At 44.4% G+C, this 115,343-nt stretch carries 103 protein-coding genes, 1 tRNA gene and 1 pseudogene (2 of these 105 cut by a window edge); 75 read left to right on the forward strand and 30 right to left on the reverse strand.

The features are described 5' to 3' along the window. Window positions 1-410 carry the final stretch of a B12-binding domain-containing radical SAM protein gene (locus tag H70737_RS06355; protein WP_042193418.1) on the forward strand. Its footprint begins 1,498 nt before the window's first position, so 410 of the gene's 1,908 nt are visible here — the last part of the coding sequence; its start codon lies beyond the left edge, outside the window; its stop codon occupies window positions 408-410. Window positions 411-719: 309 nt separating this feature from the next. Here H70737_RS06355 and H70737_RS06360 read toward each other — a convergent pair whose 3' ends face one another. From H70737_RS06360 to H70737_RS06375, 4 genes are read right to left on the reverse strand one after another with little or no spacing between them, the layout of a single operon-like run. After that, window positions 720-1,670: an alpha/beta fold hydrolase gene (locus H70737_RS06360; protein ID WP_042185695.1), complete on the reverse strand. Its 951-nt coding sequence runs from the start codon at window positions 1,668-1,670 to the stop codon at window positions 720-722. Between the two features lie 27 nt (window positions 1,671-1,697). Further along, window positions 1,698-2,666: a type I phosphomannose isomerase catalytic subunit gene (locus H70737_RS06365; RefSeq protein ID WP_042185697.1), complete on the reverse strand. Its 969-nt coding sequence runs from the start codon at window positions 2,664-2,666 to the stop codon at window positions 1,698-1,700. A 46-nt stretch (window positions 2,667-2,712) separates the two neighbouring features. Continuing rightward, a complete protein-coding gene (locus H70737_RS06370; protein WP_042185699.1) occupies window positions 2,713-3,315 on the reverse strand; it encodes a tRNA 5-(aminomethyl)-2-thiouridylate-methyltransferase MnmM in 603 nt (200 codons plus the stop codon). After that, window positions 3,315-4,271 (reverse strand): tRNA modification radical SAM protein MnmL/YtqA, encoded by a 957-nt coding sequence (locus H70737_RS06375; RefSeq protein ID WP_042185702.1) that lies wholly within the window; start codon window positions 4,269-4,271, stop codon window positions 3,315-3,317. The genes H70737_RS06370 and H70737_RS06375 overlap by 1 nt, the downstream gene beginning before the upstream one ends. A gap of 323 nt (window positions 4,272-4,594) precedes the next feature. Here H70737_RS06375 and H70737_RS06380 point away from each other — a divergent pair, with 323 nt between their 5' ends. Both H70737_RS06380 and trmB read left to right on the forward strand, forming a co-directional pair. Next, complete coding sequence (locus tag H70737_RS06380; RefSeq protein WP_042125061.1) at window positions 4,595-4,780, forward strand: hypothetical protein; 186 nt, start codon at window positions 4,595-4,597, stop codon at window positions 4,778-4,780. Window positions 4,781-4,976: 196 nt separating this feature from the next. Next, on the forward strand, window positions 4,977-5,693 hold the full coding sequence (gene trmB / locus H70737_RS06385) for a tRNA (guanosine(46)-N7)-methyltransferase TrmB (protein ID WP_036679523.1): 717 nt from the start codon (window positions 4,977-4,979) through the stop codon (window positions 5,691-5,693). 84 nt (window positions 5,694-5,777) lie between these two features. Here the strand turns inward: trmB and H70737_RS06390 are convergent, their stop codons facing one another. After that, entirely contained in the window at window positions 5,778-6,893 is a 1,116-nt protein-coding gene (locus H70737_RS06390; protein ID WP_081382712.1) for an MGDG synthase family glycosyltransferase, read from the reverse strand. A gap of 49 nt (window positions 6,894-6,942) precedes the next feature. Next, a complete protein-coding gene (locus tag H70737_RS06395; RefSeq protein ID WP_042185706.1) occupies window positions 6,943-7,470 on the reverse strand; it encodes a phosphatase PAP2 family protein in 528 nt (175 codons plus the stop codon). A 403-nt stretch (window positions 7,471-7,873) separates the two neighbouring features. On the opposite strand from H70737_RS06395, the gene H70737_RS06400 reads away from it, so the two are divergent. From H70737_RS06400 to rplT, 4 genes are all read left to right on the forward strand, one after another. After that, the gene (locus H70737_RS06400; protein WP_042185708.1) at window positions 7,874-9,112 is read left to right on the forward strand and encodes a glycosyltransferase family 2 protein; all 1,239 of its coding nucleotides are present in this window, start codon (window positions 7,874-7,876) and stop codon (window positions 9,110-9,112) included. A gap of 279 nt (window positions 9,113-9,391) precedes the next feature. After that, the gene (gene infC / locus H70737_RS06405; RefSeq protein ID WP_042125071.1) at window positions 9,392-9,889 is read left to right on the forward strand and encodes a translation initiation factor IF-3; all 498 of its coding nucleotides are present in this window, start codon (window positions 9,392-9,394) and stop codon (window positions 9,887-9,889) included. 60 nt (window positions 9,890-9,949) lie between these two features. Further along, on the forward strand, window positions 9,950-10,150 hold the full coding sequence (rpmI, locus tag H70737_RS06410) for a 50S ribosomal protein L35 (RefSeq protein WP_036679507.1): 201 nt from the start codon (window positions 9,950-9,952) through the stop codon (window positions 10,148-10,150). Between the two features lie 31 nt (window positions 10,151-10,181). Continuing rightward, window positions 10,182-10,541, forward strand: a complete 360-nt coding sequence (gene rplT / locus H70737_RS06415; RefSeq protein WP_042125073.1) for a 50S ribosomal protein L20 — start codon at window positions 10,182-10,184, stop codon at window positions 10,539-10,541. A gap of 139 nt (window positions 10,542-10,680) precedes the next feature. Here rplT and H70737_RS06420 read toward each other — a convergent pair whose 3' ends face one another. Then, complete coding sequence (locus H70737_RS06420; RefSeq protein ID WP_042185711.1) at window positions 10,681-11,223, reverse strand: acyl-CoA thioesterase; 543 nt, start codon at window positions 11,221-11,223, stop codon at window positions 10,681-10,683. Window positions 11,224-11,530: 307 nt separating this feature from the next. Between H70737_RS06420 and H70737_RS06425 the strand changes: the two genes are divergently transcribed. From H70737_RS06425 to H70737_RS06445, 5 genes are all read left to right on the forward strand, one after another. Further along, complete coding sequence (locus H70737_RS06425; RefSeq protein ID WP_042185713.1) at window positions 11,531-12,586, forward strand: BMP family lipoprotein; 1,056 nt, start codon at window positions 11,531-11,533, stop codon at window positions 12,584-12,586. A gap of 179 nt (window positions 12,587-12,765) precedes the next feature. Continuing rightward, window positions 12,766-14,304 carry an ABC transporter ATP-binding protein gene (locus H70737_RS06430; RefSeq protein WP_042125080.1) on the forward strand — a complete coding sequence of 513 codons (1,539 nt, stop codon included), beginning with the start codon at window positions 12,766-12,768 and terminating at the stop codon, window positions 14,302-14,304. Continuing rightward, complete coding sequence (locus H70737_RS06435) at window positions 14,297-15,370, forward strand: ABC transporter permease (RefSeq protein WP_042125082.1); 1,074 nt, start codon at window positions 14,297-14,299, stop codon at window positions 15,368-15,370. Before H70737_RS06430 ends, H70737_RS06435 begins: the two co-directional genes overlap by 8 nt. Further along, window positions 15,371-16,327, forward strand: coding sequence for an ABC transporter permease (locus H70737_RS06440; protein ID WP_042125085.1), 957 nt, complete (start codon window positions 15,371-15,373; stop codon window positions 16,325-16,327). A gap of 200 nt (window positions 16,328-16,527) precedes the next feature. Then, window positions 16,528-16,881: a hypothetical protein gene (locus tag H70737_RS06445; RefSeq protein ID WP_042185715.1), complete on the forward strand. Its 354-nt coding sequence runs from the start codon at window positions 16,528-16,530 to the stop codon at window positions 16,879-16,881. A 22-nt stretch (window positions 16,882-16,903) separates the two neighbouring features. Here H70737_RS06445 and H70737_RS06450 read toward each other — a convergent pair whose 3' ends face one another. Next, window positions 16,904-17,350: a GNAT family N-acetyltransferase gene (locus tag H70737_RS06450; RefSeq protein WP_042125089.1), complete on the reverse strand. Its 447-nt coding sequence runs from the start codon at window positions 17,348-17,350 to the stop codon at window positions 16,904-16,906. Between the two features lie 590 nt (window positions 17,351-17,940). Here H70737_RS06450 and ilvB point away from each other — a divergent pair. The 14 genes from ilvB (at window position 17,941) to H70737_RS06520 (ending at window position 40,017) form a co-directional block, all read left to right on the forward strand. Then, window positions 17,941-19,683, forward strand: a complete 1,743-nt coding sequence (gene ilvB / locus H70737_RS06455) for a biosynthetic-type acetolactate synthase large subunit (protein ID WP_042125091.1) — start codon at window positions 17,941-17,943, stop codon at window positions 19,681-19,683. Continuing rightward, window positions 19,680-20,168, forward strand: a complete 489-nt coding sequence (gene ilvN / locus H70737_RS06460; RefSeq protein WP_170880323.1) for an acetolactate synthase small subunit — start codon at window positions 19,680-19,682, stop codon at window positions 20,166-20,168. The genes ilvB and ilvN overlap by 4 nt, the downstream gene beginning before the upstream one ends. A 179-nt stretch (window positions 20,169-20,347) precedes the next feature. Next, on the forward strand, window positions 20,348-21,340 hold the full coding sequence (gene ilvC, locus H70737_RS06465; RefSeq protein ID WP_036679485.1) for a ketol-acid reductoisomerase: 993 nt from the start codon (window positions 20,348-20,350) through the stop codon (window positions 21,338-21,340). A gap of 102 nt (window positions 21,341-21,442) precedes the next feature. Beyond that, on the forward strand, window positions 21,443-22,984 hold the full coding sequence (locus H70737_RS06470; protein WP_042125095.1) for a 2-isopropylmalate synthase: 1,542 nt from the start codon (window positions 21,443-21,445) through the stop codon (window positions 22,982-22,984). Between the two features lie 330 nt (window positions 22,985-23,314). Then, window positions 23,315-27,157, forward strand: a complete 3,843-nt coding sequence (locus tag H70737_RS06475; RefSeq protein ID WP_042185717.1) for a collagen binding domain-containing protein — start codon at window positions 23,315-23,317, stop codon at window positions 27,155-27,157. 289 nt (window positions 27,158-27,446) lie between these two features. Next, a complete protein-coding gene (locus tag H70737_RS06480) occupies window positions 27,447-28,289 on the forward strand; it encodes an MBL fold metallo-hydrolase (protein ID WP_052404186.1) in 843 nt (280 codons plus the stop codon). A gap of 130 nt (window positions 28,290-28,419) precedes the next feature. Next, on the forward strand, window positions 28,420-30,159 hold the full coding sequence (locus H70737_RS06485; protein ID WP_042185719.1) for a sensor histidine kinase: 1,740 nt from the start codon (window positions 28,420-28,422) through the stop codon (window positions 30,157-30,159). A 2-nt stretch (window positions 30,160-30,161) separates the two neighbouring features. Next, window positions 30,162-31,502: a response regulator transcription factor gene (locus H70737_RS06490; RefSeq protein ID WP_042185721.1), complete on the forward strand. Its 1,341-nt coding sequence runs from the start codon at window positions 30,162-30,164 to the stop codon at window positions 31,500-31,502. Window positions 31,503-31,627: 125 nt separating this feature from the next. Continuing rightward, window positions 31,628-33,361 carry an extracellular solute-binding protein gene (locus H70737_RS06495; protein WP_042185723.1) on the forward strand — a complete coding sequence of 578 codons (1,734 nt, stop codon included), beginning with the start codon at window positions 31,628-31,630 and terminating at the stop codon, window positions 33,359-33,361. A gap of 89 nt (window positions 33,362-33,450) precedes the next feature. After that, on the forward strand, window positions 33,451-34,341 hold the full coding sequence (locus H70737_RS06500) for an ABC transporter permease (protein WP_042125108.1): 891 nt from the start codon (window positions 33,451-33,453) through the stop codon (window positions 34,339-34,341). A 9-nt stretch (window positions 34,342-34,350) separates the two neighbouring features. Further along, window positions 34,351-35,244: a carbohydrate ABC transporter permease gene (locus tag H70737_RS06505; protein WP_042125110.1), complete on the forward strand. Its 894-nt coding sequence runs from the start codon at window positions 34,351-34,353 to the stop codon at window positions 35,242-35,244. Between the two features lie 52 nt (window positions 35,245-35,296). Next, complete coding sequence (locus tag H70737_RS06510) at window positions 35,297-36,580, forward strand: Gfo/Idh/MocA family protein (RefSeq protein WP_042185725.1); 1,284 nt, start codon at window positions 35,297-35,299, stop codon at window positions 36,578-36,580. After that, window positions 36,577-38,238: a DUF4091 domain-containing protein gene (locus H70737_RS06515; protein ID WP_042185727.1), complete on the forward strand. Its 1,662-nt coding sequence runs from the start codon at window positions 36,577-36,579 to the stop codon at window positions 38,236-38,238. Before H70737_RS06510 ends, H70737_RS06515 begins: the two co-directional genes overlap by 4 nt. Window positions 38,239-38,268: 30 nt before the next feature. Beyond that, window positions 38,269-40,017: a glycoside hydrolase family 35 protein gene (locus tag H70737_RS06520; protein ID WP_042185729.1), complete on the forward strand. Its 1,749-nt coding sequence runs from the start codon at window positions 38,269-38,271 to the stop codon at window positions 40,015-40,017. A gap of 192 nt (window positions 40,018-40,209) precedes the next feature. Here the strand turns inward: H70737_RS06520 and H70737_RS06525 are convergent, their stop codons facing one another. Together H70737_RS06525 and H70737_RS06530 are read right to left on the reverse strand one after the other, a co-directional pair. After that, window positions 40,210-41,364 (reverse strand): response regulator, encoded by a 1,155-nt coding sequence (locus H70737_RS06525; RefSeq protein WP_052404187.1) that lies wholly within the window; start codon window positions 41,362-41,364, stop codon window positions 40,210-40,212. A gap of 86 nt (window positions 41,365-41,450) precedes the next feature. Beyond that, window positions 41,451-44,546 (reverse strand): hybrid sensor histidine kinase/response regulator, encoded by a 3,096-nt coding sequence (locus H70737_RS06530; protein WP_042185731.1) that lies wholly within the window; start codon window positions 44,544-44,546, stop codon window positions 41,451-41,453. A 124-nt stretch (window positions 44,547-44,670) separates the two neighbouring features. On the opposite strand from H70737_RS06530, the gene H70737_RS06535 reads away from it, so the two are divergent. The 4 genes from H70737_RS06535 to H70737_RS06550 all read left to right on the forward strand — a co-directional run bounded on the left by H70737_RS06535 (window position 44,671) and on the right by H70737_RS06550 (window position 47,367). After that, window positions 44,671-45,231: an RNA polymerase sigma factor gene (locus tag H70737_RS06535; protein ID WP_042185733.1), complete on the forward strand. Its 561-nt coding sequence runs from the start codon at window positions 44,671-44,673 to the stop codon at window positions 45,229-45,231. Further along, window positions 45,228-45,680 carry an anti-sigma factor family protein gene (locus tag H70737_RS06540; RefSeq protein ID WP_042125121.1) on the forward strand — a complete coding sequence of 151 codons (453 nt, stop codon included), beginning with the start codon at window positions 45,228-45,230 and terminating at the stop codon, window positions 45,678-45,680. The genes H70737_RS06535 and H70737_RS06540 overlap by 4 nt, the downstream gene beginning before the upstream one ends. Window positions 45,681-45,760: 80 nt before the next feature. After that, window positions 45,761-46,258 (forward strand): hypothetical protein, encoded by a 498-nt coding sequence (locus tag H70737_RS06545; RefSeq protein ID WP_042185734.1) that lies wholly within the window; start codon window positions 45,761-45,763, stop codon window positions 46,256-46,258. 17 nt (window positions 46,259-46,275) lie between these two features. Next, window positions 46,276-47,367, forward strand: a complete 1,092-nt coding sequence (locus tag H70737_RS06550) for a LiaI-LiaF-like domain-containing protein (protein WP_042185736.1) — start codon at window positions 46,276-46,278, stop codon at window positions 47,365-47,367. An 80-nt stretch (window positions 47,368-47,447) separates the two neighbouring features. Here H70737_RS06550 and H70737_RS06555 read toward each other — a convergent pair whose 3' ends face one another. Continuing rightward, window positions 47,448-48,428, reverse strand: a complete 981-nt coding sequence (locus tag H70737_RS06555; protein ID WP_042185738.1) for an aldo/keto reductase — start codon at window positions 48,426-48,428, stop codon at window positions 47,448-47,450. A gap of 228 nt (window positions 48,429-48,656) precedes the next feature. Between H70737_RS06555 and leuB the strand changes: the two genes are divergently transcribed. The 5 genes from leuB to H70737_RS06580 all read left to right on the forward strand — a co-directional run bounded on the left by leuB (window position 48,657) and on the right by H70737_RS06580 (window position 54,188). Next, window positions 48,657-49,739 carry a 3-isopropylmalate dehydrogenase gene (gene leuB / locus H70737_RS06560; RefSeq protein WP_042185740.1) on the forward strand — a complete coding sequence of 361 codons (1,083 nt, stop codon included), beginning with the start codon at window positions 48,657-48,659 and terminating at the stop codon, window positions 49,737-49,739. A gap of 161 nt (window positions 49,740-49,900) precedes the next feature. Continuing rightward, window positions 49,901-50,440, forward strand: a complete 540-nt coding sequence (locus tag H70737_RS06565; protein WP_042125130.1) for a peroxiredoxin — start codon at window positions 49,901-49,903, stop codon at window positions 50,438-50,440. Window positions 50,441-50,669: 229 nt separating this feature from the next. After that, on the forward strand, window positions 50,670-51,077 hold the full coding sequence (locus H70737_RS06570) for a hypothetical protein (protein ID WP_042125131.1): 408 nt from the start codon (window positions 50,670-50,672) through the stop codon (window positions 51,075-51,077). A 367-nt stretch (window positions 51,078-51,444) separates the two neighbouring features. Next, entirely contained in the window at window positions 51,445-52,551 is a 1,107-nt protein-coding gene (locus tag H70737_RS06575) for an ATP-binding protein (protein ID WP_042185742.1), read from the forward strand. 131 nt (window positions 52,552-52,682) lie between these two features. Next, entirely contained in the window at window positions 52,683-54,188 is a 1,506-nt protein-coding gene (locus H70737_RS06580; protein WP_156113064.1) for a leucyl aminopeptidase, read from the forward strand. A gap of 106 nt (window positions 54,189-54,294) precedes the next feature. Here H70737_RS06580 and H70737_RS30970 read toward each other — a convergent pair whose 3' ends face one another. From H70737_RS30970 to H70737_RS31630, 4 genes are all read right to left on the reverse strand, one after another. Further along, complete coding sequence (locus H70737_RS30970) at window positions 54,295-54,441, reverse strand: hypothetical protein (RefSeq protein ID WP_197071269.1); 147 nt, start codon at window positions 54,439-54,441, stop codon at window positions 54,295-54,297. A gap of 103 nt (window positions 54,442-54,544) precedes the next feature. Next, window positions 54,545-54,724, reverse strand: coding sequence for a FeoB-associated Cys-rich membrane protein (locus H70737_RS30155; protein WP_076298228.1), 180 nt, complete (start codon window positions 54,722-54,724; stop codon window positions 54,545-54,547). 44 nt (window positions 54,725-54,768) lie between these two features. After that, window positions 54,769-56,781: a ferrous iron transport protein B gene (feoB, locus tag H70737_RS06585; RefSeq protein ID WP_042185744.1), complete on the reverse strand. Its 2,013-nt coding sequence runs from the start codon at window positions 56,779-56,781 to the stop codon at window positions 54,769-54,771. Continuing rightward, the gene (locus H70737_RS31630; protein ID WP_231573393.1) at window positions 56,778-56,948 is read right to left on the reverse strand and encodes a FeoA family protein; all 171 of its coding nucleotides are present in this window, start codon (window positions 56,946-56,948) and stop codon (window positions 56,778-56,780) included. Before H70737_RS31630 ends, feoB begins: the two co-directional genes overlap by 4 nt. A 335-nt stretch (window positions 56,949-57,283) precedes the next feature. On the opposite strand from H70737_RS31630, the gene H70737_RS06590 reads away from it, so the two are divergent. The 3 genes from H70737_RS06590 to H70737_RS06600 all read left to right on the forward strand — a co-directional run bounded on the left by H70737_RS06590 (window position 57,284) and on the right by H70737_RS06600 (window position 60,887). After that, window positions 57,284-58,243 (forward strand): aldolase catalytic domain-containing protein, encoded by a 960-nt coding sequence (locus H70737_RS06590; protein ID WP_170880320.1) that lies wholly within the window; start codon window positions 57,284-57,286, stop codon window positions 58,241-58,243. A gap of 330 nt (window positions 58,244-58,573) precedes the next feature. After that, window positions 58,574-60,700, forward strand: a complete 2,127-nt coding sequence (locus tag H70737_RS06595) for a putative bifunctional diguanylate cyclase/phosphodiesterase (RefSeq protein WP_042185746.1) — start codon at window positions 58,574-58,576, stop codon at window positions 60,698-60,700. A gap of 113 nt (window positions 60,701-60,813) precedes the next feature. Next, a tRNA-Gly gene (locus tag H70737_RS06600) sits at window positions 60,814-60,887 on the forward strand. 141 nt (window positions 60,888-61,028) lie between these two features. On the opposite strand, the gene H70737_RS06605 is transcribed toward H70737_RS06600, so the two are convergent. After that, window positions 61,029-62,384, reverse strand: a complete 1,356-nt coding sequence (locus tag H70737_RS06605) for a dipeptidase (protein ID WP_042185749.1) — start codon at window positions 62,382-62,384, stop codon at window positions 61,029-61,031. A 289-nt stretch (window positions 62,385-62,673) separates the two neighbouring features. On the opposite strand from H70737_RS06605, the gene H70737_RS06610 reads away from it, so the two are divergent. The 4 genes from H70737_RS06610 (at window position 62,674) to H70737_RS30620 (ending at window position 65,035) form a co-directional block, all read left to right on the forward strand. Continuing rightward, window positions 62,674-63,069, forward strand: coding sequence for a winged helix-turn-helix transcriptional regulator (locus H70737_RS06610; RefSeq protein ID WP_231573394.1), 396 nt, complete (start codon window positions 62,674-62,676; stop codon window positions 63,067-63,069). Window positions 63,070-63,111: 42 nt separating this feature from the next. After that, entirely contained in the window at window positions 63,112-64,065 is a 954-nt protein-coding gene (locus H70737_RS06615) for a TRM11 family SAM-dependent methyltransferase (protein ID WP_042185751.1), read from the forward strand. 31 nt (window positions 64,066-64,096) lie between these two features. Continuing rightward, window positions 64,097-64,714, forward strand: coding sequence for an NUDIX hydrolase (locus tag H70737_RS06620; RefSeq protein ID WP_042185753.1), 618 nt, complete (start codon window positions 64,097-64,099; stop codon window positions 64,712-64,714). A gap of 168 nt (window positions 64,715-64,882) precedes the next feature. Continuing rightward, window positions 64,883-65,035: a hypothetical protein gene (locus tag H70737_RS30620; RefSeq protein ID WP_156113065.1), complete on the forward strand. Its 153-nt coding sequence runs from the start codon at window positions 64,883-64,885 to the stop codon at window positions 65,033-65,035. A gap of 101 nt (window positions 65,036-65,136) precedes the next feature. On the opposite strand, the gene H70737_RS06625 is transcribed toward H70737_RS30620, so the two are convergent. The 3 genes from H70737_RS06625 to H70737_RS31635 form a co-directional block, all read right to left on the reverse strand. Next, window positions 65,137-65,604, reverse strand: a complete 468-nt coding sequence (locus H70737_RS06625; protein WP_042125149.1) for an ASCH domain-containing protein — start codon at window positions 65,602-65,604, stop codon at window positions 65,137-65,139. 26 nt (window positions 65,605-65,630) lie between these two features. After that, window positions 65,631-67,601, reverse strand: coding sequence for an ABC-F family ATP-binding cassette domain-containing protein (locus H70737_RS06630; protein ID WP_042185755.1), 1,971 nt, complete (start codon window positions 67,599-67,601; stop codon window positions 65,631-65,633). Between the two features lie 99 nt (window positions 67,602-67,700). Continuing rightward, entirely contained in the window at window positions 67,701-67,763 is a 63-nt protein-coding gene (locus H70737_RS31635) for a cytochrome c3 family protein (RefSeq protein ID WP_379423559.1), read from the reverse strand. A gap of 308 nt (window positions 67,764-68,071) precedes the next feature. Between H70737_RS31635 and H70737_RS06635 the strand changes: the two genes are divergently transcribed. Beyond that, a complete protein-coding gene (locus tag H70737_RS06635; RefSeq protein WP_042185757.1) occupies window positions 68,072-68,449 on the forward strand; it encodes a PH domain-containing protein in 378 nt (125 codons plus the stop codon). Between the two features lie 5 nt (window positions 68,450-68,454). Here H70737_RS06635 and H70737_RS06640 read toward each other — a convergent pair whose 3' ends face one another. Beyond that, window positions 68,455-68,994 carry a chromate efflux transporter ChrA gene (locus H70737_RS06640; protein WP_042185759.1) on the reverse strand — a complete coding sequence of 180 codons (540 nt, stop codon included), beginning with the start codon at window positions 68,992-68,994 and terminating at the stop codon, window positions 68,455-68,457. Further along, a complete protein-coding gene (locus tag H70737_RS06645) occupies window positions 68,994-69,572 on the reverse strand; it encodes a chromate efflux transporter ChrB (protein ID WP_442950249.1) in 579 nt (192 codons plus the stop codon). The genes H70737_RS06640 and H70737_RS06645 overlap by 1 nt, the downstream gene beginning before the upstream one ends. A 207-nt stretch (window positions 69,573-69,779) precedes the next feature. Between H70737_RS06645 and ggt the strand changes: the two genes are divergently transcribed. Beyond that, window positions 69,780-71,357 carry a gamma-glutamyltransferase gene (gene ggt / locus H70737_RS06650; protein WP_042185762.1) on the forward strand — a complete coding sequence of 526 codons (1,578 nt, stop codon included), beginning with the start codon at window positions 69,780-69,782 and terminating at the stop codon, window positions 71,355-71,357. Between the two features lie 193 nt (window positions 71,358-71,550). After that, on the forward strand, window positions 71,551-72,903 hold the full coding sequence (locus H70737_RS30630) for an amidase family protein (RefSeq protein ID WP_042193429.1): 1,353 nt from the start codon (window positions 71,551-71,553) through the stop codon (window positions 72,901-72,903). Between the two features lie 640 nt (window positions 72,904-73,543). Here H70737_RS30630 and H70737_RS06665 read toward each other — a convergent pair. Further along, complete coding sequence (locus H70737_RS06665; RefSeq protein WP_042185766.1) at window positions 73,544-73,927, reverse strand: RidA family protein; 384 nt, start codon at window positions 73,925-73,927, stop codon at window positions 73,544-73,546. A 239-nt stretch (window positions 73,928-74,166) separates the two neighbouring features. Between H70737_RS06665 and H70737_RS06670 the strand changes: the two genes are divergently transcribed. The 18 genes from H70737_RS06670 to H70737_RS06755 all read left to right on the forward strand — a co-directional run bounded on the left by H70737_RS06670 (window position 74,167) and on the right by H70737_RS06755 (window position 95,078). Next, window positions 74,167-75,741 (forward strand): PucR family transcriptional regulator, encoded by a 1,575-nt coding sequence (locus H70737_RS06670; protein WP_042185768.1) that lies wholly within the window; start codon window positions 74,167-74,169, stop codon window positions 75,739-75,741. A 38-nt stretch (window positions 75,742-75,779) separates the two neighbouring features. Next, window positions 75,780-76,904, forward strand: a complete 1,125-nt coding sequence (locus H70737_RS06675; RefSeq protein ID WP_052404190.1) for an XdhC family protein — start codon at window positions 75,780-75,782, stop codon at window positions 76,902-76,904. After that, window positions 76,846-77,418, forward strand: coding sequence for an NTP transferase domain-containing protein (locus H70737_RS06680; protein ID WP_197071270.1), 573 nt, complete (start codon window positions 76,846-76,848; stop codon window positions 77,416-77,418). The genes H70737_RS06675 and H70737_RS06680 overlap by 59 nt, the downstream gene beginning before the upstream one ends. Before the next feature lie 242 nt (window positions 77,419-77,660). Beyond that, window positions 77,661-78,821 (forward strand): BMP family ABC transporter substrate-binding protein, encoded by a 1,161-nt coding sequence (locus H70737_RS06685; RefSeq protein ID WP_042185773.1) that lies wholly within the window; start codon window positions 77,661-77,663, stop codon window positions 78,819-78,821. Between the two features lie 109 nt (window positions 78,822-78,930). Beyond that, window positions 78,931-80,463 (forward strand): ABC transporter ATP-binding protein, encoded by a 1,533-nt coding sequence (locus H70737_RS06690; RefSeq protein WP_042185775.1) that lies wholly within the window; start codon window positions 78,931-78,933, stop codon window positions 80,461-80,463. After that, window positions 80,460-81,602 (forward strand): ABC transporter permease, encoded by a 1,143-nt coding sequence (locus H70737_RS06695; RefSeq protein WP_038569246.1) that lies wholly within the window; start codon window positions 80,460-80,462, stop codon window positions 81,600-81,602. Before H70737_RS06690 ends, H70737_RS06695 begins: the two co-directional genes overlap by 4 nt. Window positions 81,603-81,605: 3 nt before the next feature. Beyond that, window positions 81,606-82,535: an ABC transporter permease gene (locus tag H70737_RS06700; RefSeq protein ID WP_042185778.1), complete on the forward strand. Its 930-nt coding sequence runs from the start codon at window positions 81,606-81,608 to the stop codon at window positions 82,533-82,535. 58 nt (window positions 82,536-82,593) lie between these two features. After that, window positions 82,594-83,493 carry an FAD binding domain-containing protein gene (locus tag H70737_RS06705; RefSeq protein ID WP_042185780.1) on the forward strand — a complete coding sequence of 300 codons (900 nt, stop codon included), beginning with the start codon at window positions 82,594-82,596 and terminating at the stop codon, window positions 83,491-83,493. Window positions 83,494-83,527: 34 nt separating this feature from the next. Then, window positions 83,528-85,822, forward strand: a complete 2,295-nt coding sequence (pucD, locus tag H70737_RS06710) for a xanthine dehydrogenase subunit D (RefSeq protein ID WP_042185782.1) — start codon at window positions 83,528-83,530, stop codon at window positions 85,820-85,822. Then, window positions 85,809-86,345: a (2Fe-2S)-binding protein gene (locus H70737_RS06715; protein WP_081951052.1), complete on the forward strand. Its 537-nt coding sequence runs from the start codon at window positions 85,809-85,811 to the stop codon at window positions 86,343-86,345. The genes pucD and H70737_RS06715 overlap by 14 nt, the downstream gene beginning before the upstream one ends. 4 nt (window positions 86,346-86,349) lie before the next feature. Next, window positions 86,350-86,862, forward strand: a complete 513-nt coding sequence (uraD, locus tag H70737_RS06720; RefSeq protein ID WP_042185783.1) for a 2-oxo-4-hydroxy-4-carboxy-5-ureidoimidazoline decarboxylase — start codon at window positions 86,350-86,352, stop codon at window positions 86,860-86,862. 35 nt (window positions 86,863-86,897) lie between these two features. Continuing rightward, a complete protein-coding gene (gene pucL / locus H70737_RS06725) occupies window positions 86,898-87,848 on the forward strand; it encodes a factor-independent urate hydroxylase (RefSeq protein ID WP_036680024.1) in 951 nt (316 codons plus the stop codon). After that, window positions 87,848-88,222, forward strand: a complete 375-nt coding sequence (gene uraH / locus H70737_RS06730; RefSeq protein ID WP_042185785.1) for a hydroxyisourate hydrolase — start codon at window positions 87,848-87,850, stop codon at window positions 88,220-88,222. Before pucL ends, uraH begins: the two co-directional genes overlap by 1 nt. Window positions 88,223-88,255: 33 nt before the next feature. Then, window positions 88,256-89,650, forward strand: a complete 1,395-nt coding sequence (locus H70737_RS06735; protein WP_042185787.1) for an allantoinase — start codon at window positions 88,256-88,258, stop codon at window positions 89,648-89,650. Beyond that, on the forward strand, window positions 89,647-90,888 hold the full coding sequence (gene allC, locus H70737_RS06740; protein ID WP_042185789.1) for an allantoate deiminase: 1,242 nt from the start codon (window positions 89,647-89,649) through the stop codon (window positions 90,886-90,888). Before H70737_RS06735 ends, allC begins: the two co-directional genes overlap by 4 nt. A gap of 133 nt (window positions 90,889-91,021) precedes the next feature. Next, a complete protein-coding gene (locus tag H70737_RS06745; RefSeq protein WP_042185791.1) occupies window positions 91,022-92,254 on the forward strand; it encodes a pyridoxal-phosphate-dependent aminotransferase family protein in 1,233 nt (410 codons plus the stop codon). 237 nt (window positions 92,255-92,491) lie between these two features. Continuing rightward, the gene (locus H70737_RS06750; protein ID WP_442950250.1) at window positions 92,492-94,303 is read left to right on the forward strand and encodes an adenine deaminase; all 1,812 of its coding nucleotides are present in this window, start codon (window positions 92,492-92,494) and stop codon (window positions 94,301-94,303) included. A gap of 322 nt (window positions 94,304-94,625) precedes the next feature. Continuing rightward, entirely contained in the window at window positions 94,626-95,078 is a 453-nt protein-coding gene (locus H70737_RS06755; RefSeq protein WP_042185792.1) for an IDEAL domain-containing protein, read from the forward strand. A 91-nt stretch (window positions 95,079-95,169) separates the two neighbouring features. Here the strand turns inward: H70737_RS06755 and hemH are convergent, their stop codons facing one another. After that, on the reverse strand, window positions 95,170-96,183 hold the full coding sequence (gene hemH, locus H70737_RS06760; RefSeq protein WP_052404191.1) for a ferrochelatase: 1,014 nt from the start codon (window positions 96,181-96,183) through the stop codon (window positions 95,170-95,172). A gap of 492 nt (window positions 96,184-96,675) precedes the next feature. Between hemH and H70737_RS06765 the strand changes: the two genes are divergently transcribed. Both H70737_RS06765 and H70737_RS06770 read left to right on the forward strand, forming a co-directional pair. Then, on the forward strand, window positions 96,676-98,976 hold the full coding sequence (locus H70737_RS06765) for an FMN-binding protein (RefSeq protein WP_042185796.1): 2,301 nt from the start codon (window positions 96,676-96,678) through the stop codon (window positions 98,974-98,976). 199 nt (window positions 98,977-99,175) lie between these two features. Beyond that, entirely contained in the window at window positions 99,176-100,132 is a 957-nt protein-coding gene (locus tag H70737_RS06770) for a 3'-5' exoribonuclease YhaM family protein (RefSeq protein ID WP_042185798.1), read from the forward strand. A gap of 385 nt (window positions 100,133-100,517) precedes the next feature. Here H70737_RS06770 and H70737_RS06775 read toward each other — a convergent pair whose 3' ends face one another. Continuing rightward, window positions 100,518-101,156: a 3'-5' exonuclease gene (locus H70737_RS06775; RefSeq protein WP_042185800.1), complete on the reverse strand. Its 639-nt coding sequence runs from the start codon at window positions 101,154-101,156 to the stop codon at window positions 100,518-100,520. A gap of 113 nt (window positions 101,157-101,269) precedes the next feature. On the opposite strand from H70737_RS06775, the pseudogene H70737_RS31165 reads away from it, so the two are divergent. From H70737_RS31165 to H70737_RS06790, 4 genes and pseudogenes are all read left to right on the forward strand, one after another. Then, window positions 101,270-101,788 (forward strand): annotated as a pseudogene (locus tag H70737_RS31165) (TerD family protein); the annotation flags it as partial. 87 nt (window positions 101,789-101,875) lie between these two features. Further along, window positions 101,876-102,571 (forward strand): vWA domain-containing protein, encoded by a 696-nt coding sequence (locus tag H70737_RS31170; RefSeq protein ID WP_042193439.1) that lies wholly within the window; start codon window positions 101,876-101,878, stop codon window positions 102,569-102,571. A gap of 179 nt (window positions 102,572-102,750) precedes the next feature. Next, window positions 102,751-103,368, forward strand: a complete 618-nt coding sequence (locus H70737_RS06785) for a DNA-3-methyladenine glycosylase family protein (RefSeq protein WP_042185802.1) — start codon at window positions 102,751-102,753, stop codon at window positions 103,366-103,368. A 22-nt stretch (window positions 103,369-103,390) separates the two neighbouring features. After that, window positions 103,391-104,113 carry a DNA alkylation repair protein gene (locus H70737_RS06790; protein WP_042185804.1) on the forward strand — a complete coding sequence of 241 codons (723 nt, stop codon included), beginning with the start codon at window positions 103,391-103,393 and terminating at the stop codon, window positions 104,111-104,113. 17 nt (window positions 104,114-104,130) lie between these two features. On the opposite strand, the gene H70737_RS06795 is transcribed toward H70737_RS06790, so the two are convergent. Together H70737_RS06795 and H70737_RS06800 are read right to left on the reverse strand one after the other, a co-directional pair. Beyond that, window positions 104,131-104,808 carry a PspA/IM30 family protein gene (locus H70737_RS06795; RefSeq protein WP_042185806.1) on the reverse strand — a complete coding sequence of 226 codons (678 nt, stop codon included), beginning with the start codon at window positions 104,806-104,808 and terminating at the stop codon, window positions 104,131-104,133. Between the two features lie 47 nt (window positions 104,809-104,855). Beyond that, window positions 104,856-105,074, reverse strand: a complete 219-nt coding sequence (locus H70737_RS06800) for a PspC domain-containing protein (RefSeq protein WP_042185808.1) — start codon at window positions 105,072-105,074, stop codon at window positions 104,856-104,858. Window positions 105,075-105,361: 287 nt separating this feature from the next. On the opposite strand from H70737_RS06800, the gene H70737_RS06805 reads away from it, so the two are divergent. Beyond that, complete coding sequence (locus tag H70737_RS06805) at window positions 105,362-105,775, forward strand: zinc ribbon domain-containing protein (RefSeq protein WP_042185810.1); 414 nt, start codon at window positions 105,362-105,364, stop codon at window positions 105,773-105,775. Between the two features lie 78 nt (window positions 105,776-105,853). Here the strand turns inward: H70737_RS06805 and H70737_RS06810 are convergent, their stop codons facing one another. Next, entirely contained in the window at window positions 105,854-106,957 is a 1,104-nt protein-coding gene (locus H70737_RS06810) for a GerAB/ArcD/ProY family transporter (RefSeq protein WP_042185811.1), read from the reverse strand. A gap of 144 nt (window positions 106,958-107,101) precedes the next feature. On the opposite strand from H70737_RS06810, the gene H70737_RS06815 reads away from it, so the two are divergent. The 5 genes from H70737_RS06815 (at window position 107,102) to H70737_RS06835 (ending at window position 111,978) form a co-directional block, all read left to right on the forward strand. Continuing rightward, window positions 107,102-108,616, forward strand: a complete 1,515-nt coding sequence (locus H70737_RS06815) for a spore germination protein (RefSeq protein WP_042185813.1) — start codon at window positions 107,102-107,104, stop codon at window positions 108,614-108,616. Then, complete coding sequence (locus H70737_RS06820) at window positions 108,613-109,836, forward strand: Ger(x)C family spore germination protein (protein ID WP_042185815.1); 1,224 nt, start codon at window positions 108,613-108,615, stop codon at window positions 109,834-109,836. Before H70737_RS06815 ends, H70737_RS06820 begins: the two co-directional genes overlap by 4 nt. 5 nt (window positions 109,837-109,841) lie before the next feature. Then, a complete protein-coding gene (locus tag H70737_RS06825) occupies window positions 109,842-110,072 on the forward strand; it encodes a hypothetical protein (protein ID WP_042185817.1) in 231 nt (76 codons plus the stop codon). A 303-nt stretch (window positions 110,073-110,375) separates the two neighbouring features. After that, window positions 110,376-111,149, forward strand: coding sequence for an SDR family NAD(P)-dependent oxidoreductase (locus H70737_RS06830; protein ID WP_042185818.1), 774 nt, complete (start codon window positions 110,376-110,378; stop codon window positions 111,147-111,149). 469 nt (window positions 111,150-111,618) lie between these two features. After that, on the forward strand, window positions 111,619-111,978 hold the full coding sequence (locus tag H70737_RS06835; RefSeq protein WP_042185820.1) for a hypothetical protein: 360 nt from the start codon (window positions 111,619-111,621) through the stop codon (window positions 111,976-111,978). 64 nt (window positions 111,979-112,042) lie between these two features. Here H70737_RS06835 and nrdF read toward each other — a convergent pair whose 3' ends face one another. The 3 genes in view from nrdF to nrdI are tightly spaced (at most 39 nt apart) and all read right to left on the reverse strand, a layout consistent with a single transcriptional unit that may run on beyond the window. Continuing rightward, the gene (gene nrdF, locus H70737_RS06840; protein ID WP_042185822.1) at window positions 112,043-113,002 is read right to left on the reverse strand and encodes a class 1b ribonucleoside-diphosphate reductase subunit beta; all 960 of its coding nucleotides are present in this window, start codon (window positions 113,000-113,002) and stop codon (window positions 112,043-112,045) included. 39 nt (window positions 113,003-113,041) lie between these two features. Next, on the reverse strand, window positions 113,042-115,126 hold the full coding sequence (nrdE, locus tag H70737_RS06845; RefSeq protein WP_042185825.1) for a class 1b ribonucleoside-diphosphate reductase subunit alpha: 2,085 nt from the start codon (window positions 115,124-115,126) through the stop codon (window positions 113,042-113,044). Further along, on the reverse strand, window positions 115,113-115,343 hold the 3' portion of the coding sequence (nrdI, locus tag H70737_RS06850; RefSeq protein ID WP_042185827.1) for a class Ib ribonucleoside-diphosphate reductase assembly flavoprotein NrdI. The gene runs 129 nt beyond the window's last position; the window shows 231 of its 360 coding nt (coding positions 130-360); its start codon lies off the right edge, out of view; its stop codon occupies window positions 115,113-115,115. Before nrdI ends, nrdE begins: the two co-directional genes overlap by 14 nt.

Below are 115,343 nucleotides of genomic sequence, written 5' to 3' on the forward strand. Positions count from 1 at the left end.
TGGATAAGTCAGATTGGTCGAGTTACTTGAGGGATATCGCTGCTAATCCGGGTCAAATCTCTGCGCAATTGGCAGAAGCCGGACTCAGTGAAAGAGAGCTGCAAAAATATACGGTGCTTGAAGTGCTACCGTTCTCGCTTGAAGCGGTGCTGGAATCCATCAGCGGTCTACGGGCGGATGGGGGTTCAGAGGAAGAGGAAGCAGGCGATGCTAACGACGGGACTGTACCTTCTCCTGAGTCATTAATACAGGGAGTTACAGAGAGTAGTTTAGAAGAGTCTGTCCAAACCACAAGCTCTGCTGTAGCCATAGCTGAATCACCTTCCGTTCGAGAAGGTCGCACGCTGCTAATCGTAATGTATCAGCAGAATGAGAGCCAACGCGCTCAGTATTATACGCTGCCTTTGTAATAGGGCGATTGTGTTGGGAGGAAAGACCGTTCCTTTGGGGGCGGTCTTTTTTTGTTACATGCGCAAGCGTCTTCTGAATTCGCAAGTGGTGGAGGGAAGTGATGATTGGCCATAAAAGTCTTCTAAGACCGAAAACGAAGTGGGATAGTAATGGCTGCAAAAGCGCCAGATGAGTCCGGGAGCGGAGGGGAAGAAAGGAGCTAGGAGTAATGTAAGCTGCTCACAACCCAAAACGAAGAGCAGCGATCCCCTAATAACGGGAGGATCGCTGCTCTGTCTCAAATAATCCAAAAAACCTACGGTTTTCTTTTAAGCTGTAGTCGTAACCTCAGAAGGGAGATGCTGTTCTAACCAGTTAAGCACATCGGCTGTAACTTGATCCCGGTTCACCTCATTAAGCATTTCATGCCTGCCTCCTGGATAGAGCCGATACTCTACGTCCGATATCCCTCGTTTCTTGTACAGCTCCGCAAGACGAGGAATGCCTTGGCCGCTCATCCCTACAGGATCCTTATCCCCACCAAATATATAAATGGGCTTACTTGTACATAATGTCCTAAGTGATTCCTCGGAATGGATCTCCCTTAGGAGGTGGAAAAAACCACGGAAAAAGCGTGTTGTACAAATGGCTCCGCAGAATGGATCGGCAATGTACTTATCAACTTCCGCATCATCGCTGCTCAGCCAGTCATATGCAGTTCTTACGGGAGAAAAAGCACGGTTGTAACTGCCGAATACTAAGCTGTTCAGTAGTACACTTCGGTGATGTTCACCCTTTAACTTGAGCTGTGCACTAGCCAGAGATTCTCCAAGGCGCAGCATACCGCGAGGACCATTTGTACCGCTTAGGATAAATCCTTCATAGATTTCGTTACCCTCTTCACACATCAGCTTTTGAGCCAGAAAGGAACCCATACTATGAGCGAATAGAAAGATGGGCTTACCTTCATGTTTGGAGAGTGCTTTGGCTGCTACCTGGAGCAGATTGCGCCGCATCCAATAGAATCCGTCCTCCCCAACATCGCCAAGCAGATCGACTTGACCAGCGGTTTTACCATGTCCCCGGTGGTCATTGACATATACTGCATAACCTACTCCGGTTAATGCTTCCGCAAAACGAGCATAGCGGACAGCTGTTTCACACATACCGTGAGAAATTTGCACGATTCCTCTAACTGGCACATCGGATGCGGGTAACCATTCATAGACATGGATATTTACACCTATGGGATCCGTTAGGGTAAAGCTATTTTCCTTCATGGTCCATTCCTCCTAAAGGTTCTCGACTTATGGTAAATAAGAGCGAAGCACAGTAGAATGACCTTCGATAGCGTAACGGCCGAGACTGGAAGGAATCAGATAGCATTCTCCTGCAGCATAAGGTTGGGAGCCGCCATCCCAAGTAAGATGTCCGCTGCCTTCACAGATGACTAGAATAGTGAAGCTGTCTTCTGTAGTGGTGAGGTCCCATGAACCATTTACGATTCCTTTTTCTACGATAAAATATGGCGAAGCGGCAAGTTGCAGCCACTCTCCAGGGACTGCGTTATCTGTCTTCATCGAAGTAGCCCCGGCGCCTTCATAAGCTGTAACATTAAGTGAATCTTCAATATGAAGCTCACGTGGTTTTCCGTCCAGGCCTGGACGGTCATAGTCATAAATGCGGTATGTAGTGTCGGAATTTTGCTGGATCTCTGCTACAACGACACCAGCACATAGCGCATGAACGGTTCCGGCGGGAATATAGAAGGAGTCTCCTGCAGAGACAGATACTTCTTGAAGGCTATCCATAACGGTGCCTTTCTCCAGTGCTTCCCGCAAAGTTTCACGATCCACGCCTTCTTTAAGACCATAGATGATTTTGGCACCTGGCTTAGCGTCTAACACGTACCACATCTCTGTTTTGCCCAGTTCACCTTGTGGCAATCCCTCATAATCATCTGTAGGGTGGACTTGAACGGAAAGATTGTCGTTGCAATCCAGCAATTTGATTAGTAGAGGAAATCTTCCACCCGTTTCTGAAATCCCTTTGCTTCCGAACCATTCATGGCCGAACTGCTCACGAATTTGATCTAAGCCTTGACCGGCTAACTCTCCGTTTACCACCGAAGACGTTCCATTCGCGTGATCGGCGATCATCCAGCCTTCGCCAATATGTCCTTCAGGTAGATCTAGGCCGAATTTCTCCAGCGCGCGGCCTCCCCAGACACGTTCTTTAAACTCCGGTTGAAATTTCAAAGGATATGGTTGAGTCATTGCTACATCTTCCTTCCCAAATATAAAATAGTTTGATGCTTACAGTTTAAGAGGGGTTTCCTTTTTTCTTTTCGAGCGCAATCATATAAGGTGAATCCGTGCGCTGCAGCTGACGATAAACAATGCTTTGTGCTACCTTTTGGGAAACAGCTGCTGCCCAAGATTCAACGGCAGCGGCTTCTTTATCTCCGCCTGCATGGCCGGGATAAAGAACTGCCGTAATGATCCCACCTGGACGCAGTAACTGGAGAGAAGCTTCCAAGGCTGCAATAGAGCTGTCCGGCTGAGTAATGATGTTCTTGTCGGCATCTCCTGAAGGCAAGTAGCCTAGATTGAACATTACAGCTCCAACGGTGCCATGCCAGTTCGCTGGAACAGCTTCAGCCATTTCGGCGTGACTACGTTCCAGTAAGGTGACGGTGGCGAGCGAGGGAGCTTCCTCTTTTGCAAGCCGCAGGCGCTCTTCAGCCAGGTTCAGCGCTGCAGCTTGAATGTCAAAGCCGTAGACTTCACCGCGAGCTCCGGTTGTTTTGGCTAGAAAAAGCGTATCAGCACCAGTACCTACAGTGGCATCAATCGCACGATCACCTAAAGTTAACCGCTCAGAGATTAATTTATGAGCAAAGCTTAAAACGGACATAAAGCCCATTAGCTCTTCCTCCAATACTTACCCTGCCAAGTATCACGAGCAACTAGCTCATCGTCAATGGCATTTAGCACTTCCCATTTCTTGAGGCTCCACATCGGTCCGATTAAGAGATCCCGAGGAGCGTCTCCAGTCAAGCGATGTACAATCATTTCAGGGGGCAAAATTTCGAGTGAATCGGCAATGAGCTTCACATACTCGTCCTGTTCCATGAATCGTAGCAACCCAGCTTCGTATTGCTTCACCATTGGTGTTTTACGCATGAGATGCAGAAGGTGAATCTTAATTCCTTGTACATCCATGCGAGCCACAGCAGATACCGTTTCGAGCATCATTTCATGCGTCTCCTGTGGGAGACCGTGAATGATATGGGTGCAGACACGAATGCCGTGACGCCGCAACTTCTCAACAGCATCTACATAACACTGGCTGTCGTGAGCCCGGTTAATTAGCTCAGAAGTGGAATCGTGTATAGTTTGGAGACCCATCTCTACCCACAGATACGTGCGCTCGTTTAGCTCGGCCAAATATTCGACAACATCTTCCGGCAAACAGTCAGGCCGTGTAGCAATAGATAGTCCAACGACACCTGGCTGCTGTAAAATCACTTCGAAATATTCTCTAAGCTCTTCGACCGGAGCGTACGTATTCGTATAGGCCTGAAAATATCCGATGTATTTAGCGTTTGGCCATTTTAGATGCTGCTTGTCACGGATATTATTAAATTGGGTGACGAGATCATCTCGGCGACTTCCCGCAAAATCACCAGAACCTCTGGCACTGCAAAAAGTACAACCACCTTTAGCGATGGAGCCGTCACGGTTGGGACAGGTAAAGCCTGCATCAAGCATAACTTTGAATACCTTGGTATTCAAATGTTCACGCATTTCGTAATTCCAGGTATGAAAACGTTTATCTCCCCAAAGCTGCGGAGGAGTAGTGTATTGAAGATTAGACACGAGGAGCTCCTTTCTGAAAATATAAACATGGATAAGTATCCTTATCCTTATATTTTTCTGAGACGGATGGCATCCTTTATAAAAGAACACACAGCCGTTTCTTATAATCCAATACATTGTATCAAAAAACAGAGCTCGGCGTAACATTCACTCCCGGTACTGGCATGAAAAATAGGCCGAAAGTAAGGCGCTTTCAACTTGAAAATGCTTACATAGTATGTTATATTCAGAGTGTGAAAAGCTGCTGTGGCTTAAAGAAATTCAGCCAGGAGTTCATAATTTCGTGTCGTTCGATCCATAATAATAACCGTGAGGTGATAGCAATGAATTCTCAAACGGTATATGCTGAGGGTAAAGATTCGATTGAAGTCCACTTAACGCCAGATGAAGCCCTTGCACTAACAGGTGTGGAATTTAACGGCAACCCTAAGATCAAGACAGATGCACAGCGTAAAATTCGCAGCGCATTCGAAAAAAAGACATTTGCCACAAGCTCAAACACAAAGTAGATCCTAATCTACCGGACAAGAATGAGCCTTAATTCCAAATATACACAACGAAGGAATTCCCCTGGATAGCTCATTTAAGAGCTGAGCCAGAGAATTCCTTTTTCTTTTTTACCCCAATCCCTTTACTTTTCGGGACAATTTCGGCACAATATTGCAAGTGACAGTTATCGTATAAGAGATAATCGGAGGAATACCTATGCGTTTACGCGGAAGAAAAGGAATACGTGAAAGTTTGGAAGAACAGACCGATCTAGTCATTCTTGACCCTCGGAGTTATAAAGGTGAGTGGTCCAAGCTATTCGGAAATGATCATCCGATCCATGTGGAGTTCGGAATGGGCAAGGGACAGTTTATCAGCCAAATGAGCTTCAAATATCCCGATATTAATTTTATCGGCGTTGATATGTATGATGAGCTGATCCGCCGTGCTGGAGATAAGGCTAGAGCAGTATGGGAGCCGGCAGGTCATGAGACGCCGCCCAACCTGAAATTGGCACTCGCCAATATTGATTATGCAGAGGAAGTATTTGCTCCAGGAGAGCTGGAACGAATTTATCTTAACTTCAGTGATCCATGGCCAAAGAGTAAGCATGCTCGTCGTCGTTTGACACACCCGCGTTTTCTTGACAAATATCGGGGGCTGCTAAGCGACTTAGGTGAAATTCATTTGAAAACAGATTCTCGAAGCCTATTTGAATTCTCATTAAATGCATTTGCGGACTTTGGTCTACAGATGAAAAATATCTCGTTAGACCTACATGCGGACGGCATCATAAATGAGGATCATATTATGACGGAATACGAGACGAAATTTGTCGGACGTGGCGTGAATATCCATCGTTGTGAGGCCATTGTAGGTGCGGAAGCGCTCAAGCAGTATCAAGCTACCCGTTTGGACAAATATCGGTTGTAGTTACAAAGCACTACTCCAAAAGATGTGCTTCAATAATAAAGCGGCAGCCTCCAAATGGTTTGGAGGCTGCCGCTTTTAAATTAACTATTCCAATAATTCGATAATGCTCTGAGCACATTGCAATGGGTGGTAACGGGCGATTTCCTCAAGATGAAGTTTTCGCTTATTCTGCACATCCTCGTAGTTGTTTAATAGACGTTCCATCCACATTACGACTACGTCTAAAGACTCTATCGGCTCTCCGAAACCTGCTGCGGTAAAATAGCGGCAATTCTCCTCCTCCTGCCCGGGCAGAGGGTTATAGAAAAGCATCGGTATTCCTTTAGCGAGCCCTTCACTGCAGGTCATTCCACCCGGCTTCGTGACGAGCAGATCGGACACCTCCATCAGCTTGTCAATCTCACGCGTAAAGCCTATCAAGGATATATTAGGATGATTATAACGTGAGTCTTCTTTCATTTCCTGAAGCAGCTCTTCATTCTTGCCGAGACAGAAAACAATCTGAATCTTCTCTCGCCATTCCGCCAGACAGGCATTTACAACCTGATCGTTCATGATCCCCCAGCCGCCGCCCATGACTAGTACCGTTGGCATATCCTTGAGATTGAATTGCTGTCGAATCTCCTGCTTTCCAGGATGCTGCCAAAAGTTAGGGTGTACGGGTATCCCAGTAACCTGAATTTTTGCAGAAGGAATGTTTCGCATACGCAATTTGGATTTAACCTCTGGTGTTGATACCAGATAACGGTCTACCTCTGGACTGATCCAACTGGCATGTGCGTCATAATCCGTTATAACAGTTACGAGAGGCATCTTTAGGGTAGGATCCACTCTCTTAAGACGAGATACTACAGCACCCGGAATGAAGTGTGTGCAGACAATAACGTCAGGTTTCAACTGCATTACAACATTTTTGGTATGCGTATAAAATATACGATGCAGGGCAAGCGTGGTAAGACGATTAAATGATTTCTGGTGACGGTAGACGTACCCCATCAGCTTTGGCTGAGTCGTTACCGTCTTACGGTAAGCAGACAGAATAATGGGTGCCATTTTGGGATTAAGGAAATTCCCAAGTTCTAGCACCTTCGTTTGTAAATTAGGTGACAGTTGGCGCAGACTGCTCGACAGCGCATAAGCTGCTTGAGTATGTCCTGCTCCAAAGCCTTCTGAGAGTATTAAAATTCTTTTTTTTTGCAATTTTGATTCACCTATTCTCAAAGGTTTTCCCGGTTTAACCATATATACTTCAGATCCATAAGGCTATAGTGCCCGCTGCAACACTGGTTCCGATCACTAAGCCTGCAAAGACATCAGATGGATAATGTAATCCCAGATAAATGCGTGAAAACCCGACAATACAGGCCAGCGGCAGCAGAATAACGGTCAAGGCAGGAAATGCTACCATATATGGGACCGTTGAAGCAAAGATAGCTGTAGTATGACCAGAAGGAAAGGAATGATCCTTTAATGGATTACGAAATGTGTTCGTATCCGGTAACGCCAGATAAGGCCGCATGCGTGGATACAGTTTTTTAGCGACAGCAACGGGCAAATGGCTAACAGCTAGAGCCGTCATTGCTTGCAGGCTAGCGGTTCTCCATGGCTGAGGAGCAAATGCCCATATCAGTATGTTGATAACAATTGTGCTTGTAGCTCCACCCAAATGAGTGAGATAGAAGAGCCAAAAGTTCAGAAAACGATTATGCATTCGTCCGTTGATCCACTTAAAAAGGTGCCGCTCCCAGAGATGTAGCTTCATGAATAAATGTCTCATATCTTGTCCCTCCGCCAGTCGGCTACCGATAACAGGTGCTTATGAGCAGTCCGTTCTTTAGCATTAGATCTGTCTTAATCATACTTTTTAAAGGTAGTCCATTTCAAGGAAAAGCTCAGTTTTGCTAGAAATTTGCTAGTTTTGACTTAGAGCCGCTAACGCCGTACAATGATTCAAGCGGACTAAACATGTTTAAAAGGGTAAGAGATAAATAAGGATCCAAATAAATGGAATCCATACAATTCTTTTAAGCAACACATATAAAAATTGTGAAGTCTGCCTAGAATAAGAATACTCTTGGTCTATTGTTAAGGGATGCAACAAAAGGGTCAGAAGGAACGTCAAGCAAGCTAGAGAGAAAAAAAAGAACACCGAGAGTGAAAAAAGGGGGCATCAAAAGGTCATGACAGACGCACTGTTTGTTACGCTCCAAGTGATCTTGGCAGCAATCGCAGTATATCAGTTTACCTTTTCGTTATTTGGTCTGCACAAGAAAAAGACAAAGACAAAGTATAAGCCAGAAAAAACATTTGCAGTACTTGTTGCTGCACATAACGAGGAAGAAGTCGTCGGCGCGTTAATGGAGAACCTGAAGCAGCTAAACTATCCTTCAGAACTGTTTGACGTATTTGTAATTTGTGACAATTGTACAGATGGCACAGCTCGCATTGTTAGAGAGCACGGAATGAACGCTTGTGTCCGTACTAACCCGAATCTACGTGGTAAAGGTTATGCCATTGAATGGATGCTCAAGGAGCTTTGGGGCATGCAGCGTCAATATGACGCAGTTGTAATGTTTGATGCCGATAATCTGGCACATACTGAATTCCTGATGGAGATGAATAATGATCTTTGTTCAGGAGCGCGTGTTATTCAAGGTTATATTGACACCAAGAATCCAGAGGACTCCTGGATTACTGCAGCGTATGGTGTGTCGTATTGGTATATTAACCGTTTGTGGCAACTTTCACGCCATAATTTGAATATGGCGAACTTCCTTGGCGGAACAGGAATGTGTTTCGAGACCAATCTCCTTAAAGAGATGGGCTGGGGAGCTACAAGCTTAGTTGAGGATCTGGAGTTTACGATGCGCAGTGCATCTCATGGTGTATATCCTAAGTTCAACTATGACGCTAAGGTATTTGATGAGAAGCCTCTAACTTTCAAGGCCTCTTCAAGACAGCGTCTGCGCTGGATGCAAGGACACTTTACTGTAGCTCGTCGTTATTTTTTTCCATTACTTTGGCAAAGTATTAAAGAACGTAGTTTAACGAAGTTTGACCTTGCGCTTTACGGAGCAAATGTGTACATTGTTTTGCTCACCTTCTTGATGACGGCGGTAATGTGGGTGGATATGGCCCTCTTTAACGGACCGAATATTGCTAATATTTACGGCAGCTTGCCAGTCTGGCTCGGTTTCCTTGCGATCGGTTTGAATCTGGTGACCTTTGGGATTGCGATGGCTTTGGAGAAGGTTAAATTTAAGAAGGTGTACGCTTATCTGGTGTTCTTCCCAATTTACCTGATCTCTTGGTATCCTATTACGTTCTATGCGTTCTTCACGCAGAACAACAAGCAATGGAGCCATACCAAGCATACGCGTGTCGTAAGACTTGAAGAAGTGCAAAGCAAGCAGGTATAAGATATTTAAGAATATTGAATAAAAGAATTGACACTCCGTTTGGAGTGGTGTATAGTATTCAAGTACGCAAATCATAGGGATTGCAAGAAGAAGCACCTGCTTCTCACCTGACTGGCATATTCGCCGGCTGGTTTTGATCTCAATGCTTTATGAATGTTAATGTTCATGAACGTTGATCAAACACGGGGTGTCGGGTGTTACCGGCACCCCTTTTTTATGGAGTAAGGCAGTATAGTTGTTAAAAAGATCCGGAGGTGGAGAGTTATCAGTAAGGAACATATGATCAATGATGAAATTCGGGCCAAAGAGGTACGGTTGGTTGGTGCGGAAGGTGAACAAATCGGAATTAAACCGATCCGCGAAGCGTTGCAAATGGCGATCGATCTTAATCTAGATTTAGTCAATGTAGCACCACAGGCTAAGCCGCCGGTATGCCGCATCATGGATTACGGCAAGTTCCGTTATGAAACGCAGAAGAAAGAGAAGGAAGCCCGTAAGAACCAGAAGATCGTTGATATCAAGGAAGTCTGGTTCCGTGCTAACATTGAGGAACATGATTATCAAACCAAGTTCCGCAATGTGATCAAGTTCTTGGGTGAAGGCGATAAAGTAAAGTGCTCCGTTCGTTTCCGCGGACGTGAGATTACACATGCGAATATCGGCCAGAAAATCCTCGAGCGTGTTAAGAACGAAGTGGCTGATATATCTGTTGTTGAGCGCCAGCCTAAGCTGGAAGGTCGCAGCATGATTATGATCTTGGCTCCTAAAGCCCAATAAATCTGGAGTCACTTGCTTACATGCAATTTGGCGCCGCATAATATTCAAGGAGGAAACACCATGCCTAAGATGAAAACACATAGCAGCCTGAAAGGCCGCTTCAAAATTACCGGAACTGGTAAAGTAACACGTTACAAAGCTCACAAAAACCACTTGCTGTCCCACAAATCTAAACGCGCTAAGCGCGTTCTGAACGGTAATCCAGTAATGGCCCCTGGGGATGTAAGACGTTTGAAACAAGGATTGGCTAACTTGAAATAGTTTATCACACATTTTTGGGAGGTTTATTAATATGGCAAGAGTTAAGGGCGGATTTGTAGTTCGTCGTAGACATAAAAAAGTATTGAAATTGGCAAAAGGTTATTTCGGTTCTAAACACCGCATTTTTAAAACAGCTAAAGAACAAGTAATGAAATCGATGGTTTACGCTTACCGCGACCGTCGTCAAACTAAACGTAACTTCCGCAGACTGTGGATCGTTCGTATTAATGCAGCAGCTCGTTTGAACGGTCTTTCTTACAGCAAGCTTGTATACGGCCTGAAATTGGCTGGTGTAGAAGTTAACCGTAAGATGCTGGCTGATCTGGCTGTAAATGATCTTAACGCATTCAACTCCTTGGCTGGTATTGCCAAAGAGAAAATCAACGCGTAAGTGTTGTAATATAATCGAAAAGCACCGCCTGCGTGTTGCCCATGCAGCGGTGCTTTTTTGTGTGGTATGAAGTATATAGAATGAGGAAATGATTTCTCTGCCGTAAAAAAACGAGAAAAAAACTCTGCTTAATGCAGAGTTATTCCCAGTACTTTACAGTATTGAGCTCGGCAGCGAGCTTTTTACTGATGGTTCTTCTTACTTTACGTAGCTCAGAACGTTCATTAGCTGATTCGCTGATCAATTTCTCTTCATCGGTTTCTGGGATTATGGCAGGAACTGGAGTGGGAGTACCATCCTCCCCAACTGCAACAAAGGTAAGGAATGAAGTGGCAGCGACGGCGCGCTCACCCGTATATAAGTTTTCTGAAATGATCTTTACGAATACCTCTATGCTTGTACGTCCGGTCCAAGAAACGAAGGATTCGAAGCATACGGAGTCTGTAGGTCGGATGGGCCTCAAGAAGTCAACAGAGTCTGTAGAGGCTGTAACGACATTGGCACGGCAATGGCGCATAGCTGAGATGGAGGCTACTTCATCAATGCCGCTCATAAGCTTACCGCCAAACAATGTTTTGTGATTATTAACATCATTAGGGAAAACGCGTCCGGTTTTGAAGACACGGGATTCACGGCAATATTTAAAAGCTGGCATCGTTTGTGGATTTTTTTCATCGGTCATATCTGATAACTTCCTTTCAGTGCAAATACTAAGCAATCATAATAATAGAAAACACATAAGTGTGCAATAATATTTGTAATGTGTTGGAATACTATACAAAGTAAAATAAGGTTTTCTAACATCATTCAAACATGATGATAACATGTCGTGTCATGGAAAGCGGTTACTTACGAAAAAGTACAAATATTTATTGACCTGAGGTCATTTATGGACTGGATTTTAGATTTTATTGCAGTTATAATTTGATCTATGGAATGTCCAAGTAGAACACAGATGACATCCAATATTTTAAGGGGGATCACATTCAATGAAAAAAGTTTTCAAGCTATCTCTTGTAATGTTGCTGGCATTCACAGTAGTATTGGCCGGTTGTGGAAACAACAACGCTAAGAATGCTGCAAATGGCGAGACTAATGCAGGAACAAATGGCGGAACAAATGCCGCAAAATCTGATTTCAAATTTGGTATGGTTACTGACATCGGAGGCGTAAACGATAAATCGTTTAACCAATCCGCATGGGAAGCATTACAAGCTCTTGAAAAAGAAACAGGTTCTTCCGTTAAATATTTGCAAAGTAAATCAAACGCTGACTATGAGCCAAACCTTAACCAATTCGTTAAAGATGGCTACAACTTGACTTGGGGTATTGGTTTTGATCTTGGCGACGCAATTAAAAAGGTTGCTGGTGAGAACGCAAATGCTAACTTGGCAATTATCGATAGCGTTGTAGATGCTCCTAACGTAGCATCCGTTACTTTCTCTGAGAACGAAGGTTCCTTCTTGGTTGGTGTGGTTGCTGGTTTGACTACAAAAACTAACAAAGTAGCTTTTATCGGCGGTATGGAAAGCCCAGTAATCAAACGTTTTGAAGTAGGCTTCAAAGCTGGTGTATTAGCAGTTAAGCCTGACGCTAAAGTTACAATTACTTATGCAGGTGCATATGACAAGCCAGATACTGGTAAATCTCTTGCAGCTACATTGTATAACGATGGTAATGACATCATCTTCCCTGCAGCTGGTGCAACAGGAAATGGCGTATTTAACGAAGCTAAATCCCGTAACAAAGCTGGCGGTGCTAAAGTATGGGTTATCGGTGTAGACAAAGACCAATCCATTGAATTTGGTACGGACGTAACTTTGACTTCTATGATCAAACGCGTTGACGAAGCTGTGAAGAAGGTTTCCAAAGAAGTAATCGATGGTACTTTCAAAGGTGGTACTACAACTGTTCTTGGTTTGAAAGACAATGGTGTAGGTATCTCTGATACATCTAAAGTTAACGTTTCTGAAGAGATCTTGGCTAAAGTTGAAGATTACAAAAAACAAATCATTGATGGAACAATTACAGTTCCTACCGAGTAAGATCTCCCTTTTATTTATCGGATTACAATAAGCAACAAAGAATAAGGCCGGTTATGTGCTGGCCTTATTCCTTGTTAAAGCACTGGTTATGATAAGTTGGACACAGTTATACCGTCTTGAAAAGGGCGGTACATCCGTGTCTGCATGGTAGTTATATATTCTGTGATGAGGGTGATTCCATGAGTGCTGCGGCTCCTGTCGTAGAGTTGAAGCAAATCACAAAACGATTTCCTGGTATTGTTGCTAACGATTCCATTAGCTTGACCTTAAAAAAGGGTGAGATTCTTGCATTGCTCGGTGAGAATGGTGCAGGTAAATCAACCCTAATGAATATCGTGTTTGGATTGTATCAACCGGACGAAGGTAGTATTGAAATCGACGGGAAACCGGTTATAATTGATAATCCCAATAAAGCGATTGAGCTTGGTATTGGTATGGTGCATCAGCATTTCAAGCTCGTGGAACCTTTTACGGTTACCGAGAATATTGTTCTTGGGATGGAGCCGAAGAAAGGTCTTAAAATTGACTATAAATCCGCTGCGGAACAGGTTCGGAAGCTATCGGAGCAATATGGCCTGCAAGTGAATCCAAATGCCGTTATTCATGACATTTCTGTAGGTATGCAGCAAAGGGTAGAAATTATGAAGACCCTGTACCGCGGAGCGGATATTCTCATATTTGATGAGCCGACTGCAGTACTTACGCCTCAAGAAATTACGGAATTGATGGCGATTATGAAGCGGCTTGTTGCAGAGGGAAAATCTATTATCCTGATTACGCATAAGCTTAAAGAAATTATGCAAATATCTGATCGGGTCACCATTATTAGACGCGGAAAAGTAATCGATACCGTAAATACCGCAGAGACTAATCCGAATGAACTAGCTGAGAAGATGGTTGGACGTGGCGTAACCTTCAAGGTAGATAAGAAGGCTCCTGAGGTTGGCAAAACTGTACTCGAGCTGAAGGATGTGAACAGCAAGAGTAAAGATGGTGTCTCAGTGCTGGACGGCCTTAGCTTTGATGTGAAAGCCGGAGAAATTCTCGGAATAGCTGGTGTAGATGGCAATGGACAGAGTGAACTGATTCAGGCCATTACAGGTCTGCGTAAAATTGATTCTGGTTCTATTCAGGTGTCCGGGAACGAGATAGCTAATTTATCCCCGCGTAAGATTACGGAGATGAATGTGTCTCATATTCCAGAGGACCGTCATAAGCATGGTTTGGTGCTTGATTTCTCAGTAAGTGAGAACATGGTTCTGGAAACTTACTATAAAAGTCCATATAACAAAAATGGCTTTATGCAAAATGATGTCATTGATAAATATGCTGAAGGTCTTGTGGAGCAATTTGATGTGCGTACACCTTCAATTCAGACCAAAGCACGTTCTCTATCCGGCGGAAATCAACAGAAAGCGATTATTGCTCGGGAAATAGATAAAGATCCGACATTACTTATTGCAGCACAACCAACACGTGGTCTAGATGTTGGGGCTATCGAGTTTGTTCAAAAGCAGCTTATCGCACAGCGTGACCAAGGAAAAGCTGTATTGCTCATTTCGTTTGAATTGGACGAGATTATGAATGTATCAGACAGAATTGCTGTTATCTATGAAGGCAAAATTGTCGGTGAAGTGTTCCCGCAGGATACGAATGACCAGGAACTGGGTCTTATGATGGCAGGCAGCTTGAAGCGGGGAGGTAAGGCAGTTGAATAAGTTCAAAAAAATCTTCACAACTGACAGCTATATCGTTCCTCTTGTCGCCATCGTACTTGGTTTTCTTGTGGGAGCAATAGTTATGCTTATGGGTGGTTATGATCCGATAACTGCTTACTCCGCACTGTTCTCACGTGTATTTGGTAACTTGTACAACTTTGGTGAAGCCGTGCGCGAAATGACGCCATTAATGCTCACTGGTTTAGCCGTAGCCTTTGCATTCCGTTCAGGGATGTTTAATATCGGGGCAGACGGACAAGTGATGATTGGTATGACAGCTGCGACCGTGGTGGGCATTAAATTTGCAGCCTTGCCAGGATTCATATTGGTTCCGCTTGCTGTTATTATAGCGGGGTTATGTGGAGGTCTGTGGGCTGGCATCGCCGGCTACTTGAAGGCCAAACGTGGGATTAATGAAGTTATTACCACGATCATGTTAAACTGGGTTGCTCTGTACTTGTCGAATTATATTGTAAGAGCATTTCTGTTACTCCCGGGACAGAATCGTTCCGAGGATATTCCAGCTTCACTTTCTATGACGTTCTTGAATTCGTTATTTGACAATGCACGTCTGCACTGGGGAACAGCTATTGCCCTTGCCGCAGCAGTATTCTTCTATGTTTACTTATGGAAGACTAAGCAAGGATATGAAATGCGTGCTGTTGGTTACAATCCTCATGCTGCCGAGTACGCAGGTATGAATGTTGGCCGTAACGTTGTAAAAGCAATGTTCATAAGTGGAGTATTTGCAGGGTTGGCCGGAGCAGGGGAGGTACTGGGTGTATTCCATTATCAATCTGTGTTCGCGGCATCACCAGGATATGGTTTTGATGGTATCGCAGTGGCTCTACTTGGTTTAACACACCCACTTGGTGTTGTTCTTGCTGCGATTCTCTATGGTACGTTGACTTATGGTTCTGCAGGAATGAGTTTTGCTGCAGATGTTCCTCCAGAGCTTATTCGTATCGTTATAGGTTCAATCATATTCTTTATTGCGGCACAAGGGATTGTGCGCTGGGTGCTTAAGCCCTTTTACTTCAAGCGCAAGAAAGAGAAGGTGTTATAGATGGATCTGCAGACGTTAGGTCAACTGCTTAATACAACGCTTGTTTTTTCCACAGCGCTCATTTTTGCCTCACTTGGCGGCATCTTCTCTGAACGCTCCGGTGTCGTAAATATTGGACTTGAAGGTTTGATGATGTTTGGTGCTTTTGCCGCAGCAGTAGGCGGTTATTATGCTCAAGATGCTGGGATGGGTGAATGGGCTCCTTGGATTGGCGTACTATGTGCTATGGCCGTCGGGGTAATTGGTTCACTAATTCATGCAGTTGCAGCTATTACCTTTAAATCGGATCAGACGATCAGTGGTACGGTTATTAACTTTTTAGCCGCAGGCAGTACGCTCTACATGGTAAAGCTGCTGTTTGATGGATCTGCTGAAACTCCACTAATCGATGGGTTTAACAAGGTTTCAATTCCTGGACTCTCCAAAATCCCAGTGATCGGTGAAGGGATATTTAATTCCTATCCGACCACTTATCTGGCCATTGTGCTGGTTATTGTTATTTATTTCGTTTTGTTTAAAACGCCATTTGGACTGCGTTTACGCGCAGTAGGTGAACATCCTAGTGCTGCAGACACCTTAGGGGTCAAGGTGAAGCGGATGAGATATATCGGCGTAATGCTGAGTGGATTGCTGGCTGGTATCGGTGGTGCTACAATCACTCTAACTACAACTGGAACCTTTGGGCATAATACGATTTCAGGTCAAGGTTTTATCGCTATTGCAGCGATGATCTTTGGTAAGTGGAATCCGCTTGGTGCCTTTGGCGCTGCTGTATTCTTCGGATTCTCTCAAGCGATCCGTAACTACGTACAATTGTTTGAATGGTCAAAGGACATACCACAAGAGTTCATCTTTATGATTCCTTACGTATTAACGATCATTGTATTGGTGGGTGCTGTAGGTCGTTCCGCTGCTCCTAAGGCATTAGGTCAGCCTTACGATCCTGGTAAACGCTAGATCTTTTCGATTTTTTGCTTATATCATTATCAAGCCGTATTTCCGGACTTTTCCGGAGATACGGCTTTTTTTGTTAGGATCGATATGGATAAACATTAAGAGGTAAGGGCAAGTGTACAGGCGAAGGTACTTTTGTGCGAATAAACTGTTTTGAAGATGGTGGGAATCAGAGGCATGCAAAACTTTTTGGAGGGGATATTATGACTAAGCCAGTTACGAAAAAGCAGGTTATGAGGCTCATAGGTAAACAGATCATCGCTGTGAAAAAAGATGGCACACAGGTTACAGGAAAGCTGCTTCGTGTATCAGGAAATCGTCTTATTTTGCAACGTGTAAGTGGTAAAAAAGTACAAACTAAAGCAATCATTCCATTAGTGTTGTTTGATTTGCTCGCCATTGGTACTGCCCCTTATGCTTATGGTGGAGGTTATGGAGGAGGCTATGGAGGAGGCTATGGTGGAGCTTCACCTTATGGTGGCGGTTACGGATATGGAACTCCTTATGGAGGTTATGGGTACGGAGGCACACCATATTCACCTTTTGGATTCTTTTGAGTTCCGATAAGTGCTGCTTTGGCTAGGAGAATCGTTTCTCAAGCTCGTAACAAAAACTTAGCGATTGATAACGGGCTACGCTGTAGCCCAATTTTCGATAAAAGGCTAGCGCTGCTGCATTCCCTAGATCGACAGATACCTTAGAACGATGACAACCGCGAGAAAGTGCAAATCTTTCTGCCCGATCCATAAGCATATTTCCCAAGTGTTTTCGCCGAGCATCTGGTGCAATGGCTAGCATATCGATGTAGAGTAAATCACCATGCAGCAAGAAATGGACAAACCCGTTTGGATCGCTTTCATAGTCGGGACAGGTGACAAGTGTGATTCCGTGTCCTAGACGACGGGGTAAATCCTTTTTGATTTTAGTGATTTCAGTTTGCGGCAGATGAGATAATGGAACGAGCTGTCGCTCGATTAAATCAAAAATAACAACGTCATCCTGCTTCGGTCGACGATAACGAATCATAGAGCGTCCCCTTTCCACGCATTGTCGTACATCATATGTTGGGAGAGGGGCAGGCGTTCCGAGAGGGTAGAAGCAGGAGTTGTGACGATTTTAAAAATAAGGGTATTGACTATCCGTGATAGGAATCATATAATGTGTCTAAACATTTTAACGAACATACTTGTATCGGCAATGATGAGGACGAAGTTTTAAGGGCTCTTTTGCTCAGAGAGTGTGAGGATTTGCTGCAACCTCCACCGAAATCCCTTATATACGAGCTCACCTCGGAGCTGTTTCCCTGAAAGGTCCACTGGCTAGAGTGGTGGAATTATTAGGGGGAATCGTTTAGTCCGCGTTACGGACTTCAGGTTACAGAGATTAGGGCCCTTGCCTACATCGATGGATTTTTGTATACCTGATAAGGCGTTGCATCGCGAGATGTAATGCAAACATGGGTGGTACCACGGAAGATCAACCTTTCGTCCCTCACGCGCTAATACTGTGCGTGGGAGGCGGAAGGTTTTTTTGTTTTATAAATAACTATTTGCTGATGTATAGAGGACGGTCCGTCATTTGCATAATGAATGTTAAATATCGGAGGAGGAATACTGATGAGCGCGCAAATACCGGAATTACGGTCTACAGAGCAGCTAAAAGAAAAATGGATGGAGCCGGAAGTTATTACCGGTTCGGAAATACTACTCCGCAGCCTTGTATTGGAGGGTGTAGACACAGTATTCGGATATCCAGGTGGAGCTGTATTGTACATTTATGATGCATTGTACGGTTTTACGGATTTCAATCACGTGTTAACACGTCATGAGCAAGGAGCGATTCATGCAGCTGACGGTTATGCTAGAGCAAGTGGCAAACCAGGGGTGTGTATCGCAACCTCGGGTCCAGGCGCAACAAACCTTGTAACAGGTATTGCTACAGCATATATGGACTCCACTCCATTGGTCGTAATCACAGGTAACGTTTTCTCAAGCCTGATCGGTACAGATGCTTTCCAGGAAGCAGACATAACTGGAATCACGATGCCAATCACTAAGCACAGCTACTTTGTAAGAGATGTTGAGGATCTCCCTCGCGTAATACATGAAGCTTTCCATGTGGCGAATACCGGTCGTAAAGGTCCAGTATTGATCGATATACCGAAAGATGTGTCGGCAGCAAAGACGTTGTTCACACCAGTGAAGACCGTAAATCTTCGTGGCTACAACCCTTGTACAGTTCCAAACAAACTGCAGCTTGATAAACTGGTTCGTGCGATTGAGGTTGCTGAACGTCCGATTATCATTGCAGGTGGTGGAGTTATCTACTCCGGAGCACATGAGGCTATGTTCGAATTCGTGAAACGGACAGAGATTCCAATAACTACAACCCTGCTGGGACTTGGAGCCTTCCCAAGTGCTGAAGAGCTTTGGATGGGAATGCCAGGTATGCATGGCACATATACCGCAAACAATGCGATTCAGCAATGCGATTTGCTCATTAATATCGGTGCCCGCTTCGATGACCGTGTTACGGGTAGGCTGGACGGCTTCGCGCCAAAAGCCAAGATCGTGCATATCGATATCGATCCTGCAGAAATCGGAAAAAATGTATCGCCTGATATTCCGATCGTTGGAGATGTAAAAACTGTACTGGAAATGCTGATTCCTGAGGTTGGCCGTGCATCTAAGGCTGATGCTTGGAGAACGCATATCGCGCAGTCGAAGCTTGATCAGCCACTTCGGTATAAAGATTCGGAGACAGAGCTTAAACCACAATGGGTTATTGAAATGATTAATGACACCACTAATGGTGAAGCGATTGTTACTACGGACGTTGGCCAGCATCAAATGTGGGCAGCACAATATTACAAGTTCAATCATCCGCGTTCATGGATTACTTCAGGTGGTCTTGGAACGATGGGCTTCGGATTCCCATCAGCTATCGGTGCGCAAATGGCACATCCTGAACGGTTGGTAGTATCGATTAACGGGGATGGCGGTATGCAAATGTGTTCCCAAGAGCTGGCGATTTGTGCGATTAACAATATACCTGTCAAAATCGTTGTTATTAATAATCAAGTGCTTGGAATGGTTCGCCAATGGCAGAATCTTATCTATGACAAACGTTATAGCTATACTGACCTTGCAGGTAGTCCGGATTTCGTTAAGCTGGCTGAGGCCTATGGTGTAAAAGGTCTACGGGCGACGAATAAGGAAGAAGCACGTGATGCATGGCAGAAAGCTCTGGAAACACCGGGTCCAGTATTGGTAGAATTCGTTGTTCCAAAAGACGAGAATGTCTACCCGATGGTAACTCAAGGTTCAACCATCGATCATATGCTGATGGGGGATGAATAACAGTGACAAGACATACGATTTCTGTACTCGTAAATGACCAGCCAGGTGTGCTTCAACGGGTGTCAGGCTTGTTCGGTCGCCGTGGATTTAATATTGAGAGTATTACAGTCGGCCAGTCCGAAGAGGTTGGATTATCCCGGATGGTTATCGTTACTCTTGGCGACCAGCATACCCTTGAACAAATCGAGAAGCAGCTCTATAAGCTAATTGATGTTATCAAAGTTGTTGATCTTGGAGCTAAGCCTATGGTTGCACGCGAGCTGGCTCTGATTAAAGTGAATGCTGATCCAAGTGAGCGTCCGGAAATTTTGGGTGTAGTTGAGACTTTCCGTGCTTCAGTTGTCGATATCGGCAGCACCACTATACTGGTGCAGGTAGTTGGGGAGACACAAAAGATTGACGCGATGATCGAGCTATTGAAGCCTTATGGAATCAGAGAGCTGTCTCGCACAGGTGTTACGGCTATGGTACGTGGCAACTCTTAAATAGTTTATTTTGCGACTTTAACGGATTACTGCTTGATTGCATTAATCTGATATGATATGAATGACATTCCCGCTAAAGAGCGGGAGCTTGAGGAGCAGCTTGATCTAATCGACGAATCCAGTTCTCTTGAAGCACCCGCTCTTTATGATGGGTCTCAAATTAAAGGAGGATATTGACAATGGCAGTTACAACGTACTATGAACAGGATGCAGAACTTAGTGTATTAAAAGGAAAGACAATTGCGGTAATCGGGTACGGTAGCCAAGGACATGCCCAAGCACAAAACCTACGTGACAGTGGTCTTCAAGTTGTCATCGGTCTTCGTGAAGGTAAATCTTTTGAAACTGCGAAAAATGACGGTTTTGAAGTATTGCCAGTAGCTGAAGCAGTATCCCGTGCAGATGTTGTGCAAATCTTAATGCCAGATGAAACTCAAGCATCCGTATATAAAAATGAAGTGGAACCAAACCTCAAAAAAGGCGCAGCTTTGATGTTCTCCCACGGCTTTAACGTACACTTTGGACAAATCGTTGCTCCTAAAGATGCGGACGTGCTGCTCGTAGCACCAAAATCTCCAGGTCACATGGTTCGTCGTACTTATGTTGAAGGCTTTGGCGTTCCTGGCTTGATTGCTATCGAACAAGATGCAACAGGTAAAGCGAAAGAAATCGGTCTTGCTTATGCAAAAGGTATTGGTTGTACACGTGCAGGAGTTATCGAAACTTCTTTCCGCGAAGAAACCGAAACCGACTTGTTCGGCGAACAAGCAGTACTTTGTGGTGGTGTATCCGCACTGATCAAAGCTGGATTCGAAACTTTGACAGAAGCAGGCTATGCTCCTGAAATGGCTTACTTCGAATGTCTGCACGAATTGAAACTGATCGTTGACATGGTATACGAAGGCGGATTGTCCAGCATGCGCGATTCCATCAGTAACACTGCTGAGTACGGTGACTATGTAACTGGACCACGCATTGTAACTGAAGATACTAAAAAAGCTATGAAAGCTGTTCTGACAGATATTCAAGAAGGTAAATTCGCTCGTGACTTTATCCTTGAGAACCAATCCGGACGTGCTTTCCTTACCGCTACTCGCCGCAACGAAGCTGCTCACCCAGTAGAAGTTGTAGGTAGCCAATTGCGTGAAATGATGCACTGGATTAAGAAATAATTATAATCATACTTATGATTAAATAGTATTACCTTCAAATGCGGCCGTGACTTTGCGAGCCGCATTTGAGAGTTTTAGCACAATTTTTGGGAGGTGCTTAGCATGCGGAAAATTTATGTGTTCGATACGACACTGCGAGATGGAGAGCAGTCACCAGGTGTGAACCTCAACACGCGTGAGAAAGTGGAGATCGCTTACCAGTTAGAGAAGCTGGGAATTGATCGCATGGAAGCGGGTTTTCCAGCAGCTTCTCCAGGTGATCTAGCTTCTGTTAATGCGGTGGCAAGAGCTGTGAAGAACGTCACGGTAATCGGCCTTTCTCGTTCTAGAGAGACAGATATTGATGCTGTAAAAGAAGCACTACAGGGAGCGCAGGACCCTTGTATTCATATTTTTCTAGCTACATCTCCTATTCACCGGCAGCATAAGCTGCGGATGGATAAGGCTCAGGTGTTGGAAACTGCACAGTCTGCTATCCGATACGCTAAGAAATATTTCCCTAAGCTCGAGTTTTCATTAGAAGACGCGGGCCGTACGGAGTATGATTTCATGGCTGAAATGGTCGGCATGGCTATCCGGGAAGGGGCTAATGTTGTTAATATCCCGGATACTGTGGGTTATTTGAATCCTTCTGAGTACGGAGCTATCTTTAAATATCTAAAAGAGAATGTGCCTGATATTGAACGCGTACAGCTTAGTGCTCATTGTCATAACGACCTTGGCATGGCTACGGCCAATACGTTAGCCGCGATTCAGAATGGTGCAGATCAGATCGAAGGAACGATCAACGGGATCGGTGAACGTGCCGGGAACACAGCGATTGAAGAAGTGGCATTGGCGCTGGAGACACGTGCTGAATTCTTTGGCGCAAAAACTTCCTTAACTTTGTCCGAGATTTCTCGCACAAGTCGCTTGGTCAGCAAGCTGACAGGTATGGTGGTTCCAGGGAATAAAGCGATTGTAGGAGCTAACGCATTTGCTCATGAATCGGGTATTCACCAGGACGGAATGCTGAAAGAGAAAACCACTTATGAGATCATGACACCGGAGACCATTGGACTTAAAGAGAGCAAACTGGTACTTGGTAAGCACTCTGGACGCCATGCTTTCCGCGATAAGTTAAGTGATCTAGGGTATGATTTATCCGAAGAAGAGCTTAATACAGCTTTTTCGAGATTTAAGGATTTGGCGGATAAGAAAAAAGAAGTGTCGGATGAAGATATTTTGGCATTAATTGAAGAGAAACTAATTGATACGCCAGAAGTATTCAGACTTCAGACGATTTACGTTACTTACGGTAATAAAGCTGTTCCAACTGCTAAGGTGATTATCGATGGTCCGGAAGCGGAGCCTATTGTAGCAGAGGCAGAAGGCAATGGTTCTGTAGATGCCATCTACAATGCAATTGATAAAGCCACGGGTGAGGAAGTTACCCTTGGGGACTATTCCATTAAATCCGTCTCCCGTGGTAAAGATGCACAGGGCGAGGTTCATGTAGTACTGTCGCAGGGTGAAGTTGCTGCACAGGGTCGTGGACTTAGCACCGATATTCTGGAAGCGAGTGCCCGTGCTTATATTGATGCGCTTAACAAGCTTCTAGAGAAGCGTAAAACTTACACCAAACGTGACCACGCAAGTATATAAAATGTACATTGTATTTTTTATTTTTTAAGTAGTATTACGCTTACTATTAAGATCTAGAAGAGAATACATGAGATACGACAGGGATATGCGAGTTTACATCGCATATCCCTGTTTTTTTATTTGGAAGAAAAAGTATGGAAAAGACTTGTACAGGACTCTGTTCAGATTATGTATAGATGCATTATTTACAATAGATGTAAGCATGGCGATTAGTAGAAGGAGAAAAAATCAAGGAGGTCACTGCGGAGCATTAGAGCATAAGAGCACAAGATCCAAAGTATAGAACTTGGGAAAGCACAATAAACGAATTGAAAAGGAGGCATTTTAATAATGTTATCAAAAAAGAAAATAAGCGCATGGCTCATAGTATTATTACTTGTGACGCAGTGGGCTTATAGCTTTGGCTTCGGGTTCAATACGCCAGCATATGCGAGTGGAAATGGTACTGTGATTGGAGATAATCTCATTACTAGTGTTTCGCTTGCAGTATACACCGATGATAAATACACAAATACGGTTACGGAAAGCGTATATCAGCTTGATTCCTATTCGGAATTAAACTATACATGGGCAATTTCAGATGGGCATGGGTATAAGGAGGGTTCTACCTTTACGTTTGATCTTCCAACACAGTTTGAACTTTATAATGATCTGAATGGTAATCTCATTTTTGACGATGAGCCTGTAGGGACTTATACGGTTGACAAAAATACCAATAAAGTTGTATTCACATTTAACAAATATATTGAATCCCATGATCAAGTGGGCGGCACCTTTACAGTAAGGTCGCTACTGAGCTCCAAAAAGATTACAGGCTCTGCTAAGCAGACAATAACATTCCCTATTCAGGGAGGAACTCAGACCATTGAGCTTAATTTTAAGCCAAAGGTTAGCTCTACGATAGAAAAAAACGGTTCACCGAAACCGCAGTATTATAACCCAACAAGCATTGCTTGGACGGTTGATGTAAACAAGGTTCTGGATAGTGTTTACAATGCAGAGGTTACAGACAAGCTTCCTTTGGGATTGTCTTTAAATACCGTATCTATTGCTGTTTATGAGCTTGACGTGAATGTCGATGGGACTGCAAGTCTTGGTAGTTTGGTGAATAGCGGCAAGTATGATGTATCCGCCTCCTCTTCAGGTGAGCTTAAACTTAAATTTACGGATAACCCGATTACCAAGGCCTATCGAGTTCAATTTTATACAGATATTACCGGTTCAGGTATAGATGCAGCATCGTTCTATAATGAGGCTATTCTAACTGGGGATGGCGGGATTTCTAAGAAAGCTAGTACTACAGTTACAGTTGGGCGCGGCAAGCCGCTGTCGAAAGAGTCCACTGGATACGATGCGGCAACTCAGACGATTTCTTGGGCTGTTAATTTCAATTACAATGAAAAAACAATTTTAGCGGCAAATGCTATCTTAAAGGATATGTTTAACAACTCCCAAGATTTAATCCCTACCTCTGTCAAAGTCTATCCGGTAACGATTGACAGCAATGGTAAAGGGATCAAAGGCGCAGAACTTGCTTCAAGCGAATATACGGTGACGCCAACAACTGCAACGGGGTTAAATGGTTTTGATCTGAAATTCAACAATGATTTAAGTTCTGCTTACCGAATTGAATATCAGACAAAAGCAAATGGCCGTGTATTTGATGATGGCCAAATTACGAACAAGATTACTTATGATGGAAAATCAGAAACTGGAAATCGCGATATTAAACAGCAAATTCTTCATAAGAACTATAGCAATGTTAATTATGCGACAAAGACTATTGATTGGACGATTCAAATTAACGATGACAGCAAGACTATGGAAAATTTAGTGGTGACCGATACTTTTGGCAACGCGGGATTAAAGCTAATTCCTGGCACATTAAAGGTTAAACCGACCAAAGGTGGAACTGCTACCGTTCATACTGTTGTTTACAATGATCATAATCCACCTGCAGTGGACGATGGGTTTGTAATTACTTTTAATGGTTCAATTAATGAGCCTTATACTATTACTTATACAACAAGCTTTAACTATGATTGGCTGGCTTCGGGCAAAACGCAATTTTCAAATAAAGGTGCACTCGATTGGAAAGAAACGGTGAATGGGGTACAGGAGCCAAAGCATAAAGAAGCGACCTCAACCTTTAATCCAAGAGATGAAGTTAAAAAAAATGGGAAAAAGAGTGGGTCCTACAATGCTGTAACCAAAGAGATCACCTGGAATATTGGTGCCAATTATAATCAGAAAACGTTAAGCCAAGCACAATTGGTAGATACCATTTCGGCTGGGCAAGTCGTCAACGAGGATTCTGTAAAAGTTTATAAATGGGAATATGGGAAGAATGGTGATCCTTCTCCTCAAGCTAACGTGAATTCCGCTGATTATAATGTGAAGCTAAATGGTAATGAGCTGAAGGTGACATTTAATAAAACCATTAATTATGCGTTCTACGTCACTTTCAAAACTACATTCGCTGATCAAGCGATTGATTCAAATGAAATTAAAAATACAGCCATATTGTATGACGGTACGAAAGAAGAATCCGCAAAACTGGAAGCCACTGTTAGTATTCCACAAGGTGGGGAATACGTTAATAAAGGCGGCGATCAGGACGGCAATAAAATACATTGGACAGTTAACATCAACCGTAACCAATCTTTTGTAAAAGAAGCGGTAATTACAGATATTCCGAGTGATAATCAGATCCTACTGTCTAATACTTTTCATGTCTATAAAACGACTGTTAAAGCTGATGGGACTATAACACCAACCAATCAAGAGTTGATCAAAGATACGGATTATAAGCTGGAGATTACTGCGGACAGCAATGGAAAGGAAAGCTTTGAGCTTAGTTTCCTAAAGGATATTTCGGAGGCTTATATTCTGAAATATGACTCCCTGATTACAGCACAGAACAATGATAAAGTAACCAATAAAGTTAGTTTTGATGGTAAGAACGTCAAGGTAATAACAAATGAAAGTACCAAGGAAATTACAGTTAAGCTTTCCAGCGGTTCTGGAACAGGAAGTGGTGTAAGAGGACCCCTGACCATTACGAAGATAGACTTTAGTAATCCTGCAAAGCTACTAAGTGGAGCTACATTTGATCTATATCGCGTTGTTGACAACGATAAGATCTGGATAAAGGACGGTACTACAGATATAAATGGGATACTCGAATTTACCAAGCTAACCGGTGGGAAATATGTAGTGATTGAGAAAACAGCACCTGTGGGTTATGTACTTGATCAAACACCACATGAAGTGACTATTGCCTTGACGACAGGGGTAAGTCTTGAGGTGAAGAATAAAGTTCCAACACCAACAGCAACACCCGCTCCGACAGTAACACCGGCGCCAACGGTCACACCGACGCCGACAGCAACACCGACGCCGACAGCAACACCAACGCCGACAGCAACGCCGACGCCGACAGCAACGCCGACGCCGACAGCAACGCCGACGCCGACAGCAACACCGACGCCGACAGCAACACCGACGCCGACAGCAACAGCAACACCAACACCAACAACAACACCGACGGCAACGCCGACAGCAACACCGACGGAAACACCTGTGTCGACAGTAACACCTACGTCGACGCCAGACAATCCAATTTTCCCTGTGTCGACCCCGACGTCAATACCGGGAGTAATCGTTACGGCTACTCCATCCGCAACACCTGTGGTGGCGACACCAACGGTAGCACCAACAGCAACACCAACTATTACGGCGGTGCCAACTAGCACGCCTATTGTTCCGAAGGTGACGCCACCTGTAGAGAAACTGACTACAGATGAGGAAGTTCCTCTTGAAGGTGAAATCCCACTTGGGGGCGTGCCGAGTGTCGGTGAAAAGCCAGATCATGGTAAGGTGACAATTACTAAGGATGGCAAGTGGATTTATACACCAGATCCAGGCTTCATTGGCAAAGACAAGTTCACGATCATTGTGACAGATGAGAATGGAAATGAAGAAGAGATCGAGATCGAGATTGATGTCGAGGAAGTACCGACAGGTACAGTGAAAGAACCAGGGGATAACAGCAGTAAACCAACAGAGCTTCCGAAAACGGGAGAAGACAGTGCACTTCCTATTTACTTAGTAGGTGGAGGTCTAGTTCTTGTGGGATTTGTGTTAGCTCGAAGATTTAAACGAAGTAATTAATATATCGTAATGATAAGGGTGCTGTCCCGGCACTCAACACCCATAGGATAAAAGTCAACGGAGCAAGGCTCCTCCTGTTATTGGAGGAGCCTTGCTCTTTATTTTTGGTCTATGGCTACTCGTTTCATAACCTTCTTCACTTACTACCCAACTCCCAACGAAGTGAACCTTGACGAAAATGGGATTTTCACTCATTATTCGTAATGTAGCGCCAGCGACACTATTTAGTATATATCTTTTTTTTACTAATTAGTAAGCGCTATCATAAAATGCGCTGGGAGATGATACCATGGAATTTATGTATTTAGGAACTGGAGCAAGCGAGGGTTATCCAGCTTTATTTTGTCAATGTGAACGTTGCTCTATGGCGATGGAGCTTGGTGGCAAGAATATTCGCGCTCGTACAGGAGCGCTTATTAACTCTGATTTGCTGCTGGATTTCTCACCTGACATGTATATGAATAAGCTTCGTTACAAATTGGATTTGGGGAAAGTTAATCATTTGATTGTTACGCATTCGCATACGGATCATTTTGCAGCAGCAGAGCTCATGATGAGGCATGAACATTGGTATTGTCAGCTGCAGGAGAGTGGAAAAAAACTGCATATTTACGGAAATGAAACGGTAGAAGAAACGATGAAGTCAGCTCTTCGCTATGATTATGGAACCGATACGATTGAAGATCCTTTTTACGAGTTTCATATCATACAACCTTTCATGCCCTTCACTCTAGGAGAAGTGACAGTAACCGCATTGCCAGCCCATCACAAGCCGGATGAACATAGCTTTATCTATCTACTTGAGCAGAATAACACAAGATTCTTATACGGCAATGATAGTGGTATATTCATTGATGAAACCTTCAATTATCTACGTGATAAGCACCTGGACGTTGTTAGTCTGGATTGTAATTATGGGCTAGAGGATAGATATGATTATCATATGGGGATCTCCGGTTGTCGGATTGTAAGAGAACGTTTGCTTGACCAAAATAGTTGTGATACTAGTACATCATTTATTCTGACTCATTTCTCTCACTACAGCGCAGAGTTGCATGATACTTTAGTTAAGAATACAGCAGAGGAGAATTTCATCATTTCCTATGATGGGATGAAAGTCTTCTTAGCATGACGTGATGATAGTCTATCTATAATTAAAAGAATAGTCATTACCCGTAAAATCCTCCCTTGAGGAAAGGACTACTTTACGGGTCTTTTTTATAGCTTTAAGGGCTCAAAATGAGTAGATACGGAGGTAGAGAATGAAGCTGCTGGCTACGGGAAAAGTAAAATGGTTCGTCTATCAGAAAGTTGTCATCGTATTTATCGTCTTTTTGATTCCGCTCATTTCGATGAATATTTGGGTGAATTATAAGGGGATGTCATTCACCAAAAATACGATTTTGGACTCATCCCTGGCTGGGGCGTCATTCTATTCCAAGCAACTGGATAAAGAGATATATTTCATCCGCAATCAACAATTACAATTTCAAGAAGATAAAAACATACAGAAGCTTAGTTTCCGAGGCGAAAGTTTAGAAAAGTATGAAGAGGTAGAATTAATCGGTAATGCTGAAGATCTATTGAATCGGATCATTGCCTCAAGCGAATATGTGGTTAACGCCGGGGTATATATTAAGTCTCTGGGCAAAACGATCTCTGGTAAGACGGGGGTCACGGCCATTCCTAATATGGAGTACGAGAAAATTTCCTCGTTACTTAAGGTTAAGCAGAAGCCTTCATTCTATCGGAGCGGTGATGCGATTTTCCTTATAGAAATAGGAGATAATGCGGAGCTTTGGTCGTATATTGAAATCTCAAAAGGTAAGCTATTGGAGGCACTAAATCAAATCGCAACCTTATATCAAGAATCGGAGGTATTTTTGGGAAGTAATGAGCTGGGCAATATTCTATCTACTACAGACGATCAGTTAGTATCTACTGAGGTCCTTAGGCTCATCACCAAACAGGATCAGTTTAATTCCGATATCCCAGAAATAAACAAGGTGAACGGTAAAAGTTACTTTATTGCCCATAACTTTATCAGTTCTTTGAATCTATCCTTGATTATGTACGTGAATCAGAATGAAATCACAAGGCCCTTAAGCCAATTTAATACACTACTATATGCCTCTTTCGTCATCGCTATTGTGGTAATGATACTTTATTCTTATTCGGTAAATCTAATGATTCATAGGCCCTTATCCAAATTGGTTAAGACATTCCGTATGGTAGAAACGGATAATCTTGATTTAGTCATCGAGTCAAAGACCAAAGATGAGTTTTACTATATATTTAATAGTTTTAATCGCATGGCTTCTAGACTTAAGCGTTCTATTGAGGAGAATTATGAACAGAAGATTGCCCTGCAGCATTCGCAGTTGAAGCAATTGCAGTCACAGATTAACCCGCATTTTCTCTATAACAGCTTCTTTAATATTTACATGATGTGTAAAGTAGGAGATTCCGATAGTGCGGCTGAGCTCTCACAAAAGCTAGGGAGCTACTACCAATACATCACAAGAAGTGGATCGGACGAGGTGGCTTTCTTTAAGGAGTATCAGCATGCGCTTGATTATTGTGAAATTCAGTGTATTCGCTTCTCGAATCGTATTTCTTTCGAATATGAAGAAATACCCGTTTTGGCGAACACGATTTTAGTACCGAGGCTGATTATTCAGCCGATTGTTGAGAATGTTTTCGAGCATGCTTTCGAAGACGACTCCCGACAAGGGGTTGTCTATATTGGTGCCGAATGCGAAGAGGGAATAGTAATTATCACAATTGAAGATAACGGTAATCTTTTAAAAGATGAGGAAATAGAGTACTTGCAGAAGAAACTTGCGATGGGTCTGAAACAAGTTGAGAAGACGGGATTAATCAACGTTAATAATAGACTCCAATTGAAGTACGGACCAGATAATGGCTTGTTTGTCTCACGCAGCAAATACGGAGGATTGAGGGTAGAACTGATAGTTAAATATGAGAGTAAGGAAGTGTGATTATGTATAGATTACTAATCGTAGATGACGAGCCTGTGATTGTGAATGGATTAGTCCAACTGTTTCAGGATAACTCAGAATTTGAACTGGATATACGAAAAGCTTACTCCTCAAGCGAAGCTCTTGAAATTGCTAAGAAAACGAAATTGGATATTTTGGTTAGCGATATTCGTATGCCTCAGAAGAATGGTCTCCAGCTCGTGGACGAAATCGTCTATTATTGGCCATTATGCCGAGTGATTTTCCTTACAGGATACAGTGAATTTGATTATGTATACGAAGCGATTCGTAAGAATGTGGACAATTACATTCTGAAAACGGAAGGAATTGAACCTATTTTCCAAGCTGTGAAGGCAGCAATCGACAAGCTAGACGAGGAGAACCGTCGTAGACTTCAATTGGAGAAGGCACAAATGCACTATCAAATCGCTAGTTCCTTCCTAAAGAAAGAGCTGATGGAGCGGGTGCTGAGCGGGGAGTCTATTACTTCTATACTCAATAATGTACGTTACAAAGATGTAGAGTTCGGCATTGCATTAGATCGTCCTTCATTCTTTCTTGTTGGTATCTTGGATCGACTAGATGATCCTAAATTTAAAATGCCTCCCTCTGTTCAGCGTATTTTCCATGATCACCTGCCTGCATCTATTGCATGTGAAGAAGTGATTTATGATGATCGTGTATTCATATGGCTGCTTCAACCAGATGAAGGATTGCTGAATCGCTTTCGTAGTGACTATCCAGATCAAGGGGTGAATTGGCCTGGAATCGTTGCTTATATGAGAGGGATATTAGAGCCTGTACAGAATGAGTGTGATGAGCTGCTAAGTGTCTGCGTTTCATTCGGAATATCGGGGGATTTACTTAACCATTGGGAATCAATCCATCTTCAAGTTGAAGCAGTGCGCTCTATGATTCTAAAGAGAGCTTTATTAGGTCAGCACATGCTTATCCTAGACCTTGAGAAACTAAGTCAACTTGAGGATACGATGCACAAAGCTGGAGGAATCGAGCAGGAAGATTTCAAGACGCTAATCATCGAACAAATTCACCAATTTGTGCAGGAGAACCTATCTGGGGATCTATCGCTTACCTCAATTGCTGCAGAGGTGCATCTTAATCCGTCCTATTTATCTCGTTATTATAAACAGACGACAGGACAAAATTTATTAGAGTATATCCAGTCGACGAAGCTGCATGTTGCTCTGCAGCTGATGAAGAATACAACTCTGAAATTAAATGAAATCGCCATCCGGGTCGGTTTTGAATCACCATCCTACTTTACAACATTCTTCAAACGCAAAATGGGTTTATCTCCACAGGATTATCGGAATTCAAAATAAGTAAATAAAGTGAAAGTGATGTAAAAAAAGTGAAATTGAAAGCGGTTTCCTCTGTGACTAAAATAATAACTAGGAACACTGATTAACAACAAGAATTGCAGCAAACAAAGGGGGGAAGCGTTCAGATGAAAAAAATGAGACCATGGAAAATTATTTTGTCAGTAACGATGATTCTTTCATTATTGTCAGCATGTGGAAGTCAAGGGAATGGAAATGCGAATGCACCATCTACGCCTAAGGAAGAGACTACGAATAGTGCGACAGACAGCGCCACAGCACCTGATCCACTAGGGAAATACCCGGAAACGGTCACTGTTACAGAAATACTAGGATATAATCCACCAGAAGATCCAAGAACTCCAAGCGGAATAACACCGGAACAAAATGCCTACCTGAAAGATCTCAAAGAGATGATGAATATTGAAGTGAAATACAAATGGACCGTTCCCTCTGCCCAGTTTGAGCAGAAGTTCTCGCTTGCCATGGCATCGGGGGATCTACCCGATGTGATAGAAGTTGATCAGAAGAACTATGAGAAACTTAAAAAGCAAGATATGCTTGCTGATCTGACAGATGCTTATGCACAATATGCGTCACCAGCTCTTAAGGCTTATATGGACTCAGATGGTGGATTCGCGATGAAAACGTTCAGTGCGGATGGTAAGCAATTAGGTATTCCTGCATTTGAAGATCCCTTCTTATCCACGCAGCTGCTATGGATTCGTCAAGATTGGCTTAATAATCTAGGTTTACAGGCACCGAAGACGATCGATGAGCTTGAGAAAGTTGCACAAGCATTCACACATAATGATCCAGATCAGAATGGTAAGAATGACACCTATGGTATCGCCATGCAAAAGAATCTCTTCTTTTGGGGATTTGATGTCAGAGGTTTCTTTAATGGATTCGGTGCTTATCCTTCCGTTGGTGATAAACAATCGGCTTGGATTAAAGGCGGCGATGACAAATTGTTACCGGGATTGATTCAGCCTGAAGTGAAGACTGCACTCGGTAAGCTACAAGCATGGTATAAAGATGGAATTATTGATAAAGAGTTTGCACTAAAGGATGAGAATAAGGCTGTAGAAGATCTGACTGCAGGTAAAGTGGGTATTTCCTACGGAGAGTGGTGGTATCCGAACTGGCCGCTTAACTCCAGCGTAGACAAAGATCAAAAGGCGGATTGGATTGCAATTCAGCTTCCAGGGATTGATGGTCCAGCTAAATCACTCGTTCCAAAAATCCGCAGCAACAAAATTTTCGTTGTGAACAAAAAGATGAAGAACCCAGAAGCAGCGATTAAGATGCTCAATTTCTACATCGAAGTTGGTAATAAGAAATACAAGGATAAGAACAAAGCGGCAGATGGCTATGTATACAACTGGTTTAACCCACGGATTGCCAACCCTGTTGATATTGATACGATTTACAGGGAAGTAAACAAAGCGCTCGATGCTAATCAGACTGAAATTACAATAAACGATGCAAATTATAAGACCGTTGCGGATACTTTTAAAGCGACTAAGGACTTCCTGGCAGGCGACACATCTAACGCTACCAAAGGTGTAAACTGGGGTCAATATTATAGCCGGGCTGCAAAAGACGGTGGCTGGGGCTTAACACGACAAATTAAAGAAAATCAACAATTTGTATACAACGAGTTTTACGGTCTTCCTACACCAACAGTAGTGGAAAAGGGCGGTCAGCTGGATAAGTTGATGCAAGAGTCCTTTACCAAGATTATCATGGGTGGTTCTCTTGATGATTTCGATAAATTCGTGGATAGCTGGAAGGCACTTGGCGGTAATGAAATTATCGATGAGGTCAATGAATGGTATAGCACGGAAGCTACGAAATAAATCATAGGGACAAGAAAGCGGGTGAGGTGAGTCGGGTGAGCCGACTCACCTCCCGTTTTAAAATGAGTAAGTTGGTGAGGAGGGCATCTATGAAATCACTGAAGAAAGAATATCCGCTTCATATCATGTTAATACCGGGTGTGATTGTTACACTGATTTATGCCTACGGACCGATGGCCGGCCTGGTTATGGCGTTTCAACAGTTTGAGCCGTTATCCGGTTTTTTTAAATCTGATTTTGTGGGATTAGATAACTTCCGTTATGTATTTAATTTACCGGATTTCAAGCAAGTACTTTGGAATACGCTAGTCATAGCTATCATCAAAATGGTATTGTCTCTGCTTGTCCCGCTCATTCTAGCTCTATTATTAAATGAGCTTACTAAGAAATGGTTCGCAGGTTTTATTCAATCCGCCATTTTCCTCCCGTTCTTCCTTTCATGGACTGTCCTTGGGGGTGTCATTATTGAATTATTCTCTCTCAATGGACCTATTAATGGCTTAATTTCCGCTATGGGCTTAGAACCTATCATGTTCATGCTTGATAATGGTTGGTTCAGGGGGATTATCATTGGCTCGGATGTCTGGAAAGGCATGGGCTACAATATGATCATCATGCTTGCTGCCATCACAGGAATTAATGCGACGCTGTATGAAGCGGCAGAGGTAGATGGTGCAGGGAAATGGAAGCAAATGCTTAACATTACGCTTCCAGGTATAGCACCGATTATTATTTTACTTAGTGTATTAGGCCTCGGTGGTATTCTTAACGCAGGTTTTGAGCAGATATTGATTATGTATAACCCGACTGTATATGCAGGTGCAGATATAATAGATACATTTGTCTATCGATTGGGGATGTTCAGCCAACAATTTGGACCTGCGGCAGCAGTGGGTCTCTTTAAATCGATAATATCTTTATTTATGGTATCAACAACTTACTATGCAGCGTACAAATTTAACAATTACCGCATATTCTAGGAGGTGGAGATGGTGCTACATAAACAATCATTCAGCAGAAAGTTATTTATCGTGTTCAATACGCTGTTGTTAACTTTCATTACCATACTCGGCATTATCCCATTTGTACACTTACTCTCCATCTCACTTAGCTCGAATACAGCTGCGATGGCTGGAGAAGTGAAGCTTTGGCCCGTCGGCTTTTCCTGGGATGCTTATGTATATTTAGGAGAAAAGGTAGAGTTCTTTCGTTCCTTGGGAGTCTCCGTAAAACGAGTAGTGCTCGGTTCAGTAGTTAACTTGTTTCTAGTATTTATTACTGCTTTTCCGCTTTCCAAATCGAATGATCAGTTTAAATTTAGAACCGTATATGTATGGATATTCGCGATTACGATGTTTTTTGGAGGCGGCTTAATTCCGACGTATATCGTAGTGAAGAATACAGGCTTAATCGATTCCATTTGGGCGCTTATCTTACCAGGTGCATTGAATGTATGGAATATGGTTCTGATGCTTAACTTCTTCAGATCTATTCCAAGAGAATTGGATGAAGCGGCTACGATTGATGGTGCCGGACATTGGAGAGTACTTTGGCAAATTTATTTACCGATATCCCTTCCATCCATCGCAACGATTGGGTTATTCACCATAGTTGGGCATTGGAACGCTTGGTTTGACGGTATCCTTTACCTGAATTCACCTGAGCATTATCCGCTACAGACCTATCTTTCTACCTTGATTATGTCTATCAATGCCCAGATGTCATCGATGTCCATTGAGCAGCTCAAGGTGATGGAGAACCTGAGTGAGAAGACGATCCGAACGGCGCAAATATTCATGGGCGCATTGCCAATTATGGTAGTGTATCCATTCTTACAAAGGTATTTCGTAAAAGGAATGACGGTTGGTAGTGTTAAAGAATAAAGAAATAAAGTACAGACATAGCATAAAGTCTCATATGAAGGAGCAGATTGCGATGAAGAAAGTTACTGTTGCTTTAATTGGAGCGGGCCTGCGAGGAATTAATTATTCAGAATATGCGATTCAGCACCCCAATGAGCTTCAAGTTGTAGCTGTTGCAGAGCCGAATGCGAAGCGGAGAAATAAATTTAAGGCAAGACATAAGCTGGCTGATGATATGTGCTTTACTCATTGGGATGATTTTTTTGCCTCCCCGAAAGTAGCAGATGCGGTATTTATCTGTACCCAAGACAATCAGCATTATGTGCCAACAATGAAAGCACTGGAGGCAGGGTATCATGTGCTATTAGAAAAACCGATGTCCCCTGATGCCAAGGAATGTGTACTTATGGGGGAAATGGCCTCTAAAGTGAATCGTGTCTTCTCGATATGCCATGTATTGAGATATACCAATTTCTTCTCTACGATCAAGGAACTGCTGGAAAGTGGTGCGATCGGACAATTGATGTCCATTCAACATAATGAGAACGTGGGTTACTGGCATCAAGCTCATAGCTTCGTAAGAGGGAATTGGCGCAAAAAGGATGAGTCCAGTCCGATGATTCTCGCTAAGTCCTGTCATGATCTGGACATTCTTTCCTGGTTGACAGATTCAGAATGTGTTCGAGTGTCTTCCTTTGGCTCACTGTCCCATTTCAAATCTAGTGAAGCACCGGAAGGAGCCCCGCTACGTTGCACAGATGGATGCCCAGCAGCAGATAAATGTCTCTATTATGCTCCTAATCAATATTTGACGGAGGATACGGATTGGCCTACATCGGCAATTAGCGATGATCCAAGCTATGAAGCTCGCCTGAATGCTCTTCAGGAAGGACCTTATGGACGATGTGTCTATCATTGTGATAATGATGTCGTCGACCATCAAGTGGTAAATCTAGAATTCGCTAATTCCGTAACTATAGCCTTTACAATGAGTGCGTTTACCAAAGATGTAAGTCGTACCCTCAAGCTGATGGGTACCACGGGAGAAATTCGCGGTGCGATGGAAAAGAATGAAATTGAAGTGATCCATTTTGGCAGCGGTAAGGTAGAGAGAATCTCGTTCGAGAATGCAGGTGGTCATGTTGGTCATGGCGGCGGCGATATGGGGTTAATCAAAGATTTTGTTAAGCTGGTTCGAGCGGAAGGAAAGATTCAGGGACTTACATCAGCAAATCATTCCGTTCAAAGTCACCTTATGGCTTTTGCAGCGGAGCAATCTCGCATCGAGGGTAACAGTATTGTTCTGAAAGAATTTGCTCAAAGTGTCTGTAATGATGAAGAGGTGAAGCAACGATGAATGCTCCGCAGCCATTTCAGACGATGTTATTAAGTTCGTTGGTTAAGGTATTTGCTGATGAAGTGCCGAATCATGAACCCTATCACAGTGCAACCGCACTTGTCGGGGAAACATTTTCGTTCCAAGTCGCTTATACCTCAGATACACTTTTAAAGAATATTGAAGTAGAGATAAAGTCATCTCTTTCAGATCTAATATGTATAAGATCCGTTGGACTTGTTCCCTCAGAAATGCCTTGTTTCAAAAATCATGATGACGATGTGCTAAGAACTACGCCGGGATTATATCCAGATCCATTGTATACGCTGGATCAACAATCTATTTCATCGATCCCGGGACAATGGCGATCTTTATGGGTGGCGATAACCTTGGATGAAACAATGAGTACGGAGCTTCGCTCTATTCAGGTCCTCTTCAAATCATCTGAAGGGCAGATATTAGGTGAATCGGATGTATTCGAGTTAACCGTCATCCCTGCAACACTACCGCCGCAACAGTTAATTCATACGGAATGGTTCCATGTGGATTGTCTTGCTACAAAGTATGGTGTCGAAGTATTTAGTGAAGCGCATTGGGCCCTTATAGAACGTTATGCAGATACGATGGTTAAGCATGGCATGAACATGATCTTAACTCCGTTGTTTACACCGCCTTTGGATACAGCCATTGGTGGAGTACGTCCAACCGTTCAATTGATTTCCGTGACTAAAGCGGGAGATCGTTATGAATTCGGATTTGATCTGCTTACTCGTTGGGTATCGATGTGCCGCCGACTTGGCTTCAAATACTTTGAGTTCTCTCATTTATTTACTCAATGGGGTGCAAAATGTGCACCAAAAATAATGGTAACCATTCAAGGTGAAGAACAGCAACTATTCGGCTGGGATACGGACGCATCCTCAGCGGAATACCGTAGTTTCTTGGATCAATTTTTACCTTGCTTAGATCAATATTTGAAAGAGCAGGGAATAGACCAGCAAAGCTGGTTCCATATTTCAGATGAACCAGGAGAGGAACATTTGGAATCGTACCGAGCTGCAAGTGAGATCATTTATAAACATTTATCAAGTTATCCGATCATGGACGCTTTGTCCGAATTGGAGTTGTATGAACAGGGCCTGGTGAAAAGGCCGATTCCTGCGAATACGCATATTGAACCGTTCTTAGAACATCAGGTTCCAGACCTTTGGACGTACTATTGCTGCGCTCAAAGTGAACAAGTATCCAACCGGTTTTTCAACATGCCCTCTGCTAGAAATCGTATAATCGGGTTTCAATTGTATAAATTCGGATTACAGGGCTTCTTGCATTGGGGTTATAACTTCTGGTACTCGCAATATTCATTGAATCAGCTGCTGGACCCTTATCGTACGACTGACGCTGAGCATGCATTTCCCTCAGGAGATGCCTACTTGGTCTATCCGGGAGAAGAAGGCCCGATTGAATCCATTCGACTGGAAGTTCTATATGAAGGGTTGCAGGATTTGCGCGCACTAGAATTACTTGAGCAGAAAATTGGCAAGAAAGCAACGATAGCCATTATGGAAGAGGGTCTGAGTACATCGTTGACCTTCTCTGTATACCCGAGGGATCAGGGAACATGGCTCTTAGAGGCAAGAGAGCGGATCAATCAAGCGATAGCAAGATATTCTACTTAAGTGATCATACCATTACGAGGTGTTGAGAATATGGCAACTTTTCATTATTCAGGATCTTCCTTTTATTATAACGATCAGGCGATACGGCTTATCTCAGGGGCCATCCATTATTTTCGGACTCTGCCGGAACATTGGGAAGACCGTCTTATCAAATTAAAAGCTTGCGGCTTCAATACGGTTGAAACCTATGTGGCATGGAATTTACACGAGCCGAAGAAAGGCCAACATAATTTTGAAGGTATGGCAGATGTAGTCCGGTTTATTGAATTGGCAGGAGATTTGGGTCTGCATGTCATCGTTCGTCCCACACCTTATATTTGTGCAGAATGGGAATTTGGTGGACTGCCATCTTGGTTGCTAGCTGATTCGGATATGCGTCTTCGATGCTACCATAAGCCATTTCTAGATCATGTAGATGCGTATTATGATGTATTGCTCCCCAAATTACAACCACTGTTATGTACAAATGGTGGCCCGATCATTGCTATGCAGATTGAGAATGAGTACGGAAGTTACGGCAATGACAAGCGCTATTTGACTCATTTAAAAGACAGCATGATTTCCCGTGGGATAGATGTACTACTATTCACTTCCGATGGACCTGAAGACGCGATGTTACAGGGAGGTATGGTCCCAGGTGTGCTAGAGACGGTGAACTTTGGATCACGTCCAGTAGAAGCATTCAACAAGCTCCGTGAATACCAACCAGAGGCTCCAATCATGTGTATGGAATACTGGAACGGTTGGTTTGATCATTGGCGTGAGGAGCATCATACGCGTCCGGCTGAGGATGTAGCGAAGGTATTGGATGAGATACTTAGTTTAGGCGCATCCGTTAATTTCTATATGTTCCATGGCGGAACTAACTTTGGGTTCTACAACGGAGCGAATGGACATACGTTTGACAGCTATGAACCAACAATTACTAGTTATGACTATGATTCCTTACTGAGTGAATCCGGTGAGCCGACAGCTAAATATTATGCAGTTCGTGAAGTGATCTCCAAATATGTAGATCTCGGACCCATTGAGTTACCAGCTCCTGTCGCTAAGAGAGCATATGGGAGAGTAGAGATGAAGGAGCAGACTTCACTTACCGCAAACTTGAATCGTATTTCTGCACCTATTCACTCTGCATACCCTGAACCGATGGAGAAATTGGGTCAGGATTATGGCTTTATTCATTATAGTACGTTCCTTACAGGACCTCGTCCTAAAGATGAGTTCTTCATCCAGGATTTACATGATCGTGCATTAGTCTTTCTGAATGCAGAGCTCACTGCAACCTTAGATCGTGTAGAGCCAGAGGTGAAATTAGAGTTCGAGGTTCCGGCCGAAGGGCTGCATGTTAGTATACTTGTGGAGAATTTAGGACGCGTCAACTATGGTCCTTTTATGAGAGATTGTAAAGGGATTACTGAAGGGGTACGTTATGGACGGCAGTTTCTGTCGGAATGGACGACTTATACGTTGCCATTAACGGATTTATCTGGTCTGCAGTTTGAAGGTTTATTCAGGCAAGTGGAACCTAGTTTCTTCCGCAGCACCTTGGTTGTGGATGAACCTTGTGATACGTTCTTGAGCATGGAAGGATGGACTAAAGGCGTCGTGTTCATTAATGGGTTCAACCTTGGACGCTATTGGAATATCGGACCACAGAAAACAATGTATGTGCCAGGTCCTCTATTGAAACAAGGCGACAATGAGATTGTCATCTTTGAATTGCACAGCACTTCAGATACCGCTGTTACCTTCGTAGATCAACCGGAACTAGGATAATAGGGCATAGCTCTGCCAACAACATGTTAGAATTGCGGCTTATTGAACCATGTCTGAATTTGCTTCGGACAAGTTTGTTCAATCTTGCGTAATTCGCTAGCTTCGTTTAACTAGCTGTTTCAAACGCAGCAATTAATATATCGTAACAACAAAGACACCCGAATAGATCCGGGTGTCTTTGATAAATAGAAACTATTTCTTGCTGCGTATTCTAAGGTTATGTAGTTCCCATTCTTCATACCAATCTTGAACAACGGCCGGAAGACCAATACTTAGATCGCCTTTCAATAATTCCGTCAGATTCTTATATTGTTCTTCCACTGCTGATCGTTCCCCAATACTGTCGTAGACCTTCATTAATCCTAAATGTCCTTGTTCAAAATAGGGCTGAAGCTGTACTACCTTTTGATACACGGTGACAGCTTCGGGAACTCTGTTGTTGTCGATATAGAACTGGGCCATTCCCATAGCATGGTGTAGCCAAATGGTGCGCAGACGTTGTCGTTCACCCTCCGCCCACAAATAATCGTAATCTCCAAAATAATCCCCTGAATAAAGCTCAAATAAGCTTTGATGTTCTGCACAATTGTCCTCTCCGATGGATTCGAGTGCAAGAATGTTGTGCTCCCACTGGGCTGCATCGATTAGAAGCGGCCCGGTCTCAAGCGTATACCCTTCCCCGCCACTGACGTTGCTGATATGCAGATCTACCTCACTCTGCTTTAAACATTGTCGTACTTGATAAATGGTTGTGTAGAGATGGGTAGAAGCCTTTTTAAGGTTGAAATCTGGCCATAGTAGGTCAATCAGGGTATCTTTACTGACGAATCGATTGCGATTATGAAGCAAGAAAGCAAACAATTCTTGTGCCTTAGAAGTTCTCCAACGGAGATTGTTTAAAGGTTGTCCTCCTCGTTCAAAACGCAGCGATTGAAAACAACGAATCGTTAGTTCATGTGCTACCTCTGTGCTTTTTGGTGCAAACTTCAATCTGTCCTCCAAGCGTTGTACTGTTTTGAATAAACGGTCATGTCGCACGGGCTTCAAAATATAATCAATCGCATTTAACTCAAAGGCTTCCACTGCATATTGGTTATACGCGGTCACGAAAACGATATTAGCGTTTGGACACACCTCTTGTAGAATTGCGGCAGCTTGAAGTCCGCTCACTTCAGGCATTTCAATATCAATAAAAATAACGTCAGGCTCCAAGGCTGGAGCTTCTTGTATAGCTTGAACAGGATCTGTATAGGACGCGATGATATGAACAGCTTCCATTTCTTTTAACATGAATTCTAACTTTACGAGAGCAAGGCGTTCATCGTCCACTAATACTGCTTGAATCATTGTTATTTCACCACTCAATATAGTATTTTTTAGCAAAAAACAATAAACTCTTCTTTATTTTTCGGTTCATTATAGTCTGTCTGTGACTAGGTATTTTTGTGATTCATATTTCTTTTTTCAGAAGGGATTATGAAACTTACTGAAGTACCTAGCCCTTCCTTGCTTTTAATTTGCAAACCCTTAGCATAGACACGTAACAAGCGTTTATGTGTATTAAGAAATCCAATCCCTCTTGTTACATTAGACTGACTGCTCAGCAGTTGCTGAAGTTGCTCGGAAGTCATACCTTTACCATTATCAGCGATTGTAATCTCGATGTCATCAGCTAGTTCTTTGATGGATATTGAAAGCGTACCTCCTTTGGAGCGGCTTAATATACCATGCCTAACGGCATTTTCAACGAGTGGCTGAATGGTCAAGGGAGGTAACTGAAAATGTAGATTTTCTGTTAACTCCCAGTTGATGGTCATCCTGTCCTCAAAGCGCTCTTTCTCTATGTACAGATAGGCACGGACAAGCTCAAGCTCGTGTTCAATCGGTATCATCGGCTCAGCGTTCAAGAAGTTAAAGCTTAAGCGTAAATAAGAGCTAAAGGCATCAATAAGGTGACCCATACGCTGTGTATCAAAAGATGCCAGAGCAGATATAGAATTTAATGTGTTGAATAAAAAATGTGGTTGTATTTGCGCTTGAAGATATGCTGCTTCCAGACGAAGCCGTTCATTTACGGACTGTTTTAAGTCTGTTAAGGAACGTACCCGTCCTCTTAGCTCCATAGCGTTCATGGGTTTCATTACATAGTCGTTCGCGCCCGAAACAAATCCGGTGTAGATATCTTCCGGCTGGCTACGTGCGGTCAGAAGTAGAATAGGAAGCTCAGCTATAGTAAAACGTTCACGAATTCTCTGTGTTAATTCATAGCCGGACATCTGGGGCATCATTACATCTGTAATGATTAAATCCCATTGATCAGTATCCAGTTTTATTAAAGCATCAATTCCACTGGTTACCGTAACCATTTCATAGTCTTTGATGGACAGTACGCTAGTAAGGATTTTCAGATTAACCGGGTCATCGTCAACAGCCAAAATCTTAGGTCTTCTTCCATCCGTTGAAGTAGCAGATGTAGTGTTAAATTCGGATAGACTAATATGAGATAGTTTGTCCGTGTATTCAGTCACTGTTGAGAATTCTAAATTGAATTTTTGAATGTTTGAATCGGATAGAGGCATAGTAAAAGTAAAAGTAGAGCCTTTGCCAAGTGAAGATTTTACGCTAATCTCTCCACCGTGAAGTTCAACTAACTGTTTACAAATACTTAAGCCCAATCCAATTCCACCACTTATTGCTGTCACGCTTGAGTCACCCTGTTCATAGGGTTGGAAGGCTCTAAGCTGTGTTTCCTCGTTCATTCCAATGCCAGTATCCGTAATATGGATGCGCGCCACACCCTTATGAATATTCGCATGGACCCTAACTGAGCCTACACTCGTATATTTCACAGCATTTTGAAGCAGATTGAACAAAATCTGAATGAGTCTTTTCTCATCTGCCACAATAGAAGGAAACGAGTCGGGAATCTCCGAGATTAGTGTAATGTGCTTACCTTCCGTTAGGAACTTGAGCATATCGAGTACGCCAACAGCTACGGATTGAATGGGAACATTTCTTAACTGTAATTGAATGTTGCTTTCACGAAGCTGTGATTGATCTAGAAGATCGTTTATCAGTAAAGACATACGTCTTCCGACGGTAATTAGCAGTTCTAGATTACTTGCGTTCTGATGCATTAAAGAGTCTCTCTCACTGTCTAAGACGGTCTCAGCAATATTAATGATGCTATGTAGGGGGTTTTTCAGCTCGTGAGAGGTATTAGCTAGGAAATCATCCTTTTGCGTAACGGTTCTTTGCAGGCTTTTTGCCAGATTTTCAGTCTGTTTAGTATTCCAGAAATAGCGCTTAAACCCAAAAGTCGCAAAGCATAAAAAGGCAATAATCAGGTCGAAAGGATAATAGGTAACGTCAACCAGATCGAAATTTTTGAACAATCCCCAATGATTGCTGTTAATGATGGCTAGGATAGATAGCAATAGAAAAATAGAGCCATCGTTGTTTTTAAGCGCAGATTTCAGAAAGAGAACTACAACTTCTAATGATAGAACGAATATATTGATGAAAAAAAGAAGCGTATATGATTCGTAATAGTGGACAACGGGACCGAGCAGTATGAAAAGGATATGTACCAAGGATAAGCTGGTCAGGATCCGAACGCTTTTAATTTTTAAATTATGGAACATTAGTTGCTTGCTTGTCAGTAAGATGAATATAAAAGCCATAATATTAGATATGATTAATAGTTTTAAGCTCCATTGGTAGTTTAAGGGAAGCATATGCAGCAAAAGCTTGTCATCATCAATAAGTACTGTAGTTATAGCGGAAATTACCAACAGAAAAAAATAGATCAACATCTTTTGCCGTGGACCAATGGTATATAATATTGCTGCATAGACTGCATGAAGTAGAAGTACTACACATAATAACAGTTGAAGGCCTATGGAAACGATCCGCTGATGTGTTAAGGTTTTTTCGTTACCAAATAAAATGGGTTTAAAAATACCACCTGTATGAGCTAAAGAGTAGTTGGCTACATGAATCACAATTTCAATCTCAGTCTTATCCGTTGTAAAAGTTACGGAGTAAGGTAATACACGAGCAACATAGTCTTCTTTATTGGCAGATGGAGAACCTGAATTTCCCAGTAGTTCACCATTGATATATATTTCCGAAGAAGTCCGAACCCCGGATATGAGTATGCCATAAGACTGCTTTTCGTTTTTATCTACAAGAATCCGTAACCGATAGGAGCCGTAGCCTAAAGCAGACTTTTCGCCATTATGAATGGCATCGTTCCACTGATCCGGGACTTGTATATATTTTTTAGGGGGAGCTTTGTTTAGAGATTCTTTATTGAAAGTGGGAAGCAGCGTATTAGGATAGAACTCCCATTGGCCTTTTAAGGTAAGGAGCTTGTCTTGATTTAAGTCTTTATTCCGTAAATCGAGAACTCCTTTGACTAATTGTGGTTGTATGGCATGAGGCGATGCCCAAACCCATAGGAAGCGAAATCCAGTAAGTATAGTAAGAAATAGCACGATAATTAGAAAGAGTTTTCGTTTAGTCATAGTAATTAAACATTATTCGACAAAAAACAATATATTCCTTTCACAAAAATATTTCAAAAATTTTAAAAAAAGTTACGGCAAAGTTGCAGGGGATTAGAATTGGCTGGCGTCTAACGTTATGTAGGTGAAGGAGGGGAGAAAGCTGGAAGAGAAGGAATGGATTTCTGCTGTGCTGAACGGTGAGCATCAGGCCTTTGGGCATTTGGTGACACGTTATCAAGGCATGGTATACAGAGTGTGCGTCAAGATTACTGGAGAAGCCGAATCGGCCAAAGATATGGCCCAAGAGGTTTTTATAAAAGCATACAAAGCGCTCCCCTCCTTCAGAGGACAATCTACCTTCTCGACATGGCTTTATCGGATAGCCTATCGAACCTGTCTGGACTGGAAACGGGCCAATGATAGGGAGTGGAGGCATCGGAGTGCGGCTGATTACACTGAGAATGATTGGGTAACATCTCAAACACCAGAGCAAGAGGTGCTAGAGCAGGAACAATCAGCTGAGCTGGGTGAGAATGTGAACAGCCTTGCGGAACCGTACCGGTCGGTCGTACAGCTGTACTATTTTCAGCGAAATTCTTATCAAGAGATAGCGGAGCAAAAAGGTGTTTCCGTTAAGACTATCGAATCGCAGCTTTATCGTGCCAGACAGATGATGCGTAGACAAAGGGAGGAATTGCGATGAATTGTGCAATAGTGAAGGAATGGATGCCACATTACATTGACGGCCTACTGTCTCCAGATATGGAGCTGAGTATCCGGTTGCACATACAATCCTGTCCTGATTGCGCGCAGTGGCTGGAGGAAGCTAAGGAAATGTCCGCTCTTTGGTCAGAAATGGAAACGGACAGTGAATATCAGCATGAACAGATGGACTTTCCAGATCTCGCAGCAGGTGTTATGGCCCATATCGAGCAGCTCGAAACAGGACGCAGAGAGCGAGCGGTTAAAGCGACAAGCGTAAGACGTCGCTATGCTCCTAGAACATCTTGGATGCATTATGCGGTGGCTGCCTGCTTGAGCTTCTTATTGTTACAGTTTGGCGTTTTTGAGAATTTGGCTTATGGGATTACTGAGATTAATGGTCATGTGTCGAATTCGGTGACCCAATGGTTTGGTGGTTTTAGAAAATAGTCATAAAGAGATTTATAAATAATAGATGGATTCAGGTAAACTGAAAAGTTTATGCTATCCAAATTTTAGGAGGATGTATTATGATTAAGAAGAGACGTTGGCTTACTTTTATGCTAGCTATGGTTCCTGGTGTAGGTCATTTGTACTTAGGTTTCAAAAAGCAGGGGCTGCAGTTTATGATCGGGGCTTCCTTATGTATTATGTTTATTCCGTCTGAGCCCATGATCTTCCCTTTTGCGCTAGCTGCACTATGGTTTTACCAATTGTTTGATGCCCTGCAGAAAGCGGCTTGGATGAAAATAACTGCAGCCGAACATGAGCGTATGATGTTCCATCCTGACAGCTTCGGAGAACCTTGGACGATGGGGATGTCCTCTATGCCGGGTTACCCACATGAAGATGTGAATCCGGCTTGGGTTGGTGTTGGATGTGTTGTTGCCGGTTTCCTTATGCTGGTGATCTCAGCATTTCCGACGCTTTGGAGAATGTTAATTGAGATTAACATTGGTACGATCTTGCTATCACTGGGTCTGATTGCGTACGGTCTGAAGATGCTAAGAAACAATACGAGAGCGTAAGAAACGGGGATTTGACTATGGGGAGATGGAAAATCGGGAGTTTTACTGCAGCTATAGGCTGCATTGCACTTGGTGTCATTATTGTGATGGCTCAGTATAATATGATCAGCTATGAAGTACTTGGTTATTTATGGCCAGCACTGTTGATCTTGTTCGGACTCGAGATGTTGCTAAGATTGTTTATCAAATCCGATGCCAAAAGTCGTGTGAGCGGTTGGGCAATCCTATTGATCATCCTGTTGGTTGGAGCAAGCAGTGCACAGAGCGTAATGGCCGGCGGCTCACTTAGCAGTTTAATCGGGAATACACATTTAACTCCACTAAGCGGCAATGTCGAAGTGAAAGACAATATTACAACGCTGAAAATCGTACTTCCAAGTGGAAAAGTAAAGGTCGAGGGAATAGATGGAAGCTCATTGGATTATGAGGGAAGCTTACTCCTACCTGGAAAATCGCAAAGTGAAGCCGAAAGTGCGTTGGAAAAGAAATGGAAAGTAAAAACTGAGGGAGATACACTGATTATGGAGCTTGATACAGATCATAATTGGTTCTCTAATATTCAGTTTGGATTTAATACTAAAAGTCCTTATTTAAATGTAAGTGTACCTAGCAGCCTTGCTGTTGAGGTAGATACTAGTGACGGGTCAATAGAAGCCTGGGATTTAAAGTCTGGCTTAGTGGTTGATACTAGTAATGGGGTTATAAATATTCATGATGTTGCTGGCGGAGTTGAAGCAGATACCAGCAATGGCTCACTGACTGTTCAGAACATCCAAGGTGGAGCGCAGCTCAAAAGCTCTAATGGTGCGATTATATTGGATAATATAGATGGAGCGTTGACGGCAAAGAGCAGCAACGGCAAGATCACTATTAATTCAGCAGTGACTGGAAAATGGAAATGTTCGTCTAGTAACGGAAAGATTACGGTGGGGTTGCCAACTGTGTCCGATGCGAAGATTACAGCGGATACTAGCAATGGCTCACTGAAGGGGAATGTCCCTTGGGATCTAGACGGGGACAGCTTTGGCACTGCCATTCTTGGTAAAGGAACTTATACTGTGGACCTAAGTACGAGTAATGGAAGTGTAACCGTGGACACAGCTGAATAAGTACGAACAATAAAGGGAGTTAAGGCTTCAGCGATTGGTTCTGCTGAAGCCTTAGCGCCCTTTTTCAAATTATAAGAAACCTACCAAGCGTAAGCTTTAGGAGCTTCTCCGCCCGGTCCTGGGAAGATCTCATCTAAACGTTTAAGGACAGATTCATCTAGCACAATCTCAAGACTGCGCAGTGCACTCTCGAATTGCTCTAGTGTGCGTGGTCCAATAATTGGTGCGGTTACAGCAGGATTGGCTAATAACCATGCTAGTGCTACATTATCTTGTGGTTCCCCGAGCTCCATACATAAGCTTGCAAAAGCCTCAAGCTGATCTTTGTATTGCTCTACGCGCTCAGTATTTCCTCCACTGCGGCTGCCTTCTATTTTCTTAAGTGCATTGCGTCCAAGAAGACCTCCATCCAGTGGGCTCCAAGGAATAACGCCTAGTCCATGATGGAGAGAGGAGGGTAATACTTCAAGTTCAGGAAGGCGACAGGTGAGGCTGTATTTATGCTGCTCAGAAATCAAACCTAAAAAGCCACGTGCCTTCGCTTCTTGTTGGGCTACAGCGATATCCCATCCCGCAAAGTTACTGGAGCCGACATAACCAATCTTTCCTTGGTTTACAGCAAGCTCGAAAGCCCCCCACAGCTCGTCCCAAGAGACACTACGGTCAACATGATGCATCTGGTACAATTCAATATGATCGGTCTGGAGACGCTGCAGAGACCCCTCTAGATGGCGGCGTATAATATAAGATGATAGTCCACCCTCATCATTAGGGCCATCGAGCTTATCGCTCATTGCACCGTATACCTTGGTAGCTAACACGACCTTTTCACGTCGCCCACCACCTTGCTTAAACCAACGACCAATAATCGTTTCTGTTAAACCGGAATTCTCACCCCAACCATAAATGTTAGCGGTATCAAAAAAATTAACACCTGCGTCGAGTGCAGCGTCCATAATACGGAAGGCTTCTTGTTCATCTGTTTGTGGGCCAAAGTTCATTGTTCCGAGACATAGCCGACTGACCTTCATACCGGATTTGCCAAGCTTAGCATATTGCACTTCGCATTCACTCCTTAGGTAGATGATTTCAACTTAATTGTAAACATCTTCAGAAATAAGAGCAAATATGAAGCGGCAATTTGGATAAGTTGTCTTATCTCATTGAATTATAGGCTATGCCTATCAACTCAATAGAATCTATATCTTTGTCCTTTACGACTGGGTATGATACAACAATATAAAGAAGAACTATGTCTGTTAGAGCAGACCACTTGAGGAGTGACTGAGATGAGTGAGGTTAAAAAAATCGCCGTAATCGCAGGGGACGGTATTGGACCTGAAGTAGTAGCTGAAGCAGAAAAAGTATTGAAAGCAACGGAAGAAGTATTTGGTTATGCTTTTAAAACGGAGCACGCTCTTTTTGGAGGCATTGCAATAGACGAAAGAGGTACACCGCTGCCGGAAGATACACTGGAAATCTGTCGCAGTGCTGACGCCGTATTACTGGGCGCTGTAGGCGGACCGAAGTGGGATAACAATTCTAAGGAGCTTCGTCCTGAAACCGGATTGCTTGGCATTCGCAAAGCACTTGGATTGTTCTCAAACTTACGTCCAGCAGTCGTATTCGATTGCCTTAAGGACGCTTCGACATTGAAGCCAGAAGTGCTGGAAGGTACCGATCTTATGGTCGTTCGTGAGCTGACTGGTGGGATTTATTTCGGAGATAAACTGCGTCGTCAAGGTGAACATGGTGAAGAAGCAGTGGATACCTGTGTATATAACGTAATGGAAGTGGAACGAATTGTACGTCAGGCTTTTGAGATTGCTGGCAAGCGTCGCAATAAGCTTGCAAGTGTTGATAAAGCGAATGTACTTGAAACTTCACGGTTATGGCGTGAGGTCGTAAATAAGATTGCTCCAGAATATCCTGAGGTAGAGGTTGAGCATGTACTCGTTGATAACTGCGCAATGCAGCTGCTGCGTCGTCCAGCTAGCTTTGATGTTATCGTTACCGAGAACATGTTTGGTGACATTCTGAGCGACGAGGCTGCGATGTTGACAGGCTCTATTGGTATGCTTGCTTCCGCTTCGATGGGCGATGGTAACTACGGTCTCTACGAGCCCGTTCACGGCTCCGCACCTGATATTGCCGGACAAGGACTTGCGAACCCGATTGCAACAATCCTGTCCTTAGCACTAATGTACCGTTTAACCTTTGGTTATGAGGATGCGGCTGCTGCGATAGAGGCTGCAGTAGCTGAAGTATTGGATGCAGGACACCGTACAAGTGATATCGCCGTAGATAAGAGCAAAGCGATCAGTACATCTGAAATGGGCGACCTGATTGTTGCAGCTATCCGCAAAGCATAATATAATCTAATTTCTAATTACGATTATAGGGGAATTTGTCTAAGATTGACTTTGATTTTGTACGATGATACCATTTGATATGTAGACAAGATGTAAATTATTCCAGCATATCACGACAAGAAATGGTTGGTTTCTTACATAATCAAAGGAGGATTTTGGCAATGGCTGAACGTTTAGTAGGTAGACCAGCTCCAGATTTTACTATGCAAACCGTATCAGGTGATGGTAAGGATTTTGGTAAAGTAAGTCTGTCCGACTATCGTGGCAAATGGCTGGTATTCTTCTTTTATCCTCTGGACTTCACTTTTGTATGTCCGACTGAAATCACAGCTCTCAGTGAAGCGGCTGCGCAGTTCGAAGCGCTTGATACAGAAATTCTCGGCGCAAGTGTTGATTCGATCCACAGCCACAAAGCATGGATCAATACACCTAAGGATTCGAATGGTCTTGGCCGTTTGAATTTCCCGCTTGCTGCTGATATTACTAAACAAGTTGCTAAAGACTACGGCATTCTGATTGAAGAAGAAGGAATTGCATTGCGTGGATTGTTCATCATTGATCCTGAAGGTGAATTGAAATATCAGGTCGTTAATCACAATGATGTAGGTCGCAGCGTAGAAGAAACACTTCGTGTCCTGCAAGCCCTGCAATCTGGTGGCTTATGCCCAATGAACTGGAAACCAGGTGACAGAAACCTTTAAATGTTGTTCTGCTATTATCTGATCTTTGATATTCTGATTTCGACCTCCTTGCAGAAGTTTTTTCTGTAAGGAGGTTTTTTGCACCAAAAAAGGCTTAAATAAAAAATGGATTTGAAAATAGGCGTGAAAAGTTATATTATGTCCTCGAGTGGAGGAATCTCCATTGGGGTAATGTAATACAATAATAAAAACTCAGATGGGTTAGTTATTCTAAGGAGGGTGAACAAATATGAGCTTTTGCTGTGGAGCGAGTATGGTAGGAACAAAGGGAACCCTTAAACATTATCGCACGCAAGTCCATAATGTTCCCCTGCTTTTTTGTCCGGTATGTCATCGTGTAGAGGTTCACTATAAGGTCGAAAACGAGTATGAGATCTTGGCGGAATACGCACATGGAGACGGTGTTACTGATGTGGATTTTCAGGACTATGTCATGGAAGACGAAACTGCAATATTCGAGAACGTCATTAACATCGAGAGTGAAGAGCCTCTAGCTATTGTGCGGAGTCAGATCGATATGGCGCTTGACCTGCTTGCTGTAGCCAAACAGATTGAGGATACGAAGTGGGAACGGGAATTGAAGAAAAGATTAGCTGTGATGAGTCAAAGACGCCTTCGTCTGCAACAGAAAGCGTAAGATTATTTACAATTTGGGTCTGACCCATTTCTTTATCAAGGCCTTCGCAACCGCGAGGGCCTTTAGCTTTTTCTATTTTCTTTTAAAAGAGTTTAAATCATTTGAACGAACTAATAGTGATAAATATAATTTGATGTGATATTTTATATGTCTTTGGAATCATTTTATGAATTTTTTTATCATTCGACAGTTTCTCTGATTGCGTTGTCTACTTCACTTGGATATGATTGGAATATAATTGAACCGGTTGGAAAAAGTGCAACGATTACCGAATGTTCTGGCGGCTTCGTCATATACTCAAATACATAGTAATTTGATGTCGCTTTAGCGTCTTCGTCAAATGCAGTAAAAGGGGGAACTTCGTATCGTGATTAGCCAATATCAAGAAAGTCTTCTATTACCGGGAAGAACCTATCAGTCAGGGCCTGTGGATACTACATACGAGGATGTACTAGAGAATATTGACAGCGGAATCATGCTTTTTGATGAAGAGGGAGTTATAAGTTTTGTAAATAAGCAAATGTACGGGATGCTAGAATTAACCCGTCACTCCCTTGTCGGCTGTACAATATCACACTTATTATCTAACGTTAGACTAAGCCGCTTTAAGAAAAAGCAAGTACTGCAAAGCTATAGAGAGATGGTATACAAAGGAAAATCAAATTATGAATTTTTAGACGAGTATGGCCGTTACTGGAAGGTTACATTATGCTGTGGAGAGCAAATGAAGGGTTGTTATTTGTTTACAGTTAAAGAAATCTCCGATTATAAGTTGATTGAGCAAACGGCTTACCAGAACGATAGTTTGGCTATGCTAGGTAAATTATCTGCATCTATTGCACATGAAATCCGGAATCCATTAACTGCAATTCGTGGATTTATTCAATTGCTTCACCCGCATCTACAGCAGCTTGGGAAGCAGGAATACGGCAAGATAATCTTGGCGGAGATCGATCGTGCGAACGATATCATTCATGAATTCCTTACTTCCTCCAAGCCGTCAGTTCCTCAAGTGGGGATGATTCCTGTGTCAGCTTTACTCAAGGAAGTAGTGCTGCTTACAGAGAGCGAAGCCCTGATGAAAGGTTGCCAGATCAATCTACATCCTTTTCAGGAGGGAGATATGATGATTTCTGGAGATGTAAAACAAATGAAACAGGTAGTCCTTAACCTGATTAGAAACGCTATGGAGGCCGTTACGGATAGAGCAGATGGTCTAATGGGTATAATAGAGGTTGGAGCCCACAGAGAGGGTTCTGAGGTCCGTATGTTCATCTCTGATAACGGAAAGGGAATGGATATCCGTACACTGGACAGGTTATTTAGTCCATTTTTTACAACTAAGGAGAATGGGACAGGGCTAGGGCTTTCCGTGAGTGACAGAATCATCAAAAATCATGGCGGATGCATTTCTGTCAGTAGTAGAGTTAATGAAGGTACTCATTTTGTAATCTCATTGCCATTAATTCATTAATCCATTAGTACATTCGATTAGAATATAAAGTGTTTAAGAGGCTGATCCCTGCGGATAATACAGATGCAGAGATCAGCCTTGCTTATGTTACAATGGGGGTTGGTTTTGGGAGACAAATGGAGGTAGACACAATGAATATAGAATTTAATAGTGGCAGTGCCATTAATGAAATACAGGGTGATGCCCTTATTCTTATCATCTCTGAGTCGGAAGCCCAACATGGCGGCCTCTCAGAGAGGTGGAATGACAGAATTCGATTATTAGGAAGGTCAGGTCTCTTTAGTGGGAAGCTGAATCAGACTTATGTACTGCCATTAGATTATCCATCTGGTTGTCCTGTAGCTATTTTAGTTGGAAAAGGGGATCAATTACTTAGTACTGAAGACCTACGTCAAATGGCGGTTCAGATAGCACGTGCAGCACTTCGATTGAAGGCAATACAGCTAGTGTTTCAGTTGCCTGAAGGTGTTCAGGAGCTAACAGAAGATAAGGATATCGTATCTATTGCCTATACGTTGTCTGAGGGGTTGTCACTTGGTTCCTATCGTCGTCCCACCTATAAGCAGGAGGAATCTCAATATACAGGTCCAAAATCGGTTATTTTTATTATCGAGAAGAAGCCAGCGGATACTTTCGAGCGTGACTGGAATCTGGGCATGCAGAGAGGGCTGGCTTTTGGTGAGGCTACGAATATGGCACGGAACTTGACGAATATGCCCGGCAATCTGCTGACTCCATCTGACCTAGCTATGGCCGCTATAGAAGTTGCTGAGCGTTATGGATTTCCTTCCGAAGTGCTGGATGAACGGGAAATTGAGCAAAAAGGAATGGGCGGATTGCTCGCAGTCGGAAAAGGAAGTGTAAACCCTCCGCGAATGATCGTCATCCGTTACCAGGGAACGGGGCACTGGGATAATGTAGTGGGGCTGGTCGGTAAAGGGATTACTTTTGATACGGGGGGGATTTCCTTAAAAAGAGCCCCAGGCATGGAAGAGTTAATCAGTGATATGGGAGGCGCAGCGGCTGTGCTTGGAGTCATGGAGGCATTAGGCCGATTACGTCCACGAATTAATGTCGTAATGGTCATTCCATCCGCTGAGAATATGCCATCTGCTAATGCCTTTAAACCCGGGGATATCATTACATCAATGAGCGGAAGAACCATAGAAATATTGAATACCGATGCAGAAGGGAGACTTGTACTTGGGGATGCGCTGACCTATGCCCGGGAATGGGGAGCAAAACGTGTTATTGATGTCGCTACGCTGACAGGTGCAGTGTTGTCGACATTAGGAGATATAGCTACAGGTGCTGTTACTAACAACGAGGAATTTATGGAGCAGTTTCTGACAGCAGCTAATGTTTCGGGTGAAAAAATATGGCAGCTTCCGGCTTACCCGGAATTCCGCGAAATGCTAAAGAGCGAAGTGGCCGATATCCGTAACACCGCAGGTAGGTTCGGGGGAGCCACTACCGCTGGGTTATTTGTAGGTGAGTTTGCGGAAGGTCTGCCATGGATACACCTAGATATTGCTGGAACCGCATTTCTTTCTAAAGAACGTGGAGTTAATCCTAGAGGCGGTACAGGAGTCATGGTTCGCACATTGGTTCAGTGGTTGCTCAGCGAAAGCGAATGATTAGCTCTTCATAATCAACAAAAAGAAACCTCGCCCTAGGACAATGGATGGAAGACCGACCATTCCCTAAGGCGAGGTTTCTTTGCTTTTGTAAGAATGCTGAAGATTAATTATTGCCACTGGATTTTTTAGCCTTTGATTGAGAAGTAAAGGATTGAATACTGTTCATTATTTTATCGCGAGTTCCCTTATTCTTCAGTAAATAGGCTACGCCCAATGCGGCAGTTGTGAAAAATGTTTTTTTTGTGTTCATAGTGATTACCTCCTTAGGTATGGTCTGTAGTTGCTTATAACAAACATACCCGAAAGCAATGCAAGCTAAACTATGAACCCTTTCATATAACGGTTAGGCAAGCCTACTTCTTCTTATTAACAGGTGTTGAGCAGCAGGAGAGGGGAGAATCTAAAGACGCTGCAGAACAGGTCTTGCCCTTATCACAGCCAGCGCAAGCGCCTTGCTTGCCCTTTTGCACATGTCGATAGATGATCCAGCCTGAATAACCGAAGATCAGAGTGACGATTAGAACATTTACCATTACGGTGCCCCACTTTCATTAAGAGAATCAACGAATTACAAGTTCTACGACCAGCCTAATAATCGCCCACCTTGGAAAATAACAAAAGATACGATATATGCCAGAGCAAGAGAATAGCCAATAGAGAAGAAAGTCCATTTCCAAGAGGCTGTTTCTTTTTTGATAACCCCTACAGTGGCCAGACAAGGAATATATAACAGGATAAAGGCCATAAAGCTGATTGCACTCAGCGGTGTAAAGACTTGTGAAATTTGATTCTCTAATCCAGCGGTATCTGGTGCGTGATAGATGATATTCATCGTAGACACTACAACCTCTTTCGCTAAAAATCCTGGGACCAAGGTAGAGCCGGCCTGCCACGTTCCGAAACCAAGCGGTTCCAGTAGTGGTGCAATCATGCCTCCGAATTTAGCTAGATAGCTATGATCCATTTCTACATCAAATCCGCCAGGACCAGCATAAGACATGAACCAAATAATGGCTGATCCAGCTAGAATAATCGTTCCCGCTTTACGAAGGAACCCTTTGCCCTTCTCCCAAGTGCTGCGCGATAAGGTTTTGATCTGCGGCATACGGTAAGGAGGAAGTTCGATGATGAAGACGGAGGATTCATTCTTGAATAAGTATTTAGAGAATACCTTACAAAGAATTAGGGCAAACACAATCCCCATAACATACATAGAGAGAACGGCAAACGCTTGTTGCTCAGGGAAGAATACAACTGCGAATAATGCATAAACAGGTAATCTTGCAGAACAAGACATCAGCGGCATTAACAGTGTTGTCAGCATGCGATCTTTGGGCTGTTCGATGCTTCGCGCCGCCATAATGGCCGGTACATTGCAACCAAAACCAATGATAAATGGAATGAATGCTTTTCCGTTCAGTCCCATTCGTTCCATGGTGCTGTCCATCAACAAGCAGACCCTTGCCATGTATCCGGAATCCTCTAGGAAGGAAATGATCAGAAAGAGAATAAAGATTTGCGGAACAAAGACCAGTACGCCTCCTACACCGCCGATGATGCCATCCACAATCAATGCATGCGTGAAGCCTGAAGCTCCAATGGTCTGAAGCAGTGAGTTCGTTCCATCACTAATAGGGCCGGATATCAGGCCATCTACGATATCCGATAGGGGGCCGCCAACCCAGTCAAATGTTGTCTTAAAGAGAGCATACATAAAGAAAATAAATAAGGGCAGTCCCCAAAATCGATGAGTCAATACCGAATCTAATCTTTCGGTTAAGTTATGGGGCTTCTGAGCTGTCGTATCAAGGACTTCGACACAAATATTGCGAATATACTCCATACGGTTCGAGCGAATCCATTGCGGGAGTGTCAGGGCGAGTTTTTTGATTTGTAGCTCACTCTGACAAGACTCACAGATATTTAGCAGTCCCGTAACATCTATACGCGACTTCAGAAACTGAAGTATAACCGGATTCTGCTCCAATAGCTGTAGAGCGACCCAACGGTGATTGGGCAGATCTTTTATAGAACGTAATTCCTTTTCTATAGAAGATATCGCTCGCTCGACGACCTCACCATAATTCAGCTTGAACTTTACAGCAGGAATAGCTGACGATTCCTCGAGGATGCTGAGCATCTGTACGCTGCCTTTACCGGTTCTTGCTATAAGTGGGAGGACGGTGACACCCAATCTTGATTGTAAAATGGTTTGATTAATATGAATACCACGCGCATTAGCGACATCAATCATATTAAGACCGAGTACAGTAGGCTTGCCATACTCAAGTAGTTGAAGCGTGAGCAGCAGATTACGTTCCAGCTGGGATGCATCCACGATATTGATTAATGCTTCAGGGGATTCTTCTATCAGATATTGGGCTGCGACCCCTTCATCACGGGAGAGTGGGTGCAGAGAATAGATCCCGGGCAAATCAATGAGCTTGCCTGCCCCGTTCTTCAGATTTCCGATCTTTTTCTCAACCGTAACGCCTGACCAGTTCCCTACATATTCGTATGAAGTCGTTAATGTATTGAAGAGAGAGGTCTTACCTGTATTGGGATTGCCCACAAGAGCTATAGAACTCAAGATACGTTCACCTCAATCAGAGAAGCTTCTTTGCGGCGTATGGCGAACAGCTGGCCGTTACATTCTAGCGTAATCGGTCCCCAAAAAGGTCCCTTTCCTTTAAGACGGATGTTCACACCCTCTGACACTCCGAGATCAGCAAGACGACGGCGTAGAACGGGGTTCATTCCTTCTATTTTATGAATATTTCCAGCAGTGCCAGGTTGTAATTGCAGTAAGGAACAGCAGGTAGAAGTAGCTATTGTAATCCCTCCAAAAGAGATTGAGAATCAATCTCAACTGTTTTCTTGTAATGTAGCATTTTTAAGTGTTTGTATACTGTGACATTTGTCCCTGACCTACTGTGGTAATTACTTTAAAGTGCTAAAGGCGAAATACCTTTACAATTTATTCTTCATTAAAGTATGATTGAACGATATAAATTGCATAGTAAAGCTATGCTAGAGGTTATAATGATTGCAATAGCACATACGATGATTGCAGGAATTGAAGGGAGATAATTATGAAGACTAATCAATGTAAAATTGTTGACTGCACCATTCGCGATGGGGGGCTCGTTAACAACTGGGATTTCAGCGTGGAATTTGTGCAAAATTTGTATGCCGGCTTGAATGAGGCTGGTGTTGACTATATGGAAATCGGTTATAAAAACTCCCCTAAACTGCTCAAAGGAGCAGAAGGTGCTGGACCATGGCGTTTTCTGAACGATGACTTCTTACGTAAAGTTATCCCGCAAAAGGGACATACGAAGCTTTCCGCTTTGGTTGATATCGGTCGTGTGGATGAGAATGATATTTTACCTCGCAGCGAAAGTATGCTGGATCTGATTCGGGTAGCTTGTTATAGCAAAGATGTGGAGAAAGCCTTACAGCTGGTACAAACCTTCCATGATCTAGGCTATGAGACAACGATCAATATTATGGCTTTGTCGAATGTAATGGAGAATGAATTATTAGAAGCTTTCGAAATGATTCGTGAGAGTGTAGTTGATGTGGTATACATTGTGGATTCATACGGTAGTCTAGATCACAACGATATCAATTACTTAGTTGAGAAGTTCAAAACTCATTTGCCAAACAAACGCCTGGGCGTACATACCCACAATAATCTTCAACTCGCGTTCTCCAATACGTTGATTGCTGCTGAGAAAGGTGTAGAGCTGCTGGACGCTTCCTGTTATGGAATGGGACGTGCTGCGGGGAATTGTCCTACAGAGCTGCTAGTGACCCATTTGAAGAATACACGCTACACATTGCGCCCTGTAATTGATATCATTGAACGCCTGATGATTCCTTTACGTGAAAAAGAAGAGTGGGGCTATATCATTCCTTACATGATCACTGGAACGCTTGATGAGCATCCACGTTCAGCAATGGCGCTTCGCGCATCGGCGGATAAGGATAAAGCGGTTGATTTCTATGATAAGCTTACAACACCTGAGGTTAACTTCGGAGATAAATAAACCTGTTGTTCAGAAGCACTGAACCCGTTCGTAGGGGGAAGTGCTTTTTTTTTGAATAAAAATAAAATATCTATAAGTTTCTCTGATAAATGATTCTAATATTTTTCGCTGAAATACTTACCGTTCTAATAAGAAGGCTGAAGGTATTTTTGCTTGCCTGCTAGAAGAAAATGGTTTATATTTATGCAAGATTTATGAATAATCGCTATAAAAATACGACCTCACAAAAGAAATGTAACTTTAAAGACCGATCTAGCCGATATTTATACATAGGACAAGACTATACATAGTTGCTTAATAATCGACATCATTTTCAGACGCGAGGGATCTATGAGACAAGAAGAGAAAAAGACAATTCAAGCGGCTATTGTAGGAGCCTTACTGTTCCTATTCATTCAAATTTTCCATACATCGTTAAACCGATTGGACAATTGGGATATTATTTCTGCACTCTATCTCATTGTCGGCTGTTGTACTGTTGCTTTTGGATTTGCGATATTTGCACAGGGCTGGTTGTTCTTCTCTAGCAGATTATCTAAAGGAAGATTATATGTCGCAGCTCTTTTTGGTGGAATATGTATTATTGATTTCTTGCATACACTCGGCTTTGTAGCATTTCCATTGATTTCATCGTTTATAACCCCTGAGGAATCAAGGTGGCTGCTTACCTTTTCACGACTATCCAGCGGTCTGGGTATATTGTTTATTTTTAGTAGAGAAGATAAACCAGTGACCGTTACCGAAAAAAGAAATGTATTCAGAATCGCCTTCATGTTGATCGTGCTCTTCATCGCATTATTTGTATTTATCCACTCAGCAGTGCCTGAGTTATTTACTAAGCCTTGGATGAGTACACTTAAACAATTCGTTGATCTGGCAGTACTTTTTGTTTATTTAGCAGGTGTGGCTGTCATCGTATTTCCTGGGAATAATGAAAAGTCAGCCTCGCTGCTTGTTATTATTCGGGCACTTATCTTTTTCTCGCTAGGCCAGGCTTTTTTTATGACTCCCATAAGCGGCGGAAATATTGATGATCTCTTTGGGATGTTATGTAGCGGAATTGCTTATTACCAGTTGCTTACCGGCGTGTATCGCCTGACAATTGAAGAGCCATTTTACGAGAAACAGTTGGCCGAAGAACGGATCAATTATTTGGCGTATCATGATGATTTAACAGGACTTCCTAATAGACGTCGGCTGACACAGCGTGTAGAAGAAATGATTGATGCTGGAGAGACGAACACAAATGATCAATTCTCGGCTTTGGCCATTATGAATATTAATCATTTTAAGAATATAAATGACTCTCTGGGTCATTATGCCGGAGACCTTTTATTGAAATTGGTGTCTGAGCGTCTCAGTAATGAGGCTAGATCCGGTGAAGAGCTGTATAGCATGGGAGCGGATGAGTTTGCTTTTCTAATGACAGAAAGAGCAAGTCTTGGAGAATGCTTGGCACGAGCTACAGAGTTGCTCAGATTATTTGAAGCACCCGTTAATATAGAATCTGGCGAGTACCATATCTCACTCAGCTTGGGGATGAGTATTTATCCTGGTGACGGGGAAACTGCTGAACATCTCATTCAAAATGCGGATACTGCTGTTCATAATGCGAAGGAGCAGGGCGTGGAGATTCGTCGTTATATCCCAGCCATGCAGATGAAGGCAAAGGAACGCCTGAAGCTGGAAAATGACCTTCGAAGAGCGCTTGAGCGTGATGAGTTCTATCTCTTATATCAGCCAAAGGTGCAGCTGGAGACAGAAGAGATTGTAGGTATGGAAGCTTTATTGCGCTGGAATCATCCTAAGCGTGGTATTGTCTCACCTAATGAGTTTATTCCATTAGCTGAGGATAGCGGGCTAATTGTTCCAATTGGGGAATGGGTACTGAAGATGGCGTGCCAGCAAAATAAACAGTGGCAGCTAGCAGGCTACCAGCCGATATGCGTCTCTATCAACTTATCTATGCGTCAATTCCTTCAGCCGAACCTGGCTGGTAAAATTCATACCATTCTGACCGATATTGGTTTGGATCCATGTTATGTTGATCTTGAAATTACAGAGAGTATGACCTTGGATAAAGAAACGGCTTTTGATCAGCTGAAGCGCTTGAAAGAGCTAGGTGTGTTCATTAGCATCGATGATTTTGGTACAGGTTATAGCTCATTGCACTATTTGAAGGATATGCCGATCGACAGGCTAAAGATTGACAGATCGTTTGTCTCCGAGGTTATGGAGGACAGTAATAATGCGGCAATAGTCTCCACGATTACTTCTATGGCGCATCATTTGAAGCTTAAGGTTACCGCAGAAGGGGTGGAGAACAAAGAGCAGCTGCAGTTTTTGCGTGAGCAGCATTGCCATGAAGCTCAAGGGTTTTTGTTCAGTAAACCTATTCAAGCAGCTGAATTTGAGACCTCATTTTTGAAAAAGGCTCCCCTCGGCGCTTCCTTGTAAAATATAAGAAAGTATAAGTTTCACACCATACTCTATGTCTTATATTTCGCATAAAAAAATGTTGATTTTTATTTATGGGAGTGATACAATATCTCTTGTACTCACTTTCCAATGCGGGTGTAGTTCAATGGTAGAACTTCAGCCTTCCAAGCTGATAGCGTGGGTTCGATTCCCATCACCCGCTCCATAATTTAAACTTCCAAATCCTTGCGATGCAAGGATTTTTTTATGTTTTGGTTGATGGTTTTGTTATGAACTATTCTTAGATATCAAAAAGCCAGGCTCCTCAATGAAGAGGAGTCTGGCTTTGTTATACTACCTGATTCTCTTAAACAGTCTTCAAGAACTCAACAATGGTGAGCAGTCCCTTATCAAAGTTCTCCAGGTTGAAATGCTCATCCGGTGCGTGCAGGTTCTCATCATCAAGGCCAAAGCCCATCAGGACCACTGGTGCTTCAAGTACACGGGAGAAGCTTTCCATGATCGGAATGGAGCCACCGTCTTTGGTGAAGAGGGCACGGGTTCCGTATACTTTGCCGTAAGCGTCTGCTGCAGTTTGCAGAATAGGGTTCGATGGATCGATGTTAAAGGCACGTGCCTTCTCCATTTGCGTCACATGTACTTTCGCTCCGGTTTGAATATTAGCCTTCAGATGCGCTTCAACGGCATCAAGAACATGCTGTGGATCCTGATCGCCAACGAGACGGCAAGTAATCTTGGCATGTGCTTCTTTTGGAATAACAGTCTTGCTTCCTTCGCCTTGGAAGCCGCCATACACACCGTTAAGTTCAAGTGTAGGGCGAGCACCAATACGTTCTACAAAAGAATAACCTTCTTCGCCGTATAACGCATCAAGTCCAAGTCCTTCACGAATCTTATCTTCATTCACGCCTTGCTTCACGAATTCCTCACGTAGCATTGGAGAAAGTTCAGGTACACCATCATAGAAGCCTTCTACAGAAACACGACCTTTGTCGTCATGAAGGGAGCTGAGCAGGGACACAAGAGCGTGCAGTGCATTCGGAACGCCACCACCGTAAGAACCGGAGTGCAGGTCTGTAAGAGCTGTAGTTACGCTCACTTCAAGTGATCCTAGGCCACGTAGTCCTGTGCAAATTGCAGGGCGACCGCGTTCCAGCAAGGAAGTATCGGAGACTAGCACCGCATCCGCAGCCAGCTTCTCTTTGTTAGCTTCCAGGAATGGAGGGAGATTTGCACTGCCGATTTCTTCTTCACCTTCGATGCAGAGCTTGATGTTAACAGGAAGAGTACCTTCTTGTTTCAGGATTGCTTCAATCGCTTTGAGGTGAATGAATACTTGTCCTTTGTCATCCGTTGCTCCACGTGCATACAGCTTGCCGTCACGGATTTCTGGTTCAAACGGAGGTGTAGTCCACAGGTTTAGCGGATCTACTGGCTGCACATCGTAGTGGCCGTATACAAGAATGGTTGGCTTACCCGGAGCATGAAGATAGTCAGCATATATGACGGGATGTCCCGCTGTCGGATGAAGTTCAATGTTCTCAAGTCCGGCTTTCTTTAGTGTTTCTGTCAGCCAATGGGCTGCAGCTAGTACATCGTCCTTATGCTCAGACAAGGCAGAAATACTTGGAATCTTGAGCCATTGTTTTAGTTCCTCGAGATGTTCATCCCGGTGTGTTGAAAAATACGTTTCATATGACATAGTGTGTATGTACCTCCTTAAGTTTTGCTGCGCAAAACCGGCTATGAGCTTAATCGCCATGCGTGACCGTCTTGTTTAGCATTCTATAGGAATCATTATACTGGAGAACTCACTATGGATCAAAAGCGATTAGAAAGACGTCTTATCTGATCCTCGTGACCGGAGCTTTTTTTCGTAATTAATAGTTCCTTTCCGGTTGTTGATTACTAACAGTAACCATGATAAGCTGATTAAACTTAAGGACAAGAAGGCACTATTACATGCTTGAGTTCCTATGGAGGTAACCACTTTGGAACATTCAATGGACGAACCCATTCGGCTAATGCCGACGCTGGAGGATTGCTCCATCACCCGCCAAATTCTCGACAGGGTTGGGGACAAATGGAGTGTGCTCATCATTGTTAATTTGGGTGCAGAAGCATTGCGGTTTAAAGAACTGCAGCGGCGTTCTGGTGGTATATCACAACGGATGCTGACCCAGACCCTGCGTCATTTAGAACGAGATGGTATAGTTTGGCGTAAAGCTACGCCTACGGTACCTTTGACTGTTGAATATGGTCTGACAAGTTTAGGAGAGTCCTTACTGGATCCTTTAACTTCCCTAGTGGAATGGGTCAATAGAAACAACGCTGAAATCGCCAAAGCGCGTATAGGGTATGATTGTCAGCACGAAATGTTGGATTAGCAAGCTAGGTGTACAATTTACTGGGATAGAGGATGGATTATTTTGCAAAAGAAAAGTGAAAAAAACACATTTTTATATACTTACACCTGTTCAGAGGACGAGTTATCACTATGTCAGATGGAGCTTCGTTGTCTTTTTGGAGAGGAAGTACCTTCTTCAATCTTTGAGAGTGAGGTAGAGGTGGATGTCAGCCGCAGTCCCTTCATTAAAGAACGAATTGATGTTATGTACGAAGGAGATAGCTTGCCTGAGATTTATGATCAAACGGAGCAGGTGGAGCTTGGCGGTAAGACATTTAAGGTTATTTTTGTGAAGACCAATGATCTGTCCCCTGCGGACAAAATAGAATATGATGAGCGAAGAGTGATCGAGCGAGAAATTGGGCTGCGGATTGAAGGAGAAGCGGATGTTAACCATCCAGAGCTGGTATACGGCATTGTTACGCTGGGCGGTCGCTGGTACTTTGGATCTTATCATAAGAACAAGGCCACCTGGTTCCGTCAAATGAAGAAGCCGCGTAGCTACTCTATCGCGCTTAGCACACGTGTAGCCCGAGCTGCGGTCAATATAGCCGTTCCGAATCCGGAAGGTGTACGAGCTATCGATCCTTGCTGTGGCATCGGAACAGTAATGGTAGAAGCCCTCTCGATGAGGATCAATATGGTTGGACGTGACATTAACCCTCAAATCGCGATCGGTGCCAGAACGAATATTGCCCATTTTGGATTCACAAGTGAGGTTACGCTTGGAGATATTGCTGACATCACAGAACATTACGATGTAGCTATTGTAGATATGCCTTATAATCTATATTCTAGTATTACACCTGAGGAACAGTTTGCGATTCTAGTGAATGCGCGCCGGATTGCAGATCGGGTAGTTATCGTTGCGATTGAACCGATGGATGAGATGATCACGGAGGCTGGATTTACGATTATAGACCGCTGTGAAGCTAAAAAAGGTTTGTTCTCCCGTCATTTAATGCTTTGCCAGTAATCCTAATGAGGTTATTTAAAGGGGTGCAGCAATGGAGCAGAAATGGTTAACCTGGGCTAAAGAAATACAGGCCATCGCACAGACTGGACTAACTTACGCTAAAGATGTCTATGATATAGAACGGTATCAAGCTTTGCGGGAGCTAAGTGTAGATATCCTCGCTAATTATACGTTCGAAAGCAAGGAGAGAATAAGACTCTCCTTTGCTAGTGAGGGTGGCTATTCTACGCCGAAAGTGGATATCCGTGGGGTTGTTTTTCAGGATGACAGAATCCTGCTTGTCCGCGAGAAATTGGATGGAAAGTGGGCGCTTCCCGGGGGCTGGGGAGATATCGGTCTGTCACCGAGTGAAGTCGTTGTTAAGGAAATTCAAGAAGAATCAGGATTTGAGACAGAAGCAATTCGCTTGCTGGCTGTTTTAGATAAGAAATTTCATAACCATCCTCCGGAGCCGTATCACGTGTATAAGTTTTTTATTTTGTGCAGAATTGTAGGCGGCGAGGCGCTGCAAGGGGTGGAGACGAGTGAAGTATCCTTTTTTGCTGAAGATGAACTGCCTGAGCTCTCATTAGAGAGGAATACAAGTGAGCAGATTGAAACGATGTTTGAATATTTACGAAATCCAGAAAAAGTAGTAATATTGGACTAAGAATTTGCATATTATGTATGACTTCCGTAAAGTGATGTTTTTAATGATGTAAATGATGGGTAATAACTATTATGTAAGCACTTACAATGTTGATATTCTAAGCTTTTAGGTCGAGCGGTCTACATTTTTTCCTCTACTGTGACGATAAGAATTTTAGGAGGGGATCGCATGGAACAAGAAGAGTTGAGCATTCCATTGAAACAGGAAAATGTGGTGCGTCCTGCAGAGGGCAATATTGCCACTGGGCTGGTTTGGGGTATCTTAATCAGCATTCCGTTATGGATCTCTGTGATTGGCTGGATTCTGGGGTTTTGGCGCTGAGCCGTATTTTAATAATTATCTAACTCTATTAGTTGTATAGTATACATCAAAGGCGGTCTCTTCATAACTGAAGAGGCCGCCTTTTTAGTTTCCTGTGTTTCTCAAGATTTCGAATATACCAGTCTAAAGTTCTCGCAAACTACCTTCATCTTTGGATCAAAAGGCTTCTTCAAGAACGCTAAGGATTCTCTGGAGAAGAACTTCTCATGCTCATGGCGCCACGACTCTAATGTTCTGTCATCCTCGCCTTCGCTATAGGCAAAGTCAGCACCTACCTCATCAAAAGGAGTAATTTGCACATCTGTCGTAACGATCACTGCTTGCGGATTACCACGGCCGTCCAGCAGGATACTATGTCGTCCAATTTCTGGTAAGGTCTCGTCACAGACTGCATAAATTTCATAGTTCGAAGCGGTTCCTGTCTTAATCCTGCGGATCACCAGATCTAGCAGTTCATCGGCCATTTGAGGACTGTCGCCAAAGGCCCAAGCCTCGTAGTTATCCGCTGCTTGTGGATGAAGCTGGGTGTATTCTTCCCAAAAAAGCTTAATCTTCGTTTCGTTGCTCATATCCGTATCTCCTCATTTAATAATCGTTAGTGTCCCGCAGTTTCCATCCAGCCCGCATAGAGCTCATCTAGTTGCTCTTGCACTACATCGCGTTCTTTCTGTAGCTCGGCGAGCTCTGCCGCATTGCTACTGATCAGTGGATCTAGCATTTTGGCATCGATTTCCCCAAGCTGATCCTCAACTTCGGCAATAGCCTTTTCCCAATCAAAGTGGATACTCTTCTTGCGGGAACTGGACGAGTTAGCCGTAGTGACATTAACATTCACGGAACGGTTAGATTGAGGCTTACCGGAGCGTGCAGTGGTTCCATCTGAAGAGAAAGGCTTAGGCTGATCAGGAATAGAGACTGGTGCTGCTAACGCCTGTTCAGCTTGCTTCTCCTTGTAATACTCATAGTTGCCGTTGAAAACTCCAAATCGTCCACTTTCAATGGACCAGAGCTTATGGAACAGACGATTAATGAAATAGCGGTCATGTGAAACGGCCAGCACTGTACCTGGGAATTCTTCTAATGCTTCCTCTAGCGCTTCCCGGGAGTCAATGTCTAGATGGTTCGTTGGTTCATCCAGAATTAACAGGTTTGGTTTACGATGCATCAACACAGCGAAACGCAGGCGGGTCCATTCCCCTCCGGATAGATTCGTGATGTCTTTGAATACATCGGCACCGTAGAATAGGAAACGTGCGAGCTGCCCGCGCGCTTCACCTTCTTCTAGTCCGGCCTCTTCACGGAAGTAGCGGAGTACGGATTGTTTGTTATTGTCAGGGACAGCCTCTTGCGCGAGATAACCAACAACGGTTCTTGAACCAAGCGTGCAGCTTCCGGTGTCTGGCGTCTCCTGACCTAATATAATTCTTAAAAGTGTACTTTTCCCTGCCCCGTTACCACCGATAAGTGCCGTAGTTTCTCCGTAGCGAAGAACTTCGTTTACGTCTGTAAACAGGCTTCGCTCTCCATATGCCTTACCGATATCCTCCAGTATGACGACTTGATTCCCGGAGCGATCATTTTGCTGTAGCTGCAAATCCATCGATTTGCGCTCTAGAATAGGACGTTTAACCTTTACCATACGATCCAGTGCTTTTTGCATGGAAGCTGCACGCCGGTAAAAGGCAGGGTTTGGGGGAGTTCCCCGATTCCCAAATTCGATGAGGCGTTTGATGCTCTCCTGCATTTGCTTTATTTTTTTCTGTTGTTCTTGATAATCAGCAAATTGTTGAAGTAGACGTGTTTCCTTCTCTATTTGATAGCCGCTGTAGTTGGTATGGAAGGTAAAAGCCTCGCCATCCTCAATCTCGATCACTTTTTTGACTACAGCGTCGAGGAAGTAACGATCATGGGAAATGGCTAGCACTGTACCGTCATAGCTCTGTAAGTACTGCTCTAACCACTCGATGGCGTTCATGTCTAGATGATTGGTTGGCTCATCGAGTAGAAGTACATCAGGTCTACGCAGCAGGAGTTCTGCGAGTCCGACTTTAGTTTTCTCGCCGCCAGAAAGAGAGGAGAAGAGTCGGTTATATTGCCCAGTTCCGATTCCTAGACCAATGGCAACTCGCTGAATGGAGGATTCAATTTCGTAACCTCCTGCGGTCTCAAATTTATCCTGAAGGCTACCATATTCTTTCAGCAGTCGATTCCATAGCATTTCATCCGTTCCGGTATTGAAGGTGGACATTTCAAGCTCCAGCTCTCGCAGGCGTTGTTGCCATTGCAAAGGTTCAGCAAAGCTACGCTGTAGAACTTCATATACGGTTTCTTTTTCGTTAACCTCTTGAATTTGAGCCAGCATTCCTACTACACTACCTTTGCGAATTGAGATTTGCCCTTGATCGGGGCGCTCTTCGCCATTCAGTAAGTGGAAAAGTGTAGTTTTACCGCAGCCATTGCGGCCGATTAGACCGATTTTTTCTCCTTGGCGGATATCGAAGGTGATGCTATTTAGTACGAGCTGTGCACCGTGGTATTTTTGAACATTTTGGCATTGAATAATCATATATATTCTCCTTTAAGAATGCCCTTTGCACCGCCAGAACCCTAAATCGAAACTGGAATTCTGTAAAAAACCATAAAAAAAGACCGTAGGGAAATTTCCCTACGGCCTTATCATTCTCCGGTTAACTGATCCGTCCGGGTGATGGCAGGAAAGGCATTTCACAATTGTGTAGTGTTATTAAATTCATGGAAATGGACAGACTTCTCCCGTTATCGCCATTTACATGAGCAATGCCAGCTATCGCTTTAGGTAGCCGACTCATAACACTGTTGGTCCAGTTGTGATCCATTCCTTCCACACCCCTTTCTTAACAAATTTAATGACAGTGTAAACAATAATCGGAAATTTAGCAAGTAAAAAGATGGCAAAGCGAAGTTTTACACTGCATAGAATATGAATCGATGAATAATATGGTTCTATGTGTGGGGAGATGTGCCACTAAAAAATAACAGATGAAAAGGGGAAGTTATATGGCACTTTTTGACGGATTGATGGGTAATGCATCACAAGTAAATCTAGCGGAGGTACAGCGGGAATATGCACAAATCCTTGCCCCTCAAGAGAAAATTGAACGAGCCTACAAGCTGATTAGAGATATGTTTATTTTTACAGACAAACGACTGATTCTAGTGGATAAACAGGGACTGACGGGGAAAAAGACGGACTATCATTCCATCCCATACAAAAGCATCTCGCATTATTCCGTGGAGACGGCAGGGCACTTTGATCTGGATGCGGAGCTATGTATCTATATTTCTAGCAGCACTATGCCGCTCAAGAAGACCTTTAATAAATCCGTGAATATTTATGAGGTACAGGCGGTATTGTCACAATATATTTTAAAATAGTTTAGTTAGACCGTGTAGCGGAGTACCAGACCACCATAGGCAAAAGCGGCTAAGATGACAAAGGCAGGATGCAGCTTAAGCCGCTTGATGGCCCAGAATGCGATTGCGGCAATGAACAGTGTTTGCCAGATTCCGATAGAGTCCGCAGGACCTTTGGCCATTGTCCAAGTGAGTACAGCCATCATAACTGCTATAACGGGGTGGACAAGCAATGTCATCCCTTTCACTACGGGGGATTGCTTGTATTTTTGCATGACCTCTAACAGGATAATAAGCGCTACTGCGGAGGGCAAGACGGTTGCTAACAAAGCTATGATGAGTCCTAACCAGCCGTAGACATCATAGCCGACGTAAGCTGCGATTTTGGTAGCAATTGGGCCAGGCAGTGCATTGCCAAGTGCAAGCATGTTAGAAAACTGTTCATCGGTCAGCCAGCCGTAATGGGGAACGATTTCTTGATACATCAATGGAATAGAGGAAGGACCACCGCCGTATCCAAGCAAATTCGCCATGAAAAATCCGTATATGAGCTCTAACCAGTCCATCAATTTGATCTTCCTTGTTGTTGCTTCGCGATGATCCGGTAATGAACGGCTCCGTAACCTAGAAAAAGTACGATTACGAGAGCTGGATGTATGTGAATTATTTGTAGCAGAAGTAAGGCTAGAAGGATGAAGACAGCGCTGAGATATTTTCCTAGCCCTTTATAGGCTTTTTGCGCAAACTCATATGCCATTATTCCTAACATGACAGCAATGACAGGAGATACCCCCGCGATCATTCCAGCTACTACTTTTGAGCTACTTAAATAATTTACAGCTGATAACAGTATGATCATAGCCAGGCAGCTAGGTAAAATATGTGCCAAAACTGACAGTATCGCCCCCCTAACTCCTCGAAGTTTATATCCAAGATAAGCCGCCATTTTGGTAGCAATAGGTCCCGGTAGCGCGTTGGCAATCGCCAATGTCTCCCCGAATTCATCATCGCTTAGCCAAGTGTAGCGAGTTACCGCATCATGCCGGATTAATGGAATCACGGAAGGCCCTCCGCCATAGCCGACAATCCCAGTTCTGAACATGGCGATAGCTAATTGTACATAGTCTTTATGGATGGATATCACGTGAGACCTCCCCTTGTGTTTAGAGCCCATTCTATACAAATCATATGTGTGAAGCTACGAGGTTGACTAGAAATTAGCTAATGTTTGTGCATGAATCACAAAAAGAGGATGGTTATTTTGAGGTTTGGCGTAACCGATTGACAAGGGATTTTTATGTAATGTTAAATGACATTAATTAAGTGAGAAGTTAATAGGGAGATGGGGAACATGGCGGAGAAACCTGTAATAGGCACAAAAACAATGGTCGTCAGCCCTCATTATTTAGCTTCGGCTGCGGGTGCGCGCATTTTGGAAAAAGGGGGAAATGCCTTTGATGCGGCGGTGGCGGTTAGTGCGACGCTCGCTGTAGTCTACCCACATATGACGGGGCTTGGTGGGGATTCGTTCTGGTTGACCTATAGCACAGAAGAGGCGCGTGTCCGGGCGTATAACGGAAGTGGACGGTCGGGTTACGGAGTTCGCAGAAGTTGCTATGCCGGTGAGGGAGCTATTCCGAGGCGGGGGATCCGCAGTGCCATCACCGTACCGGGGATGGTGGATAGCTGGGACGCCATGCTCAGCAAGTATGGCCGCTTAACGCTGGCAGAGGTGCTGGAGCCAGCCATCGGCTATGCTCAGAGTGGGTTTCCGCTGTCGCCGGACCAGCGGAATAATACGCTGTTTGCTGGAACGGCGTTGTCGGCGGAGGCGTCCGCGATTTATATGCCGGGTGGAGTGGCTGTGTCTGCTGGATCGAGATTTCAGCAGACGCAGCTGGCGACAACCCTGAGGACGTTGGCTGCGGGTGGACGGGATGCTTTTTATAAGGGGAAGATTGCTGAAGATATTTGTGATTATATGCTGGCAGCTGGGGGCTATCTCACACGGGATGATTTTGCGGATCATCAGGGGGATTGGGTCGAGCCGATTCATGCGGAATATCATGGGCATAGGGTGTATCAAGTGCCGCCAAATTCTCAAGGGTTTACGGGGCTGATGAGTCTTAATATATTGGAGTATTTTAATTTCGGAGAAATCGAGCATGGCTCTTATGAATATTACCACCTGCTTGTTGAAGCGCTGAAGCTGAGTTTTCGTGATCGGGATAGAGTGCTTACAGATCCGGATTTTAGTGCTATTCCTTTGGTGCAGTTGCTGAATAAGAACTATGCAGGGCAACTAGCCTCTACGATCTCGATGCAAAAAGCGGCACAGCTGACCAGTCAGCCTATTGGTAGTGATACTGCATATGCTGCGGTGGTGGATGAGGAGGGAAATGCGGTTTCCTTTATTCAGAGTCTGTATTTTGAGTTTGGCTCAGGAGTGGTTGCTGGGAATACAGGAATTCTGCTTCAGAATCGGGGTTCGTTTTTCTCGCTTGATCCGAACCATATCAATACGCTTGAACCGCATAAGCGCAGCTTCCACACACTGATGCCAGCCATGGCCTGCCGCGAGGGCAAACCTGCGATTCTATATGGTACGCAAGGTGGTGAAGGTCAGCCGCAGACTCAAACGTTGCTACTTACAAGGATGCTGCATTATGGGATGAATCCGCAAACGTCTGTAAGTGAACCACGTTTTGTATGGGGGAGGACGTGGGGGGAGCCTACGCAGGAGCTGAAGGTAGAGGGACGGGTAGCGGATGAGGTGCTGGCAGATTTGGCGGGAGCCGGTCATATTGTCCGGAAAGTGGAAGCATATGACGGGAGCGTGGGTCATGCTCACGCGATATCCATAGATGACAATGGATATCGTAGTGGGGGGACAGACCCGCGCTGCGATGGCGCGGCGATAGGTTGGTAGGGTGAGGTGAGAGTAGGTAGAATTTGGGTTGGAGGTGGGTTGCAGGCGACACCTTGAAGTGAAAGGCTTCTTAGAAAGGTGTAACAGAAAGCCCTAGTTTATTGGACATGAGATTTTAGAAGGATGATTAAAATCTTAGACGAGTTGATTAAGATCTTAGAAGGAATGTTGAGGGGAGGAGGAAGGGGATATGGTGGATAATCGGTATGGTGCATTTATCGATCCTCAGCTAACAGTCGGACGTTTAGGGAACGGGATATTGAACGGACTGACCTTTGCGGTGAAAGATGTGTATGCGGTAGCAGGGCACAGTTCTTCTGCTGGTAATCCAGATTGGCTGTGGAGCCACAATCCGTCTACAGAACATGCGGCAGTAGTACGTCAGTTGCTCCGATCGGGAGCGACGCTTCGAGGAGCGACTCATACGGATGAGCTGATGTACAGTCTGGGTGGTGAGAACCATCATTATGGAACGCCCATAAATCCCCGTGCCGCAGGTTGTATCCCGGGTGGTTCTTCTAGTGGATCGGCAGTAGCGGTAGCTTCAGGTAGTGTTGATTTTGCGCTCGGAACAGATACAGGTGGTTCTATTCGAGTCCCTTCCGCCTATTGCGGAGTATATGGCTTTCGCCCGACGCATGGTGCTGTGAATATGGAAGGTGTGATCCCGTTATCACCGCAATTTGATACAGTAGGCTGGATGGCAGATCGTATGGGTGTGCTCCAGAAGGTTGGGGAGGTTTTACTTGGAAGTGGACGCATGACTGAAAAGGTAATGATGAGCATAGATGGAAATTTAGAATTGAATATAGAGAACGGTAGGGAAAAAAATGAAGAGGAAGAATTGGAGAATAATATACAAAAGAACATAGAGGATCAGATACCAAAGAGCAAAGGAAATCATGTGGAATATAATTCTAGAAAGGATAAAGAGGATGATTCACAAAAGAAAATGGTGACTTTATTTGTCGCTACGGACTGTTGGGATTTGGTCGATCCAAAGGATGTGAGTGTTCTAGCGAATGGATTGAACCACTTGAGGACTGGTGCTGATCATTTCTTCGAAACTGAAATAGCTCGAGAAGGTTTAAAAGTCTGGATGGATGTCTTTCGAGAGCTACAAGGCAATGAGATCTGGACAACCCATAGCGCCTGGATTGAGAAGGTGAAACCAGTTTTTGGGCCTGATATTGCGGCCCGGTTCTCTTGGGCTGCTAACTTTGCTGGCAAGGACCACAGTATCGCTCTGAATAAACGAGCGGAGATTTCTACTCAATTGCGCCAACTGCTGGGAGAAGATAATTGTCTTGTGATTCCGACAGTACCTGGTCCTGCTCCACTGCGTGGTGGGGGGTTGCGTCAATTGGAGGAGAACCGTAGTGGGGCGATGATGTTGAGTTGCATGGCTGGATTGGCAGGCCTGCCTCAAGTAACATTACCTATGCTCTCTACAAATGGACTGCCGCTGGGATTGTCGGTTATCGCCGGACATGGTCAGGATCTTCGGCTACTCTCATGGGTGAAGGAGGTTTGGCGGCGGTCGTGAGATGACGGGACTTGATGGGTTTTGAGATGATAGGTGAAATTGGTTTTTTAAAAAATGAACTCAATGTGATGAAGTAGGCTCAATAATGGTGTGTTAGAGTAAAAGAAAAATTCAGTGCTCAAAAGTTGGCTAAGACCAGCGTTTCAGTAAACACCTCCATGCGAAGAAAAAGAACGGTATAAATCCCGTAGAATGCGCGAAATTGGCCCGTATAGCTGAAAAGAACGGTATAAATCCCGTAGAATGCGCGAAATTGGCCCGTATAGCTGAAAATAACGGTATAAATCCCGTAGAATGCACGAAATTGGCTCATATAGCTGAAAAGAACGGTATAAATCCCGTAGAATGCGCGAAATTGGCTCATATTGCGGGGAAGAAGGGCAAAAATACGCTAGAATCCTGTAATTCCGGCCATATTACAGGAAAGAGGGGGATAAATACCCTAGAATCCAGTGATTCCGGTCATATAGCCGAAAAGAGGGGTATAAATCCCCCAGAATCCAAGAATACTGGCGATATTACCGGAAGAAGGGGTATAAATGCCCCACACCAAAAAGGTCAGCCACGACACACTCGCGTTTCATCTCAACACGCAAACAAAGCACCTTCCGTGAAGAAGGTGCCATGCCACGTCCGAGCTCTATTCTACGAATGCTTCGACTTCTATTTCTACTAACAATAGTGGATCAATAAGCGCTTTTACCTCTACCATGGTTGCTACAGGCTGAATATCTTTGAAAAATTCGCCGTGTGCTTTGCCGACTTCTTCCCAGCGTGAGATGTCTGTCACGAACATTCTTGTTCTAATTACATGCGACAAATCAGCATCTAGCTGGTTTAGCGCTTTTTCGATGGTATGTAGAATGAATTTCGTCTGCGCGTATGGATCTCCTACACCGACTATTTCCCCGTCTTGCATGGCTGTTGTTCCTGCGACTTCGATACGATTGCCGATTCGGATGGCGCGAGAATATCCAACCACCGACTCCCAGGGTGAACCCGTAAACACTTGCTTTTTACTCAAAAGATCCCCTCCAAATCCATCCTAATATTGTCCGATCTAATTATACTACTCACACAAGTGATGTGAACTAAAGATTAATGATTAATCAGTTATGTTCATTTAATGTTATTTTAACTAACATAAAAACCATTAAATTTTAATTTCACTCTATCCAAGGAGGTTCATTTTAATTATAATGTTACATAAAATAACATTATGAATTAGAAATGGTTCAATTGATCCTAAAAAGGAGGGATGGCATGCATCTTACGGTTGAAGAAGCGTTGTCCATTTATCCTTTGTCCGAGGCGAAGCTTATCGCGGGGTCCAAGGGGAAACATCGAATTGTGAAATCGATCAATGTGATGGACGCACCTGATATTTCGGATTGGATTAAAGAAGGCGAGATGCTGCTAACGACAGCCTATTTAATCAAGGACAATCTGGAGGATGCCTCTGCTTTGCTGCAAACACTGAATCGAAGGGGCTCATCGGCCTTAGGTATTAAGCTGGGACGATTTTGGGATAAAGTACCGGAGCAGCTAATCGCAGAAGCGGAGAGCCTTAACTTCCCCTTAATCCAGTTACCGTTCCAGTTCACTTTTTCGGATCAGATGAATGGCCTGTTTCGCGCCGAGCTTAGCCGGAGCACTCATGTTTTGCAGAGCATAATGGAGAAGCAGAAAAAGCTGATGCAATTTGCCTTGCGATCTGTCCGCAGCCGTCCACTGTTTGACTCGGTGTCTGAAGTGATTGGCCATTCACTTGTGGTGGTTAGCGCACGCGGGGATGTAATCTATAACAATTCTGAATATCAGACCTCACAGCTGCTGGAGGGGTGGCCCTGGCAGAATCGTAATCAACGTTTTCGTGTAGAAGATCGTACAGGTTATCGCACACCACTAATACAAGGAGAAAAGTGCTCGGGATATTTATTGTATTGTTCCATCGACCCTTTATTGCTCCCGGTGGAAGAGAGCTTGTTCGTTCAGGGTGCTGAACTTATTTCATATCATATTCACTCAGGATACGAGGATTATTTTGAACAGGCAGAACAAAGGGAGTTCAGTGGATTGCTGAGACGTTGTCTAAATGGTAACTTATCTTACTCCGATTTAGTACAGTCTGCTGTAAAGCTGGAGATAGAGCTGCTTCAATCGCCATTCTGTCTCTTATTAACCGATATTGCTACGACGAGTGAAGAACGCCAAAGTGAGCTGCTTAGATTAAAAGAAGAATACACTGAACACCCCGTACTGCGGGATTTAAAGGCCATTCATGTGATTGTAGACCAAGGATTATTGTCCATCTATCCGGCAGCTCTTCAGAGTCCTGAGCAATTTCGTGATGTAATCCAGGCTTGTTTTGACAACCTGAAGTTTGACAAGGGGTATTATCCACGAGCTGCGATAAGTAGTTGTAAATTGAAGCCGGATGGGCTGAAGGAGGCTTTTGCGGAGGTGAAGGAATGTATGGGGATGCTTCAGTTTGAGGGAGTGCATGGGAATGTTGTGCATTATCGGCAGCTTGAGCTTTCCTTGCTTCTTGGGCAAATCCCGACAGAGGTCATGGAGAAATATTGCAACGGAACGCTTAGAGGACTGCTTAGTCGTGAGCCGGAGTATGTGCGAGAAATGCTGCGGACGCTGGAGGTTTATCTAGAGAACGATGGGCATGTCAATGAGACAGCCAAAAAGTTGTTTATTCATCGGAACACGGCTACCTACCGGATCGAGAAGCTCAGTGAGCTCTTGGATGTCGATTTTAAAAAAATAAATGATCTAATGAGGCTGAAGTTAGTGTTCATGTTTCGGAGAATGCTTGGGCGGGACTAAGGTCTGGGTTGAAATGCAAACACGGAGGAGGGAGCCTCGTGAATACACATGAGATCGCAACGCATATTCAAACCCATAAGGCGCCTGCGGTGCTGGCAACACTGATTGAGGTAGAGGGACACTCGTATCGTAAACCCGGGGCAGTGATGTTGTTTTTTGAAGGGGGCACGATTGGGAGTCTGAGTCCAGGTTGTGTGGAAAGCGATCTGGAGTTACGTACCTCTGAGATATGGGAACGAGGGCTGCCCGAGATTGTGGAATACAATATGTTGTCTTCGGATGATCTGTCCTGGGGTGAGACTGTCGGCTGTGGAGGCAAAATCAAAGTGGTGCTTGAACCCGTGCAGGGTCAGCTCTACAAGCTTTTGGTGCAGGCGAGTGACAGATTGGCTAGGGGAGAGAAGCTAATTCTGTTCCGCGAAGCAGTGGAGAACGGTTTTGCCTATAAGCTGGAGCTGGATCCAGACAATGAACTGCCGCAGAGCAAGAAATATCCGAAATTATCCCACTCGGCAAAAGAAAACCTAGCAGCAGGTCGCTTTATGGCCGCTCCAGCAGAATTGACAGCATTTCATGCGTCTTTCGTGCCTAAACCGCGGCTTGTGATTTTTGGTGGTGGGCTTGATGTGGTTCCGATTGCGGAACTTGCTGACAGAGTTGGCTTTCGGGTTGCGGTTGCGGATTGGCGCGAAGGAAGCTTGCACAATAAGTTTCCTCGAGCTGAACAAGTAATTTGTTCCCCTATGGAGGTTGTTCAGCGATTAGGCGTAGCTCGAGAGGATTATGTATTGATTTGCAGTCATCAACTTGGGCGGGATAGACAGTTCCTGGAGAGTGTGATTCCGCTTGCTCCTCTATATATAGGGATTATGGGTTCGAAGGCGCGGATAGCTCTTTTACTGGAAGGGCTTGAGGCTCCTGCATCTTTGCATGCACCTGTAGGGTTGCCGATTGGAGGAGAAGGTCCGGAGGAGATTGCGGTCAGTATTATAGCAGAAATTATTCAAATTAGAAGGGTGGGCTCACGAGAGCTGCCCAAAGGAGCGGATAGTATTGAAGGTAGCAGGCATATATTTGGCAGCGGGGCAGAGCAGGCGGATGGGTGTGTCCAAGGTTTCACTGAAATTGTCGCAGGAGGTCTCACTCGGGAGCGTCGCGCTTAGTGAATTGGATCGTTGCAATCTAGAACCGCTAATCGTGGTAGTGCGTGCGGATGACAACTTGGAATGGCTGCCACCCGCGATTGAACCGCAAGGCTCCAGACGCACCGAAACTTGTTTAACCGCACATCTAGGATTGTCTTTTTCACTGCGCTGCGGCCTTAATGCGGTATTACCTTTACAGCCCGATGCAGTAGTTGTGGCGCTTGCGGATCAGCCATTTATTACTACAGCATTAGTGAACCGTCTAATACAAACGTTTGAACAATCTCCGGAGATGGATTATGTCGCTAGCGTCAGCAATGGGTCGGCTATGCCTCCGGCTTTGTTCTCGAAGACGTTGTTTCCAGCACTACAGGGATTAGATGGAGATCGAGGAGCGGCGGGGATATTGCGTTCACCTGATTATAAGGGGATTGTTCTGGAATCTGAGTCTGCCCATTATTTCATGGACGCAGATACAAGAGAAGATTTTGGTGAGATTCAGGAGCAATGGATTCTGAGAAATGGAAAGTGAAGTAAAAAGTAGTCTAAAAAGTAATCTGAAACAGTGTTCCTTTTCCACCTTTGGTCATATAATATGACACGCAACTCACCTTCCGAAAACCAATTAGTGCATTACACACAAAAAAAGTTCTGATTCTTATATTCCTATACAAACGTATGTTATATAAATTTACGCCAAGGCCACCTCTAAGTATAGTAGAAGTACATTAATGGTTGCAGCCATGATGAGAGATGATTTGGAGGAGGAGAATTATGAAAAAAAGGGGTCAGTTCATAACATCTTGTCTTGCATTAATGGTTCTAATGACGGTGGCTTTGGTGGGGTGTGGCAGCAATAATAATACTTCTACAAATGCAACGGAGGCACCAGCGACAACTACAGCGGCAACAGAGGCAACTGCAACAACAGAACCGGCTGCAAAGAAACCGACGGTTGCTTTTGTTTATATCGGACCTCCAGGGGATGGCGGCTACACGTACCAACATGATCAAGGACGGCTGTATATGGAGAAGGAGCTGGGGATTAAAGCTGACTTTGTAGAAAATGTCCCTGAAAGTGCTGACGCCGAACGAATCATCACAGAGCTTGCGCAATCACACGACATCGTGTTTACAACGAGCTTCGGATATATGGATTTTACATTAAATGTAGCGGGCAAATTTCCCAACGTGAAGTTCCTGCATGCTTCGGGTTACAAAACCGCAGAGAACATGGGAACCTACTTCGGGAAAAACTATCAGGCCAGCTATCTGAGCGGCATTGCGGCAGGAAAAATGACCAAAAACAATCAGCTGGGTTATGTGGGCGCTTTTCCGATCAGCGAAGTGATTTATAACTTGAATGCTTACACCCTTGGGGCACAAAGTGTCAATCCTGATGTAAAGGTGAATGTGGTGTGGACGAATACATGGTATGACCCGACGACTGAACGTCAAGCGGCAATCAGCTTGCTGGATAAGGGTGCGGATGTGCTTTTGGCCTATCAGGATTCACCTGCAACCCTGCAGGCTGCTGCTGAACGAGGGGCTTTTGCCGGGGGAAATGACTCGGATATGAGCAAATACGCTCCGGACAATTATTTGACGAACCCGGTATGGAATTGGGGGCCGTATTACGTAAAAGCTGTGCAGGCAGTTATGGATGGAACCTGGAAGAGCGAGCAATATTCCGGTGATATGGCTGACGGTATGGTGGAGCTGGCTCCTTTCGGGAACAAGATCCCAGATGATGTGAAAAAGCTTGTCGAAGACGCCAAAGCCAAAATTATCAGTGGTGAGCTTGAGGTTTTCACAGGTCCGATCTCAGATAATCAAGGGAATGTGAAGGTTCAGGAGGGTCAGAAGCTGACCTTGGAGGAAGTGTTGGGCATGAACTGGCTCGTAAAAGGTGTGGAAGGAACTATCCCGCAATAATGTTTAAAAATAGGGAATAAGATGTGCACAATCTATGGGTGGGGCGGGTTCCGTTAAGCGGAAACTTCCCCACCCGTACTACAACTTGAAGGAAGGAGGGGTTCAGGCCATGCGGGGAACTTCAGTTGAAATGCGGGGGATTGTGAAAAAATTCGGCTCGGTAACCGCCAGTGATCAAGTCGACTTTTCGGCAAATGCGGGTGAGATTCATGCGTTGCTTGGGGAGAATGGGGCCGGGAAGAGCACGGTGATGAGCATGCTGTCAGGGGTGTACAGAGCAGATGAAGGAGAAATCTTCATTCATGGGAAAGGTGCTCAGATCCGTTCTCCTAAAGATGCTGCGCAGCTGGGTGTAGGTATGGTGTTTCAGAACTTTAGGCTGGTGCAAAGCCTCACAGCAGCAGAAAATATCGTGCTTGGCGAAAAGTCGTCTTTCTGGCGCGGCCGTAAGTGGATGAAGAACAAATGCGAGGAGATAGAGGCATTAGCGGAACGGTTTGGACTGAATTTCCCGGTGGATCGCCCGATCTGGCAGTTGTCCGTGGGTGAGCAGCAGCGTGTTGAAATCGTTAAGACGCTGTATCGCGGGGCTGACATTATTATTCTGGATGAACCAACCTCTGTATTGACCCCGGGAGAGGTGGAACAGCTATTTGAAACGCTGCGGGTCATGAAGCAGGCAGGAAAAACGGTCATTATGACTACTCATAAAATGAAAGAGGTTATGGCGTCCTCCGATCGGATTTCCGTCATGCGCAAAGGGAAAATGATCGCCACACTGACCACTGCAGATACAGATGAACTGGAGCTGGCTCGTCTGATGGTGGGCAAGGAAGTAACCATCACCCGTCAAGAACGGGAAGCCACTGAAGGGGATTCTTTATTAGAAGTGAAAGATGTGGACGTATATGCCGATCACGGGCGAAAAGCACTGGATCACTTCTCTCTGAACGTATGTAAAGGGGAGATTGTAGGCGTAGCTGGGGTAGCTGGCAACGGGCAAAAGGAACTGGCTGAAGTGTTAACAGGTCTTAGAGGCTGGAAAAGTGGTGAAATCACGTTTGATGGAAAGACGGTGGAATCGGCTTCGGTTAGAGGGGCAATTGATTCAGGAATCTCCCACGTGCCGGAGAACCGGATGAAGAGCGGTTTAGCTGGACGCCTCGGATCGGTGGATAATCTTTTGTTTAAGTCTTACCGCTCAGAGGAGCACTCCAAATTTGGTTTCTTGAAGTCCGCGAAGAACCGTTTGTGGTCACAGGAGCTGGTCCAGCGCTTTAACGTCAAGACACCTGAGCTCGAGACGCCAGTACAACAGTTGTCAGGTGGTAATCAGCAGAAGCTGCTCTTTGCACGTGAGATCAGTCATCGGCCGAAGCTGATGGTCGCCGTTCATCCGACACAAGGGCTGGATGTAGGTGCCACGGCTGGTGTTCACGACCTTCTTATGGAGCTGCGTGGTTCAGGTAGTGGCGTGTTGTTAATTTCGGAGGATTTAGATGAATTGCTTCAGTTGTCCGACCGGATTCTAGTGATCTATAACGGCTCAATTATTGGTGAGAGTACACATGAGGAAGCGAATCGAGAGAGCATCGGACTACTAATGGCTGGTATTCATAATAGAGAGGAGAGCGCCGTATGAGCCTGGAGAATGGAAGAAATACCGCAGCAGCAGTACTGGAACCCCTCCCCTCCCACTCCGGAAAACGATTCTCTCTACGTTTCGAATACGATGCCAGCCGCATCCGTTCTCCTTGGTGGACACCTATTGTGTCTATAATTTTAGCGCTATTGTTGTGTGCCCTATTTATTGCGGCGAATGGCATGAATCCGGTGCTGGTCTATGAAAAAATGTTCCGTGGCGCATTTGGCACTGCGTATGGGCTCACGGAAACGATGGTTAAAGCGATCCCGCTACTCCTATGTGGGCTTGGGATTGCTGTGGCTTACCGCATTTCGGTATGGAATATTGGAGCAGAAGGTCAGCTAACCGTTGGGGCTATGGCGGCCACAGCCGTCACGATTTATTTTCCTGACTTACCTTCATTCTGGTCCCTGAGCTTAATGCTGCTGTTCGGGATTGCCGCGGGTGCGCTTTGGGGACTGCTGACAGCTATTCCGCGGACGCATTTTGGAGTGAATGAGCTAATCACTTCATTAATGCTGAATTATGTTGCCCTATTGGCGCTCGATTACGTGGTATTCGGACCCTGGAAAGATCCTAAAGGATTTAATTTCCCGGGATCACCTATGTTTACTGCGGCTCAGTCGCTGCCTGTTCTCGGAAGTACAAGATTGCATATTGGATTGTTATTTGGACTTATCGCCGTTGTGATTTATTACTTAATGATTCGTTTTACCAAGTGGGGTTACGAGCTCCGTCTGATTGGGGCTAATCCTGTTGCAGCCAGATACGCGGGGATTCCTATCAAGCGCCATATTATTATCGTCATGCTGATCAGTGGGGGACTCGCCGGGATCGCTGGCATGGCGGAGGTCTCCGGTGTTACACACAAGCTGATGCAGGGCATTTCACCGGGGTATGGATACACCGCCATTATTGTGGCTTGGTTGGCCAAATTGAATCCACTCGGTCTAATCGTTACTTCTATTTTATTCGGTGGCTTAATTGTTGGCGGATATAGTGTTCAAACCATCGGGCTGCCCTCATCGATATCAGAAATGCTGCAGGGCTCCATCCTGTTTTTCTTGATTGCTGGCGATATGATCTATCGTTTCCGCATTCGTCGTAGCCGGGTTCAACTGAAAGGGGGGAGATAGGCGATGGATTTTACAACACAGCTACTTATTGCCGCTATTTCCGCAGGGACCCCGCTGCTGCTGGCTACGCTGGGAGGCATTCTAAATGAACGAGCCGGCATTATACAGCTTGGGGCTGAAGGTCTGATGCTGATGGGAGCGGTCACCACTTGTATCGTGTATATTCGCTCCGGAAACCTCTTGCTGGCTCTGCTGGCTACCGTAGCTGTAACGGCTGTGCTTGGTTTGCTGCATTCTTTTCTCTGTGTGACCTTGCGGGCGAATCAAACGATGTCCGGTCTTGCGATGACCTTGTTCGGCAGTGGGTTGAGCGCTTATCTTGGTAAACCGATCAGCGGCATTCCTTTGCCGGGAACCTCTCCTAAGCTGCATCTGGCTTGGCTGGAAAATGTACCGTTCATCGGAAAAATATTCGGCAACATGGATTACCTAACCTGGTTCAGCCTGCTGCTAGTGCTTGCTTTGCATCTGCTAATTCACCGCACTTCATGGGGCCTGCATTTGCGGGCAGTCGGAGACAGTCCGGCTACCGCAGATGTGATGGGGATCCGTGTGCAGCTTATCCGCTACAGCTATGTGATCACCGGTGCTGCTCTCATCGGCCTGGCCGGAGCGGATATGGTATTGGCCTATGCGCCAACCTGGAATGAAGGGCTGACAGCCGGTCGAGGCTGGATTGCGGTAGGGCTGGTGATTTTCGCCAGATGGAATCCGCTGCGTGCCTTGTTCTGCGCCTACTTTTTTGGGGCATTGGATTCACTTGGCTTCCGTATTCAATTGCTGGGCAGTGCGGTTCCGCCCTATTTTCTCAAAATGATTCCGTACCTTGTGACCATTCTGGTCCTGATGTACCTGGGGTACCGCAATCGCAACAAACCATCCGGCACACCGGAGGCGCTGGGAGTTCCTTATATTCGGGAACAAAGGTTTTAAGGCAGGCTATACGAGAAGGGAAGCGGCAATCTGGTACTCAAAAAGGGAGGCGGAGTGTATGGGAGTTATACGGGAAGAGGATGGAAGGCTACCTGAAGTAATTCAACCCCGCAGCCTGCACGAAGCTTGGGAGAGAAAAACGGCGTTTGGAGACAGTTCCCGATATGTCGCAGGAGGAACATTACTGAGAACAGGGTGGGAAAATGGAACGGATCATATGCCCAAACAGCTGATTGATCTTCGGCAAATCACAAATCTCGGCGACATTACCTTAACGGAATTTCACTTATCTCTGGGCGCTCTTGTTCCACTCTCCCAGTGCCGCAGTAATGAGCATTTGCAGGCCGTGGCTCCTGCGCTGCAAGAGGCTGCACGTTGCATAGCGGCTCCGTCGGTGCGTAATCTTGCCACGCTCGGGGGCAATATCGCTTCTGGCTTCGGAGATATTCTACCTGCGTTACTGGTCTATGACGCGGAGTTAATCTCCTTTGACGGCAAATTTATGACGGCACTACCTTTGATAGAGTGGCTAAACAATCACTGGAGCGGGATAAAACCTGCGGCAGATCTTGTGGCTGAGATTCGCATCTCACCTACTCGCTTAGAGAGTCCCTTAACGGATAGGCTAGAAATTTTCCGTAAGGTTGGCCGCAGGGAAGCGTTCACCCCTTCACTTGTAACGGTAGCAATCTCAGCATCGATCGATGAGGAACACCGTTTCCGTGAGGTGCGTATCGCCGCAGGTGGGGGCTCTGGGCGGCCGCAGCGACTAAGTAGGGCTGAAGTTATGCTTGAAGGTGTGAGGTATACAGAGGAACTGTTGACTTCTTTATATGAAGGGGTTGAGAACAGCTTTGAGACGTATAGTGATCCCTTTGCAACAGAACTTTACAAGAAAAAGACTGCTGGGAATTTGGTTGTATCTGAGCTGTGGAAGGCTATGAATATACGGAGTTAAGAGGTGAATAACCCGACGAAAGGAGAGAGGGAAAATGCTGCTGAATAAGGAATCCAGCGGTAGCCGCTGGCGTACACGACCTGATGGAGAGGGCAAGGTATCCGGTGAGCTGCAGTATTTGACCGACATGAGGGCAGAAGGAATGTTGATCGGCCGCGTGCTCCGCAGTGAGCAGGCACATGCTCGTATTTTGTCCATACGCATTGAGAAGGCCATTGAAGTCCCTGGTGTACACGCTGTAATCACTCATGAGGATGTGCCCGGACTTAACGGCTTTGGCATAGCTTTGCCGCATCAACCGGTATTTTGCAGCGACCGTGTGCGTTACACAGGCGATGCGATTGCGGCAGTCGCGGCAGAGACGGACGAAATTGCGGAATACGCCTTATCTCTTATCGAAGTGGATTATGAGCTTCTACCCTTACTCGAGAACCCGGAAGAGGCGATGAAAAAGGACGCAATTCTGCTGCATGCCGAGGGAAACGTGCTTCATCATACGGAATATCGGAAAGGGGAGCCGGAACCGGTATTTACGGATTGCTGTCATGTGGTAGAGGAGTCTTACTATACACCACGCCAAATGCACACCTATATGGAGACTGAAGGTGGACTGTTTATCCCAGAGGATAACGGACGGCTTACCGTATATTCAGCTACACAACATGGGTTGATGGATCGCCTGCAGCTATCCAGAATCCTGGATATTCCTCAAGAAGATATTCGCGTCATCTCGAGTCCTATCGGCGGGTCCTTTGGAGGAAAAGACGAGCTGAATGTACAGCCATATGGAGCGCTGCTCGCCTTGCGGACACTCCGTCCGGTAAGACTGCATAATTCGAGAGTTGAATCGGTACGTGCAGGACTAAAACGCCATCCCATGAAAATCACCATGAAGACTGGCTGCGACCCCGAAGGAATCATCAGGGCACATCAGGTCAGAATTATTTCGGATACGGGAGCTTATGCAACACTGGGGGCGGAGGTGCTCAACTTTGCGACAGAACATGTGATGGGCCCCTATATCATCGATCATGTGGATGTGAAGGGTTTTGCTGTATATACCAATAACGGTGTATCTGGTGAATTTCGCGGTTTTGGCGGCAATCAGGCGATTTTCGCTTTGGAGGGACAAATCGATCGGTTGGCTGAGCGATTGCAGATCGATCCGTGGGAAATGCGCCGCCGCAATTTGCGTAAATATGGAGATCTGGGGCCGCTGGGTCAGGAAATTGCTCAGACCGATGGTGCCTTTCAGGTGTGGGAAGCGCTGGCGGGTTCGCCTCTTATGACTGAGGCTGCATCTACAGACAGTGATTCAGGTGTTGTGGAACCTTGGATCGTAACTGGAACGGGTGCTGCTATAGCTATGCATGGTGCAGGACTTGGCTATGGTATTCCCGATCCGGCGGGTGGTAGGCTCTCTTTGACGCTAGAGGGCAAGATTGAGGCGGTGTTTGGTTACGAGGAGTTTGGTCAGGGCTTAATCGCAACCATGGAACAAATGCTGATTGAACAGTTTGGCTTGGCGGCAGAGGATCTAAGCATCGTCATTGGCGATACGGATGTTGTGCCCGATAGCGGATCTAGTACGGCTTCCCGATCAACTAGCATGATGTGGATGGCCTTGAAACGGCTGCGTCCAGACTTCACCGCTCGTGTGCTGCAGGCAGCTGCGATGATAAAGCCAGAGCTGGATAACTATGAAATGAAGCTCGGCCCTGGCGGCATTTGGCTAAAAGACGGCGGTCTGCTTCTGACTTACAAGGACTTGGCACAGCGTATTTCAGAACCCATTGTCTGTAATACAAAGTTTACTTATCCAACCACACCCTTTAAAAGAGTGGGGGCACATTTTCTATATACCTATTCTGCAATCGCAGTCCGCGTGGAAGTTAATCTGCTTACTGGACGTGTCCGTGTACTGGATCAATATCATGCGGTAGCGGCGGGGCCGATGGCTAATCCGCAAGGTTATCTCGGGCAGATCGAAGGTGGCAGCAGTATGGCGGTAGGATTTACTTTGTCAGAAGATGCTGTGATGTCAGGCGGCAGCTATGTCACCAAAAATTTAGACACCTATTTGGTGCCAACCATTGCCGATATGAATGGCAGCATTCAGGTGCAGCCGATAGAGGATTTGCCGGATCATGACACGTACGGTCCTCGCGGCATTGGAGAGGTGGGTTCCGTCAATTTAGCTCCGGCAGTCGCGTCAGCCATATTTCAGGCTGTAGGAAAGCGGGTAACCAAGCTGCCCATTGATCCCGAATGGCTGCAGTCTACACCGTTTATTCCACAAAAGGTGGTGAACATCCATGTCGAGCCATAATTCAGATCCCAATCTAGATGAAGATAACCTTGCCCCCTTATCGTCTGAGGAAGCTTTTGCAGAAGAGAGGTTCACCTTTAATTGCAATCTCAATGGTAAAGCGATATCCACGGAGATTCCACCCTCCCGCCGGCTTTTAAATGTCATACGTGAAGATTTGGAGCTGACCGGTACAAAACGTTCTTGTGAGATTGGCCGCTGCGGGGCATGTATGGTGCTGGTGGATGGACGTCCAGTGAATTCATGTCTGGTCATGGCCTATCAATGCTCAGGTGCGGAAATTACAACGATTGAGGGTCTTAGTGAAGTAGGCCTGCATCCTGTTCAGAGGGCTTTTTTAGAAGAGGGGGGGTTCCAATGCGGTTATTGTACACCAGGGATGGTTATCTCGGTAGTTGCTCTGCTGGAAAAGAACCCGCATCCTACTCAGGCTGAAGTGGAAGAAGCTTTATCCGGTAACATTTGTCGCTGTACGGGGTACGGTGGCATTTTACGAGCTGTTAACAAAGCTATTGGAGGTTGAGTGGATGGTCGTTTCTGAAGGCAGGTTTACGTTGGAAGAGATAAATGCCATGAGTATAACGGATTTTGTGAAGCATCTAGGCGGCATTTTTGAACATTCACCGTGGGTAGCAGAGGAGGCTTATAAGCAGATTCCATTCCATTCTTTAGAGCATTTGCATAGCACAATGATGCAGACCGTACTGAGTGCTGACCGGAGCCGAATGGAGGGACTATTAAAAGCTCACCCGGATTTGGCGACTAGGCTTCAAGTTACGGCTTTGTCTGCCTCAGAGCAGCAGGGAGCTGGACTGGATCGGCTAACAACGGAAGAGTTCAATCTATTAAATGATCTGAATCGAAAGTATACGGACAAATTTCATTTCCCTTTTATTCTAGCTGTTCGTGGCAAAAACAAAGATGACATTATCGGCGCCATTGGAGTGCGAGTTGAGCGTTCCCCTCAGGAGGAATGGATTCAAGCCTTTTCTGAAGTCGGTACAATTACGAGATTTCGCCTAAGTGATTTAATTATTTAATTATTCATTCATCATAAACGGGGAGGGTGTCAGCCATGCTGGAACCAATTAACGGACGTACAATGTTTTATGGGAAAAGTGATGTGTTAACTTATCGTACCTATGCTAAACCGCTGGCCGTTACCCCCGTTCCCGAATCTTCCTTCACGGGCTGCGACAACATTATATTCGCACATAATATTACATTCGCGGTCACGGGCGAAGCGTTTCTTCCTTCTTTTTCAGAGGGGGATAATTCCATGGTCGTTGCTACCGATTCTATGAAAAATTTCATCCTGCGCAATACCGCGGACTACACTGGAAGCACAACGGAGGGGCTGCTGCAGCTTCTAAGCAGCCGTTTTCTCGATAAATACGATCATGTCACCGCAGTTTCGGTTTCCGCAGACCGGTTACCTTTTGAACAGGTGATGGTGCCCGGGGGTGAGGGGCTTAAACAGAGTCATTTAGTACTGCGTCACTCCAATAATGAATCTTATTCGGCTTCGTTAACTATAAAACGTGGAGAGAATGGGACTGAGGTTATCGCGCATGAATGCCGGTTGAAGGATTTACAGCTGATAAAAGTGAGTGGAAGCTCGTTTTATGGATTCGTCCGTGATGAGTACACAACATTGCCGGAGAGCTTTGACCGTCCGCTTTATATTTTTCTGAATATTAACTGGACCTACAGTGGTGTTGAGCATGCTCTGGATGGAGATCTAGGCCAATATGTGGCTGCGGAGCAGGTTCGCGATATCGCCCATAGCGCTTTTCATGAGCTGAACAGTCCATCAATCCAATCGTTGATTTATCAAATTGGGCTGCGCGTGTTGTCCCGTTTCCCTCAATTGGCTACCGTTTCGTTTGAGTCCAATAACCGGACTTGGGAAACCATTGTTGAGCCTGAAGAAACTAAAGGTGGAGTGTTCACCGAACCTCGTCCACCCTATGGTTTTCAGGGCTTTTCTGTCAGCCGTGCAGATCTGGCCGGAGAGACAGCGTAATGAGCGGGCGTCTTACCACCCATGTGCTGGATCTGTCGCGGGGGATTCCTGCTACAGGTCTGACGCTTCAGCTCTGGAAGCTTACGGATGGAATCAGCAAGCTTCTGTGTGAAGAGGTTACGAACAATGACGGGAGGCTCAATGCTCCGCTGCTGGAAGGGAGAGAGATGGAGGCTGGATGTTACGAGCTGCTGTTTATGGTCGGCGATTACTACCGTAGAGCTGATGCCAAAGCGTCAGCAGATACTCAACGTGAGATGTCTTTTTTTCTAGAACAGATACCTATTCGCTTTCATATAGAGAGCTCCATGCAACACTACCATGTACCTTTGCTAGTAGCTCCTGGTGGATATAGTACGTATCGGGGAAGTTAGGAGAAAGTTGATGACCTTAGGAGGTGGCAGCTCATGAAGGAATCCTATGAACTTGTAATTAAGAACGGGAATGTAGTGCTGCCCCATCAGGTACTCAAGCTGGATATTGCAGTATCAGAGGGTAAGATTGTCGCACTTGGAGAGGAGCTTTCGCTTGCACCGCTAACCAAAGTCATCGACGCAGATGGGTTCTATGTGCTCCCCGGTATGATTGATATGCATGTCCACTTTAATGAACCAAAGTTTGGACATTGGGAAGGCTTTCGCAGCGGTTCTGCGGCGCTGGCAGCTGGCGGCTGCACAACCTATGCAGATATGCCGCTTAACGGCAATCCACCTACTGTGAACGAGGCTGCGCTTCGTCAAAAGGTAGATGCTGCGGCTGGAAACTCTGCCGTTGATTATGTGCTGTGGGGTGGGCTCGTTCCCGGCAATCTGGATGATTTAGAAGTTTTGGCAGCCGCTGGCGTCACTGGGTTTAAAGCCTTTCTCTCCAATCCTGGAGGGGAGGGCGAAGGCAGATTCCGTGAAGTGGATGAGGATACCCTCTATCAAGGGATGCAGCGAATCGCTTCTCTGGGCGGGATTCTGGCGCTTCATGCAGAAAGTGAGGCTATCACGGCGGTGTTGACCGCTGATGCAGTGCGAAATGGCAGAACCAGCGCAAGTGATTTTGCGGCTTGCCGCCCAGCTGAAGCAGAGCTGGAGGCAGTGTCCAGGGCGCTGCTGTACAGTGAACGTACGGGCTGCCGGTTGCATTTTGTTCATATTAGCACGGCTGCTGCCATTGAGAAAATCTATGAAGCTAAGCTTCGAGGTCTGGACGTTTCGTCTGAAACCTGTCCACATTATCTGGTCCTCACTGAAAATGATATGAAGGCTTTAGGCCCTGTGGCGAAGTGTGCGCCTCCGCTGCGAAGTGCGGTGGAGCAGGAGAAGTTATGGGAGATGCTGGCCCAAGGCAAAATCGATCTGATTGCTTCGGATCATTCCCCCTGTCCAACGGAATTGAAGGTGAAGCCGGACTTATCTTTTTTTGCAGCTTGGGGTGGGATCTCGGGTGCGCAGAGCAGTCTGGAGCTTATGTTCCATGAAGGCGTGAATGTGCGGGGTTTGGATGTTACATTAATTTCCAGTCTGCTTGCAGGGCAACCCGCAAAACGTTTTGGAATAGAGCATCGCAAAGGCGCTATAGCTCTAGGTCTAGATGCCGATCTAGTTCTGCTGAATCCAAGCACAACCTATACGCTGACTGCGGAGGATTTATTGTATCGCCACAAGCACAGCCCCTACATCGGAAGAACTTTATCCTGCAAGGTAGCTGCTACGATATGTCGTGGGCGGGTGGTCTATACCTCTGAAGAAGGAGTAATTGCCGATGATGGTGGACAGTGGCTGCGGATTAGGAAGGAGCAGTATAGCTTATGAACGATTCCAGCGTTCAAACATCGACCGAGAAGCTGCTCGAGCTGCTGGAGGAGCTGGGGGCATTCAGCACACCTGGGCCAGGAGTTACTAGACTGCTATATACGGAGGAATGGAGCCGGGCGCAGATTTTTTTGCAGGAAAAAATGGCTGGGCTCGGCTTAGAAGTTTCCATAGACAAGGTTGGCAATGTATATGGACGATTGAGTGGATGCAATCCGCAGCAAAAGGTTATTTTAACCGGATCGCATATTGATACTGTAGTCAATGGCGGAAAATATGATGGTGCGTATGGGATCGCTGCGGCTATGATTGCGCTTCAAGATTTGCAGAGGAACTTTGGCCAGCCGCAGCGGACGCTTGAGGTCGTATCTTTTTGTGAAGAAGAGGGGAGCCGATTTCCGCTTGCTTATTGGGGTTCGGGCCATGTCACGGAAAGGTATGACGGAAGCGAGGCCGAGACCTGTATAGATGCAGAGGGAGTGACATTACAGGCAGCAATGACGGAATCCATATTTTTCCAAGGTGTAACAGATGAGAATGGAGCCAGAAATGATATTGGCGCTTTTGTAGAACTGCACATCGAGCAGGGGATTATTCTGGAGAAGACAGACACTCAGATAGGCGTAGTTCAGGGGATTGTTGGTCAGAGACGATATGTGGTCAAGGTCAGTGGTATTGCTAATCATGCGGGCACGACACCGATGTTTATGCGGCAGGATGCACTGGCTAGTGCGGTTGAAATGCTGTACGTGCTTGAAAGTTCTGCTAAAACGGCTGGTGAACCTCTTGTAGCAACCTCGGGTAAGCTTGAGGTGTACCCGAATACGCCAAATGTGATCCCGGGTGAGGTTCTTTTTACATTAGATATCCGCCATAGTGAAGAGGACGAACTGGAACGTTTCTGTGAGAAGCTTCTTGCGGAATGTAATGAAATTGCTGTTAAACGGGGGGTGATTCTTGAGGTTACATCCGTGCTCCACACAGTCCCTGCGCCTATGGATACGAAGCTATCTGCAATGCTGGAAAATATCTGCCGCCAACAGGGGAAGACGTACCGCATGATGGTAAGTGGAGCGGGACATGACGCCCAGCTGTTTGCGCCGCGTTGCCCTACTGCGATGATTTTTGTACCCAGTCGTGCGGGTATCAGCCATTCACCGGAAGAGTATACATCCCCCGAGCAGCTTGCGGCTGGGCTTGAGGTTCTGACTGCGATGTTATATGAGTTAGCTTATTAAAAAGAGTTCGTCGAACTTTAAAATATAAGGAAGTATATGTTTTACTCTATACTTTATCCTTATATTTCTCGCTGAAACGGAGCCCGTCCCTAAAAGGACGGCTTAGCCGTTTCTACTTGAAGGGAGGATCATCATGAAGCGTTACGAAGATTTGTCGCCATCCCTGCGCTGCATTATGACTCCGGGTCCGGTGGAGGTTGATCCGCGTGTCCTGCGGGCGATGTCTTTTCCGGTGCTGGGTCAGTTTGATCCAGAGTTCACCCAGATGATGAATGAAACGATGGAGATGCTGCGGGAGCTGTTCGCTACCCGAAATGCATGGGCTTACCCTATAGATGGGACCTCTCGCGCTGGTATTGAGGCGGTGATGGTCAGCTTAATCCTGCCGGGGGAACGTGTGCTGATTCCGATCTTTGGCCGCTTCGGACACCTGCTTCATGAGATTGCCGAACGTTGTGGCGCTGAGGTGTTCGTTCTGGAAAAGCCATGGGGAAGTGTGTTTGAACCGGAGGAAGTGATAGCGGCTATCGAGACTTTTAAGCCAAATGTGGTAGCGATGGTGCATGGTGAGACCTCTACAGGACGGGTGCAGCCACTCGCGGAAATTGGCAGAGCCTGCCGCCGAATGGATGCTCTTTTCATAGTTGACGCAGTTGCAACTCTTGGGGGCATTCCTGTCGAAACGGATGCTTGGATGCTGGATGCGGTCGTAGGAGGTACACAGAAATGCCTGTCCGTCCCCTCCGGTATGGCACCAATAACATATAATGACCGCGCTGAGGCTAAGCTTATGTCCCGTAAACGAGTAGAACGTGGGATTAGAATCAGCGATGTTCAGCCTGGTGAGTTGTCTTTTGTCCGCAGCAACTATTTCGATCTTGGCATGCTTCAGGATTATTGGAGCCCGCAACGTCTCAATCATCATACAGAGATGACCTCTATGCTCTATGCACTTCGGGAGGGCTTGCGACTTGCGCTTGAAGAAGGAATGGATGCCAGATTCGCCAGACATCAGCTCCATGAAAAGGCACTTATAGCTGGATTAACAGCGATGGGGCTTGAACTTTACGGGGAGCCCTCCTGCAAACTTACCGTTGTTACCTGTGTGCTGATTCCTGAGGGCCTAGACGGGGAATCTGTACGCACGCTGCTGCTGGAGCGGTTCGGCATTGAAATTGCCAGCTCCTTTGGACCTCTGAAAGGAAAGATTTGGCGCATTGGCACGATGGGCTTTAGCTGCCGTACGAATAATGTGCTGCGTTTGCTTGGAGCTTTGGAAGCAGCGTTGCTGCGACACGGATTTGAAGTTTTTTACGGACTTGGTGTTCAAGCGGCACTTGACGTATATGAGGAAAACGTAAGATAATCGTTGGAATAGATGCTGGCGGGTGAGTTCATACCAGGGGCATGTCCGGAGTGTTGGACAATCTTTGGATCAAGAAAACGGCTATCATCTACAGGGATGACGGAGCCGTTTTTTCGTACAATATCAGATTTGCCAACTATGATATCAACACAGCCGATGGTTAAGCAATCCTCTATTATTATGAATCTATTCACTACATCAAGAACGCACTTGGATACTAACGGGGGAGAGATGAAAATGACAACTTTTACAAGAAAGCCTTTAGCAGATTGTGTACCTGAGCTTGTGGCTACGGCAAGAGGAGATAAACCGGCAACACTAGTAATTACAGGTGGAAAGCTGGTTAATGTATGCTCTGGTGAAATTTTAGAAGGAATGTCTGTTGGTATACAAGGTGGACGTATCGCTTATGTTGGTAAAGATGTGACACATATGATTGGTGAAGGAACGCAGGTCATTGAGGCGAACGGTAAGTATATAGCTCCGGGACTACTCGATGGCCATTGTCATATTGAGAGCACACAGCTGACCGTTACTGAATTCTCCCGTGCGGTTCTGCCGCTGGGTACAACAGGTGGTTTCTTTGATGCTCATGAGATTGCTAATGTATTTGGGCTGAAGGGGATTCAATTGATGCTCGATGAGATGCGGGGAACACCGTTAGCGGCTTACATGCAGGTGGCTTCTTGTGTGCCTGCGGCAGGTGCGGAATTCGAGACAACGGGAGCTTCTATTGGACCAGAAGAAGTGGCAGAAGCCTTTACTTGGGGACCCGATGTGATTGCGCTGGGTGAAGTGATGAATTTTCCCGGCGTTGTTTATGGCGATGAGAAAATGCTTGGCGAAATTCAAGCTACGCTGCGGGCAGGCAGATTTGTAGATGGTCATTTCACATGGCCTTCCAGCGACTGGAGACTGCCCGTGTATGCTGCGGCAGGGGTGACTGGCGATCATGAGTGTGTGACGGCAGACGATGTGATTGAGCGCGTTAGACTGGGGATGTATGCCAAAATGCGCCGGGGTTCCGCTTGGCATGATGTGGCTAAAACAATTACGGCCCATACAGAACACGGCATAGATACACGCCGAATGATGCTGGTAACGGATGACCGTAGTTCGGAATCCTTACGAGATGAAGGGCATATGAATTTCGTCCTGCGTGATGCTATTGCTCAAGGTGTTAAGCCTATAACAGCTATCCAAATGGCCACCATTAATACTGCTGAACGCTTTGGTTTAGCGCGGGATATCGGATCTATTACTCCGGGTTCTTTTGCAGATATCATCCTTTTAGACGGGAATTTGGCGGATATTAATGTAGTGCTGACAATTGCCGCAGGTGTAGTAGTTGCGGAGAACGGAGTAATGACGGCAGAGCTTGCAAAATTCTCTTATCCGGAGGAAGTGTTGGCTTCGGTTCATTTGCCACAGCGTCCTACTTCAGAAGATTTCATCATTGCTGCTCCAATTCAAACAGGTGAACTTACTACAAGAGTTATTAAAGTAAGAGAAAATCATGTGGAGACTATTGTGCGTATGGTTTCGATACCTGTAGTGGAGGGGCAACTGGATGTAAATGCTATAGAAGGTTTGTGCAAAATCGCAGTGCTCGAACGTCATAAAGGTACAGGCAATAAATCAGTGGCCGTTGTCGAAGGCATTGGATTTAAAGAGCCGGCTGCCATTGCAATGACGGTTGCTCACGATAGTCATAATGTACTTGTTATCGGTAATGATGATGAGTTAATGGCTAAAGCTGCAAATGCGGTGGCGGATGCCCAGGGTGGTGTTTGCATGATCACATCCAATGGAGAAACATTATTCCCGTTGGCTATTGCAGGTCTAATGTCCACGGAACCCTTCGAAATTGCTGCTGCAAAATCAGCTGCGATCAGCAAAGCGCTATATGATGCTGGCTGTACTTTGAACTACGCATTTATGACTTTATCGCTGCTTGCATTGGCGGTTATCCCGACGCTACGCATCACGGATAAAGGACTTGTTCGGATCTCGCCTGAAGGAATACAGTTAGTGCCATTGTTTGTTTAAGTAAAGTTAACTGAATAATAACTAGGCAAAAGACTGTTTTGAGGTCGATGATGACCATTCAGAACAGTTTTTTGTTGTGAAAATAAGAAAGACTAAGTTTTTAAATATAAATATTAAACAGATGGACAAAGATTGAAACATTTTTCTGTGGAATTAATGAAAAAATATTAACAAAGCGTAGTCAGTTGACGATAATAATGTTAAATTAGATAAAAATTAAAGTGATTGGATAGAGTTAATTTTACATTATTGGCATTTAACGAAATTATAGATATCATCAGGTTTCAGGTAACCCAACTAAGAGGGACGAGGTGCATGAGAGATGATCAGACTAGAAACGCAAGACATTCTGAATATTAGCATGAAGCAAATTGCTACTATTTTTAAAATGAAGCCGCTTGAGCTGAGATTTGTCACTGATTTTCAGGGTGAGAAATATCTCTTAACCAATGATAAGCTACACCTCAGCAATCAGCAGTACTGGGCGAAGGTTATGGAATGTGTCTTTGATGATCATGTTAGACCTGTGCTAATGTGTGAGGTGTTATATTTCCTGCGTAACGAATTTCTGGAAAGTGATATCAAGATATGCTTCTCTTATGATTATGCAGAGGATGGGAATGGAGAAGCCACTGCAACCGCTGAAGTATCTTTTAATGATTCAGCTGATTTGCAGCCGAGTGAGATTGCCGAGCTGATCGACTTTGCATTGACCTTACAGGACAAGCAATGGTTCCATGAACTCACTACTAAATATAAGCAGCTTACAGCATAAGCATCTTAGTGACCCTTAGATCTTATGAACGGACATAACAAACCGTCTTATCTCTTCAGAGAATATCTGCGGACAAGACGGTTTTTTTGTATTACCAGCCCATGGCATTTCGTTCAACATGCTGAGTTAAAAAATGAAGCCAGTCCTCATGATTATTCAAGCAGGCGATTGCAGTGAAGTCTTCAGCATGTCCTCCTCCAGCCTCAAATTGCTCGCGCCCTTCTATGGCTAGCTCGTGCAGCGTTTCCAGACAATCCGTTACAAGTCCCGGTGAGAAAATCAAAGGTTTATGAATTCCGCGTTCCGCTAGCTTTCCCAAAACATCTGCTGTAGAGGGACCTACCCATTCTTCGCGTCCGAAGCGTGATTGAAAAGTAAGCTGCCAGCGTTCAGGCTCCCAATTCATAGCTGAAGCGAGAAGACGCGCAGTTTCCATACATTGCTCCGGATAGGGATCGCCTGTATCTGCATATCGTTTGGGGATCCCGTGAAAGGTCAGTACGAAAAAATCAGGATTAGAGCTCAGAAGTTCTATTTGCTGCAGTAAATGCGACTTCATGGCTGAAATATAACCGGGTTCATTATAATAAGCATCCATAAATCTGAGAGCAGGAATAAGGCGCTTTGTTACCGGTCCAGTGGAGCTTTGGCGTCCTAGTGCAGCAAAACTCGCTTGATCGAAGACAGATGCCGTCGTAGTAGACGAATATTGCGGGAATAGCGGCACAATGATGATGCGTGTGATTCCGTTAGCTTCCAATGTGTTCATCGCTTGTTCCATACTTGGTTCGCTATATGCTAAGCCAAGCTCTACTTGATACCGTGAGCCTAGAAGCGCTTGCAAACCAGATCGCTGAGCTAATGAGTGGAAGAGTAAAGGTGAGCCTTCTGTTGTCCAGATTTGTCTGTACAGCTCAGCCGACCGCCGAGGACGTGTACGCAAAATAACGCCTCGCAGCAAAGGCTGCCAGAGCATTGGTGAATAATCTATGATTCGGCGGTCGGATAAAAAACGTTTCAGATAAGGACGTACCGCCTTTGCAGTAGGTGCAGTAGGTGTGCCAATTTGGGCGAGAATGACTCCAATAGGTGGCTGTTTGTTCAAAGCATTGAACTCCTTTCCCATGTTAGAGATCGTTCTAAAATAACATATCTATTCTTGGATACACAATAATCGAGATCACGTTATCTACTTTGAGAATCGGAAGTGGGTGTATTTGTTTGGAAAAAATATTGAAAAATCACATTTATGAGCAAATAGTGATGTTTCTTATAGGGTATGTGATTTTAGATACAGAGGAATTGCGGAAAAGTTTGGTAGTATCAAACCAGAAATTGATTGAAAAAGCGCCTTCATTTTTTTCTAATATTATATGTGAATTATTTCACCTTTGATGCGGTTTATTGTAAAAAGGAATGAATAGATATAAGGCATTATTTTTTTGGAAAGTGATGGTTCGCGCATAGGCATGAGAGGGGGGATGGGTTCTTATGAAGAGAGATGTAATGCTTCATAAGAAGAGAAGGGGCGCCGTGAAAGGTAAGTTTGGTTAAGAAAAGCTATATATCACTGGGGACTTGGTAAAGGAGAATTTTATTGAAAAAACTAATTTCTTTAACGGTTAGCGCGGCAATATTGTTAGCGCCATTTGCTTACACACTTAATGTGCCTGCTTTGAACTTGAAGGTGGATGCAGTATCCGCAGCTTCTGAAGAAGCGGATGCACCAGCAGCTAAACCAACAGCAAAACCAGCAGCAACAGCAAAACCAGTAGCAACACCAAAAGCAACAGCAAAACCAGTAGCAACACCAAAGCCAACAGCAAAACCAGTAGAAACACCGAAAGCAACGGTAAAACCAGTAGCAACACCAAAGGCAACAGCGGCACCAGCAGCAACGACAAAACCTGCTACAACGCCAAAAGCAACCGCTGCTCCAGCGGCTACAGTAGTTCCAGCAGTTCCAGCAGCGACTGTTAAGCCTGTGCCTACAGCATTACCGGTTACAGTAAAGGAAAATGTATATCAAGATGGAGTTTACGTAGCGTATGGCGATGCATACTCCAAAGGTACCGAAGGCGCTAAGATCGAAATTAAAGATGGGAAAATTACTAGCATCGATCTCCTGAGAACCAGCCCTAAGCTGATCGACAGAGATGCTCGTAACAATTATAGCGCTTTATGGCAAGCTTATGGATTGATGACGAATAAATTGATTGGCAAGACAAGAGATGGAGCAGCTGCAGTAGATGCTGTTTCCGGAGCAACACGCTCTAGTAATGGATGGAAATTGTCTGTAGACAGAGCGTTTGAAAGAGCTCTAACAGTGAAAGATACAGATGCAGTTTACTTTGATGGTGTTCATATGGGCATAGATCCTACAGGTAAATATGCAGTATTTGCAACCTACGAATCCAATAAGCTCACAGCTGTTAAAGTGTACCCGCTGAACAGTGCTGGTGATTTCGTGGATGAGAAGGCCTACACAGCTGAGCAATCCGCAGCAGTTGCAGCTATAACACCAGCATTGCTGGCTAAAGGAACAGCTGCAGAGCCTGTTGCAGGACTCGAAGCCGACTTTAAGGCTGCGATTAATGCTTTTTGGGATGCTGAGCAGAATGCAAAGATTAATAATACTTCTGCTTATGTAGACGGATTCTATTCCTCTTATGGGACTGCAAGAAGTGTTGGTGTTGAAAGAGCTGACATCGTGATCCGCAACGGTAAGCTAGTGGATGTGAAGCTGTTCAGACTTGGGAACAACCTCATTGACAGAGGTGCAACGGCTTATGCAGAAGTTGTAAAAGCTAATGCTCCGATGACAGCTAAGTTGCTTGCTAATGGATCTTACTTCGCTAACTATGATGAGAAAGTAGATGGAATTTCTGGCGCTACAGAAAGCAGTCACGGTTGGAACCAAGCCGTAGAAAGAGCTTTCGAAAAAGCACTGAAAGTTCCAGATGAAGTTAAATATTTTGACGGAAAATTCGCAGGTGTAGATAACCAATCTAAAGTATTACTGCTTATTGATGTTGCTTCAGATGCAGTTACAAACATTAAATTAAGCTTGTTCGGAGCTGATGGCAAGCTGATCGCTGATGACAAACTAAGTGCAGAACAAAAATCGCTGGTGGGTACACTTACTTCAGGATTACTTGAAAAAGGTGTGCAAATGTCCGATATCACAGGTCAAGAAGAGCTATCCGCAGCTGCCAAAGCTGCTCTGACTGATGCTTTGACTAACGCATCCAAAGTTCAAGGAACCTATAAAGACGGAACCTTCACTGCATTTGGTGATGCCTATGATAAAGGAACAAACAGAGCAGACGTTACACTGCGTAACGGTAAGATCGTAAATGTTGCTTTGTATCGTGTAGGAATGAATCTTGTGGATAGAGGCAAAGCTGCTTACCCAGAGGTGGTAAAAGCAATTCCGCAATTGACTTCTAGCTTCCTTGCAGCAGGTACTAGAGAAGCTGTGCAAGATGTAGATGCTGTTTCCGGTGCAACTAGTAGTAGTGTAGCTCTCAAGACTGCGGTGGATAGAGCATACGGGAAAGCTGAAATTGTTGAAGCTAACAAAGCGGCTTACTTCGATGGAATCTTCATTGGTGTAAGTGCTGATAAGCTTGTAAATGTTATGACGTATGTAGAACATGGTGTTCCTGTTAAAATGCTCGTTTACTATTTAGATAAAAACGGAAGTACAAGAACGGTCAACCAGTTGACTGACGCTGAGCTGGCTGTGAAGAGCGAGATTGAGTCGACTTCAACGGGCTATAGCTTACACAAGTATGGATATCGCGCAGCAGCCTTCGGAAATAATGATGCTGAGAAAGAAGTATCTGCTAAAGTGGTAGAAGCTATTAAATCAGCGCTTGAATCCGCTGGTAAATAAGCAATTTTCAATCAATAGTTAATCTATAAAGGGGGTTATTCTAGAGCCATATTATGGCCTGTGGAGTAACCTCCTTTATCTACCTGTACATAAAAATGAAAATAGATCGTATAGTGATTTAAAGGGATTTTGGACGTGAGTGTCTAAAGTTTAATATAGAGAGCAGGTACAAAGCCTGTTATTAATAGGAGGCTTCAACATGACACAAATTAAACAGCTCGCTCCACAGGATGAATTTGTTGGCTTTTATCTCTTAAGAGAGCTAGCGATCAAACAAACGAACGGTACTCCTCCAAAGGATTATTTCGACCTAGTCTTGGGGGATTCCAGTGGACAATTGTCTGCGAAATATTGGGATGCCAGTACAACCGATAAAGAAACCTTTTTTCCTATGGCACTGGTGAAGGTTCGCGGGATTGCGCACACTTATCGTGAGAAATTGCAAATCAAAGTAACCAAAATCAGATTGGTGAACGATGAGGATGGCGTTGCGCTAACGGATTTTATTCGCTCCGCTCCTATTCGTCCAGTAGACCTTATTCATACGATTAAAGGGGTTATGGCAAGCATCACAGATCCGGAGATTGCCTCGATTGTCTCCTTTTGTGTAAGCAAAGTGGAAGAGAAATTGATGCATTATCCGGCTGCCAAAACGCATCACCACGCTTATTTTGCCGGACTTGCTTATCATATGGTTCGCATGCTGGAGATCGGGGATTTTCTGTGCAAGCAGCGTCCGTTCCTGAATCCAGATTTAATGAAGGCTGGAATTATTCTGCATGATATCGCGAAGCCGGAGGAGATGATCTCTCAGCTCGGAATTGTCTCAGAATATAGCGTTCAGGGGAAGTTGATTGGTCATATCTCGATGGCATCTAACTGGATTACAGAAGCGGCCATCCGCTTAGACATTGATTTGAATTCGGAGAAGGTTCTGGCGTTACAGCATCTCGTATTATCACACCATAACCTGGGCGAATGGGGCAGTCCTGTTCAGCCGCAAACGGCTGAGGCCGTAGCGCTGCATCATATTGATGCGATGGATGCGAAGCTGCAGATGGTCGAGGATGCGCTGGATACCACACCAGAAACGGAAGAATGGACGCCATTCATCAGAGGACTGGAGAATAAAGCAGTTTATCGGATGAAGATCTAGCGTGTTGTGTTGATCTTGGTTGGTGATCTGGATGAACCGATGGGATGTTCACCGATCGCTGATAAAATATATGAAATTCTTCCCTATAATTAGCACGATAAGGGTCTATTTGAAGTCATTATACGGAATTTCTCCTTATAATTTTTATGAAATGCTTCATTTACACCCGAACCTTATGAATTATAGGGATAAATTCCCTATAACTCTGTCGTATAGAGCTTAAATGTAGAATTACAGGGAGCTATTCCCTATAATGACCAGCAAGGTTAGATTTCTTCGTAGTGAATGAATCGACTTGTATGCTATATTCCTCCATCTATGCAAAACACCCAACCAGCTGTAATGAGCCTGTTGGGTGTTTTTTGGTAAATAACTTAATAGTTTCTTACAAATAGAAGTTTTTCGTTCTTTGATTGTTCACAGGTTTCTTAGCAGGTTTACTCTTTCGAGCAGAAAAAGGAGTGTATCCACCAGCAAACATTGTTCCGCTAGTATATCCTTGGCTGCTGGAGAGCAAAAGCGGGTCAAGATGTGATTCTCGCTCCATAAGCATTAATAGAACCAAGGCAGCAGCGCGCGCGTCATCGAGAGCGTCATGGTGCTTCAGCTCAATGCCGAAATGCTCGGAGACTACATTAAGTTTATGAGAGGGAAGCTCGGGCAGTATTTTTTTGCCTAGTAAATAAGTACATAAGTATTGAAAGCTCGGATAGCTTATGGACATCCCATCGAGGCAATACCGCAGTACACTCATATCAAAAGCGGCATTGTGCGCTACAACGATTCGTCCGTGCAGCAAAGGTTCAACGGTGGGCCACAATTCGTGGAAAGTAGGCTGACCGATTACCATGGAGGGGGTGATGCCATGTATCGAAATGTTCATGCCGTCAAACCGCTGTTGCGGATCGATCAGCCAAGAATGTTCTGCCGTGATTACGCCATCTTTAACTTCCACAAGTCCCAAAGCACAGGCGCTGGATCGACTGGAATTCGCCGTTTCAAAGTCAATTGCTATAAAGTCCATTCGTAAAGCTCCTCATCTATCATATATACATTTATATTAAAGTAGTAAAATGATAAATACAATATAGTACAAGTTACATATAGTAGTTGAGTTAATAATAAGGAGATGAGAGATTGCGGCTTATAAAAGGACAAAAGGTGGATCTCACGAAAGGGCGAAGTGTAAACAAGCTGGAACTGAAGTTTGGTTGGATGACCGCTGATGCTAGGATTAGCATAGATGCGGCTGCCTTTTTGTTGTCTGATCGGAATCGCTGCGAACGCGATGAGAACTTTATCTTTTACGGAAATCCGGTGTCTATAGACGAAGCGGTAAGTCACTCAGTCTTACAACAAGGAGTTGATAAAGAAGCTATCGTCATAACGCTCTCCGGGCTTCCTGTGGACATTACTAGAATAGCTTTAACATTAACGATTTATGAAGGAGAACAATCAGGGCACTCTATGAAGCAAGTCTCTGCTCCTTATCTACGTTTAGTAGATGGTGACAGTGATGAGGAATTGTTCATTTTCGATTACGGTTCTGATCTTTCCAAGGAGACAGCGATTGTAGTAGGAGAACTTTATCGGTATGGATCAGAGTGGAAATTTAGTGCTATTGGTAGTGGATTTGATGGGGGATTGGCTGCATTATGCACCCACTATGGGTTAGATATTGAAGAAGCCGAGGGAAGTAATGAGGTAGCTGCTTCTCCTGAGTTAACAATTCCTTTAGTACCGATTCTTTCGGAAGAGAAGAACGTGCTATCCAACATTGACTTACGAAAAAAGATTGTCCAGATCACCTTAGAAAAAAAGAAGTTGACTGGTGTAACAGCGAGAGTAGGAATCGTACTGGACATTACAGGCTCGATGAGAAGCCTTTATGCGAATGGGACAGTGCAAGAAGTGGTAGAGCGTATTTTAGCTGTTGCCTGTAAATTCGATGATAACCAGTCACTGGATGTATGGGTCTACGATACCGAGTTCAGTCGCTTACCACCTGTGACAGAGCAGGAATTAGGAAGTTATGTGTTTACACATATTATGAATAATAATACAATCCATAAATTTGGCCGTAATAATGAACCACCAGTAATGGAGGATATCATTAAAAAATACACAGAAGAAGAGCCGGATTCTACACCGGTATTTATTATTTTCATCAACGATGGTGGTGTCGTGAAGCCTACTAAGAAGGTGATTATGGCGGCTTCTGTTCAACCGATTTTCTGGCAGTTTGTAGGGATTGGAAATTCCGATTTCGAAGTCTTAATGCAACTTGATACCATGAAGGGGCGTTTGGTGGATAACGCTAATTTTATTCATCTGGATCGGATTGAACAAGTGACGGATGAAGAGCTTTACGATCAGCTACTAAATGAATTTCCCACATGGCTAAAAGCAGCAAAGGAAAAGCGAATTATTCGAGCATAAATAATGAAAAAATCTAAACAGAATAATCGGACACTATACATGGAGCCATAACCATCTACCCGAGTAGAAGTGTTGTGGCTTTTTCAAGTTTCGTTATCTTGCTATCCTATTCAAGAATCCGTACACTGCAAAATAGATGTTGTATATTATTGTTAAGCTCAGATACGGGAGGAAATACTTTGGGAGCTGTAATCACTAAATTTTTTGAATATGGGCAAGCAGAAATCGATTACCTCGGAAGTGTGGACCCAGTGCTAGGTGCGGCGATGGCGCGAATGGGGAAAGTGGAACGTGTGATTATTCCGGATCTTTTCACTGCGCTTATCTATGCCATAGTAGGTCAGCTAATATCAGTCAAAGCGGTTCGAACTATCTGGACAAGAATGCAGGTTCAATTCGGAGAAATAACTCCTCAGCAGCTAGCTATACACACGGCGGATGAGATTCAGGGTTGCGGCATGACGATGAAAAAGGCGGTTTGCATTCATGATATTTCCAAGCTGATTGCTGATGGGGAGTTTAAGCTGGAGGAATTATATGGATTGTCCGATCAAGAGGTTATTCAAAGACTCATGAAGTTAAAAGGCATTGGTAAGTGGACAGCAGAGATGATGTTAATTAATTGTATGGAGCGCCCAGATGTAGTCAGTTGGGGAGATATCGCCATTCGTCGCGGCATGATGAAGCTGTATGGGCTTGATACGCTTACCAAAAAGCAATTCGAACAATACCGTCTCAGGTACTCACCACACGGTTCGGTAGCTTCCATATATTTATGGGAGATTTCATTTCAATAATTAATACGTAGGGAGCACTATAGTGGACAAAACAATAAAGGAAAAGCTAGTGGAGTTGGCAGATGCGGATTACCAGAAGTTTTCTGCGGCTTTACTTCCGACGATCGATAATGTGATAGGAGTCAGGCTGCCGGAGCTGCGTAAACTCGCCAAAACCATTGCAAAGGGTGACTGGAGAGCCTATTTGGAGCACGCCGACTCTGATTTTTTTGAAGAGGTAATGCTGCAAGGTATGGTACTTGGTTATGTGAAGGCAGATCCTGAAGAAATTCTGCATTATATTGCGGACTTTATTCCTAAAATCGATAACTGGTCGGTATGTGATAGCTTTTGCACAGGGCTGAAGTTTACCTTGAAGAATAAAGAGCAGATGTGGGACTTTATAGTGCCGTATCTGTTATCTGACAAAGAATATGAGATTCGATTTGCGGTAGTAATGATGCTTAATTTCTTTATTGAAGAAGCGTACATCAGTCGGATTCTACAACTACTCGATAAGGTCAGACATGAGGGGTATTATGTGAAAATGGCGGTTTCTTGGGCGCTATCGATGTGTTATGTGAAGCTGCCTGCGGCTACGATAGATTATTTGAGAACTAACACTTTAGATGATTTCACCTATAACAAAGCTTTGCAGAAAATCACAGAGTCTTACCGAGTAGATCCGGAATCGAAAAAAATGATTCGCGGGATGAAGAGGAATAGAAAAACAAGCCCCTTATATAGCTCAGTAGCTGAGAAATAAGGGACCTGTTATTATATTTATTTTTTGTCGGTATTGATTTTCCGGTTGCGGATACGTTCAATTTCATCATCAACAGCACTACGGAGGTTGGGATCAATGGACGAGCCTGCACTTGAGTTGGATTTATACTTGGAGTTTTCAGCCAATGCTTCCCACTCGAAAATTTTCTCTTCCATTCGTTCGAAGCCACGTGAAGCGGTACCCACATTCGGTCCTTTTACACTGTTGCTATAAGGAGCCGAGCTTAGTGTTTCTGTAGCTTGCTGAGCACGAGCGATAAGCTCAGTTCTTTTCGCTTTAAGATGTTCGCGCTCTTCTTTAGCTCTAGCGATGTTGATCTCCAGCTCTGCCAGGGATTGCTGAGTTTGTGCCTGAGTATTGATACTCTCATCCAGCTGTTCTGTATACCGCAGCTTGGCCATGAGTGCAAGGCGTGCTCTTTCTTCATTTCCTTGCTCAACCGCCTGAACGGCTTCAGCTTCGCTTTGCTCTATCAGCTGAGTATATTCTTGCTTACGGCGTTCCAATACACTCGCTGTAACTTTTAAATCACGTTCATTGCGTTCTGCCGTAGCTATTTCGTTCTCAAGATCGCGTAGATACTGACCCGTCAGTAGCACTGGGTTTTCTAATTTGTTCAGACCTTCGTGTAGGGCAGCTTTAGTAAGGGTGGAAATTCTTTTAAATAAACTCATATTATATCTCTCCTTAGTATGTTTGATTGGTATGAAAGGACGATCTGTTAATAGAAATCATGTCCATCCGAAAAGCTGCCAAAAGGTTCTTTAGGGACGATGATGCTGGCGATAAAGTAAAAGATAAGTACGGTACCGAAGCTGAAAAGTGCTGCAGCAACCGTTACGAGACGGAGAATTGTGGCATCGATGCCTGACCAACTGGCAAGACCTCCGCATACACCACTAATCTTTTGGTCACTTCTGGAACGATATAATTTTTTCATTTATTATTGTCATCCTCTCTTATGGGGGTAATTGTGTTTAAATCTTGCAACCCGCTTGCTTATGTACTCATTGTATAGCCTTTCTGAATGCGGCAAAACGGCCTGAAGGCGGTTTTATATACCAGACCTGAGTCGAGGTTCGTTCCCGCAGGAAGGCGGGGGAAATAAGTTCATGATTGTGGATGAACTACAAATCGCGGTTGAAGTTAGGTACAATAAAGAGAGGAATACTTGTGGTGGTGTCGAAATATGCTTATATATGACTACTACGGAATAGGGGGCTGAACATGAGCTTTTTTAACAAGGTAAAGGCAGGCGTGAGCGAGGCTGGCAATAAAGCAAAGACAGTGGTGGAGATCAATCGTTTGAAATTACAGAACAACAGCAAGCAGAATGACATTGACCAGCAGTATCAGGTAATGGGTAAACTGTTGTTTGAAGCTGTAACACAAGGAGCAGGACCATTGCCGAGTGAGCAGATCGAGAAGAATATTTCCCGTATTCTTGAACTGAAATCGGAGATTGAGGTCAATTTGCAGCAAATTGCGGGGTTGTCCGATGTGAAGCAGTGTAAAGCATGCGGTGGCAATGTGGCAATCGAGGCTCGCTTTTGTCCGAGTTGTGGATCAACTTTTGAAGTGTCAAATGAACCTATTCGTGATGTAACACCATCATCGATTACATTGGATAAGAAGGAATAAATCTACTGCATGTAAGAAATTCATGAACAAAAGGACAGCTCAATAGCTGTCCTTTTTTATTTTTAGGAGAGAGGTTGTTTAAACCTTGGCAGCAAAACGTTTTTTTAAATAATACACAATTAGCAATATAAGCGGTAGAACAAATGCAACCGTGAAATCCCAATCTACCCAGTAGGCGGGGATTTCCTTTACATAAAAAATGATGTCTTTGGCAATCAGTTGTGACATACCAAATAACAAAAATCCAGTGGGTAGGATCAGAGGACGGTGGCTTTTGAGTTTAAATAATTGGGCTGTACCTAATGTTAAAGCATAGTAATAAATGGCTGTTTTGAAGTACGTGCTGATAATCCATGCAGTAGCCATAAGCGCTTCAATACGTTGCAGAGAATTAGCAATATTAATTTTTTGAGCAAGAATATAAGCGGCATAAAATTGATGTTCAGAAGCGTAAACACCAAGAACGGTAAGGGAAAAAAATAAGATGAGGTTAAGTCCGAGAGCTCCGATGATCAGGGCAATGAAAATATCCCGGCTTGTTTTGCTATTCTTCTGAGCATAAGGATATACCATAAGAAACACGCATAATTCACCAAAAGGATAAAAAACACCATACATCAAAGTATGGAGCATGTCCGGTACTGGTGTGTTCATAATGGGGTATAAACGTTCCATTTTGACATCGGGAGTCAGCAGAAGCAGCAGACCGATCAAAAAAATTGCAAACAAAGGGAAAAAAAGCTGAGCTGCCCGTCCCAATGTTTCCAGACCCAGTCGTACACCATATACCAGCAGGAAAATGGCCATAAAACGGATAACCCCACCGGGTGTCTTCTCGTAAATCTGTGTACACATGAAATCTTCAATTTCTCTTATGTAAGTGGAAGCGGCAATCAGGAAGAACACTAAATAGAACAAGGCTACAGCAGTTCCGGCCCATTTTCCTAGAATTTGTAGGCTAAGCTCGATAATATTCTTGTTTGGTTCAATGTCTGCTAAGCAGAGCAACAGTTTTATGGTCGCTAGGCCCAAGGGAATACTAATCAAAGCAGCAATCCATGCATCTTGTTTCGCTCCTGATATCATTAACGCTGGATACACAAGCGCCATATCCCCAATAAATGTGAATAGCCCGAGTATAATCATTTGATTGGTACTAATTCGATCTTTCTCCAAATGCATATACCCCCTCAAATTTATTGGACTAGTTTTAGTATGGTTGTAGTTACCAGAATTATGCCATTCCGAATTTTAATCAGAAAGGAATAATTATCAAAATTAACATCAAACTATACTCATTAATCTAAGTGAAGTGGAGGCTACATCGTGAAAAGTTCGGAGACGGGTACACTATCAAACCGATTGAAAACCAATATTGATCAGTTGAACGGATTGCTGGGCGGAAGTTCTGATGTAGTGATAAAAGAGTTGCAGATAGAAGAAAATACTAATATTTCTTTGATTTACATAGATGGTCTTGTGGATACTCAGGTACTGCATAATTCAATTTTGTATTCTTTGCAGGAACATATTCCTTATGAACAGCTGGGAAAGCTTGAGCCCGAGCAGAAGATTGAGATTATTAAGAAACAGATATTAATAGCCGGTGATCTAACCGTTATCGTTGATTACAGCCAATTCGTACACGAATTGCTGTCCGGTAGTGTAATGCTGCTGCTCGATGGGACATCCACCGCTCTCCGGATCGGCTTACCAGGCTGGGAAGATCGCAATGTAGGGGAGCCCAGTTCCCAATCGGTTGTTCGAGGTCCAATGGAAGGATTCACTGAGAATTTACGGACGAATACGGCACTGGTTCGGCGGAAAATAAAAGATAGCCATTTATGGCTGGAAACCGTTCAGATCGGAAGGGTAACTCAAACCAGCGTATCCATTATGTATCTAAGCAACATCGCGAATAAGGAGTTGGTGCAAGAAGTAAAACGCCGTCTGAATAAAATTGATACGGACAGTATTCTCGAGAGTGGATATATTGAAGAATTTATTCAAGAGACGGTATTTACACCATTTCCTACCGTATACAACAGTGATCGTCCAGATACGATTGCAGCAGGTATTTTGGAAGGAAAAGTGGCCATTATTGTTGATGGAACTCCTTTTGTACTTTTGGTACCCACATTTTTTGTAGCATTTTTTCAGTCTGCTGAGGATTATTACCAAAGGGCCGATATTGGAACATTGCTGAGATTAGTTCGTTTTATTTCGTTTTTTATCACTTTGCTTGCACCTTCATTGTATGTTGCGATTACTACGTATCATCAGGAGATGATACCGACCAATCTTGTAATTAGTTTAGCTGCCCAGCGGGAAAGTGTCCCTTTTCCTGCTTTTGTCGAGGCGCTGATCATGGAAATGACTTATGAGATTTTGCGGGAGGCCGGGGTGCGGATACCTAAAAATATTGGACAGGCAATTTCCATTGTCGGAACGTTGGTGATTGGACAAGCAGCGGTTGCAGCGGGTTTTATTTCATCTGCAATGGTCATTATTGTATCGCTTACAGCCATTTCTAGCTTTGTTATTCCGGAGACAGGAATGTCAATAGCTGCGCGGATGATCCGTTTTGTGCTTATAGCTTTGGCCGGATTTATCGGATTATATGGAATTCTATTCGGTATTTTTATCATCGTACTGCATTTGTCGAGTTTGCGTTCTTTCGGAATGCCTTATATGAGTCCGCTCGGTCCTTATAATTCAAAAGACTTAAAAGACTCTATCTTTCGCTTTCCGTGGCCTTTTTTAAAGACAAGACCTGCTGAGAACAAGACGCAGAACCTATTTCGTCAAAGCACATCCAGTGATGAGGAATCGACACAATGAATAAAAAATTAGTTAGAGGCGCTCTCCGATTGATGATAGCTCTCCAATTTACTTTAGTGCTAAGTGGCTGTTGGGAAAGAAAGGAGCTAAATGAGGTAGCCTTTGTTCTGGGGATAGGGATCGACAAGGCTGAAACTGGTTATACAGTTTCGATGCAAGTCGTTATTCCATCTGCGATTTCCTCACAATCGAATGGAGGAGGGGGAGGCACTGGAGTCCCAGTGGTTGTTTATAAATTTACGGTACCTACGTTTTATGATGCACAACGTATGTTGAATTTGGATAGTTCCAGGACGAGTTATCTTGGTCATATCCGGGTGTTAGTGATTGGAGAGGAACTTGCACGCTCCGGAGTGGGCGAGATACTCGACGTATTTAAAAGAAGTCGGGAAGCTCGAATGGATTTCTACGTCATGGTTGCCAGAGATACAACCGCCAGCGATGTCTTGAATGTCCTTACACCTATGGATAAATTACCAGCGAACAAATTATTTAGTTCCCTAGATAATTCTTATAAAGATTCAGCAAAAACAGTCGCTGTCACGCTGGATGATTTTATTGAAAATTTATTGGCTGAAGGTGAACATCCTGTACTGACCGGAGTGGAAGTTATGGGAGATCCCAAAGAGGGGGGAGATAAAAGCAATGTAGAGCGAACAATGCCTAAGGCGAGATTGGAATACCATACTGTAGCTGTGTTCAGAAAAGACAAACTGATCGGTTGGCTAAACGAGGGTGAAACGATTGGTTACAATTATATCAATGATAAGGTAACCTCACATTCTGGCGCGATAGCAGGGGAAGACGGAAAGCCTATTGTTATCGAAGCGATCCAGGCTTCAACCAAACGCAAAGTGAAAATTATTGATGGGGAGCCGCATATTTACCTTGACGTTAAGACGCTTTGCAACATTGAAGAAGTGCAAAGTACAGAAAATTTGGAATCGGAAAGCACCATAAAACGTTTGGAAAAGGAAACAGAGGAACGGATTATAGAGCGGATGCAAAACACTGTGGAGCAAGTAACTAATCGCTTCAATGTTGATATTATGGGATTTGGACAATCGATCTACCATGCCAGTCCTAAAGCCTGGACAAAGCTACAGCAAAAAAAAGGCGACGATTACCTTAAATCATTGCCCATCCATTATAGTGCCTCAGTAGTTATTAACCGCGTAGGTCTCACAGATAATTCTTTTCTTGAAAAAATCAAGGAGTGAGTCGAATGGTGTTATTGTTTTTTTTGGTGCTTGCTGTAGGTTGTATGGCACTTGATTTGCCTAAATTAGTGCGAAAGCGCCGAGTACGTGATCTTAGCGTATATTTTATATTTTGGATTTTGGGACTTGGCGCGACCGTATGTGCGTTGTTAAAATTGAACATTCCGAGTCCTCTGTTTCTGATTATTCTTATCTATAAGCCAATAAATAATTTATTTGGAGTGTGGTTTCATTAACAACGACGGATTTACAAATTATCAAACCCCTTAGAATAAGCATCGGATAAAACTTCTGGTTTATCTGATGAAATTCTAAGGGGTGTTTTTTTTATGACGATCAAAACCAAATTCTCAATTGTTGTAAAAACAGATTAAAATATTCATTGCTATATACAATTAAATACAATAAAGTTGTCATATAGAGGATAATTTTGTCGATTTTTCTGCAAAAATGTTCCAATCCATATTGCATCAGGCGATATTAGGGTCTATGAGGTTCGAATCCTCCTCCTGAAAAAGACATAAGAAAGTGGTGCGCATATGAGTAGCAACAGATTTGAGAACAAAGTAGTTATTATTACAGGTGCAGGTACCGGAATCGGAAAAGCTACAGCCTTAAGAGTAGCAAGAGAGGGCGGTATTGTAGTAGTTGCCAATCGATCAGATGCCGGCGCTAACACAGTTGAGGAAATTAAGGCTCTAGGTGGGGAAGCGATGTTTGTTCGGTCAGATGTTTCTCTCGAAGCAGACTGCAAAAATATCGTAGATCAAACATTAGCGGCTTATGGAAAAATTGATTGCCTATATAATAACTCAGCAATTACAGGAGACAATACGGATGTTATAGACTATGATCCGTTGTTGTTTCAAAAAGTGATTCAGACAAATCTCACTAGCCAATTCTACATGTTGCATTATACATTACCTCATATGAAATCTGGAGCTTCCGTTCTAAACTGCTCCTCTTTGCATGGTATTTTTATCGGGATGGCCAATGATGCAGCTTATTCAGCAAGTAAACATGCTATTGTGGGGATGACTAAATCGGTTGCCAAAGAAGTGGGTCACCGTAACATTAGAGTAAATGCCCTTTGCCCAGGACCTATCCCTACACCAACCATGAACAGATATGAAAAGCTGTTGTCTGATGATGTAGAGATGCTTCAATCTCTTATCGCTTCTGGAACGGCTCTGGGTAGATACGGTACGCCTGAGGAAGTAGCTGCGTTTGCATGCTTCCTACTAAGTGATGAGGCTTCGTTTATTACAGGTACAGCACATGTGATTGACGGGGGCTATTCCGCAACAAAGTAATCACGGATTGATTTACTTATATAACAACTAAATATATAGTATTAAAGGCTTTGCGGCGTATTCTGATTCCAAAAACCTGAAGGATGACTGGATTGGAATCGGAAGTCGCACGCAGAGCCTTTTTTAGTTGTCTAAAAAAAATAGATTCTTCGTATATTGGCAAATTGAATGGCTGCAAGAGACAGCAGATACACAAAAATGAATGAATTAAGGAAAATATGACCATGGATATGTTGGAATTTGTAGAAATTTGTATTTTAATATAAATAAAAAAAGAAATTTGTCGATAATAATATAGGTAATATGTATTAGTTAATATTCTAGAAAGGGTGTTGTTATAAAAACGATACAGGAAGTAGATGTCGTCGCCCTGAAAAAGTATGGGGTGGGTATTTTTTGTCTGTGAAGTTACATACATTTCATCTCTATTATTAAAAAAATAACGTTAAAACTTGGAGGAAAAATAATTATGTCATACACAATTAAGTACAACCAAAATGAGAACCATATCGATGTAGTATCTATTGATTTTTCAGCTGAAGATGTTCCAGGATACCTGAAAGATTTTGAAAATATCATGAAGCTTGTTAAACCTAAATTTACAGGAACAACTGATGTAACTGATTCTAAAAGTGTACTTACTCCTGAGGTTGCAGCTATGCTAGCCCCTACAGGTGCTATGGCGAGTGAAGCTGGTCAAGCAGGATGGGCTTATGTAACTAAAAACCCAATTTGGAAGATGCAATTGAAACGTATTTTTGGTAGAGATTTTGCAGATGCTTACGATACCTACGAAGAAGCTAGAACATACCTGAAAAGCTTGCAATAATCTAATCTTACAGTTAGCAAAAAGTGCGGAGAATTTTCTCCGCACTTTTTTGCTTTATCTATATTTAAAATTGAAAATCTTCATCTTTCAGCGGCTCCACGTTAAGCGCCCGGACGTATCCGTTACCTTTTTTCGAGAAGAAATCATGCTGCTTGGTGTGGGTACTGATGCCATTCTGAACAATCGGGTTGATCTCTTCCTCGTCGAATAGCGGATCATGCCCCAGATTCATCATGGCTTTGTTAGCATTGTATCTAAGGAAGGTCTTGACCTCGTCCACCAGTCCGATGGGAGCGTAGATCTGCTCGGTATAACGTTCTTCATTCTCATGTAGCAGTCTAAGGAGGTCTACCAGCTTCTGGTGTAGCTCACGCTGCTCGTCATCTGGTAGCCCGTCAAAGATCTCCTGCGCCAGCACACCGACATATACGCCATGGATGCTCTCATCCCGCAGAATAAGGTCGATGATCTCACCGCTGCATGTCATTTTGCCTTGGCCAGCTAGATAAAGCGGGTAGAAGAAGCCACTGTAGAACAAGTAGCTCTCGAGCAGCACTGAGGCTGCCATGGCAAGGTACAGATCTTTGGGTGAATCTATTTTTTTGTAATATTGTGATATGGTCTCTGCCTTGAACTGCAGATAAGGGTTCTCTTCAACCCAGCGGAACACACTGTCAATCTCCTCTGTGGAGGACAAAGTGGTGAAAATGCTACTGTACGATTTGGCGTGAATCTGTTCCATCATGCCCATAAAGCCAAGCACAGCCTTGCGCTGAAGACCTTCGACATGCTCCATAATCTGCGGCATACCTACTCCGCCTTGAATCGTATCCAGCAGTGTGAGTCCGCCGAGTACCTTCATATAGGAGTCCTTTTCTTGCTCACTGAGCGTGAGCCAGGACATTTTATCATCGGATAATGGAATTTCATCGTCCGTCCAGAATTGCATAATGTTCTGATTCCAGAACATCAATGAGAAATCGTCGTCAGGACGGTTCCAGTTAACGGCTTGGATAGCGGTCATAATATGGCAATCTCCTTTTCTGCGGCTATAGCCTTCCAGTTAGATCGAGCAGGTGAGGCATTCCTCAACAGACAGCTTTTTGGTCCGGGTGTAATACAGCGACTTCAGGCCTTTATGCGCCGCGTACAGATAGGAACGGGCCAGTTCTCTGGTTGAGACATCACTGTTCACATGCAGAACGGTCGAGATGCCCTGGTCGATATGGGGCTGAATTTCCGCGATTAAATCGATCACCTTGAACTGATCCATTTGGTAAGCCGATTTATAGAAAAATACATTGTCTGGACGCAGGTACGGCATCGGATAGTAAGTCGTCGAATTAGCATAAGTCCGTGTCTCAATCTGCTCTACAATAGGCATAACGCTTGAAGTAGCATTTTGAATATAGGAAATGCTGGCTGTTGGCGCAATTGCTAAACGGTAAGCATGGTACAAGCCATTTGCTTTTACTGCATCTCGCAGTTGTTCCCAGTCCGCAGGGGATGGGATGAAAATATCTCCGAACAGCTCTTGTACCCTTGGCGTTACAGGGCGGTAATCCGTAGTCAGGTAACGCTCAAAATAAGCTCCTGTAGCATAATCAGAAGCCTCAAAACCATGGAAAGACCGGCCGGTTGCAGCAGCGATCTCCATGCTTTTCTCCAGTGAATGGTAGTTCATGGTCATGAAGAAGGTCCGGGCAAAATCGCGAGCCTGTTCGCTTTCATAAGCGATCTTGTTCTTGGCCAGATAGCCGTGCAGATTCATGACGCCGAGACCGACGGAGTGCATCTCTTTGTTAGCTTTGGCTACGCCTGGGGCATTAGAGATGCTGGTCATATCGCTGACTGCAGTCAAGGCGATCATGCCTTCATGTACCGATTCACGGATTTTGCCATGCTCCATCACGTTGACAATGTTCAAGGAAGCCAGATTGCAGCTTACATCACGGCGGATGGTATCTTCCTGTCCGTAGTCAGCAATTTCTGAGGTCTCCTGCAGCTGGAAGATTTCTGTGCAGAGGTTGGACATTTTGATCTGTCCGACATTTTTCAGGGCATGGGCCGCATTAGCGTTGCTCTTGTTCATAATATATGGATAGCCAGATTCCAGCTGGATCATGGCGATTTTGGTCAGCATATCCCGTGCGCTCATGGCCTTTCTCTTTTTGACACGTGGATCGGCTAGCAGCTTATCGTACATATCATCCAAATCCATGTCATCAAGATGCGTGCCATAAGCCTTGTACACACTGTAAGGGGCAAATACATGGAGCGGTTCATTGTCCTTCGCCAGCTTATAGAAGTGATTCGGAATGATCAGGCCGATGGACAGTGTTTTGAGTCTTGTTTTTTCGTCGGCGTTGATCTTCTTACTGTCGAGAAATTCAAGAACATCCCATCCAAAAATGTTGTAGTAGGCGGCCCCAGAGCCTTTACGTTGACCCATCTGGTCAGCATAGGAGAAGCCGTCTTCCATCAGCTTGAGCACAGGTATAATGCCCTTAGCCGCATCCTCGACACCCTTGATTGTCTCTCCGCGGGAACGAAGCTTGGACAGGTTGACAGCCACGCCACCGCCGATCTTCGAGAGCTGCATGCAGGTATTGAGCACATAGTTGATCGAATTAAGCGAGTCGTCCATTTCGATAAGGAAGCAGGAGACAAGCTCCCCGCGACGGCTCTTGCCGGCATTCAAGAAGGTAGGAGTCGCTGGCTGCAGGCGCTGCTCCATCATCGAACGAGCAAGCATGCCGGCAGTAGCGGCGTTGCTGCGTCCTAGGTGAAGGGCAACTGCCGCCACACGGTCCGGATAATGCTCCAGATATTGCTTGCGGTCATTGCTTTTTACAGCGTAATCCGTATAGAACTTCGAAGCTGCCATATAGGATGGAAAGCTGAAGTTGTAAGAATGGGTAATTTGGTAAACTTCTTCAATTTCAGCCAAGCTGTACTGTTCGTAAAAATTTTCGTAGAAATCCTGTTCAATCATATAATCAACCTTGGCTTTTGTATTCTCAAAAACCAAGCTCCGCCGTTCTACATTCCGCATAAATTCGGCTACTGCCTCAAGGTCTTTATCCAATTGAAAGAAACCACTTTCGTCTCTTTTCATCAACATGTTGTTTAGTTCAATATGCCGCAACTCGGCTCACCTCCTGTTTAATTCGTTCCACATCACCAAATGTGCCCGATAGCTCAAATTTACCGATAACGGGTACATTGTACCGATCTGCTATCAAGTCTGCGCTATGCGCGAACAGCTCGCCCCAGTTCTTGTTGCCGCTGGCGGCGATGCCTTTCAAATTGGAATAATTGTTCTTCAAGAAAGTAGACACCTTCTCTGGAATCTGTCCAAAGCC

The sequence above is a fragment of the Paenibacillus sp. FSL H7-0737 genome (genome assembly GCF_000758545.1).
Taxonomy (GTDB): domain Bacteria; phylum Bacillota; class Bacilli; order Paenibacillales; family Paenibacillaceae; genus Paenibacillus_AQ.

Bases quoted from the DNA above. Each gene is read 5' to 3' on its own strand.
- H70737_RS06580 (WP_156113064.1), top strand. From the start codon at position 52,683: ATGAATATAGAATTTAATAGTGGCAGTGCCATTAATGAAATACAGGGT.
- H70737_RS06700 (WP_042185778.1), top strand. From the start codon at position 81,606: ATGGATTTTACAACACAGCTACTTATTGCCGCTATTTCCGCAGGGACC.
- H70737_RS30970 (WP_197071269.1), bottom strand. From the start codon at position 54,441: ATGAACACAAAAAAAACATTTTTCACAACTGCCGCATTGGGCGTAGCC.
- nrdF (WP_042185822.1), bottom strand. From the start codon at position 113,002: ATGACCGCTATCCAAGCCGTTAACTGGAACCGTCCTGACGACGATTTC.
- H70737_RS30620 (WP_156113065.1), top strand. From the start codon at position 64,883: ATGGAACAAGAAGAGTTGAGCATTCCATTGAAACAGGAAAATGTGGTG.
- H70737_RS06805 (WP_042185810.1), top strand. From the start codon at position 105,362: ATGAGCTTTTTTAACAAGGTAAAGGCAGGCGTGAGCGAGGCTGGCAAT.
- H70737_RS06800 (WP_042185808.1), bottom strand. From the start codon at position 105,074: ATGAAAAAATTATATCGTTCCAGAAGTGACCAAAAGATTAGTGGTGTA.
- H70737_RS06525 (WP_052404187.1), bottom strand. From the start codon at position 41,364: ATGATTCAAGCAGTATTAGTGGACGATGAACGCCTTGCTCTCGTAAAG.
- H70737_RS06825 (WP_042185817.1), top strand. From the start codon at position 109,842: ATGGTGTTATTGTTTTTTTTGGTGCTTGCTGTAGGTTGTATGGCACTT.
- uraD (WP_042185783.1), top strand. From the start codon at position 86,350: ATGGTCGTTTCTGAAGGCAGGTTTACGTTGGAAGAGATAAATGCCATG.
- H70737_RS06480 (WP_052404186.1), top strand. From the start codon at position 27,447: ATGGAATTTATGTATTTAGGAACTGGAGCAAGCGAGGGTTATCCAGCT.
- H70737_RS30155 (WP_076298228.1), bottom strand. From the start codon at position 54,724: ATGGTAAATGTTCTAATCGTCACTCTGATCTTCGGTTATTCAGGCTGG.
- H70737_RS06735 (WP_042185787.1), top strand. From the start codon at position 88,256: ATGAAGGAATCCTATGAACTTGTAATTAAGAACGGGAATGTAGTGCTG.
- H70737_RS06365 (WP_042185697.1), bottom strand. From the start codon at position 2,666: ATGACTCAACCATATCCTTTGAAATTTCAACCGGAGTTTAAAGAACGT.
- ilvB (WP_042125091.1), top strand. From the start codon at position 17,941: ATGAGCGCGCAAATACCGGAATTACGGTCTACAGAGCAGCTAAAAGAA.
- H70737_RS06685 (WP_042185773.1), top strand. From the start codon at position 77,661: ATGAAAAAAAGGGGTCAGTTCATAACATCTTGTCTTGCATTAATGGTT.
- H70737_RS06425 (WP_042185713.1), top strand. From the start codon at position 11,531: ATGAAAAAAGTTTTCAAGCTATCTCTTGTAATGTTGCTGGCATTCACA.
- rpmI (WP_036679507.1), top strand. From the start codon at position 9,950: ATGCCTAAGATGAAAACACATAGCAGCCTGAAAGGCCGCTTCAAAATT.
- H70737_RS06820 (WP_042185815.1), top strand. From the start codon at position 108,613: ATGAATAAAAAATTAGTTAGAGGCGCTCTCCGATTGATGATAGCTCTC.
- H70737_RS06395 (WP_042185706.1), bottom strand. From the start codon at position 7,470: ATGAGACATTTATTCATGAAGCTACATCTCTGGGAGCGGCACCTTTTT.
- H70737_RS06470 (WP_042125095.1), top strand. From the start codon at position 21,443: ATGCGGAAAATTTATGTGTTCGATACGACACTGCGAGATGGAGAGCAG.
- H70737_RS06570 (WP_042125131.1), top strand. From the start codon at position 50,670: ATGAGCTTTTGCTGTGGAGCGAGTATGGTAGGAACAAAGGGAACCCTT.
- H70737_RS31630 (WP_231573393.1), bottom strand. From the start codon at position 56,948: ATGAACCCCGTTCTACGCCGTCGTCTTGCTGATCTCGGAGTGTCAGAG.
- H70737_RS06485 (WP_042185719.1), top strand. From the start codon at position 28,420: ATGAAGCTGCTGGCTACGGGAAAAGTAAAATGGTTCGTCTATCAGAAA.
- H70737_RS06475 (WP_042185717.1), top strand. From the start codon at position 23,315: ATGTTATCAAAAAAGAAAATAAGCGCATGGCTCATAGTATTATTACTT.
- H70737_RS06360 (WP_042185695.1), bottom strand. From the start codon at position 1,670: ATGAAGGAAAATAGCTTTACCCTAACGGATCCCATAGGTGTAAATATC.
- rplT (WP_042125073.1), top strand. From the start codon at position 10,182: ATGGCAAGAGTTAAGGGCGGATTTGTAGTTCGTCGTAGACATAAAAAA.
- ilvC (WP_036679485.1), top strand. From the start codon at position 20,348: ATGGCAGTTACAACGTACTATGAACAGGATGCAGAACTTAGTGTATTA.
- uraH (WP_042185785.1), top strand. From the start codon at position 87,848: ATGAGCGGGCGTCTTACCACCCATGTGCTGGATCTGTCGCGGGGGATT.
- H70737_RS06430 (WP_042125080.1), top strand. From the start codon at position 12,766: ATGAGTGCTGCGGCTCCTGTCGTAGAGTTGAAGCAAATCACAAAACGA.
- H70737_RS06370 (WP_042185699.1), bottom strand. From the start codon at position 3,315: ATGGGCTTTATGTCCGTTTTAAGCTTTGCTCATAAATTAATCTCTGAG.
- trmB (WP_036679523.1), top strand. From the start codon at position 4,977: ATGCGTTTACGCGGAAGAAAAGGAATACGTGAAAGTTTGGAAGAACAG.
- H70737_RS06445 (WP_042185715.1), top strand. From the start codon at position 16,528: ATGACTAAGCCAGTTACGAAAAAGCAGGTTATGAGGCTCATAGGTAAA.
- H70737_RS06510 (WP_042185725.1), top strand. From the start codon at position 35,297: ATGAAGAAAGTTACTGTTGCTTTAATTGGAGCGGGCCTGCGAGGAATT.
- H70737_RS06625 (WP_042125149.1), bottom strand. From the start codon at position 65,604: ATGAGCAACGAAACGAAGATTAAGCTTTTTTGGGAAGAATACACCCAG.
- H70737_RS06830 (WP_042185818.1), top strand. From the start codon at position 110,376: ATGAGTAGCAACAGATTTGAGAACAAAGTAGTTATTATTACAGGTGCA.
- H70737_RS06640 (WP_042185759.1), bottom strand. From the start codon at position 68,994: ATGGACTGGTTAGAGCTCATATACGGATTTTTCATGGCGAATTTGCTT.
- H70737_RS06695 (WP_038569246.1), top strand. From the start codon at position 80,460: ATGAGCCTGGAGAATGGAAGAAATACCGCAGCAGCAGTACTGGAACCC.
- H70737_RS06770 (WP_042185798.1), top strand. From the start codon at position 99,176: ATGACACAAATTAAACAGCTCGCTCCACAGGATGAATTTGTTGGCTTT.
- H70737_RS06705 (WP_042185780.1), top strand. From the start codon at position 82,594: ATGGGAGTTATACGGGAAGAGGATGGAAGGCTACCTGAAGTAATTCAA.
- H70737_RS06565 (WP_042125130.1), top strand. From the start codon at position 49,901: ATGGCTGAACGTTTAGTAGGTAGACCAGCTCCAGATTTTACTATGCAA.
- H70737_RS06715 (WP_081951052.1), top strand. From the start codon at position 85,809: ATGTCGAGCCATAATTCAGATCCCAATCTAGATGAAGATAACCTTGCC.
- H70737_RS06450 (WP_042125089.1), bottom strand. From the start codon at position 17,350: ATGATTCGTTATCGTCGACCGAAGCAGGATGACGTTGTTATTTTTGAT.
- H70737_RS06490 (WP_042185721.1), top strand. From the start codon at position 30,162: ATGTATAGATTACTAATCGTAGATGACGAGCCTGTGATTGTGAATGGA.
- H70737_RS06530 (WP_042185731.1), bottom strand. From the start codon at position 44,546: ATGACTAAACGAAAACTCTTTCTAATTATCGTGCTATTTCTTACTATA.
- H70737_RS06540 (WP_042125121.1), top strand. From the start codon at position 45,228: ATGAATTGTGCAATAGTGAAGGAATGGATGCCACATTACATTGACGGC.
- H70737_RS06750 (WP_442950250.1), top strand. From the start codon at position 92,492: ATGACAACTTTTACAAGAAAGCCTTTAGCAGATTGTGTACCTGAGCTT.
- H70737_RS06515 (WP_042185727.1), top strand. From the start codon at position 36,577: ATGAATGCTCCGCAGCCATTTCAGACGATGTTATTAAGTTCGTTGGTT.
- H70737_RS06505 (WP_042125110.1), top strand. From the start codon at position 34,351: ATGGTGCTACATAAACAATCATTCAGCAGAAAGTTATTTATCGTGTTC.
- ggt (WP_042185762.1), top strand. From the start codon at position 69,780: ATGGCGGAGAAACCTGTAATAGGCACAAAAACAATGGTCGTCAGCCCT.
- H70737_RS06745 (WP_042185791.1), top strand. From the start codon at position 91,022: ATGAAGCGTTACGAAGATTTGTCGCCATCCCTGCGCTGCATTATGACT.
- pucL (WP_036680024.1), top strand. From the start codon at position 86,898: ATGCTGGAACCAATTAACGGACGTACAATGTTTTATGGGAAAAGTGAT.
- H70737_RS06755 (WP_042185792.1), top strand. From the start codon at position 94,626: ATGATCAGACTAGAAACGCAAGACATTCTGAATATTAGCATGAAGCAA.
- H70737_RS06620 (WP_042185753.1), top strand. From the start codon at position 64,097: ATGGAGCAGAAATGGTTAACCTGGGCTAAAGAAATACAGGCCATCGCA.
- H70737_RS06810 (WP_042185811.1), bottom strand. From the start codon at position 106,957: ATGCATTTGGAGAAAGATCGAATTAGTACCAATCAAATGATTATACTC.
- pucD (WP_042185782.1), top strand. From the start codon at position 83,528: ATGCTGCTGAATAAGGAATCCAGCGGTAGCCGCTGGCGTACACGACCT.
- H70737_RS06500 (WP_042125108.1), top strand. From the start codon at position 33,451: ATGAAATCACTGAAGAAAGAATATCCGCTTCATATCATGTTAATACCG.
- H70737_RS06595 (WP_042185746.1), top strand. From the start codon at position 58,574: ATGAGACAAGAAGAGAAAAAGACAATTCAAGCGGCTATTGTAGGAGCC.
- H70737_RS06635 (WP_042185757.1), top strand. From the start codon at position 68,072: ATGGCACTTTTTGACGGATTGATGGGTAATGCATCACAAGTAAATCTA.
- H70737_RS06795 (WP_042185806.1), bottom strand. From the start codon at position 104,808: ATGAGTTTATTTAAAAGAATTTCCACCCTTACTAAAGCTGCCCTACAC.
- H70737_RS06590 (WP_170880320.1), top strand. From the start codon at position 57,284: ATGAAGACTAATCAATGTAAAATTGTTGACTGCACCATTCGCGATGGG.
- H70737_RS06550 (WP_042185736.1), top strand. From the start codon at position 46,276: ATGGGGAGATGGAAAATCGGGAGTTTTACTGCAGCTATAGGCTGCATT.
- infC (WP_042125071.1), top strand. From the start codon at position 9,392: ATGATCAATGATGAAATTCGGGCCAAAGAGGTACGGTTGGTTGGTGCG.
- allC (WP_042185789.1), top strand. From the start codon at position 89,647: ATGAACGATTCCAGCGTTCAAACATCGACCGAGAAGCTGCTCGAGCTG.
- H70737_RS06835 (WP_042185820.1), top strand. From the start codon at position 111,619: ATGTCATACACAATTAAGTACAACCAAAATGAGAACCATATCGATGTA.
- H70737_RS06440 (WP_042125085.1), top strand. From the start codon at position 15,371: ATGGATCTGCAGACGTTAGGTCAACTGCTTAATACAACGCTTGTTTTT.
- H70737_RS06420 (WP_042185711.1), bottom strand. From the start codon at position 11,223: ATGACCGATGAAAAAAATCCACAAACGATGCCAGCTTTTAAATATTGC.
- H70737_RS06605 (WP_042185749.1), bottom strand. From the start codon at position 62,384: ATGTCATATGAAACGTATTTTTCAACACACCGGGATGAACATCTCGAG.
- H70737_RS06520 (WP_042185729.1), top strand. From the start codon at position 38,269: ATGGCAACTTTTCATTATTCAGGATCTTCCTTTTATTATAACGATCAG.
- H70737_RS06630 (WP_042185755.1), bottom strand. From the start codon at position 67,601: ATGATTATTCAATGCCAAAATGTTCAAAAATACCACGGTGCACAGCTC.
- H70737_RS06545 (WP_042185734.1), top strand. From the start codon at position 45,761: ATGATTAAGAAGAGACGTTGGCTTACTTTTATGCTAGCTATGGTTCCT.
- H70737_RS06690 (WP_042185775.1), top strand. From the start codon at position 78,931: ATGCGGGGAACTTCAGTTGAAATGCGGGGGATTGTGAAAAAATTCGGC.
- H70737_RS06670 (WP_042185768.1), top strand. From the start codon at position 74,167: ATGCATCTTACGGTTGAAGAAGCGTTGTCCATTTATCCTTTGTCCGAG.
- H70737_RS06495 (WP_042185723.1), top strand. From the start codon at position 31,628: ATGAAAAAAATGAGACCATGGAAAATTATTTTGTCAGTAACGATGATT.
- H70737_RS06775 (WP_042185800.1), bottom strand. From the start codon at position 101,156: ATGGACTTTATAGCAATTGACTTTGAAACGGCGAATTCCAGTCGATCC.
- H70737_RS06400 (WP_042185708.1), top strand. From the start codon at position 7,874: ATGACAGACGCACTGTTTGTTACGCTCCAAGTGATCTTGGCAGCAATC.
- leuB (WP_042185740.1), top strand. From the start codon at position 48,657: ATGAGTGAGGTTAAAAAAATCGCCGTAATCGCAGGGGACGGTATTGGA.
- H70737_RS06380 (WP_042125061.1), top strand. From the start codon at position 4,595: ATGAATTCTCAAACGGTATATGCTGAGGGTAAAGATTCGATTGAAGTC.